A 115343-nucleotide genomic window follows, 5' to 3' on the forward strand; every position below is an offset into this window, starting at 1 on the left:
CACACTCCTTTTTGGTTGAGTTTAGTCACTTTAATCTTATAAGGTCGTGTGCTTTTTGTATACCTTAAAATCAAAAAAAGTGGGACAATAATCAGATTTTTTTCTAACTATTGTCCCACACTCATTACGATTGCGGAGTAACTAGGTTATTGCGACATGTTTTAAGATGCACGTCTATGTTTCGTGTTATCACTAGTCAAAGATCAATCTAGTTGTAAAGCGTTATCATCCAGGAGATGTCTTCATGGGTAAACAGGCTCGACTTTTTTTGTCCGACCACCAACGACATCCGGCAATTATTTCTCTTTCTTTATTTAGTGGTCTGCATACTGTATTGATTGATGCGGGAACCTTAATAGCATATGAAATGTTGCGATGACATTTTTTCATCTTACCAGATACCCAAGTTCATTATAAAATCTGCCCTTTCTTTATTCTTTCCAAATAATCTACATAAATATAACCATGATTAACTAGGGCATGTCTGGAAAGTATAGTGAAATCTGAATTTTCCAGAAATTTTTGGTGGACATCTAGAAAGAAAGCGCAGGCTATGTGGTGCATAGGCGAGAATTTCTAACGACGGGTTCCAGAAAAATAGCGGAAATATTCGTTGCTCATGTTTTCAGACACGTCCTAATTTCTGATATTATTTCTCCACCAAATAATTAGTGTAATGCAAACGCTGATTATTCCTGTTAGAAGAAAGAAAAAATTAGCTATTGTTCCTGTTGAAGGAAATTTATCTTGAACTTGATTTACGGTACTTTCTGACGCTTCATCTGGCTGACTATTACTAGTTGTCTGATAATTATTTGTAAAGACCGGCGTTTCCTTATAGTCCACGGTTGTTATCAAGCCTTCATTTTCTTCTGTTACAGTAACTGTCACCTTTATTTCATGATCGTCATAGGTAATGTTTGGCTGTTCATCATTGACTTCTCTGATGGTATACTCGTAAACTCCTGAGGTCGTGTATTCAAGTTCACTAAAATTGATTATTCCATCGGCATCATTTTGAACTGTTTCAATCACGGTGTCCGTTGAATCGATTAATTCAAAGCTAAACTGATCTGCTGTCAGCTCTTTGCCGGTTAATAATTTTCTGGACTGTAATACAATACTGGCTGTAGTATTAGCATAGCTATTGCTAAAAACAACTTCTCCTTCATAGGCTGCGGCAGCTGTCAACTCACCATTTTCTTCTGTTACAGCAACTGTTACCTTCAATTCATGATCATCATAGGTAATGTTTGGCTGTTCATCATTGACTTCTCTGATGGTATACTCGTAAACTCCTGAGGTCGTGTATTCAAGTTCACTGAAATTGATTATTCCATCGGCATCATTTTGAACTGTTTCAATCACGGTGTCCGTTGAATCGATTAATTCAAAGCTAAACTGATCTGCTGTCAGTTCTTTGCCGGTTAATAATTTTTCAGCTGTTAAATTGAGCAAAATAGAAGTTGATTCATAACCAAAATTAACAATTCCATTATTTGCTACACCTCCGCCTTCTCTAGCCTTATTTCCAGAAATGAGCAATTTTGCTTCTGACTTTAGTGCAGCTGCATTAGCTACTTCTGCATGTAAGTATACCAAATCAGAAAAATCCAAGTCATCTACCGAAATAGGATTAGGCGTAGTACTTAAGGAATATCGAGCTGCAGGATCATCTCTATAATAGGCAAACGCGTCTCCAAGAATTGATACCCTAGGTAAACTTACAGAGTAATCACCTGTCATTCCTTCTGAATAATAGTCATCTCCACCTACGCGATAATCATCCACAACAGCCACTGTGTTGCCAACAACTGACATAGTATCATTAACATAGCTGCTCAGCTCGCCTGTTTGACAAAGCCAGACACCACCACCTTGCAATGTTGCTGAATTCTCTGTAATCAAGCCATTGCCGAAGGTTGCTGTACCATATTGCCCGGCTATGTTACTGATCCCATAAATATAAACACCGCCTCCGCTGCCGGCTGTATTATCAGTGATTTCACCACCTCTTAAAGTGATAGAGCCATTCCTTACAAAAATTCCGCCGCCCACCCCGATACTACTTTCAAAATCTGCTGGTAATCCAGTAGAATTTCTGGATATACTACCACTATTCATTACAAATTCACCAATATTATAAATTCCGCCGCCTCCGTTAGCCCCACTGAGACCATACCCAATATTATCTTGAATACTGCCGCCATTCATTTCAAAATATCCGCCGTTATACACTCCGCCACCAGTTTTACTCTCATCACCGCCGATTGCCCCTCGTATGATTCCCTTATTTAAATAGAAGTTTCCTAAATTATAGATCAATTCACCTTTGCCAATTTCATTGGCATCTACGGTAATAATATAATCATCTGTTGTTTCCCCTAAGATAAAAGTGGCATCTTCAGCTATTCTTATCACTGAATCTGTATCAACCATACTATGAAACAACGAGACGTTTTGCCCATTCGCTACTAATTGAATATTTTGACCAGATTCTATCTGAATTGTAGAGGTCACGTTTATATCTTGGCTGATTTTGATAGTAGTTAAATTGTTATCAGTATCTGCTGCTGCAATTGCGTTTAAGAGCGCCTCAAATGTATCTACACCTTCATTGGAGTTATCAGTGATAACCAAATTTGAGTCATTTTTAGTGTATTCATTTATTTCAAGATTCGTATTTTCATCAATATTTTCAAGAAATTTTCTATCTGCTAATGTATCCTCTGAATCTAAGACATCTGTTTGAACTATGATTAACTCCTCGTGACTATTGGTTGTTGCTTGCGAAGATGATGATAAACCAGTTAATAGAGATACGACAACAAATATTGGGAACATTATACTTAAATGCTTTTTCATAATAACCTCCTGATTTTTTGATTAGCATGCAGTGATTTCCTTGCTAAACATATAATTTATCATCTTCTAAATAATCCGATTTTTTTCGATGTGACTTATTATTATGAATTTGATAAGCTTTATGCTATTGCAGGGAAGAACATCACATAGGCTAATTCTAATAAATATCTATCTATCATTATAAATATCTTCCACATAATGTTTTCCAAACCATTGAAAAAAAATTTGGAAAATTTTTAATAAAATAGATTCTATATCCATCCTATAAACTATTAATGATACCCTTCTCGATTTGCTATTCATGATACATTTGAAGACAAATAAGATAGTTCTCATTAAAAGACCTACCTATCAAAGTATTATCAGATTACCTTAGCTGTTCGAATGTTCGTTGATTAAGTCAATACTCTTCCTGAACAACTTACTGATCGGCTTTATTTGTAATCTTATTTTTTTACGGAATGTATATAGAAAAATAGATCTAGAGCAATATCTGTTCAAAATATCGCTCCAGATCCCTAATTATATTAAAGTCTGCATCAGAAAAAAGTTATTCTATAAAAAAACTAGGGCGTGTCTGAAAAGTTAGTGGCATTCGAATGTTTCAGTGATTTTTGTTGAAATCAAGGAAGAAAACACCGCTTATGTGGTTCATAAGCGAGTATTTATGACGAGGAGTTCAATAAAAATTATCAAACTATTCGCTGCTTGAGTTTTCAGACACACCCTAAATGAATAGATGGGTTAATATTTCTTTTATATCTTTTATTTCAGGTGGAAAATCAAGTAATAGGTAATGAGGAAGGTAAATACTTTCTATTGAAAAGATATCCTTCTTATCAATAAGAAACAAGGTTTCTTCTATTTTATCTGCTTTCTCATTGACTTCAACTATATCTGTAAAAACAGAAAAGTGAATGGTTTCTGATAAAAAATCTTTGATCAACATTTCAGTAACTTGACAATCTATACTATTGCTTGATATCAAGGTAATTGCAGCAAGTCGTCTTTTAAACATGAAAGGACTTAATCGATAGCATAATAATTCAATATGTTTTTCCGGGATGTTCAGACCATATACATTCCATTTCTTGATGATTTGTTTGATCTTCTGATACAGTTTAGGATCGGATTCACTAATTCTCAAAAAATCGGTTGATAATAACGGGTGCAGATTCAATGTTACATCCTTCAAAAAAATAAAAATTGCTGTTAAAAACCAATCTTTAGATGTAAGATCTATAAAAAAAGTTTTTTCAAATAAATCAATCAATCGTTCTACATGTGGATCTTGCAAAAAAACTTTGCGATGAGCAAACAACTTTTCCTGAGACATTGTCTGATCAAATACATGCGTATTGATAATCATTAAAGATAGAACAGAAAATAAATATTCAGACTCAAAGTATTCTCCCCAAATTTCTTTAAAGTTTTTCTCAACAGCTTCTTCAAACTCTATTGGTCGAGGATAGCTCTTGACAGCCTCCAATATTTCCAACGGAAATTCCAATTTTCCAGTAAACAGCTTTTTATCAGCAGCTGTCAAAAGCAACATACCAAAAAAATGTCTTTCACTTTTTGAAAAAGAAACATCTAAACTTTTTTCTGTAGCATAAAGAACATTGTTCGATTTTTCTATTATTTTCTTGTCTCTTCTTATTGTATTCATGCCAAATTGCTTAAACAAAATTGCAGATAAAAATCGAATTCTAATGACATTTCCTATAATTTGATTACCAGAGACTTCTAAATCAAGCTCTTTTAGAAATTTTTCTACATTTTCTTTTACTAAATAGCCTTTAGACACGGAGATAAATTGCTCATCAATAAAATCAATATATTTTTTTTCAGAAGGGACCAGAAAATATTCAAGCGCTTTCAAAAAAAGGGATTGAGCGTAAATTTTATGGCAAAGTGCTTCGCGTTTTTCTAGAGTAAAAAAATCAATTTTATAGGTCTCAGAATTATTTTCCATAATATCAATATCCAGCGTATTTTTTAAGTAACTTATATCATTTCGTACAGTAACTGGTGTGCACTTCAAATTTCTTGAAAGTACCATAATATCAATATATCGTTCTCCCATTAGCAAATCTACCAGCTTAACTGCTCTCAAAAGATTTTTTTCTAAATAACCATAAATCATATCTCTATTCCTTTCTTCAAATATTTACAAATACTTTTTGCCGATTGTCAGCTGAAAGACTAACAATAATTAGTGCTTTAATATTTGTGTTATTACATCGGAAAACCTTCACTTTCTCTGTTTCTGCAGCTTTTAATCTCATGTTTGTAGTTTCTAATTTAGCTCTTCCAGACTATCTTTCACATCCTTGTAAAATTTTTAAAGTTCAGTTGCTCTATCTCTTACTTCTGATTTTTCATATCTGGGAGAACCATTTGACAGCTGCTCCATAAACCGTTATCTTTTTAACTTACTATTGATTAGGTTTTGAAAAAAATAAAAGAGGTGCATTTAACGTCATTTTTATCACTCTATCAATCAGCACAGTGGTATAAATAGATTCGTAGAATACACCATACTCCAAATAACAATTACAGAATATAAGAGAGCAATTCCTATCATAGATATTCCGTGAACAAAATAGAAAGAAAAATGTCCCCCAATTGCAAGAAATATTCCCAGCCACATCATTCTCCAATTTTTTTCAAGAAAAGCAATCTCTCGAAAATAAATATACCGGAAAAAGAATGCTCATTAAAAAGACAGCCTTATTCATCTTGAAATTTTGATAAACTTCCACTGGAGAGTCTGGAAACTACTGTTTTATTTATTGTTAAGATATAATCCCCACAAAAATCAATAAGAATATACTTCCATTTATTTTTTGTTCACTACATAAAAAATCAGCAACTGCAATTACTATCCCAATAATTAAAAATTATAGTTCACAACAATGTTTGATAACTATATCCCCTAACTTCCTTCTTCATCCTGAAAATCCCTTGTGTTTCTCCTTTGAATTTTGATTATCACAATTGTACTATACATACAAAAAAATGGTAACTAATATTTATAAAGACATATATACAATTACTTTTACATAAAGAATAGACTTCACAGCAAATTAATCTGCTGTGAAGCTGAATCATCCAGATACTTCAGCATATCTGCTATTCATTTAATTGGAGAACACTGCTAGTTTGCCAGTTCCACTTTTGTAAAATTTTTAGTGAAATTACCAGTCGCACTGTTTCAGGAACAGCTAGTGGGATGGTATACGAAGCTCTAACAGGAATAAATTTGTCAAAATTTATTTTTATATACAAAGAGACAGCCGTATACAGACGATAAGCTTTAAATGTGTATACATTCAATCTTTAAACGGAGTCTGACCCATTGATCCAGCAGAATGCTGGACGAACGACGATTGCTGCTAATTTATATTGGCGCATCTTATACTCATACAAGACTTGCTCCTGTGCTTTTGGCAAATGCTCGTCGCATATCCAGTAGTCTCATCTATTCTTTTCAAATTCTGTTTTAAAACCCTCAAAAGCCGTGAGCAGCCTCTCAAAAAAATCAAATGAAGCAGAACAAAGAATTCGGAACTATGAAGAATTAAACCTTCTATCACCACACTCATTTCTTTGTTTCTATAAGCAGATACATCCCCTCTAGTTCACTGAACAATCTTCCACGATCTGAATCAACCCATTGCTGAAATCTGTCATTTTTATCACTTAGAAAACTAGGAGTACGCCTGTTCATTATTCATAATAAAAGCTCTATTTTCCTTTTTATGTTACGATATATATAATGATAACGCTCTCTTCCGTGCTCATCTATTTAATTTTCATAATCAGTTAATGCTCGTAGCCGCACTAGCCAAAAGAAGGAGAAGAGAATGGACCTACCTAAAGAAATACCTAAAGAATTGTCAGAACCTGATTATATGTTAACTGAACATTTAGAAATGGCGACCAATTTTTGCAATGAATCGAGTTATTTTCAAAGAGAAAACTTGCATGCGTATTATAGAAGTTTTCATTTGGAAAATCATCATAGCCTGTCACAACTGGGGCGTGTCTGAAAAGTTAGTGGCATTCAGATTTTTCAGTGATTTTTGTTGAAATCAAGGAAGAAAACACAGCTTATGTGGTTCATAAGCGAGTATTTATGACGAGGAGTTCGATAAAAATCATCAAACTATTCGCCGCTTGAGTTTTCAGACACACCCTAATTTTTATCACCAAAGAAGAGGAGGATTTTCTATGAAATTAGGTTTTATTCGTTCGAACTTTCCAGGTGAACGCCGTGTACCTTTGCTGCCAAAACATATTCAAGGTTTTGAAAATGATTTACTTATAGAAACAGGATTTGGAGCTATGCTTGGTATTCCTGATAGTGCCTATGAAGATGCCGGATGTAACGTTTGTACGCGGGATACTGTTTTCCAAGAATCTGACGGCATTTTTTCTTTGAAGTTGATTCAACCATCTGATTACGAAAAAATCCGCCCGGGGCAAATGATTATCGGGTGGACACATCCTTTAGGATCGGGGAAACCTTTCATGGAGCAACAAGCTTATCCCAAAGATTTAATCGTAGTGGATTTAGACAATCGCTTTCCGACAATCTTCCACCAGCAACAACAGTTGCGTGCAGACTGGATTCCCACCAATGTCGTCTATCAAAATAGCTTTTACGCGGGATATGCAGGCGTCTTACATGCTTGTTTGGCCTTTGGCTTATTACCAAATGATCAAGTAAATGCAGCAATATTAGGTTCAGGGAATGTTGCTCAGGGTGCCTTTCATGCCATTTCAAAATTTACTTCAACAGTTCGTATGTTCTATCGACGAACCCTTCCAGAATTTCACACACAGCTCACCTCGTTTGACTTTATTATTAATGGGATTGAAGTCGGTGCCAGCGGACAGCCAATACTGACCTTAGAGGATCAAAGACAAGTCAAACCAGGGACCTTTTTCATTGATGTTGCTGCAGATGCAGGCAATGCCATTGAAGGTAATCATTTTACTTCTTTAGACATACCTATTTATCAGGAGCATGGGCATTACTACTATACTGTACCAAATACTCCGACATTAGCCTATCGCAATGTGAGTGAATATTTAAGCCGGCAGTTTAGCCGATATATCTACCAAAAAGATATTGCTATTTTTAGAGAGAAAATAGTACACGCAGATTAGACGATAAAAGAGATCCTCTCTAAGAGTTGAACAGCTCTCTGTCAAGTTGACAATGGAAAAAATAAAAAATATATTCAAGCTTCACTTGAAATTCCCTTAAGAGAGGGAAGGTCTGGACAAAAGCGATCAGCTCCGAGAATTAAGAAGGACTATCCGAAAATTGTCAAGGAACACGATTCATAAAATGAATAGCTAAGGATTGATACACTGCGCTTCAATCACCTCAACTTCTGCATAGGAAACATACTAGAATTGACAGGCTTCACTAGGATTTCTTTAGCAGAATGGATGAAGTCCTGTTCCCTACTTTGTGAAGGAACTGGAGCTCCTCCTATTTTCAGGAGCCTTCGGCTTAATTCCAAAGGAGCTGCTCCTGCGGCTACTCATCGCAAAAAGAATTTTTGCTTTTGTCCCACTGTTCATTCGGGGATAGGTACGAAGAGCGTTTAGAACTTTTTTTCTGTCCCACACACACTCTCTTATAGGTTAATTTGTAACCTATACGGTGGCTTTATTCCGGATTTCAACCGGAGTAAGTCCGCCGTATCTTAATGTGATTCGATCATTATTATAAAAGTGAATATACTCTTTTAATGTCCTTGGTCAGTACTTCATGGGAATACATAACAGAATAGTATACATACAATAACAGGTAGAATTTGTAAAAATTCTTACCTAGAACAGAAATTAGGAGTCTATTCTTACGCTTCTCCGAATGCCCATCGCATGTCTTTTAGTCATATAAGACATATTATATGTGCAGCCTCGAACAGAATTGCCAGTCCCTCTGATGCAGGAACACCTAGTGGGATGGTATGCGAGCAGACAATCTGAGGAATGTGTATACATTCAATCAATTTTTGGAGGTAGCTGCCAGTCTCACTAAGATAAATAAACTAGTGAGATGGTAGGCAATGCTCTGATTGAAATAAATGGGTATATAGTCATGTTCATCACTAAGAGATTGCTAGTACACTCACTACTTGCAGGCTCTAAATTGTACTGAGCATTTATACGAGAAAATATCGAATCGCTTTGTTCTCCATGGTTCAACGCTATAAGAAGGAAAATCCAAAACCTGATAAAATAGTTTTGAGTTTGAATTTACCCCCAATTTTAGAAACTAATACAGAAAATCATTGAACTAACAGTATTTCGAAGCGTATTCTATTTGTTTAGAAAGCAGCTTCTGCAACTATTGATATAATAGGGTTTTTAGTGAACAATGGGGGAATTAAAATTTTGAGTGCTTGCACTCAGATTTAGTTATCTATACAATAAACTAAAGACTCAGAAGAGGAGGCAGCACTATCTTATGAATAATCACCCATATAATAAAATAACCAGCCTGATTGATGAAATGGAAAAAGTTATTTTAGGGAAACGCGACGTATTACAATTAACTGTGACTGCATTTTTAGCCGGCGGTCATGTGCTCTTTGAAGATATCCCAGGAGTGGGGAAAACATTGATGGTAAAAACCCTCGCAAAAGCTATTCACGGAAAATTCAGCCGGATACAATTTACTCCGGATTTGCTGCCCAGTGACATTCTCGGAATTTCTGTTTATAATACGGTTTCTCAGACATTTGAATTTCATCCCGGTCCGATTTTCACTACTGTTCTGCTGGCTGATGAAATCAATCGAACTACGCCGAGAACGCAAGCTGCCCTACTGGAAGCAATGTCTGAAAACCATGTCACTATTGATAATCACACTTATACATTAGACAAGCATTTTTTTGTGCTGGCGACACAAAACCCAGTTGAGTATGAGGGAACTTATCCCCTTCCTGAAGCACAGCTGGATCGTTTTCTGTTTCGTCTTCAAATCGGCTATCCGGAATTTGACGATGAATTAGAACTTTTAATGAATCAGCAGCAGAATAAATTGGCGCTTGTCCGGCAAGTTCTAAAATTTGAGGAAATAGCTGAGTTAAAACAGTTGGCGGAAGAGGTCTATGTTGATCCCCAAGTTGCCCGTTATGCGCTTCAGCTGGTCCAGGCAACTCGGAATCATGATGGGATCATTCTGGGTATCAGTCCCCGTACAGCAGTATCGTTTTTGAAAGCAGCCAGAGCATTTGCATTAACCGAAGGGCGAAGTTATGTTATTCCGGATGATCTTCAAAGAATCCTGCCGGCTGCATTTGGACATCGTCTGTTATTGAAAGGCGGGTATACTGCGTCTGATGAGAAAATCCAGCAAATTCTGGAACAGATCATTCGACGTGTGCCAGTACCTGTCAGGAAACCAATATGACTTTTTTAAAGATAAAAAACAGTGTAAAGATATTCTCAATTTTATTGTTTTACAGTCTGATCTTTGTTTACACTATCGCCTTTAATAATTCAACGGGATGGATGCTGTTCTTTTTTCTTGTTTTTTTAATGATTGTTGATTTAATCAGTCTATTCCCTTCATTAAAAATGATTAAACTGGAAACAACTGAACTGACGACCTATACTGTCAATCAGCCCAGTCAGCTGACCCTGGAGCTTTTTCGCTGTCAAAAATCTCTGTTGCCCACACCATCTCTGACCATCAGTTTGAAGAAGACTCTGAACAGTTCGTTATATGCTCAGCTTTTTTATATGGGCACAAGAGAGACTTTCAGTTTTCAATGGACTCCAGAGAAGAGAGGAATCTTTAACGAACTACCTCTTTTAGTCGGAAGCACAGATTTTTTAGCTCTGTTTCAAAAGCAGCTTGTTCGGCAGGTTTCCGGTCCATTTATGGTTATGCCTGAGCTGCAAAAGAAAAAAGCCGAACTGATTTTTCAGATCATTTTGACTAAACTTCCAAATTTTAAGAATTCATTTGGCAACCAGACCTTTTCCATTCGAAATTTTCGCTCCCACCAGTTTGGCGACGCACTGAAAACGATCGATTGGAAGCAATCCGTAAAAAGAAATGAACTGATTGTTAAAGAGTATGAACATGAAATTGAACAGGATACTGAATTGATATTTTATGGACAGGATGGATTGAACTTCGAATCGTTGCTCTCTCTCTATTATTCCTTCACTCTTTTTCTAGAAAGACAGATGCCGTTCTCACAGACAATTATTGTAGATTCCCCCATGGAAGCAAGTCATGAACAATTATTTGCGTTAGCTTCCTCCTTCACTGAACATCGCCAGCTGCCGATGTATTCAAATAAAAAACTGATTCTTTTTGCTCCAAGCCTGACACAGGAGCTGGGCGAACAGTTGGAGCTGCTTCAAAAAAATAATACACTGTTTTTGATTACTTATCATGACGATAAGCCCTTCCTCCATTGGAAGGAACAAATAATTGAACTGAAATGGGAGGCTGCTCATGGGTGAGAAAATTCATAAAGGCTGGTTCTTTGCATTGCTTAGTTTCCTGATTCTGATTACAGCCAGCTCGCCTTTTATAGCGGTTTATAATTTAGGGAATCAGTTTTTTTTGAGTGTCATGCTGGGGTTAATCTGTCTGATTACTCTTTGTTTTAATCATTTTCTTATCACAGTTCCATTATATTTCCTGATCTATACTTTTACTTTGTATGTTTATTTTCCTCTGAATCATCTTTTTGGGATTTCATGGGTAAGTGCTTTTTATGACAGTCTTATCCAGTCTTATAATCAGGTAATATCAGGTGAAGTCAGTTATCTGCCAAATACTATCGCTTTGGTCATTATTTTGTTTTTTCTTGTTGCACTGGCCATATTGCTCATTCAGTATGAGCGTATTTGGCTAAGCTATCTGATGATTGTCGGCTATCATTTCATGCTGGTCATCTTCAATAGGCTTCAACTAGGCTGGCCGTTGATTGTTATCACCTGTTTGTCTGTTCTGCTTTATCAATTAAAAAGATATCCTGAAACAGGGAAAGTAATGGAAAAAAGGAAAGCTGGAATTTTTAGTCTCCTGCTTTTAGCTTTCATTGCCGGAAGCTCCCATTATTTTCAACAGAGTTTTCCAGCTATTCAAACTGCTCTATATACTAAAACTAGTTCTGTAAGGAATTTTTTCAACAGTCAGGGCATTTACAACCAAGTCAGTCAATACGGTATTCAATCGAATACACGAACTGGCTTCAGTGATAATGATCAGCAGCTGGGCGGACCTATTATGGATGATCCGACAGTATTGTTTACAGCTCTGCAGACGAAAGCTCATTATTGGCGGGTAGAGACAAAGGACAGTTACACTGGAAAAGGCTGGGAAGCCGCGTCTGCGCCTCCGCAGACCACTGGTAATCCTGGTACACTTATTTTAAGTGATTCAGATTATCAGGGGACATTGGCAACAGAAACAATGATCGCACTAACATTCAGCGACCCTCCCCCTCAGTACCTGCCTCAGCCGTATGGAAAATTTGAGGTAAATCTCGATAGAGTAACTCAAATGGAGTACATTGAAGAAAATAATCGGGTAAATTTATCTCAAATGCCAATTGAACTGGATATTATCTGGCAGGAACCAAACTATCCGGCAGCTGATCTCCAGCTTGTATCAAATGCCATTCCTGAAGCACTTGCTGAGCAGCTGGAATCAGGCTCTGTTATAAATGGAACTTTCAATGAAGCGATGGATCTGCCGCCCGTCACCAGTATAGAATTACCTGACTCTGTTCCAGTACGGGTACAAGAACTGGCTTTAGAATTAACAGAACAGGAAAATGGCTTGTATAACAAAGTGAAGGCAATTGAACATTATTTAAAAACAGATCGATCCTTCCGCTATTCAAAAACAGATACACCGTTCACTCCGAACAATCAAGATTATGTTGATCATTTTCTATTCGATTCAAAGGTTGGCTATTGTGATAACTTTTCTACTTCCATGGTTGTTTTGCTCCGTTCCATTGGTATACCAAGCCGCTGGGCTAAAGGCTTTAATTCAGGAGAACTGATAGAGAATCAAGGAGAATTAAAGGAATACTCTGTTAGAAACAGTCATGCGCATTCATGGCCGGAAGTCTATTTTGAAGGCTATGGCTGGATTCCTTTTGAGCCGACACCCAGCTTCAGCAATCCTGATGTACCAGTTGAAGAAGCTGATGAATCTTCGGAAAGCAATCAGGATTCCAGTACTGTTGAGTCTTCTTCAACAGAAGCACAAAGAATAGAAAACAGCACTGCCGCCTCTTCTGAGGAAGAAGATCCGCAAACAGAAGAAATCACTTCACTGCTTCCGTCAGCTGTATTGAAATGGTTTGCTGCTGGAGCCGTATTGGCAATTGCCAGTTCAGTTTGGTTTTTATTATATTACTATTTCTTTCTGATAAAATTTAAAGTCTATCAGTTTATCAGACCTGCCAATTTCGCAGGGATGTATCAGCTGATTTTAAAGCAGGCAGAAAAAACAGAGTCCAGAGGTTCCACCGAACCCCTGAATCAGTATGCCGTTCGCTTTGAAGAAAATTATCCGGAATTTGAGGGAGTTTTTATTTCCTTAACACAACTCTATGAACAGGCAATTTATGGGGGAATTGAACCGAATCGAAAAACCTCTGAGCATCTACTGATACAAGCCATTACTATTTTTACAAAATTCAACAAGAAAAGACAGCGGTAGGCAGTTCCGCTGTCTTTTCTCATAATGTATGCTCCTCTCTATCTGCTGATACGTCAGAAGCATACAGCCGATTCAAATCAAATGCCAGCTTTTTAAACTACACAAAGCGGCTTTTGTGAAGGTATTCTTTTCCATCAATAAATAAAAGCAGAGCAGGATCAGAAAAGATATTACAGGCCAAAGACACCTGCTGTACCTCTCCGCCATCAACTTCCCCCAATGCTATTTGAGGATACGCTTCAAGCAGTGCTTTTAGTTTAGGGAAAACAGCATGACAAACCGAGCAGTTCTGCTGAGAAACATACAGAAAAGCAAATTGATTATTTTCAATAAATAAATGTACCTCTTCAATTGTATATAATTGGGTCCATTTGCTGTCCTCTCTTTTCTATACCTGCATTCCATTTTTTTCATACTTAATATAGCATAGATGTACAAAAGACCTGTAAAAAGTGCTTGCTGTTTCATTTTTTCCTTAACAATAATCAACAATTACTTTCAATTTTGTTTTTCAATCAGTTCGAGAACCTTTGCCACTGTTTCTCCTCCATTTTGAAGATTTTTGCGAACATTTGTCATTGCTTCCTGAAGCGTAATCGGTGCAGAGATCGTATCAATCACAAGATCAAACCCTGCCTCATAAATATCATGAAGGCTTCCAGCTACACTGCCTACAATGGCAATGACAGGCTTCCGGTGTTTCTGAGCCGTTCTTAAAATCCCAACAGGTGCTTTTCCTGATAGTGACTGATGATCTATTCGTCCTTCTCCGGTTATAACAAAATCGGCCGCTTTAATTTCTTCTTCAAGATGCAGCAGACAGCTGATTGTTTCAATACCGGGAACAAGCTTGGCCTGACAGAAAGCAGCCAGACCGGCACCCAATCCTCCGGCAGCTCCTCCGCCTTTTAAATGAGAAACAGATTGCCCGCAATATTCTGAGATTTTATCCTGAAGATGATGCAGGGACTGATCCAATAATGCCAGTTCATCTTCTTTGGCTCCTTTTTGACTGCCAAAAATATAGGAAGCTCCCTGTTTCCCGCAAAGAAGATTCTCTACATCAGTCAGTCCTATAAAAGTAGTTTCAGCAATTCTCGGATCAATATTTTTCCTGTCAATCGTATGTATATTCAGCACGCCTGATGCACCAAATCCAACTTCCTGTCCTGCCGCATCTTTAAATGAAATCCCCAATGCCTGAGCCATTCCTACTCCGCCGTCATTGGTTGCACTGCCGCCCAATCCAATATAGATTGTCTTCACTTTTTCATCCAGTGCAAATTTAATCAACTCACCCGTTCCATAGGTTGTTGCCATAAATGGATTTCCTGTTTCATTTTTAATTTTTGTCAGTCCGGAAGCTTCAGCCATCTCGATAATTGCCGTCTCATCATCCAAAAGACCAAATACAGCAGAAACTGGAGCTCCTTCAGGACCGGTTACCTGTTTCTTAATGCGTCGACCAGACAGTCCAGTCACTAAAGCCTCAACGGTCCCTTCTCCTCCATCAGCTATCGCAACTTTTCGAACAGCCAATGCCGGATTTCCTCTGAAAAGTCCTTTTTCTATATAGCCTGCAGCCTCCATAGATGTTGCGCTGCCTTTAAATGAATCTACAGCAATAACAATTCGCCTGTTCATTTTATCTTCCTCCTCACTGAATAATCTTTTATTCCAGAAAAATATATTCAGTTACCCATACACCCCTATTCTACTATCTTCTTCCAGCGAATAACACCTTTTGCTTTTATTTATAAAAACGGACAGAAAAAATATACTTTACCTCGTTTAAGATAAAAAAAGAAGGGGCTATGACAAACACTCATGAGGGTTTTTGCCCTCATGAGTGTTTGTCCTGACCTCTTCGTTCATCCGCTTACTTTGCACGCTTCAAATACGTACCTTCCTGTGTATTGATTTCCAGCTTCTCCCCAGATTCAATAAAATCAGGAACGTTAACAACCAGTCCTGTTTCCATTGTTGCAGGTTTACCGGAGCCTGTTACAGTTGCACCTTTGATAGACGGCTGCGTTTCTGTCACAGTTAATACAACAGTTGTCGGCAGTGTAACACCAATTACTTCTGATCCATAAAACTGAATTTTTACTTCCATGTTTTCCAACAGATATTTCAATTCCTCTTCAATAGAGTCAGTTGGAATTTCGTATTGCTCGTAGGTTTCCAAATCCATGAAAATTGCCATGCTATCCTGACTGTATAGATACTGAGCAGGTTTTGTATCAATATGCGCTTTTTTCACTTTATCATCTGGGCGCATTGTCGTTTCAGTTGTGGCACCTGAACGAACGTCCTTCAGCTTCATACGCATTACGGTGTTTCCCTTACCAGGTTTGTGATGGCTGGCTTCCATTACCTTAATTAATTTTCCGTCTTGTTCAAACGTCATGCCTGACTTAAGATCACTGATTGCAATCATTCTATCATTTCCTCTTTTCTAAAAAATAATCTCCACCCATTGTAGCAAATTACAGACCGTTAATCTAGGGAATATACAAAGAGAACGTGAAATTCTCATGACTGGATAAATTATTTTCTCCTATTTCTGGAATTTTCAACTGTTTCCAACAGAGTTTCACCTGCTTCCACATCCCTCAGTCTTTAATTTCCCTTATAGTAATAAAGGCAGATTATTTCAGGAATTTCTGCTGCAGAAAGGCACTCCTTCAGTAATTGGTTTCCCACTTCAATTTCAAATGCTGCTTCCCTATTTTCTCTAAAAACAATATAGCCCAAGCCTGAATAAGCAAGCTTCACAAGCTGCCTCTTCGGAAATAAGTCAAGCAATCTTCAAAATATGAGGAGTTCCAGGTCCTTCACCGAGTAGGTAACAGGACTTCATCTACTCTGCTAAAGCAATCCTAGTGAAGACTGTCGACTCTCGTATGTTTTATACGTAGAAGTTGATGTGATTGAAGCGCAGCGGAGTGTATCAATTCTCAGCTTCAATTCAAACAATCTGACTATCTATCACAAACCTCTCTATAAATATTTATAAATTCTTCGCCGATCAGCTTGAACGATCCTTCTTTCTGGTTCATGGATAAAAAACAACATCACCAATCTAAAAATATATTACTACTCTCTGCTTAATAATTATCTTTTCAGCTCTCTTAGTGCCAGCGCAAAGTTGCCGACTGTGGCACTTCCATTTTCAGATATTGCCGGATTCACGATATAATTGTCCAAATCTGGAACATCAACATAGCCATTATTCAGCTCTGTAAAAATTGAGCGGACTTTTTTCATCAAATGATCCTGCTGCATAACACCTCCGCCAAAAATAATTTTTTCCGGTGAAAAATTCAGTCTTGTATTGAAAGCCAGCTGTGCGATGTAATAGGCTTCGATCTCCCAGATAATATGTGTTTCATCCACTTCTTCCCCTTTTATTCCTGTTCGGGCTTCCAGACTGGGACCTGAAGCCAACCCTTCAAGGCAATCTGCACCATGGGAAGGACACACTCCTTCAAAATCCATGTCCAGAGGGTGGCGTTTAACAAAAACATGACCCATTTCCGCATGAGTAAGGCCTCCAATAAATTCCCCATTTTGGATGGCTCCGCCGCCTATTCCTGTTCCTACAGTAAAATAAACACAGGAGTTAGATTCAACTGCTGCCCCTTTCACGTATTCACCAAAAGCGCTGGAATTCACATCTGTTGTCAAAAAAATAGGGAAGTCAAAATGTTTCCTCAATGCCTTCAGAATATTGAATCCTCGCCACTCCAGTTTAGGGGTAGCCAAAATCTTTCCATAATCACTGGAATCAGGATTTACATCGACCGGACCAAAAGAACCGACGGCAATTGCTGAAACGGTATGTGCCGAAAAAAATGCAGCAACCTTTTCCATTGTCTCTTCTGGATTACCAGTAGAGAACACAACGCTCTCCTGGACTTCAAAGTCAGTGTTCCCAACTGCACAGACAAACTTTGTTCCACCTGCTTCAATACTGCCTAATAAAATATCACTCATTTTTTATCCTCCATTTTCTAAATAATTACTACTATTATCTATACGGAAAAGTCTAGACATTTACTCTATTATTTTAACGTAAAAGAGTTCAGCTGTCCTGCTTTTTTACAGATTCAACAAGTTTTCTTTGTCTTTGAGACTTATTGCCATGCATTTCGCTTCACTCCGTACTATACTTAAAGAAAATAAAGAATGAGGTGAATAAAATAATGACTATCTATGATTTTGAAGCGACACTGGCAAATGGGGAAACGTACACATTGGATAAATATCGCGGACAACCTATGATTATTGTTAACACTGCGACAAAATGCGGATTAGCTCCTCAGTTTGAGCAATTAGAAAACCTTTATACAACCTATAAAGATAGTGGATTAATTGTACTGGGCTTTCCTTCAAACCAGTTTAAGCAGGAAGTGGAAAACAGTGAGGAAGCTGCTGAAGCCTGCCGGATAACTTACGGTGTAACATTTCCCATGCATCAGATTTGTCATGTCAACGGTTCAGAAGCATTGCCTCTTTTCAACTATTTAAAAGAAGAAACCAAAGGCACACTGGGCAGTGCAATCAAATGGAATTTCACTAAATTCCTAATAAATAAAGAAGGGACGGTCGTGAAGCGTTATGCACCACAGACAAGTCCTGAAAAAATGGTTGCAGATATTGAGAAAGTATTGGCTTAAGCTTTCCTTATTCTTGGTTAAGTGAAAAAATCAAAAAAATGTACTTGATACAATGAACGGAATATTTAGGGCATATCTGAAAACTATTGGGGAAATAAGTTTTCAGACGCCCCCTAATATAACTGTATTTAGAAGTTGGCAGGGTTTTACAACTATCTGCAGCAAAAAAATAGTTTAGGCATTCAAGCTGTAATGCAGCTTCTTTTAAAATAAATACTGTTTCCACAAATTTTCTTGAAATTATTAGGCTGAACATGTGCTTGTTCCTAAAGAAATAATTATAATTTTTACAGAAACAGCCCTATCAACACCACTGCCAGTCCAATCTGGATAAGTCCGACAGACAAACCAAAAATCAAAAAACGCTTACCTTCTTTAAAAAATTTTTGGAAATCCAATCTCAGCCCAATCGCTGCCAATGCTGTGATTTCAACCCAGCTGCTGATAAAATGTGCGCCTGATGCCAGCTGTTCAGGCAGATGAACCAAACTGTTGAGTATACAGCAAATTAGAAAGCCCAGCACATACCAGGGAATCGGCAGCTTTTTTTTTACAACTCTTTCCGCTGCGGCATCCTCACTTGGGCAAGCAGCAATCCTTCCAAAGATATAGACAACAACAACCAGCAGCATAATGCGCATGATCTTAAACAGCATTGCCAACTGAGCACTCTCTTCATTAATCATACTGGCACTGGCGACAACCTGCCCCACTGATTGCAGTGTTCCACCAATCAATGCACTTCTCCGCAAAAGATCACTATGGTAAAGAGCTGTTCCTATCAGCGGCAGCAGCAACATCATCACCGTGCCCAATAAATTAACCAGTGTAATAATCTGTCCTTTTTCATCTTCTTTTGCATGAATGACCGGTGCAATCGAAGCAATTGCTGAAGAACCGCACACCGCATTACCGCCTGCCATCAACAGTACCATACTTTGGGAAAATCCGAGTTTCTTCCCGATAAACAACGTCCCGCAAATCGTTCCTGTCATAATCAACAAAATAAACCCGACACCCTTAAAACCAATTTCACTGATTGTCTGAAAGGTAACAGTGATTCCCAAAAGAACTACTGAAATTTCCAACAGTCTGCTCTCTGAAAATTTCGTTCCCGCTTCTAATTTTGGCTGCTTAAACAATGTATTTCCTAATAATATTCCCAGTAAAATAGCAATAGTGGCAGCTCCAAGTGTCGGCAGCCAAATAGCCGCTATCTTGCTGAGCAACGCAACTGAGAATGCAACGCCCAATCCAGGCAGTATTTTCTGTATACCATGTCTGCTGATAAACCTGCTCACTTTAAAATACCTCCTGATGTTCTCAATAATCCTATTATACACATTTCATTCCCATTTAGAATAAGCAGTCTCAGAGAATATTGTTTTTAGGACTGCAAAACAAAAATATCATCTGCTGAGTAACCAGAAGTTTAGAAACTCAACAAATGATCCATTCATTCTAATTAAAAAATTTTTTTCTATATCTATCAGTCTATTTTTTATGAACTGCTTTTCTGCCTACAATCACAGAAATAATCAACGCAATACAAACCAGTACGATAAAGATAAACAATGTCGGTTTATAGCTGTTCGTCATTTGATGAACTGTTGACAGTAAAATAGGTCCTACAATCCCGGCTGCTGCCCATGCAGTAAGGATGTAGCCATGAATCGCTCCCAGTTCTCTTGTACCGAAAACATCGCCGATATACGCCGGAATAATTGAAAAGCCTGCACCGTAGCAAGTCATAATCAAACAAATCAGGCCTACAAATAAAATAGGTGCTCCGGAAAGATAAAGAGTTGTTAAGGCTGCTGCATTAACAATGAAGACCATCGTAAAGACTTTCGGCCGGCCAAACCTGTCTGAAAGAGTTGCCCAAAACAAACGTCCGAGACCGTTGAAAATTCCCATAACACCAACCATTGCTGCAGCTGTCTGATCAGACATTCCAATCATTTCCTGTGCCATTGGGGAAGCTGCTGAAACGATTCCCAAGCCGCAGGTAATATTTAAGAATAACGTTAGCCAAAGCATCCAGAAATTAGATGTGCGGAGAGCTTCATTTGCAGTAAGACCTTCTCCTTCAGTTTGGATCGGTTGTCCAGCCTGATTTTTCTCCTGATGTTGAACCATTCCCTGAGGTGTCCAGCCTTTAGGCGGCTTCTCAAGATAACGTGAAGCAATAAACATAACAGAAAAATAAAGAGCGCCCAAAATATAAAACGTATTGGAGACACCAACTTTTCCCATTAAGAACTGTGCAATCGGACTGGTTACCAATGAAGCAAATCCAAAGCCCATGATAGCAAGCCCTGTTGCCAACCCTCTGTGATCCGGAAACCAGCGAACCATTGTTGATACCGGAGTCACATAGCCCGATCCCAAGCCAATTCCGCCAATTAAGCCATAGGAAATATACAGCATTGGCAAGGACTGAACCTGAATTGCCAACCCTGTCAGCGCTATCCCAGCTCCAAAGAAAATAGATGCGACCATCCCCGTTTTTCTGGGACCATAATGCTCAACAAATTTCCCCATAAATGCTGCCGATGTTCCTAAACAAAAAATAGCAATGCTGAAAGCAAACGAAATGGATGTTGCTGACCATTCAGTCAATGCATTAATCGGTTTTGTGTAAATACTCCATGCATAGGCAGAACCTATGGATAAATGAACAGATACACCTGCTAAGGCAATCAGCCACCGATTTTTCACTTTATTCACTTACAAACCTCTCCTTATCCTTGATATACTTTTGTCATAAACACATTGACTCTGGTTTACAATTCGACATCTTACTGACAATAGGTCTTTTATTTGAAGAACGTACGTGACAGTAAACTTGAAATCATTATCCCATACTCCACTGAAATAGTCTCCCAGATTGGTAAAATAATTGATATGCTTTTTCGAATAAAAAAATTAACCGATTTCATGCTCCTTTTTTTCTGGACCTCTTCGTTCAAAACGACTCTTTGAATTTACCCCCAATTTTAGAAACTAATGCAGAAAATTATTGAACTAACAGTCTTTCGAAGCGTAGTTCATTTGTTTAGAAAACAGCTTCTGTAACTACTGATATAATAGGGTTTTTAGCGAAAAATGAGGGGATTCAAAAAAAGACTCCTCTTAACTTAACAGCTTGCTCTCAGTATTGATCTTTTCACCCATTCTTCAATAAGCTGATCATCAAAATACCCATAGTTATGCAAGAAGCTCCAAGGATAATCGCTCTTCGTTCCTTTTTACTTTTGTCAGGTTTAAATACAATCAGTCCTGCAAACAATGAAACTAAAACAGCAAGTTGAGAAATGGTAAAGCTTTTCCCTACCCCAAGACTTGGTATAACTAAAAACAGACTGACATTTGCGATGCTCCAGGCTAAACCAGTTGTCATATTTCTGAGAATGTACACTCTGTTCATTATTTTTATCTGTGATAAATTCATTAAATATGAGGCAGTAAACATTCCAATTGATTGGGGAAAAATAATTGCTTCTCCAGATATATCAAAAAATCTGGGCAAAATAACATACACTGTCAAGGTCAGAGAAGAGAGTAACAATTTCAACAGCGGCTTCTTTTTTAGACCTGCTTGTTCTTCCCCCTTCTTTTCATGGTAATTTGTCAAGTATATTCCAGTTATAATAATTCCAATGCTTAGTAGTCCTACAGCTGTCATCGCCGCATTTGACCATTCATTGAAAAAAACAGCCGCCGCAATTGTCGTTCCAATTAATTGGGTACCATTGGAAATGGGCATCGCTTCTGAAACCGGTAAATCTATAAAGGAATGGAATTGCAGGTATTGTCCCCCTGACCAAAAGGCTCCAGATAGAAAACCTGTTATAAAAACAAGTTCAGTCCACTCCGGTTTTATCCATAAAAAAAAGCCAATACCGAACAGTAAAGCAGTTGTTGCTGTTCCTAATAACTGCTCATTAGGTTTTCCTTTGCTGAGTTGAGCAATCACAGGCATCAAACCCCAGCCTAAAGCAGGAAGCACTGCCAGAAAAATCGTCATTTATTTCCCTTCTTTTCTAAGAAAAAGCCTTATTATATATGTTCATATACCATAATAAGACTTTTTCTGATTTTATTTGCTTATATTTGATAATCCAGAAAGAGTACATAAACATGATTTTATGAAGAAACAAACCTGAAAAATAATTATATTCCAGTTTTCAGGCAGTCCTAATTCATATCTTCACTTCCATCTGTTAAAGTCAACATCAGCTATTGTTAAAAATTTGGAAACATCTGCTGATTATAGGCAATCTTTTGGCTGGGTCTTGAGATTTTAAGTATTTAAAAATGGCTCTATTTTTCCGTTTTTCGGAATCTGGATTATAACGTGAATACCGGATCATGGGGAGTAACAAATTTTCTGCTATTCTTTATCTCCCCTTGCTGTCTGTCTGGTGTTACAACAATTAATGTGTCATCTTTCCCCCGATCTTTTAATAAAGAGAGATTTATTTCAGCAATCAAGTCACCTTTTTGAACTCTTTGTTCGTTGGAAATCACCAATTTAAAAGGATATCCTTTCAAATCAACAGTATCAATCCCCATGTGAATCAATATGACTTCCCCTCTATTACCCGTTAAAGTTATCGCATGCTTTGTCGGAAAAATATTAGTGATAGTCCCGTTACATGGTGCAAAAACTTTCCCGTCATGATTAACTATGGCAAAACCATTTCCCATCATTCCAGAAGCAAAAACTTCATCTTTTACTTTGCTAATTGGTATCAGTTCTCCTGCTGCAACTGCATTTAATGTTTGTTTTCTGCTAAATAAACCCAATCTATGCACATCCTTTTATGCCAAAGTTGGCCAGTAGTCTTTATTTGCCTCAATCATTTCATCCAATACCAGTTTAGCGACTCTGGCATTCGGCACCGTTTGATTCAACGTAAAAGCCTGCAAAGCTTTTTGATACGAGCCTTCAAAATATGCATCTACTAAAAGCTTTTCTGCAGCAACCTGCGCTTCCATCAACCCTTTATGAAAATCGCAAATCGGTTTTCTTAACGAAACAGGTTCAGCGCCTGTTGCACCGACATAGGCCGGAACTTCTACTACTGCATCTGAACGAAGATTGGGAATTGCTCCCTGGTTCGGTACAATCAACATAAATCTACGATGTTCGTCATTTAGTATAGAGGTTGCCATATCAACAATGTATTGACCATGCTCCCCAAAATTAAAATTTAAAACATCCTCAGTAACGCCCAAACGTATTTTCTCAGCCATCTCTTTAGTATTCTTCTCTCGTCCATCCATTACCATATTTGCGCGTGTATAGTTTTTATCCGCATGTTCAACGACCATATCAGGATATAAATAATATTCTAAATAGTTGTTGGGAATATTCGTCGGAAAATTTTTAGTAATCACTGACATCATATTAAATGCTTCCTGCCACGATTGATCCCCTGCATTAAAATCAGCAACCTTCATCGTCTGAGTCTTCAATTTCTCAATAATTTCCGGCATCACATCCCGCCCCAAAGATTTATCATAAATCTCTGTATACCAGCCGAAATGATTCAATCCATAATAACCAGGTACCCATTCTTTACGATTATATCCATAATTATCTGCAATTGTTTCTTCTATTGAGATAGTCATGTCACAAGCGTTAATCATATTAATTTCCGGATATTGACGACGAACAGCTTCTGAAACAATGGATTCCGGATTCGTATAATTTAGAATCCATGCTTCTGGTGCAAACTGCTGTACATAGCCAACAATCTCAAGCAACCCTCTCATAGATCGCATTCCGTAAGCAAAACCGCCTAAACCGCATGTTTCCTGTCCTACCAAATCATATTTCAAAGCAATTTTTTCATCCTTTTCACGCATTTTCATACCGCCCACACGAATTTGTGAGAAGATAAAATCACAGCCTGTAAATGCCCGCTGAGGCTCTTCCGTTGATACCAGCTTGACCTTTGAATGTCCTTCTTTTTTTAACATAAAATCAATAATCAGATACATATCCTCATTACGTTCTTTATCAATATCATATAAACGAATTTCTGAAATCGGTAATCTGTCCGCATTGTTTAATACAGCTTGAATAATTCCCGGTGTATACGTGCTTCCGCCGCCTGCTATTGTAATAATCTGCTTTTTACTCATTCTTAACTTCCTTCCTCACTGTTCCAATAATTTAGTAAATTCTGCCATCACATAGGTTACTTCCAATCCGATAATGACTTGATAATTTTTTTCTGTCGGCTTAATAATACCGCTTACCCCGATTTGTTTAATACGCTGCTCATTCACAAGATCAGAGTCTTTTACTTCTACCCGTAAACGTGTATTACAATTGTAAGCATCCTCGATATTTCCTGATCCGCCAAAGGCATCCAGCATTTTTTTTGCCATATATTCATAGTTCTTACTGGACAATGACAACGCCTTTTCCTCCTCTTCAACACGTTCAACGCCATATTCTGTTGCTACTTCACGACCTAAGGTTGAGATGTTTTTCTTCTTTATAACAAAATAAAAAGTAAAATAGTAAAGACAAAAGAATACCAGTCCGATTGGGATAATCAGAATAGCATTTGTAGCAATCCTGAAATTAATGAGGTAGTCAACAATACAGGCGCCAAAAGTAAAGCCGATTCGAATATTAAACATATAGCAGACCATTCCTGCCAGTCCAGCAAACAAGGCATGAATAACATACAATAATGGTGAGACAAACATAAAGCTGAATTCAACTGGTTCAGTTATGTTGGCGATAAATGAAGTGGCTGCACCACTTCCCATAATCCCTTTTACCATTTTTTTATTCTCTTTAAATGCTGCATGATAAATGGCCAAACAGATAGCCGGTACACCAAACATCATAACTACAAAGAAACCTGACAAAAACAAGCCTGCCTGTGGATCTCCATTAATAAAACGAGTCATTTCACCTCTGAACACATCACCTGAAGGAGAAACATATTCTCCTAAATCATAATAAACATAAGTATTTAGTACATGATGAAGCCCAAACGGAATCAATAAACGATTTAAGAACATAAATATCCCTACACCAAAAGCACCCATATTTACAAGCATTTTGGCAAAATTGTCAATTCCCATTTGAATAATTGGCCAAATAAAACCCAGAATCACTGCAGAACCTGTCTGTAAAATCATGACCATAGTCAGCGGAAATTTCTCACCGGCAAAATAGGAAAATACCATTGGCAACTTTTGTTCTTTAAAATGATTATAGGTCCAAGCTGCAACTAACCCTGAAATAATACCGCCAAATATCCCCATTCCTATCGTCGGGTCCATAATAGCTAAGCCCGCTTTTAAAGTTGCAATTGCCAAAAATCCAGTTAACGCAGGTATCCCTTTATCTTTCGTCTTAACAAACCCCAAAGTAACTCCTATTGCAAATAAGATATCCAAATTACCAAACACTGCATTCCCTGCAGCTCCCAGAACTGGAATATTCAGCATATCATCTGCCGATACTCTGAGAATTAACCCGGCAAGCGGCATAGCTGCTACGGGTATCAGCATCGCTCTTCCTAATTTCTGGATATTTGTTTTAAAATTTAACATTTTTTATTTCCTCCTCGCTGTTTATAAATCCTTATAAGTAATCAGTTCTATCTCCTTGTCTGTTCTCACCGTTTCGGCAAAATCAGAATGAATTAGAAATTCAACTTGGTTAACTCTTGAACGCACAAAGCTTGAGCCATTCAATAATTCCTGATCAATATAGGCGGCATGACACATAATTTCTGTTGTTCGTGCTGTTCTCAGTTGGTCAAGCAGTTTTTCGAGGTATTCTTCCATAGACTCCTCAATTTGCCTTTCTGAAAAATCTTCTGAACCAACATCATCAAAATACCTTTCAAAATAGTCTACGTGCTTCACCTCATCTTTCCGTTCAAAATTCCCCCTTACCGGCAACTCATATTTTTGAGCCAAAGCAACAACAACCTTTTGATTTCCTCCAAACGTATGGGTATGATGGTGACTGTCAAGATGTGTCGGTGTAATCCCTGCTGCAAAAACCTTTTGAATTTGCGCATTCCATTCCTGATACAATTCTTCTTCATCAATCATAAAAGGCTGCTCATAAAAATTTAGAGGCTTAAAAGAATCTCCGTCTACAATCGTTTGCAGATTTTTCAGAATCGGCTTCCCGCAGGTTAATGTTAAATGTACACCTACTCCCAGCTCCGGAAGCTGCTTTTTAAGCTCAACTGCTTGTTCAAATCCCGGCATATTTGCCATTAGGGTTGTCGATGTCAAAACCCCCTTTTGATACGCATCAATAATTCCATAATTCACCCCTCTGCTGTAACCAAAGTCATCTGAATTAATAATTACTTTCCCCATCTTTTTCTATCCTTTCAATAATAAAAATAGCCCCACTAAAAAGCTCAAACGTCTTTTTAATGAGGTTGTGCCTGCTTAAAGTAACACCCTGCGTCTATTTAATTCTCCCTATATGAATAGCTAAATATGCCGTTTCATTCTCTTGCATATTTACCTGATACTGCTTTTTAATTTCATCTGTAATCTTAGCGGCCAATTTATAATACTGGCTTTTTTTGAATGATGAATCAAAAAATTCGAACGATTCTTCTTCTGATAAAACTTCCTGATAAATCAGCCTCTTCGCTAAAAACTTCAAATGGATTAATAACCGATTATAAGAAAGAGAATTTTTATCCAATTTCATTCGACTTTCGATTTCAATTAAATTTAGAGTGAAGCTTGTAATTTCCATAATTTTTAAGCCGTTCAAACTATTTTTTTCACCCAGCTCAGAATTAATGATATGCATCGTAATAAATCCAACTTCGTTATTTCCCAACTCGGTCTCATAGCGTTGATTTAATTTTTTTACAATATCTGTTGCCACCTGAAATTCATCTGGATAAAGAAGTTTCATTTCCGGAAGCATAATTGCAGTTACCTGCGAGTCTTCCTTTTGCCTTTGAATAGCAAAATAAATATGATCTGTCAAAGTAATATATATACTGCTGTTCAACGGAATATTGATTTTCATTTTGATATATGAAATCATCTCCTCCGCAAATTCAATGTATTCCAGCGGAATCTGTGAGACCATTTCGCTAAACATTTTAATGTTCTCTTTTGAGTCAAGGGTAAAAAATTTATCTGCTGTTTTTTCATCAAAAATCTCACCGGATTTTGCAGAAAAGCCGATTCCTTTTCCCATAGCAATTTTTTCTATACCATTTTCTTCAATCAGCACTGCGTTATGATTAATTTTTTTCACTATACATTGCATGAGTTCTGCCCCTCTTTTCTGAAATTTGAAAATGAAAAAACGACCTAAGGAAAATAATTTCTCCTTAGGTCGTGCCTAATCGAATTAGTAACACCCTATCTACGCCTATAATCTACCATTAAATGAGAGCGCTGTCAAATATTTTTCGTTGAAATTGGAAGATACCTTCCTCAAAAAAGTACAGCTTTCACCAATACCAAACAGCTTTGATTTAAAGTACTTTTCTTATTATGTTTCACTATACCCTTATATGTTAAGCATTATTGTAAACAATGGAGAAGATTATTGATGAAGGAAAAGTAAGAAGTTGTTCAAATAAAACTAGAAAAACAACGCTTGATCAAAGGCTGCGTTTACTGCTAAAGTTGCCGTGAGAATTAAATTGTAACAACAAGATATCTTTCTTTCTAACAGTGCCCGTCAGTATCTAATACAAACTGCGTTAAAAGAGCTGCCCTTTCATGTTTCTTAATTATGTAAAAGAGGAATCATGGGAAACAGTGATCCCATACACTTTTTCTCTTGTTTTCCAGCTTTTTTTGATATAACAACGCCTTCCATCAAAGCGAAAGGTCGGTATATTTCTTTGTCAAATCACTAAAAAAGAGAGTCAAAAATAAAGAATAAATAACACATGTTATCTAAATGATTCAGAATCAAAAAAACAAATCAGGAACAACTGAAAATAAATAAGGAATTGACGGATGAAGTTACTAAGAAAGATCAGTTTATAAGCCTGCACATTGGAAAATAATATGCCAAAGCTAGTGGGGGTCTAAACATGGGCTTAAAAATATATTGTGCCGAACGGCAGTCAGCTAGAGTTGGAGATGGAGGAACTATGTATTACAGGAAAATAGATAGTGAACTGGAATTTTTTAATTTAATCATTAGTATAACTTTGAAAGAGAGATAGCAAAATAGCTAAAGCAGATATGCTGTTCCAAAAAATTGAAATGTTAAAACAAGATTATAAAGATCATTTCAAAAAAGATATCCCTGAGAAAATAATCAGAGGGTGGGAATCCATTAAACATACTTGATCATCATGAAGAGTTAGAAAAGGGGGTAAGAGCTATGGATAGCGAAGTTAAAAATACAATTGCAACTAATACTCCTGTCACAGAATTATCTGACGAAGGTTAGAACAGATTGATTTTTAACATTTGAACCTTGCGAGCTTTGAGTACTTTTTCTATACCCAACGGAAGGTTATCATGCTGAACAGGATTTTGGGAGACATTCAAAACAACATAGCTCTAAAACATGAAGACTACAAGCAAGGCATGAAGTACAGTTTTGGAGACATTCAAAACAGCATAGCTCTAAAACCATGCTTTCGCATGTTTTCACAATAATTAAGTTTTGGAGACATTCAAAACAGCATAGCTCTAAAACGATGTACCAGTAGAATTTATGGATATGATAGTTTTGGAGACATTCAAAACAGCATAGCTCTAAAACGCTCATACGCTAGATTAGCAAAAGAAAATGGTTTTGGAGACATTCAAAACAGCATAGCTCTAAAACAACGCTTGATAATAACGTCTAATTTTGTCCGTTTTGGAGACATTCAAAACAGCATAGCTCTAAAACTATTGGGTAGTTTGGTATGAGAAATGGAGGGTTTTGGAGACATTCAAAACAGCATAGCTCTAAAACGCAGGCGCCGTAAATTGCGCCCCGCCAACTGTTTTGGAGACATTCAAAACAGCATAGCTCTAAAACCCTGTTCTTCTGGTCTATCATCATAGATAAGTTTTGGAGACATTCAAAACAGCATAGCTCTAAAACCATTCTTCGTTAAAAGATAAAATTCTAGCTGTTTTGGAGACATTCAAAACAGCATAGCTCTAAAACTCTTGTGACGTGATTTCTAACATTTCTTCAGTTTTGGAGACATTCAAAACAGCATAGCTCTAAAACTAACGGATTGGGCGGTGAAACAATGTATATGTTTTGGAGACATTCAAAACAGCATAGCTCTAAAACTTATCTTTTTTAACACAAGATGAAATAGATGTTTTGGAGACATTCAAAACAGCATAGCTCTAAAACATATTTACGACCCTTCTTTTATTAAAAACAGTTTTGGAGACATTCAAAACAGCATAGCTCTAAAACCAGACACCGTCTGTATCAAAAGATTGTCCTGTTTTGGAGACATTCAAAACAGCATAGCTCTAAAACCTCGTAGAAAAAATTTTTTCCACTTAATTTCGTAATCGCACTACTCATCCTAGCAAGATTCTTGCTTTAAATGCCTCAAAATTATTTACTTAATTATTCAATTCTCAAGGATCACATATCTTCACTTACTATTATACCTTATCATCATGGTAAAGAAAATAATCTTCATCTAATATATATTGACTTTTCGTATCAACTTTTCTTGGTTCAATAAACAACACTTGAATATGCAATAAAGAGATATACTGCGTCAGTTCTTCTAATTCTTCCTTCGTTAAAAATGAACAGACATTGACTAAAACCAGTAATTTCTTTTTAGAAAGAAATTTGGTTATCTGCATAATTTCCAGCAACTTCTCGAAAAATGTATCGCTTTTAGTTTCAATCTTGATCCCCAAAGCTTTAAATAGTTCCAAAATAGTTATTTCATCTTCCTCTAAATCTAGTTCATGCTCTAATAGTTCATATCCAATCAAATCGCTTATAGTCGAACTCAGCTTTTCAATCATTGTTTTGACTTCCGGTTTCTCATTCAATTGTTGCTCTAAATCAGTATAAATCAATTTCAAAACAGCCGGAGAATTTACATCATAGCCAAAAACATCCGTAACCAACAGCAATTCTGTACCTTTGAGCGCTTTTTGTTTTTCATCAAATAGTTTTAGTTCATTCCCTTGTTCGTACTGATACAACAATTTCGTTACATGAGCAAAGGCTTTCGGATTTTCAATTATAAAAAAGGCAGATTTATCTATTTCAATCGGTTGATCCAGTAAAGAAAAATTAAGCTTCATCGTAATTTTCTCCTAAGAAAATAATTCGTGTGTCAGTATTTCCAACACTTTTATCTTGTGCACCATTCAAATAAATCATTCGCGCAAATTGTTTTTCTGTCACATTAAGTAAAGTGATCAATCCTTTTTTGGGATTATTTTGCTTCAGTCGAGCAATCATTGCTTTACTGGCAGTACCGTTTAATAGTAATTTACTGTAGACAGAAAATTGATGCATAATAAACCCTTCACTTATTAAAAATTTACGGAATTTCCGATAAGCTCTACGTTCGTCTGCTGTTTCAACTGGCATATCAAACATTAACAATAATCTCATATATCTATAACTCATATCCTAAATTCAGGAACTTCCTTTCCTTCATCATTAAGAGCTTTAATGACTTTTTTAGTATATTCACTGGCAATATTTGTTAAATACATTTGTTTGTTGTTGTATGCATACGTATTGCTAAATAAATCAAACAGCGTTCGCTTGATAGCTGGAAATTCTTTTCCTTTACTCTCATAGACAATCTTATCTACCAAAGGTCGGAATGGTTCCATCAAATCACTAGCCAAATTAAAATCATTAAACTGGTTGGCATGTTTCAATCCGAATTGTGTCATGCAACCAGATTTTACAATTTCTCTAGCAAAAATACTCATCAATAGCGTATAACCATAGTTCAACCCTGCATTGATTGGATTGGATGATTCACGTGTAAAATCGTTACCAAATAATGTATTAAAATAGATTCGAGCAGAATGACCTTCTCGATTCGTCGGATCAAAAATTTCTAATTTTTCATATAAACGATACAACGAGTCAGCTTTCTCTGCATATCCCTCTAAATTTAGAAGTTGCATTTGATTTAATATCTTCTGTGAAATTATTTCTGTCCATATCCCTGCTTTCTTATCACTCTCCCAAGCAATCTGTTTGGATAATTGCAAGCTGCTGTCATGGCGGCCATAAAATGGTAGTAATTTCCCAATAGGCAAGCGTTTATCATCACAGAAAAGTACTAGTATATTTTCATCAACTAGGCGTTTAATCAACATGGAGGTTAAAGTAATATCAGTCGTTTCTAATAATAAAACATCAATCTCGGAAAGATGGATCATTTCATGCTGCTGAAGAGATTTAAATATCAAATGATTATTTTTATACGACAGTTTGGAGTGCGTATTTACGATAACTGAACGCCAGCCCATCTAATCACCCAACTTTCGATGCGTTTCATATAATCCGGTGATTGATTGATAAATAATTACAGCATCTAATAATTCTTTCAAGCTTGTGTACCGTTTTCTAGGAATTGTTTCGCCAAAATATTTAAAATCTGCCGGTGCTCCCATTTTATTAAATTGTAATACATTAATAAACGAGGAGGCTAATTCAGCTACTTCACCATCACGATTTTGTTCATACAACTTTTGAATTTTAACTAAATTAGCAGAAGCCCTTGTATATTTCTCAGAAAATTCACTGATAACCTTCAATAATTCATCGAATTCTCTACGATGTTCCTCCAAATAACGTTTACTTTTTCCTGAACTATCATTAACATGTTTGGCATGATACAATAATTCAATTAAATGCTTAGGCAACACCATTTGATTTCCTTTTTGTGCTTCTTTGGCACTTGATACCATACGCTTTCGCCCATTTTCTAACTCATATACAGTATATTTAGGTAATTTCGCTAATACTTGTGGGTTTTCAAACCCTTTATTAACTAAGTATGATATTTCATCTTGCTCAAATTTTTGACTCTCCATAATTGTCATTCCGATAATATCTTTTACACGTTTCTTTTTCTTTCCTTTTTCATAAGAAATAACCACTGAATAAGCAATTACCGGGCTGTCAAAGCCACCATATTTTGATGTATCCCATTGATTTTTTCTGGGAATCAGCTTATCTGAATTACTTTTTGGCAGAATTGATTCTTTTGAAAAGCCGCCTTTTTGAACTTCAGTCTTTTTCACAATATTCATTTGCTTGTATTGTAAAACACTCTTAACCTTACCTAAGTATTTACTATCCCAAACGATTTCTCCTTCATCATTCACACGTTTTTCTTCTTTAAACACACGCATAATATTACTATACAACTGTGCTTTAGCAGTTGCTTTATTCTCTTTAAAACTATTGAATTTTGGATATGTGCCATAAACAAATTCCGGCTCCAATTGCGGATATGCCTTTAATAAAGTAATCGCAACAACCCCATTTAAATAGGCATCATGGGCATGATGATAATCATTCACTTCACGTAGTTTATATAATTGAAATTCTCTTCTAAATTGTGAAGTTAACGCAGATTTCAAGGTAATAATTTTAGTTTTTCTTTCTTTAAGCTCTTGACCTTCCACAGCATTAAAACGGTAATCTAAAATTTGGGCTATATTTTTTGTAATTTGACGAGTTTCTACCAATTGGCGCTTGATAAATCCAGCTTTATCATCTTCTGTTAGACCACCACGCTTGGCTTTGGTTAGATTGTCAAGCTTTCTTTGACTGATTAGACCTGACTTATGCAAGCTTTCCCAAAATCTTTCCATTTTATTCACTACATCTTCACTAGGGACATTATCGGATTTCCCTCTGTTCACTGAAGAACTAACCAGTACCCGATTATCAATCGAATTATCTACGATAAAGCTTTGGGGAATAATGTGATCAATATCATAGCTCCACAATTTTTCCAGTGAAAGCTCTTCCCCAGTATACATATCTTTGCCGTTTTGAAGATAGTACAGGTACAAACGATCATTTTGCAATTCAGTGTTGTTAACGGGAGCTTTCTTAAGTAAACTACTGCCCAATTCTTGCATAGCAGCTTCCAAGCGCTTTAATCTCGGTTTTGAATTGTTAATCCCTTGAGCCGTGGATTGATTTTCTCTTGCCATTTCAACTACAATATTTTTAGGTTCATAACCCATAATTTCTACAATCTCATCGACAATTTTCAAACTCTGTAAAATACCTTTTTTTATTGCAGGGCTCCCTGCTAAATTATTAACAATGTCATGTAAGTTATTTGATTTCGTATCTACTTGTGCTTTTTTTATTTCTTCTTTAAAAGAAAGATTATCGTCATTAATCAACTGCATAAAGTTTCGATTGATATTCTTCTTTGGCCCATCATCATCCATTAGATAATCCAAAATTGTCTTTTGCGAATATCTATCATAAATACCTACAAGTAATTTTCCGGATAAACGTCCCCAGCCAGTGTAATGTCTACGTTCCAATTTCTTTAAAATAGTGTCATCTATCCGATCTGAAAAACGTTCCAATTGTTTTTTTATCATTTTACGATCTTCAAAAATGGTTAGAATCTTAATGATTTCTTCCAACATCTCACTATTTTCCGGATCATTCAGCATTTCTTTCGAAAACCCCATTTTATCTTTAAAATCATGATAGACGCCAAAACTGGCATTAAATGCTTTTTGTATTCCCCGAATTTCCTGGACGTCAATACCATATTCATTTTTCAAAAAAATTAGTAATAGTTTTTGAGTAACCTTCCGATGTACTTTAAATAATTTTTCAAATATCTCCCGTTTTTCAACACTAGAAAAGTTTTGTTCACAGCCTCGTTCATCCAGATAGCTCACTTTTGTTAATTCATTAAAAACGCTATACTTTTGATATAACATACTATGTTTGGGTAAAACTTTTTCTTGTGGAAGATATAAATCATTATTGGTCATTCGTTCGATAAACCTTGTTGCAGATTGACTGTAATCTACCAATTGTTCAATATTCCAAGGCCGAATTTCTTCGTCTGAATTACGAACCAGCCACGCAAAATCACTATTCCCTTTTGCCAATGGTCCAACAAAATAGGGGATCCTGAACATTAGCAGCTGAATAATTTTTTCTTCATTCTCTGCCAAAAACGGATAATAGTCAGCTTGCCGTTTCAGAATCGCTTTTAATTCACTCAAATGAATTTGATGTGGGATTACTCCATTATCAAAGGTTCGTTGTTTTCTTAAAAAATCCTCTTGTGAAATTTTCTCGATAAAATACTCTGCTCCATCATATTTATTTAGTACTTTATTCATAAAGCTGTAAAACTCATCTTGCGTTGTCTTTCCATCAATGTAACCAGCATAACCATTTTTTGCTGTATCTTTAAAAATCTCTGCGTATTTTTCCGGCAACTGCTTTCTCACAAATTCCTTCAAATGTTTCAAATCTCTTTGATGTGCTTCGTAACGCTCAATCATACTTGTCGATAATTTAGCATGTGTCGCTGCATCTTTTGTTGTCAAAATTCCAGAAAGTTCGATAGCTTCATACGTATTTTTAGCAGCTTCAAACACATCTGCATATTCATCGCCAATTTGCGCCAACAAACGTTCGATTTCTTCTTCATATTCCTCTCTTGAAAATAAAATTTTAGCATCTTCTTCTAAAGAAAAATATTTTTTGAAATTCCCCGTATTTCCAACAATTATTCTAACAAACTGAGCAAATAAACCTGTAGACTTTTCCCCGTCAAAAACTTGCAGAACATGATCAAATTTTCTACTACGTGACACTTTTTCAGTAAGTAACGCTTCAACATTTTTAGTTTCCTCAACAGGATTAAGTGAGCTGTCATCTTCTTGTTTAGAAAATGCTCGATTATATTCTTGTAGAAAATTTTTAAATGCTGCTGAAACAGAAGAATTATTTGTATTCAATGACCCTTCAATTAAAAAATGACCTCGATATTTAATGATATGGGCCAACGCCAAATAAACCAATCTTAAGTCAGCTTTTTCATTTGAATCTGCTAATTCTTTACGTAAATGATAAATAGTTGGATAGTGGTCATTATACTGTTTCTCTTCTTCTATTGTGCCAAAAACGGGATAACGTTCTGCACGTTTATCTTCAGGTGTCAAAAAGCTATCTTCCAACCGATTGAAAAAATTAGTGTCCTTAGAAATTATTTCATCATAGAATATTTCTTGCAATGTTCTAATCCTATTTTTTCGACGCTCTAAACGACGACGAGTAGTTCGCTTTAAGCGTCGGTCAGCTGCCGTCTGCCCTTGTTCAAATAGACGTACACCCCAAAAATTCTTTTTAACCTTTCCTCTATCTGTATTTCCATTTATTTTCATTCTTCTTCTTACTAAATCATAATCTTCTGTTAAAACAGCCCAGCCGACACTTGCTGTTCCAATATCTAAACCAATTGTGTACCCTTTCCTCAATAAAAACACCGCTTTCTTTTTGATCTCATCTTTAGTTTACCAATTTTAGCTTGAAATTTCTATCATAAAAACAAAAAAACCTTGCTTTTTTTATTTCTATGGATTAAAATGATTTTGTTGGAGATATTCAAAACAACATAGCGAGTTAAAATAAGGCTTTGTCCGTAATCAACTTTTTAGTAGCGCTGTTTTCGGCGCTTTTTTTTATTTTTCTCTTTATTCTGAGAAAACTAATTCATGAGTTCAGACATAGATAATCTTGCTATAATAAGCTTTTAATTTATGAAAACCTTATACTCTCTTAACTGCAGAAAAAGCAGGGAGCAAAATCACTTTTGCGATTTTGCTCCCTGCTTTTGATAAGACTTGAGATATAATTTCTGAGTCTTTTTTAGTGTATTTTTATTGTTGGATTATTGATTGGCTCTACAGCATTGTTGGCTAGTGCTAAATTGCTATTATGTCATAATACCGTTGAGACGAGAAATATGCTGGAGTTGATATTAGAAAATAAACACTGCTGTTAAAGCTTTCTTTCGAAGTGCTTTTTCTTTTCATCCGCTGCATTTTTAGTCCAATTCCACTTTTCCTGTATATAATTGATAGTATACACCTTTTTCAGCAAGCAGATCATCATGATTTCCTCGTTCAATAATACGTCCATGATCCATAACCATAATAATATCTGAATTCTGAATCGTTGATAATCTGTGGGCAATGACAAACACTGTACGTCCAGCCATCAGGCGATCCATACCTGCCTGAACATGTTTTTCTGTTCTTGTGTCGATACTTGAAGTAGCTTCATCCATAATCATAACGGGCGGATCAGCGATTGCTGCACGGGCAATTGCCAACAGCTGGCGTTGTCCTTGAGACAAGCCTTCTCCGTCACCGGTTATGACTGTATCATATTTGTCCGGCAGGTTATTGATGAAGGTACCTGCATTTGCCAGCTGAGCAGCTGCAATTACATCCTCATCACTGGCATTTAAGTTTCCGTAGCGAATATTTTCACGAATCGTTCCTGTAAATAAATGAGTATCCTGCAGAACGACTCCTAAGGATCTTCTTAATGAATGCTTTCTGATTTTCTTTATATTAATACCATCATAACGAATTTTTCCTTCCTGAATATCATAAAAACGATTAATCAGATTGGTAATGGTTGTTTTTCCGGCACCTGTTGCCCCTACAAAGGCAATTTTCTGCCCCGGCTCCGCATATAGCTGAATATCTTTAAGAACAAGCTTATTATCAACATAGCCAAAGGATACGTCTTCAAAACGAACATCTCCTGTCAACTCTGTATAAGTCACTGAAGCATCTTCATGAGGATGCTTCCACGCCCAGATACCTGTCCTCACTTCACTTTCCACCAGCTGACCATTTTCTCTATTCACATTTACAAGTGTTACATACCCATCATCTACTTCAGGCTTTTCATCAATCAATTGGAAAATACGGTCTGCTCCTGCAAGTGCCATAATTACAAAGTTGATTTGCTGCGAAACCTGACTGATGGGCATATTCAGTGAACGACTCAGCTGCAGGAAAGAAGCCAGCATCCCAATAGTCAAACTGGAAACACCATACACAGAGAACAGCCCGCCGATAATCGCCAGCAATACATATTGAATATTCAACAGGTTCATCATTATCGGCATCAGACTGTTGGCATATTTATTTGCCTGTGTCGCACTTTCACGCAGCGACTCATTGATATCAGTAAATTCCTGAATAACTGCCGGTTCATGATTGAAAATCTTAACAACCTTCTGACCATGCATCATTTCTTCGATATACCCATTTACTTTTCCTAAATCTTTTTGCTGTTTTCCGAAATGCTTACTGCTTTGTCCGGCAATCAGACGAATCGTAAAGATCATAATCCCAACAGAAACGATAACAATTAAGGTTAACGGAATACTGATTGAGAACATCGCAATAAAAACGCTGATAAAGCTGACTGCTGCAGCCAGCAGATTGGGAATACTCTGAGAAATCATCTGGCGAAGAGTATCTGTGTCATTGGTAAAATGACTCATAATATCCCCATCTGAATTAGAATCAAAGTAGCCAATCGGCAGAGTTTCCATATGTGTAAACATCTGGTCACGAATTTCTTTTTGCGTTCCTTCACTGATTCGCACCATAATCAGGTTATAAAGAAGATTGGAAATAATTCCTGTTGCATAAATGAAGCCCATCATTGTAATGGCTTTAAGCAAGCCTGAAAAATTGGGATTTGTCTGTCCCAGAAGCGGCGTTATATAATCATCAATAACTACTTGAAGAAACAGTGATCCGCGAACATTGGCATACGTGCTGAGTAAAATAAAAATCATTACCATGGTTAACTGAAACTTATATTTTTTAACCATATAAGAGAACAGTCGTCTCAATGTTTTTAAAGGATTTTGAGGCTCGTGAGCACCTTTTTTAGAGTCATTACGCATCATCTTCACCAAATCCTTTCTGTTGAGATTCATAAACTTCTTGGTAAATAGGATTTGTTGCCAACAGCTCATCATGTGTACCGATTGCGTTAATCCTTCCTTTATCCATAACAACAATTCTGTCAGAATCCTGAACAGAAGAAACTCTCTGACCGATAACAAAAGTCGTTGTACCTGGAATTTCCTGTCTCATGCCTTCACGAATCAATCGATCTGTTTTGGTATCAACAGCACTGGTTGAATCATCCATAATTAATATCTTCGGCTGCTTCAACAAGGCTCTGGCAATACACAAACGTTGTTTCTGTCCACCGGAAACATTGTTTCCTCCTTGTGAAATCATCGTGTCGTATTTATCCGGAAACTCCTGAATAAAGCCATCTGCCTGAGCAATCTTACAAACTCTGATCAACTCTTCATCGGTTGCATCTTCATTTCCCCAGCGTAGATTTTCTTTAATTGTCCCTGTAAACAGAACGTTATTCTGCAGCACCATACTGACCTGATCCCTCAAGGTTTTCAAGTCGTATTCACGGACATCATGCCCACCGACTTCAACTATACCTTCTGTTGCATCATAAAGTCTCGGGATCAGCTGAACCATGGTCGATTTTGAACTTCCCGTCCCGCCGACAATTCCAATAACTTCTCCCGGTTTTATTGTCATATCTGCATGCTTCAGCGCTAATTTTTCAGGATCATTGGCATAGCTGAAACAAGCATCTTTAAATGTGACACTGCCGTTTGGTACATCGAACAAAGGATGATCATTATTTTTAAGATCACTTTCCTCAGACAAAACTTCTGTCACCCGTTCTGCAGATGTGCGGGCAATAATCACCATAACAAAAACCATTGACAGCATATTTAAACTCATCAAAATCTGCATTGTATAGGTAAACATACTAATCAGCTCACCTGTTGTCAGTGTACCGCCGACAACAAATTTTGCTCCCAGCCATGAAATCAGCAGCATACATGTATACACAGCGAACTGCAGTACCGGATTGTTAAATGCTACGATACTTTGGGCTCTGGAAAAATTCCTGTAGATATCTTTTGAAACAGATTTAAATTTTTCATCTTCAAAATCTTCTCTGACATACGATTTAACCACACGAATTCCCTGAAGATTCTCTTGAACTACGTTATTCAGCCGATCATAGATACGGAACACTTTTTCAAAAATCGGATGAGCAAAATAAAAAACAATTGCCAAGCCGATAATTAAAAACGGAACAACAGCCAGATAGATAATGGATAAATCACCATTAATTTTGAATGCCATTGCAAGTGAAAAAATGAAAATCAACGGACTGCGTACCAGTAAACGAATAATCATTTGATACGCATTTTGAATGTTGGTTACATCGGTCGTCATTCTTGTGATCAAGCTTGACGTAGAAAATCTGTCAATATTGGAAAAAGAGAATTCCTGCACTTTCTTAAACAAATTATCCCGCAGGTTTTTGGCAAAACCAGCTGAAGCCACTGCTGCATAACGACCGGACATTGCACCGAAAAATAAGGCAATAATTGCGCAGATAAACAACAACGCACCATACATCAAAATTGCTCCAGTGTCGCCCTTCTCTACCCCTCTGTCAATCATCATCGCCATAACTAAAGGAATAATAATGTCTAACGCCACTTCTCCAGTTACATAAATCGGAGTAATAATACTTTCCTTCTTATACTCACCTACATTAGCAAGTAATTTTTTGATCATGCATTTCGCCTACCTTCCTTACCTATCTCCATCTTCTTGCTGTTTTCAGACAGCTGATCAATTACTCTGAAAAACAATGCAAGCTCTTCTTCTGAAATGCCTTGAATCAGCTGTTTATCAAAGCCTTCCAGCTTACAAATGTTCTCTTTTACCTTGTGCTGCCCTGAAGGCGTCAAAAAAATCGCCTTCAGGCGATTGTCTTCGTCACAGCTCTTACGTCGGATTAATTCACGCTTTTCCATTCTTTGTAAAATCCCGCTTGCCGTAGAACGGCGGATATCAAATTCATGTTCAAGGTCTTTTTGATAAACTGGTTCATTGCTGCTGTTTTTCCAGTGAATAAAATTCAATACTCTCATTTGAATTCCTGAAGAAGGCTCACCGTCTTCCTTCAAAAGCTCAGCAACTTTTCTGTTCAGCTCATTAGACAGTATCTTAATTCTCAGTGCAGTTTTTCTGCTCATAACTTTTCCTTCCCATAATTAGTTCGCTCCCTAACTATTTTACGATAGATTATAGGAAAACGTCAAGAGAAATTGCTGAAAAAACAGTAATTTTTTTCTATCTAATTTTTCATTGAAAAGAGCTGAGCTATCATTCAAATAGCTATTTAAACGTAGAAATAACATACATTCATAAAAAAATTTTCTTTTATTCAGGACCTATCAGGCAAATTAGTTAAAAAAAATTCACACCAATTTATACTATGAATCATCAACAGTTGACAAGCTATATATTAATGAGGAAATCCTATGAATACTTATTCGGAATACAGTGAAATCTTTTTTCTTTTGCAGCAGAAATATCTAAATATTACGTAAAGCTTTGAAATACATGCAGCTGTCAGCCTGACAAGATATGATCTGCTTATTCAGCTTCAAAAAATAATTTTGTTTCTCAACAGATTCTTCAGGAAAAATTGATACGGAAGCCTTACCAGACATTAAAAAAAGCTGATCCTGTTTAAGAGAGTTGAATCCACAGACGGTTTCTCAAATTTATCCCCTACTCTATTTCAATCAGCTTTATTTCTTTGACCTCAATGATAATAGTTGAATTGCCTTCATTCAAAAATACTCCTATACTGGAAATCCACGTTTGTTTCGTTAAAGCTTCATATGTCACCTTGATTTTCTCCAATTAATTGTTTCTTTCGATTCAAAGCATTCAACAGCATCCGCTGAAATTCAAATGGGGTACAGTCATCCAGTATATTCCAAGTTTCAGATAAATGATTCGTTCAACTTTAGCAGATCCTTTTTTATAGACTCAAATCAACGTATCAGACTGGCTTCTGAGCTATATAACCATATGATAGATCACTCATAGCTTCAACTTTTCCTTTTGAATTATTATAGTTAAAATATAAACTATGCTATTCGATTATCTAATGACTAGAATCCGCTCCTATCATACGTTTCCGTGCATTAACTACTGTCATCTAAACAAAAAAAAGAGAGGTGTGATTGCGGCTCAATCATCCCTCTCTTTCTTTTGTTTCTTCATTATGAGAATGGTCAGTCACCGCTTGCTTTTATCAGTCAACTTTTGTCCATTCATCTATAGTTTTACCCGAGCTGTCCTTCATTTCAAGCCAGCCATTCGTTCCGCCATAATATAAAAACAGACCGGCTTCATTCACACTCTTTAAGACAACATCCTCCGTCGTTTTAAAATCCTTGATGGCTTCCTTGTGATCATCCCGCAATTTATCGCCAAATTTCATATCCATCCCAATAGATCCGTCTTTATTCAGTCTGCCTTCAGGCTTTAAAATGGCTCCGGCCTTAATCACCATTTCATTTCTTTTTTGCCAGAGAACAGTTGCTTTGCTTTCTCGTGAATCGACATAAAATTCGATTTGGCTGACTGCTTTGGTCCAACGGTGACTGGCTTTTGCAGGCTTCGCCTTTTTAACCTGCAAACTATAACCAAATTTTTCAAGTATCAGCAATACTTCATTTTTATATTCCGTCACTGCCTTTTTCTGATTAGCAGGCACCTTTACTTCTTCAGTCACCGGATCAACCAGCTTCAGCTTATTTTCTTTTGCTTCCGTAAGAAACAGCTGTTCCAGGTATAGCGGCTCAATTTCCCATGGCGGTGTAATGACAATTATTTTATTAAAATTAGAACTATCCAATGTATATGATTCACTTACTTTGCCAATGTAGTTTACTTTATTATCCTTTAAAAGAAAATAGACCGCTGGATGTGCCAAATTAATTGACTTATCTTCAGCATCTATGATGTTGATTTCTCCTTCGCGATCCTCAAATTGAATATTTATTTTCTTCTCATTAATCTTTACCTTCAAATTAACTTCCATAGCCAACTCCCCTTTTTTCATCAGTCTAAAGACAACAAATCTGCCAAACTTTTCAGTCATATCCTAAACTCTTTGTCTTTAAAAAGTATATAGTAACACAGCTGGAAGTACAAGGCAAAAGCTTTTGACAGTAAAAAAGAGAATATTCTCTGTCAAAAGATTCTGTCGATTTTTGAGATTATCGAAAAATCAACAACACTAAAGAAGCTCATTTTTTATGACATGGCCACATCTTTTGAATGCAGCAACTAACTTATCTATTCGTAATTTTTCTTCCGGATCAAGGGTACTCGCCCGATTTTTTGAAACCTGCAAAACATCAGAATACTGTTCTCTGAAGTTTTCCACCAATGGCGCCTGACAGTTGAAAAAGACAGCTATTTTGGCTTCACTGAAATAGTCAACTCTGATTAGAAAAATATTTCTAACAACAAAACCTGGCTAATTCCATTTTAGGTTCTCTACAACTACTTCTTCGGAAGCAATCTGTTCGACTGCTTGAAAGAACAGGTCACGTATTTATTATAATGATTTTTGATATTTAGGCTCATATTCTTTGAAAATACGCTTGCTTCTGTAATATCTATCTGTGACATAATTTTATTTCTTCTATCTATTATTTTAGCAGAAATGGAAATCAGATTAGCTCAAAACTATGTCCACTTTTAAAAAAGGAAATGCCGAAACATTTCCTTAAATGATTTTTCTCAAACAACACTATTTGACTTCGAGCCGAAAAAGCAGACACCTAAGCCTGAGATTTCCTCGCTTCCTTCTGTTTATTTATTAGTTTGCTTAATTAGCGCCAAACTTCTGCTTCGTTGTAAGTTACGCACCATTGAATCTTCTTCAATATTTTTTTTCACCCAAGCCAGATACCCTGACAGCTCTTCTTTCAGCTCCGGATCAGTTGTTTCATTATAAATTTTGACTGCCTTTGGAACTGCCTCTGCACCCAACACGTAGAAAACGCTAATATCCATTTCTGAAAGCTTCCCCTGTTGATATTTTTCATAATTATACGAAACAATATCATTTCCTGTATTCCTACAGCTGATTATCAAAAGACAAATACTCATAAAGACAAGAATGATCCGCATGTAGTTAAACTCTTTCCATAACGCCGCAATGAAAATACTGACACAAACAAACAGTGCAATCATAAACAAAGAAGTGTTAAAGCGTAAAACGGTCAGACCAAAGGAAGCAATATAAAGCTGCATTTTAGCAAATGCCAGAACAATCAATCCCAAGGTTTCTACGCCAATCAGACTTAAACCACTTTTAATCATCTTGGAGTTCCCGCTAAAGGCATTGATTGCCCAAAAAATGAAAACATTAATCACCGAAACCAGCAACAGCTGGAAAAACCCTTCTCTGGCATATGCAGATAACGTTGTGGATGCAGATTGAGTAAACTGAAAATAGCCCATTGCAGCTACACCAAAGAACAACAGATAGATAGCTGTAAAAATAAACAGAATCGTTAAAAACAGCACATCCGGTCCTTTTAGAAACGAAAGAGTGTGAGGCTTAACCGGACTTTTTTCTATATTTCGGTAAATGCATAAGAAAAGATAAATGCCTACAGGAACCGCGATGATAAATGTAATCAGATGTTCAATGACATTCATGGATATGCGATTGACAAATGAATTAAAAAAACGAGCAAACATGCTGTCAGCTCCGGTTAAGAGTGTCAAGACTATGACAGCTAAAGGGATTGACATAGCTATGCCAATCAACACATATTTTAGATTTTTGTGTTTTTTTCCTAATGATAGATAAGCTGTAATATCAGCTGTAAAATTTTTAAAAGACCGTACAATAAGTCCATCGATAAAATCAAATACAATGTAGCCATCCAACTTTCCATTCTTTCTGGTTCCTGAAAAAACTAAAATCAAATAGGCTAAATTTAAAACTAAAAAAATGAAATTTACTCCCATCAGAACAGTATTTTCAAATAATGAAAAAGATACCCCAAAAGCTAACGTGTAACCCATATAGCCGAAACACCGACGAGATATCTCCATGTCCTTGGCTCTGATATATGCGAGCAAGGTTCCGCAGAATAATACAGTAAATAATGTAATCCACAATCCACCATATCCCTTAAGCAATTGTAATGAAAAATAAGCAATAACAATACTTGCTATACTGAGCAGAATATCTTTGCTTTCGAATTTTGGCTGTTGTTCAATCCAGTTTTTCTGCTGTCTGTCTTCTTCATGTATTTCCATAATTATTCCTCCTCCTGATACTCCAATAGGTCTGCCGGCTGGCAATCCAAGGCTTTACATAATGCCTCCAACGTACTGAAACGTATTGCTTTTGCTTTATTATTTTTCAAAATTGAAAGATTTGCCGGCGTAATATTAATTTTCTCTGCCAGTTCGCCTGCACTCATCTTTCGTTTTGCCATCATGACATCAATATTTACTATGATTGCCATTAGATCGTAAAGTCATTTTCTTCTTTAATCAAACGTGCCTGACAGAACACATTTTTGATTATTCTAACAATAACACCGACAAAAGCAGCCACTCCGGCAACAAAAAACCAGGGGAAATAATAGCTGGAAGAAATCAGCAGGATTATTGCCTCCAAAAAACAAAGCCAGCTGGTGATACGCAGCAGCTTAATATTCTGCTCAGTAAATATCTTTTCCTTCTCAATATTTCGTATTAACTGATATAGAAAATACAGAATAACCAGCCCGATTCCCAGACAAAGCTCCAATGTCAGAATAAAGAAAAAGCGATTTGCTGATGACACCATCTGAGACGGAACGATGGCATCAATAAATGATGAGATAAAAATCATTACCATAAAAATTAGCATTGCTAAAACATAAATACACCAGGTTGACAGCTTGATTGACTGTTTATCCGTCCATTGCATCTTTTTCACTCCCCGCTTAAAGTAACTTTATGATACGAAATGATTTTTTGAACGTCAATATAAATTTATCGATAAACGATAAATTTATATTGTTTTTCAATCATCTATAGAAACAATCTGTTGACTTACCGGCGTTTCACCCTTAAAAAAATGAATCTTAAAAATGTTTAAAGATCTTTTAGCTGGCGGCCAAATAAAAAAACTGATATTCATTTAAAAGGAATATCAGCAGTGTTCTTCATTAAGTTTTAGTTGTCTATCTTTTCTTTCAACTGTAAACATTTCTTTAAATCCTACAACTGAGTTTCATAAAGCTGCTCTTTTTATACAAAAAAAATTATTTTTTTGGGATCAGGAATACGTCAAATAAAGTCTTTCAACTCAATAATAGAGCTAAAACTTTTCCAAGAATGGCAGGTTTCAGACTATTCATCCTTAATTGAAAGCTCTTCCCGATTCAGCTCAAATTCCTTTTCTAAGTAAAGACTTTCATTTTCCAAGCTGAATCCCCTTTTAAGTATAAGGCAGAGTGCGTGCACACACTTATAAATCAAAATACCTGTAAATAAACTGTATAGAACGAAATAGATCAGCTTTTTCAAGCTATAATCAAAAAAAATAGTTAAACTAACCTTGGAATCAAAATAGTTTTTCTGCAAAGTAAAAATAATAAACTGATAACCAAAATAATTCATGGCAAGAATACCAATACAGCTGACTATTGTTAGCATGATAAAGAGCTTTTTTCTATCTAAAATTACCCTATCCAATCGATAAAACGATCATCAGTTCTTCATTCTTCTTTTTTCAGTACTTTCTGAATACTACGGGCTGTTCGATAACATTCCTTGTATTTTTGAGGAAACGGCCACTTTCTTTTGGCCAGCTTGCGGAGATCGCTGTCAAACTTTTCTTGCCCGCTTGGCTTCATATCGTAATAATCATGAGCTCTTCTCCATGGAAGCCAATCAAAAAAGCCACGATCATAATTAAACGATTCAGTATCTGCGATTTCTTTCCCGACATGCCCTGTCAGATCATAATTTTCCGGATTACTGTCAATCAGCTCTTTCATTCGAGCAACAGTACTCTCCTTTGTCTCATCAAAAACCAGCTTTCCGCCTATTGTTTTCAACCGATTCCACTGAGAAACAAAACAGCCCGTTTCAACATTTAGAATAAACTCAGACAAACCGTTCGCCGTTTTTATTTTATCATTGGTTTGCTCATGGCGTCCTTCTCTTGATCGATATTTAGAGTTCATTGTTTTCCCACTCTGCCGAACACGATTGTGAAAACGGGAAGAATCTCGATAATTTAGTTTTTGTCCCGTTTGCTTTGAATAAGCCAGCAGTTTTTCATAATCTGTTTTCCCTTTAAAACTTGAGCGGATATAAAACAAATTTTGTCGGTCAAAATAATATCTGAGTTGATGGACACATTTTAATTCCTCCCAACTAATTGTTGGATGAGAGGCTGCAATCAAGCCTCCCGGATAACCAATTTTTACACAAGCTGCGAACTGTTCTAAAAATTCACTGTGCGGAGACATATCCAGATCAATCCTGCAGAGACCGCTGAGTTGAAGCATGCCATGCTCATCAAGACTTCTTCCCAGCTGGTCCAGTACCAGCCGAACCTTTTCACGAGGAGCAAGTTGGGAATGCTTAAACAAATGAAAATAAACAGAGGAACCTACCAAATGAATCCCTTCTTCACTTGTCACCAGTATTTCTTCTGCGGACTTCTCAAGATATTCCAGCTGTTCTTCCACATAAGCTACGTAAGCTTCACAGGCAGCGGCATCCCAGCCTAAATGTCGACAGTACTCCTGCTGCTTTGATACTATCAGTGCCTCTTTTTCAGATAGCGTTCTATTTAATTGACTGTTTGCAGACGAAATATCTTGTTCAAATAAACTGATTTTCCTCACCTGCCTTATTGATTTTCCTTATTATCAGATTGCTTTCTCAATAGTGCTCTTTCTTTAAAATTATACCATCCAAATGAATCTGCTTCTAAAAATTATGTTTTTCACTTCAAATCTCGCCAATAAAATAGGAGCACCTTATTTTCTCTTAGAACCACAAATAACTCTATTTTCAACACTAATAACTTGCGCTGAAAATAGAGTTCCATAAAAAATAATTCCTAATTGTTGTCACGTTTTACTTTTTCTTAAAAACCCAATTACGCTGTATTTGAAAGCTGATTAAGAACAGTATTGCATCTACAACAATCTTTATACCTGTTACATTAATGTTCAACTGATTGAACAAAAACTCAGTGGCGAAAGAGGATATAAGTATTTGTACTATACATAAAATAATGTACTTAACCAAAGCAGAATGATTTTCATCTCCAGCTTTAAAAACTTTGGTCTTATTGATTTGATAATTAAATAAAGAAGAAATTGCCCGAGCCAAATAAGCTGAATACAAAATATAATGTTCGCTGGCTCCTGATAACAATCCTGTAAAAAGAGTAAATAAAATGATATCTATCAAAAATGAAGAAACAGATGAAAAGATAAACTTGACAAATAAGGAGTATATTCTCAACGAATCCTTCAACGGATTGAAATGAGAAGTCGCATTTTCTTCAATATAGATCGTCTGAATGGGAATCTCGACAATGGGGATATTCCTCTCTCTTGTTTCAAGAATCATATTCATCTCATATTCAAACCGCTCACCATCCACTGTTAAAAAAATTTTCATCAGCTCTCTGGAAATTCCGCGCAATCCCGTCTGTGTATCTGTAAGCTGAATACCGCAAAACATTTTAAGTACTTTGCACGTCATAATATTGCCAAACCTGCTCCTAAAAGGGATTTCACTTGTTTCTTTTGAAAAATTCCTGCACCCCATAATCAAGGCATGTTCATTTTTAATAGAAGCCTGATAACATTTTTCAATATCCTCAATTCGGTGCTGCCCATCAGAATCAACAGCCACCACACTTTTTATTTTCGGATATTCATTTAATATATGGTTAAATGCTGTTTTTAGAGCCCGACCTTTCCCCAAATTTACATAGTGTGTCAAAAGGCTGCTCTCATATTCTGTTACTGCCTTTTGATAATAGCTTAGGTAGCTTTCATTACTGCCATCATTGATAACAAATATGTTATTAAAACCTGATTCTTTCAGATCTTTAAGTAGACAAAGAAATTTATTATCAGGTTCCAATGAAGGGATAATTATTCCAACACAATCTTTTGAATTCATTTTGTACACCTTTCCTGTTGCTCGATAAAAGCTGACGTTATAAGAAAACTAGATAGATTTTATCCAACAAGTAATGATTAATCTCTTCTGCTGTACATAAGATACTCTTCACTCTTGTCAACAATATGCCAATTATTATTTTCTAATATATAACGGCTTTCAGTATGATTATTTTCCAGAACGACATAATCAACGGAATATTTTTTTAATAGTGCTAAAGTTTTTTCTTCTTCACTCGAAAGTCCACGTGAAAAATCCATAAGTGCAATCCGTTCTGTTCCTTCCTCTTCTTTGTCCCTATATACAAATAAATCTAAAATATACTGATGTCTGGAGTAAATAAGCTCAATTTGATCATATTTTTGTCTGAAAGTAGTTGCAAATTCATCTGTTCCAAGAATAACCGGATGATCTTTTTCTTCAATAGCCCGATTGCCAAATTGCATTACTTCTGTCGGAAGTCGTTCTACATTATTTGCACGTACAAAATTATTTTCCTTTAAGAACATCCATTGCCCAGGTAGTGCTATGATAACACAGCTGACAAGGAGCCCTATAAAACCGGATTTGAAATAACCGGCTATCAGAACTAACGTATAACTGACAGCAAGTCCTACAGGAATCAACCAGAAAACACGCCAGAAAGAAGGAACCTTCGTTAGTGTTTCAGCAACCAATTTCCCGGTTAGCGGATTCCATACGCCAATAAACAAAATAATTGGTGTAAGTACGAAACTAATTTTAGCTCTAGTATTCCCAATTGCAAGAATGATGAAGACAGCTAAAATATATATATAAAAGTACAACATACCACTTCCAAAAAAACTCTTAAACGTTGCAAAAACAAAATTATCAGCTGCTTCTGAAGCCGCCTCCAACTGTCCACTGAATTGTCTAGCTCTTAAATAAACCAGCAAAGTAAAAAACAGCACTGTAATAACTGCCGGGAATGCATGGAGCAGCAACTTAGCTTTTCGTTTGTAGATAGCCAGTGCCAAAAGCATTGCTGCAAGCTGAAAACCTAAAACATATAAGCTTGTAGGATTTAATCCTGCACCTGCCAATATACAAGCAAAAAGTAAAACAAATAATTTATTCTCCGTCTTTTCAACAGTTTGGTCCAACTCTTTTTTGTGAGAAACACAGCTCAACAATAACCCCATCATAACAGGAAGTACAATATGCAGATAAACTGCTTTACCTTGCCAAATTCTGGACAGTAAAAAACTCCCCTGTGAAAAAACTTCATACCCTCCCATTAAGTGAAATACAGAAAGCAGAATATAAAAATAATTACCTTTTCTTTCATCACCATCAAATAGAATTCTGCCTAAAAAAAGATAGGCAGATGCGGAGACAACAAGCAGCCAGGGAACCAACACAAAATGCAGCATCGTTGCCCCGTCAATCTGCAACAGCTTACAAAAAAATGCCATGTATGCTTCCCATATTTCAAAGTCGTACATTGGAACAGTCCCCAAAAGTGGATTTCCGAAGCTCCCATCATAGAGATTAAGATTTTGACTGTTTTGAAAAAGAGTCACATTGCTTACATAAAATGAATCATCTGCATCTGAGCGATACATAATAAACAACAGGGTAATTTGAAAAAGCAGAATTCCTAAAACAATCAAACCAGACCATTCAATTTTTCTCTTTTCAGCTTTATATGCTTCCCTGGATATTCCCAAAATAATACCAAAAAATGAAATAAAAATAACCTGTAAAATAAAAGCTGACATCGGCCATCTAAATGCCACAAAAAACCAGCCGAACAATTGAATAAGTGCCATATGAAAAACAAACCCTATACTTAAGCGTTCTATTCTCACCGCATTAATCCCAAATCGTCTGCATACTCCCGAACCTGTCATATACATAATCACTGTCATCATTAGATAAAATAAAATCATCTTTCCAATAAGCAAAACATTTAATCCTGACAAGCTGATACCCCCATTAATACCTGATCAAGAACAATAAAAATATCTAAAACAAGTTCCTGTATTTTCAACGATAACTCTGTTTATTTTACATCAAGATGTACATACAGGTCAATTCGACTAGATAGTAAAATAATCATTAAATAAATCTAGGGCGTGTCTGAAACGTTAGTGGAATTCAAATTTTTCAGTGATTTTTGTGGAAATCAAGGAAGAAAACACAGCTTATGTGGGTTATAAGCGAGTATTTATGACGAGGAGTTTGATAAAAATCATCAAAATATTCGCCGCTTGAGTTTTCAGACACACCCTAATATAACTGAAAAAAATAGACAAAGAGCTACTGCACAAAATTAAAAATTCTAATTCACTTAACAAATACTCTATATACTATAATATACGAAAAAATTGATGTTCCTCGTCAATTATTGAAGCAAACTTATTCTGATTCCTGAAGCTGTCATTATTTTAAATCTTTTGGAGGTAGACTCAATTATTCCAGTACTTATTTCTTTTTACTAAATAAAGATGGAACAGAAGTATCAGCCTTCCATTCCATCTCCTCTCATTATGCTTCCTTATGAATTCTACGAAGCTTGCTACTATCCTCTCATACATAGCAAGGGTAGTTTTATAGGCCTTTTCAGGGTCTCGTGAATCAAACAGGTCGTCCATGTTCTCCGTTACTGTCTGCCAGGCAACACCGAATTTATCCAGCATCCAGCCGCAGGGATGGATACTCTTCTCCCTCAGAAATAATTCGATTCCATAATCGGCCTATTTCATCCTGATCTTTGCAGTATACATAAAACGAATTGCCCAAAGAAAAAGTAAAGTTGTGCGGAATTGTACTATCCATAATATAAAAGATTTGATCAAAGAGATTAAATTTTGCTAACTGCATTTTCCCTTCTTCATCTGGAAGATCAAAGATAATTTCTCCATTACCAAAAGTTTCGATCCAGTCATTCATTGCTTCTCTTGATTTTCCGTATAGATCATTTACAAAGAAAAAACTTGGTATAATCATCTGAGGTTCCTCTCCAATTTTCAGCCAGAAGCAGCTGCCTGACTGGAAGAAAGGTTTTATTTTCATTATCCCAGAATATCCCTTTCACGATAGCCATAAAACCCGATCAAGGAAAAGACAACAGCAATACCGCTAATAATCAGCAGCGGCTGCCAGCTAAACGAATCCACCGGAAGACGCGGAATATAGCTGAATACGGAAATGTTTTTCAGCCAGTCCGGTACATCTAAAAGATTGCCAAAGTAATCAACAAAAAATGAAAAGCCCAGATACACCCACACCAAACTGCTCCAACCCGGCAAATAGCCGACCAAAATGGCACTTAGAGACAACACAAACCAGATAGCCGGTAAATAAACAAACCCTGATTTCATCATTACTGCCAGCGAAATCGGCTGAGCCATCACACTGCTGGATGCAAAATACAGCCCTATTATTCCGGTCAGAATCATCAAAGCAGCTGTGAAGAAGCCAAGAATAAAATAGGAGCCTAACAACTGAAATCTATTGACTTCCTTGGACAGCAGCTGTTCCATCCGTCCCTTCTTTTCCTCCCCATAGATTTTCAGAAGAATAGATACAACAGGAATGGTACTTAAAATAGATAAAATAACCATCAAAACAGTCATAAACTGTTCCGTTAAAGAATAATTGCTGTCCTTGGGCAAAAGCAGCACCAGCATATCATTTGATTTAAAGAAGCTTTCCAGATCTCCAAAGAAAGAACCATAACTGGCACCTGCAATAAACAATACGGCCAGCCAGCTGATCAATATTGTTTTTATCAAGCGGAAGCTCAAGCCTAATGGCGTTCTTAATAAACGTCCGGCATGATTGCGACCTTTTCTCTGAGGAATGAAGCCGGAACCCAAATCTCTAATACTGTTCAAGTAGAGGCTGACTGCGAAAAAGCAGCCTGCAGCAACAATACTTAATAGTACCGGAAACCAGAAATCATTTACGAAGACTTCCGTCTTATAAGGCCAAGCTGCTGGTGAAACCCAGGACAGCGATTCATTTTTTAAATCCGTAAAGCCCCTGAAAAGGTAGGCAATTCCTAAAAAGCTGAGAGAAAAACCGATTGTTCCCCGATTTGTTTCAGTTAACTGAGCAAAAATCGCCGCTGCTCCTGAAAACACCAGAGCTGTCCCGCCCAAAGCTGCACCATATAAAAGCGAGGAGCTTATCGGCATCGTTTCAATCCCTAAAATACCGACACCCACCCCATTTGTCACAGCAATCAGCAAACTAATCAGCAGCATCTCAACCATCACCGCAATCAACGGTGCCAGTCGACCAACAGCCAACGCACGAATCATTTCAAGCTGTCCATCCTCCTCATCTCCCCTGGTATGGCGTGCTGTCAGTAAGATTGTCATTACTGCAGCAGTCAGTGCCATGAATAAAGTCATTTCATGTCCAAACATTGCACCTAGGGTATAGTTGTCCAGACTGGAGCTTGGACCAATCATGGCAATCATTGCCGGGTTTCTCACTGTCTCTGCCATTATCTGACGTTCTTCAGCAGTTGGAAACAACTCAGAAAATGCCCTCGCTACAATGATTGACATCCCAGCAATTCCCAATATCCAAAATAAAATCTGCCAGCGGTCTCTGCGGAGATTCAGTCTTAATAATCTAAGCCATCCGGAAAAATAGATATCCATTTTAATAATCTCCTTCCAGATTCCCTTTTTTATCCTCATAATGCCTCATAAAAAGATCTTCCAGTGTTGGCGGTGTACTTTCCAATTTCAGGACTGTAAAAGGGGACAAATATTGAATAACACCGCTGAGCTTTTCTGTATCTACCTGAAAACTGAACGCTGTGTCTGTCCCGGTAAAATCATGAACTCCTTCCTGCTGCTCCAGATCAGGTACAGGTAATTTAGTTGCAACAGTCAGCAAAGTACGAGTCAAGTGACGCATCTCTTTCAGTGAACCTGTTTCAATAATTTTTCCTTCTCTGATAATCGTAATACGGTCGCAAAGCTTCTCCACTTCGGATAAAATATGGCTGGAAAGCAGAACTGTTTTCCCTTGCGCTTTAGCTTCCTCCACATACTCCTGAAACACTCTTTCCATTAAAGGATCTAGCCCTGAGGTTGGTTCATCCAGTATAAACAGTTCTGCATTACTTGCGAAAGCAGCGATCAGTGCAATTTTTTGCCGATTCCCCTTTGAATACGTACGACATTTTTTTGTCGGATCTAAATCAAAACGACGAATCAGCTCATCCCGTTTCTCAATAGCCGGACTGCCTTGCAGCGACATAAACAGATCAATGACTTCACCGCCAGTCAGATTTGGCCAGAGATTAACATCTCCCGGTACATAAGCAATTCTTTTATGGATTTCAACAGTGTCCTTCCATGAATCCATCCCGAAGACCTTTGCTTCTCCTGAGGTTGCTTTTAAAACTCCTAACAACGTTTTAATTGTTGTCGATTTCCCAGCTCCGTTAGGTCCAATAAAGCCCAAAATTTCTCCTTTTCTTACAGTTAAATCAATTGATTTCAATGCTTCAAAGCGTCCAAATTTTTTTGTTACACCTGACAACTCAATGATATTCATTTTATTCCTCCTGTATCTTCAAGTATTTATATCGACTTATTTATTTTCTTAATTATGAATTATTACCAAAATTATAATTCATAATATACGCTCTTTGCTTTTTTATAGCAAGAGCTTTTCTATTCAACACGTTGAAATAATTCAAAAAATATCCTATATTAAAATAGCAAACAGAAACTATCGAGGATTTTCAAAGAGGAGCTGAAAAGACACATGAATGGTTTTGAACGGAGAAGAAAAGAAAAAGAACAAAACATTCTTCAGGCAGCTCTGGATTTATTTATGAAAAATGGGATTAAGAACACTTCCGTACAAGCCATCGCTGCTTCGGCAAAGGTTTCACCTGTCACCATCTTTAACTATTTCGATGCAAAAGAAAACCTGCTTATTGAGTCATGTACTCTCTACTTTAATAAAACATATAATGATTTTTTTCAAATAATCCATTCTGACAAAAGCTTCGAAGAAAAGATGCAGTACCTGATATTCACTAAAAGCCAATTATCAAAAGACATCCATCCCGAATTTTATGAATTTATTATGCTGAAGTTCAGTGAGTCTGATAATCCGTATATGAAGAATTTTTTGACAAAAGGAATAACCATGTACCAGACATTATTTGATCAAGGAAAAGAAGAAGGCGTTGTCAACAAAGATATTTCTGATCAGGCATTGCTGATTTATATGCAGCTGCTTTCAACCTCGATGCAAAATGAAGACATCTATAAAGCTATACTGCCATTTACCGATGAAATTACAGCTATTTTCTTATATGGAATTTATGGAAAAAGAGACGAAACAACAAACTGATTAAATAGTTTGCTGTTTCGTCTCTTTTTCAGGTTCCATTTATTTGTTCTTAAAAGTTATTACAAGCAGCTTTCCAGAAGTAAAAAATCATTGAAAGAAAAGGTGTGTCTGATCCCTTGGAAAATATGGTACTCCACCAAAAGATGAACTCCTGATGACCATTGGTGCTGTCACCATCATACTCTTAACCCTGCTGGTACTATACCTGTAAAACAAAAACTGAAGGATCTGTGAAAGTGAGGCAGAAAAAAAGTTCCAAACTCTCTTCATATCTACCCTCGAATAAACGGAGGTACAAAAGCAAAAATTCTTTTTGCGACGAGTAACCGCAGGAGCAGTTCCTTCACCGAGTAGGTAACAGGACTTCATCTACTCTGCTAAAGCAATCCTAGTGAAGACTGTCAACTCTCGTATGTTTCATACGCAGAAGTTGAGGTGATCGAAGCGCAGCGCAGTGTATTAATTCACAGCTATTCATTCTATGACTAGTGTTCCTTGACTATTTTCGGATATTCCTTCTTATATTCTCGGAGCTGATCGCTTTTGTCCCAACCTCACGACCTCTCTATTTATTTAACCTTTATGTTTGCTTTAGTCAGCCTCAATTTATAAATGTTTCAATCTTCTTTTGCGGCCAGCTCAGCTCATCTGAACCACTCAAAACATCCGGTACTGTCAATCGTTGTGTTTTCCCTTTATCTGTTTCCCTGTATGCTTTAAAAAATTTCAGCAGCGTCGGCAGTTTCATATTGGTTGTGACGCTTTTATTCAGCTCATTAAATTTTTTAGGGATTGCAGTTATCCGCTTATCCCCCACCAGCTCATTCTTTATTAATCTCAATACATGTTCCTGTCGTTCAAAAATCCCCAGCTGATTTGGAGCATCCAACTGATAGCTGATAAAATCAGTCAATGCTGCCTTAGTTACATGCTGTTTGCCCTTTTCGAAATATCGATCACTTGCAGTATAGGTAAACGTTGCAGGATTGTTAATCACAAGCTCCTGTTTATTTTTAAAGAGAAAATCAAGAACTCTTTCCTTATCAGCGATTACGAAATTTTCTATTTTAAGCTGTACGGCTGTTTCGAAAAAATCAATAAATGCTGTGGTAGAAAGCAGCCTATATTTCTGCGAAAGTGTCTCACCACTCTGATACTGTACCTCAGGCGAAAACCGAAGCAGTTTTTTCTTTCCATCTTTCAACAGATATAAATAAAAGGTCGTATTCATTCCATCTTCAAAAATAAACAACATATTCATGCCTTGGTTCACTCCACTTCTTTATTTAACAGGACAGCATACTCATCTGTCTGTCAGCAACTAAAAATGACCCGTCCATTTAGTTGTCTAGGACCGGGTCATTACTTCTACTCATAGTAAATTCATCAAACATTGATTCAACATCACTCAAATAAGCTTACAGACCAAGCTGTTCTTTCAGTTCAGTTTGTACACGCGTCATTTCTTCAGAAGAAATCCCCTGATAGGAAACACCATCCTGCATAAAGCCTTCGCCTTTCAACTGATCCTGTTTAATGGCACCTAATGCCGAACGATAATTTAGAGCCAACGTTTTCATATCATCAAAGCTCATATCAGTTTTCACGTGTTCGCCAACTGCGTCCAGTACTTCCTTGTATTTAGCCGCTCCTGAAAATGTCAGCAGCTTTCTGGCAAGTCCGTCAACAATCTTTCTTTGACGTTCCTGTCTGCCGTAATCCCCATTGGGATCTTCATAACGCATCCGTGAGTAAGAAAGAGCCTTCTCTCCATCTAATTCCACTTGTCCAACTTTGAAGTCGTAGCCATCCTGACTAAAATCCAGGGTATTGCTTACAGTAATCCCGCCAACTGCATCTACCAGCTCTTTCAATCCCTGCATATTTATGGAGATATAATGGTCTACAGGAATATCCAGCATTTTCTGCACCGTATCCATTGACATGGACGCTCCGCCAAAAGCGTAGGCATGATTAATCTTATCTTGTGTTCCGTAACCTACAATTTCTGTATATGTATCTCTGGCAATACTGACAATGGTTGTCTGTTGTTTTTCAGGACTAACAGTAGCAATCATCATCGTATCTGATCTTCCCTGCTCCACACGACCTAAGTCACCAGTATCAATTCCCATTAAAAGAACTGAAAAAGCATCCTGCTCCTGAATACTGACTTCTTCCTCACGTAAAGGTTCAGCCTGCCTCTCAACTGTTTCATAGGTTTTTGATACAGTTTTTGAAATATCATTATATACTTTGGCACTCAGAGCAATTGTACCCACTACGATAACCGCAAGTACACTTAACACAACTAATAGAATTTTTTTTCCTCTTGACAATTCATGACCTCCTAGTCTTGAATAAAAATTTCATTAAAATAAAAGTGATAGAAGATATCTTTTTAAATTTTACTTTGTAATTCTTTTTAAAGCAACTGTTATTTCAATCTATTATAAGTATCTTAAGACACTACTCTATCCTAACATCCATAGAAATAAGCTGACAAAACTTAAAGGATTGTAAAGCGGACTACTTGTAAACCAATATCCTTTTTTTACTGTCAAAAAAACAAACGCACGGACTTATCTCTTGCCAGCCTTGATTTTATCTTGCTTCTTTCCCTCAGCTCTGTAAACAAAACCAACAGTCATTTACTAAGGTAAATATTCCAGCATAACATCTTCTTGTCCCGACGCTGCATTTCCAGCATAATTTGGTGTTGCCAAAGACAGCCCGCCGCCGCTATTGGTAAAGACATACAGATTTCCCTGATCCAGCCCGCCGTATGCACTGGCCAGATACTCCAATATAATCTCTGAATTTACAGAAACTGTGCGGATTTCATTTGTACCTGCCGAGAAAACACGAATCGATTTGGTGGGTATTTGGCGATACGAAGCTGTGTACATAATAATGTTAGAGCTCGGCTGATTAAAGCTCATTGTGACTACCCCATTCGATTCAGTAATGAATGACAGGTCAATATTATTTGGCGTGTTCATACCATTCGTTGAAAATCTTCCGATAGTTGCCAAATCTGTTAAAGAAACCATATAGGGATACTGGCTTTTATCCGCTGCTTCTTGAACTGGTTCTGCAGAAACATCTGTTGAAGCTGCTGTTGTTTCCTGAGAACTGCTGCTGGTTTCCTCTGTCGCTTTCTCTTTTTCTTCGAGCTTTCTTTCTTTTAAAAGTACAGCAAGCTTGTCCACAAACAAGCCAAATTCTTCTGCCTCTGCCTGTTTCTTCCTTTCCTGCTGAGGCAATTCAGAACATCCTGCAAGTAAAATGGTCAGACCAGCAACCAGTAAAATTTTCTTTTTCATCCCTTTTTCCAGCCTCTTCCTTTTATGTCTATAAAGCAATTCTTTTCTTTGTCCATTGTAGCATGCGGACAGAACACTTCTCAACATCATTTCTCTTAATTGAAAAGCTTGGTATACAGGAGGTTATTTAATTTGTATTAACTCATTTATAGTTGCAAAATCGCTTTTCGAGCGTATCAAACAAACTGAAAATCAAATAACCTGCCAGTCCAATCATCAGGATACCTGCAAACATTTCTTCATAATCCATCTTGGACCACGCGCTCAAAATCAGATAGCCCAATCCATAGACAGTGTTGTAATTTTCGGCGAAAAACAATGATGCCAGAGAAATTCCCGTACTTACCCTTAAACTTGCCAGCAGACCCGGCAGTAATGCCGGAAGAATCAGGAATCGAACAGTTTGGAGTCGGCTGCTGTTATAGTTGGACATCACCCGATAATAATTTTTCGGGATATTGTTAACACTGTCCCGAATAGAAACAGTAACCTGAATGGAAATAATTGCGACAATTAATAGGATCTTTGAAAGATTCCCCAAACCAAAAAAGATCATAAACACAGGTAAGAACGCAACCTTTGGCAAGGGATAAAGAAAATAAATCAAGGGACCAAATAAGCACGCTATCCACTTGCTTCGACTTAGTAACATCCCTAAAGGAAGACCGATTATCAGAGAAAAAACAAGTGCTGCACCAATTCTCAAAACACTCGCCCCAGCATGAAGCAGAAGGTCAGTTTTCATCAGCCAAGCTCTTTGGAATGTCCCTAAAGGAGCAGGGACCGCCCGATTCTCTGTTATAAATGTTAACAGCTGCCATAATAAAATGAGAGAAAGAAAACCAACAAAAAAGGAAACAATCTTTTGTTTTTTCATCAATGGCCTCCTTTCAGAATATTTCTAAGTAAAATACAAAATTTATAAAATTCGACTGATTCACGACGCTCATCAAAAGAAAATATTGGATTTTCGTAACTAATCACAGAGCCGCCGCCCATGATCAAAATGGTTTCTCCCAGATACGCTGCTTCTTCAATGTCATGTGTGACAGTAATCACTGTATTCTGCCGTTTTCTTTGCTCAGATAATATAAACTCCTGTGCTCGTTCCTTTGTTTCCTGATCCAAAGATGAGGTTGGTTCATCCAGCAGCAGAAAGTCAGGTTCTGTAATCAGCCCTCGGGCCATGGCAACCCGCTGCTGCTGACCACCGCTGAGTTCATCAGGAAACTTGGCTGACAACTCTGACAATTCCAGTTCCTCCAATAACTGACAAATTTTAGTTTGACAACTGTCTTTTTCCTCTTTCCGGATCTTCAGAGGCATTTCGACTGCCTGATAAACCGTTTGCCAAGGAAAAAGCTGTAAATCCTGAAAGACAATTTCCACTTGCCGTTGTGATGTTTGTTCATAACTGATCTTGCCGGAAACCGGCAGCTGAAATCCTTTCAGCAAAGCCAGCAGCGTACTTTTCCCTACCCCAGAACGTCCCAACAGCACGTAGGTTTTCCCTTTTTCAAAAGAAACGTTCATACCAGAAATAATATTTTTTTCTTCATAGCTGAAAGATACTTCTTCCAAATTGATTCTCATACCCCAACCTCCTTTTGTGCATAGTTACACAACTGTTTTTCACTGATTCTATGTTATACTGTTATCTGAATTATTTTGAAGAAAGTCAGGTGAAACTCCAGTGTTCAGAACACTTGTATTCCACGAAGTTCGCCCTCAGAAAGAACTGAACGGCCGGCAAAGACCCATTGCTGTCAGTGACGGTTACGAGGACTCCTTACCTTTACCGTTATTTGATAGTTTACCTCTTTTTGAAGAACAAATAAACTATCTGAAGGATGCGGGTTACCATTCATTAAGTATTGGCGAAGTTCAAGGCTTCTATGAAAAAAAACTTCTATTACCGGAAAAATCGGTTCTACTCACATTCGATGACTGCTATCAGTCGATAAAAGAATACGCCTATCCAGTCCTGAAAAAAGCTGGCTGGAAAGCCGCAGCATTTGTCGTCTCCGGCTGGCTATTTGACGAACCGTCTGCCTATGATCCAAACAGCTCCCGAGTATTGAGCACAGCAGAGCTGGAAGAGATGCGGGATGTTTTTGAGTACGTCAATCATACCAGTCATTTTCACCGGAGAAAAGGAACAACAATGTCCTCTGCTATGTGGGAAACAACGGAAAACTTTAAACAGGATTTGTACGACTGTAATCAGTTTGTTGATATCAAAGATGCGTTTGCCTATCCTTTTGGCTTGTATGACCAACGAACAATCGACACATTAAAAGAAATGAGCTTTAAACTGGCATTTACAACGAAGCCGGGGGTCAATACAAAAGACACCCATCCGTTGGAACTGCATCGAGATATCATCCCTTATTCATTACCAATAGAACAATTTAAAAATTTGATGGAAGAGGTATAGGGATATGAAAAAAATTTTAGGAACAGCAACAGTTCTTTTATTCACTATGGCAGGCTTGGCAGCTTGCGGAAATAATACAAATGATTCAGAAAATTCAGCAGATAGTTCCACCGTGGAAAGTAAGGCAGCTGCGGTTACTGATCAAACCTTAAATATCGGTATTTTACCAGCTGAATCAGCCATTCCCATTATTTTAGCCAAAGAACAGGGCTTTTTTAACGAACTAGGATTAAATGTAGCAATCAAAGCCTTTACCGCACCAACAGACCGTAATGTTGCAATCCAGTCTAAAGAACTGGATGGAACGATCAGCGATGTCATGACCGAGGCAACATTTAAAAAGAACGGAATTGATATGACTATTACATCAGATATTTTGGAAGACTTTAAAATTTTGGCTTCCCCAAAATCAGGTATTACTGAGATGAAAGAGCTAGATGGAAAAAAAGTTACCCTAGTTCCCAACTTTATTTTAGAATACATTATGGATGAGTTTGCTCATGAAGATGATTTCACCTATGAAGTAGTTGATATTCCCTCCTTCTCTGCCCGTTCTGAAGCACTTCTAAACAATCAGGTGGACGGCGCTGTTTATACAGAACCACAGGCAAGCATGCTGGCACAGGAAGGCGCGATCGTTTTGGGCAGTTCTAAAGATCAAGGGATCAAGGGCGGCACTATTCAATTTATGGATTCCGTATTAGCTGATCGACCTCAAGATGTCGCTGCATTCTACAGAGCCTACAATCAGGCAATTGACTACATGAATGAGCATAAAGCTTCAGAATATGCAGATATTCTAACTAACTATCAATTTCCGGATGCAATGAGCAACTATCTGGATAATCAGACGGACAGCTATCCATATGCTCAGGCTGTTCCTGAAGATCAGTTTGAAACCATCATCACATGGACCAAAGAAAAAGGGCAAATAGATAAAGCATATACTTATGAAGAACTAACCGATTTTAGCTATTTGAGTAAATAGGTGTCTAAAGCAGTAACACAGGAGAGGATAGCAGGGTTTTGTGTTGAGCTCAACAAATCTAACTTTTTGAGGCTACTACATTCAAATCTCCTGCTGTTCTTTTTTTAAGATGATCATACTTCATTCAATAAATTATTCTACTCACCCTTCATCAACAGCTTAAGTACAAATTGTTCCAGATAGCCGGCGCTTTCACTGCAATAACCTTTATGGAAGAGCGGACCCATTGTTTTCTTTTGAGTTCCCCTTTTTTAAATTATATACAATCAAAACGCTCACAGTCTTTTGCAGAATTTTTGCAAAACAGCCAAAGCTGCATACAGGCGAGATACCATTCGAAGGCTTCGAAGAAAAGAATCAGATCATAGCCCACTAACTCGCTGATTTTTCTGATTCAATACTTTACTGTATTTTTACGGATAAACAGATATTCGTCGTATCGTTGAATATCACTTTTATCAGTGCATATTCACTCCCTTCACCATGCTTCTTTCCTCCATAAATTCAGCGCAACCTGCAAAATTTCGACAGACTGCTCATATTGAACAATAGAAGTTTTGAGGAATTTCACCATTTTAAAATCCATTCATTATATCTTGATCCTTTTATGGAAACAATGACCAGTGCAGTTGTTTTATATGAAATCTGAAAAGTTGGAGAAACAAAAATTTTCTATGCAAAAAAATCCCCCTAGAGGACACTCTTTTTCTAAGTGTCTACTCTATAGGGGACAGTTTACTTTTTATTTATATTCTTGAAATTGTTTATATTCTTCCACCAGTTCTTCTTCTGACAGCTGCCCGTTTTTTACCAGCTCCTGCACATCATAGAATAACGGTAAAACCGGCAATTGCTGATATCCTCTGACAAATGCATGAGCAGCAATCTCACTTAGCTGACATATCATTACTTTTCTCTTTCTGCCAAACAAGCCGGGAACTTCCAGAGGGGGTAATTGCTCGTATGCAAAACCACGCTCACTTTCCAGAAAATGAAACCATTCATGAGCAAGCAGCAAATCCTCTACTTGCTTTTCGGTACTGCCCGTAGTATTTATCAATTCCTGAATGGCTGCGGCATACAAAAAAACTTTATGTCTACCTCTGTGATCATACTCAAACTCTGCCCGAACCATTCCACTTCCGATCTTTGCTGAAGTCTCAATATAGTGAATTTGAATAGCATGCGCGGTGTATAGCTCTCTGATTTCGTTATTCTCTATTTCGAGCGCACCCTTATATCCCAAATCCAATGCCCCAGAAATATACTCAAGAACAGCATCTTTAGGAATATATCTAAAAAACAGAGATTTTTTTAATTCCAAATAAGCTAGAAATTCGTCGCTCCAATCCATTCTTTTCTCCTCTTTTCAATAGGATGTGTCTGAAAAGTTCAGCGGAATCCGAAATTTCCAGATATTTTTGTGAACGTCTAAATTTAACAAATAAAAGAGCTCGCTCATTTTAGCGTATTCATTTCTCTATAAACAACGGTTGGAAAAATGAAACTTATTCTCATACACATACCATGATTCGTCTCCCCAGAAGTAAAAAAGAAAACTATTCAGCGATCTATTCCCTAATCATCGTTACTATTTTGTCAAACGAAGGAAATTTCTATCAGCTATTCGCTGAAAGTCGATAATAACTTCCTATTCTTACTAAGCGATTTATTAAAATATTAGCTTTTTGAGGATGAATCATGCCCTTCCGCTAGAGGGTTCTATTAATAGAAGGACTGGCAATATGGTTCACAAGCGAATATTTATAATGAAGAATTCCATAGAAACAGCAAAATATTCACCGCTAGCGTTTTCAGGCATATCCTAATAGGACTGGTTGGCTGCAATAATCAGCACATCTTCATTTGATTGAAAAGCCGCCATTTCCACTTCAATCAGCATCATCAGCTGAGAAAAATCATTACTGGAAAAATCCATCATTCTCGGTCCCGCGCAGATATAGAAATCCGGTCTGATAATCAAATCTGATTTGTAGTTGGCCATCTCTTCCCATAAAAAGCTGATTGCATCCATATAACTGCTCATCGGGGTTTTAATGGTTTTCGCATGTCCCCGCTGCATACGAATAAATCCTTTGCGGTCAATCACACGCACCGCATTTCCTGATTTAATTTTTGCACTGAAAACATAGAAGTGCTCACTTTGTTCAACGAGTTGAAGCTGTTCATCCCTTACTCTCAAATCCGTACCAGCAATTTCGTGTGCCTCTTCTTCGGTACAGGCTGAAAGAAGCTCAGTCGTCTGAACCTCTGTTGATCCAGTTGCAATCGCTGTAATTTTCTGTGTTTGAGGATCAATATCAATATGCACTTCTATGCTGTCTTCTGTTGCACCATTCTCAATGGCTTTATCCGCAGCTTCTCTTTTGATGGCATTAATGTCTTCCCGTGTCGGATTTGGAATCATTCGCTCCACAACATCCTGAACCATGGCCAAGGCCACGCCAATAGAGGATATTACTTCTGCATTCTCTGGAATTTGGTAGTTTAAACCCAGCTTTTCTGCGGTATAAATGATTAGTGAAGCAGCCCCGCCGCCGACACCTACAAGAGACATTTGATCTTTTTCCAGCTTATATTTCTCAGCCAATGACAGAATCACCGGCCGAATTTTAGCAAATGCCAATGCCAGTAATTCCTCTGCCATCTCTTCAATAGTTTTATTGACATAGTCCGCCAACGGCTGCATTGCTTTTCGAATTGACTCCTGATTTCCATAGGAAAAATGTTCCGGTTGAATCAGCCCCAACACATTGGCTGCATCTGTTGTGGTAATTGTAATTCGTTTGCCGTTTTTTAAACGAATCGCCACATAATCTTTTGGATCACCTGCTTTAGGAGAAAAGAATTCAAGCGTCGGCTCTTCAATTTCTTCCGAAGGTGTAAATGCGGCATAGTCCATTCCGCCAATATGCGCACTTCTCGGTCCAATATCAAGCAGTTTGTGCTGTTCTGCCCGAACCATACTGCCTCCTGCCACTCCCAGTACCCGTACATCCAGAGAGCTGATATATGTATTTCTGCCGCCGATTTGCGAATAATCGATTGCAGGCCGTCCATCTTTAATCACTCCAATATTCGTGGATGTTCCGCCTACTTCAAAATAGATGCCGTTTGAAGCCCGCAAATACATCAGCGAGCCCATTACACTTGCAGCAGGCCCGGAAAGCATCGTTAATACCGGACGCTTTTTCATCTCGCCAACATCCATAACACCGCCGTCTCCCCGCATAATCATCAGGGGAACATCTACTCCTGCTTCCCTTACACTTTCTTCTGTACAGTTGGCTGTTTCCAGCATTTTGGGAAGAATAGAGCCGTTAATAACAGCTGTGCGGGTTCTTCTGGATAATCCATACAGCTTAGTCATTTCCGATGCCATTGTACAGGAAAAGCCCTGTTTTTCTGCAGCAGCCAGAATTTCCTGCTCCTTCGTTAAATCATCAACACCAAAGGCACTTGTCGCAACCAGCACATTTACCTTCTCAGACTTTAGCTCAGCCAATGCCTGATCAACTGCAGCTGCCGTGTATTCTTTTCCTGGAATATATCGACTGATAACTACTATTTTTCGCCCAGTTCCCAAATCAATATCTTTCACCTTCGTCTGCAGCTTTGCAAGAAAGCCTTCAATACCATTGCCCCCGGTTCCAATTACACCGACTGTTGCCACATCGCCTTCCAGCAATGCATTCGTTGCCTGTGTTGTACTGTGGGCAACAAAAACCACAGACTCCGGTGCAATCTCATACTCTTCCAGACATTTCAAAAATGCTGCAACAACACCGCCTGAAACGCCGCTTTCACTATCATGTGTTGTTTTTACAGAGGATTTGCCGATAATTTCTTTCGTCAGATTATCAATGGCAACTGCTTTAGTATGCGTTCCTCCGACATCTATTCCAATTCGTACCTTTCGTTCAGTCATTTTTTTCTCCTTTACATGCCGCCGTATAGTATAAATGTAGCTGCTTCCAGAATCAGACAAATAACCATTCCCGGAATAATCGCCGCTTTCATATAATCCTTTGGTTCCACATTACTGTATCCAAGCCCCCAGGCAATCCATGATGTTGTAATATCAAAATGACCCATTCCAATCATAATTGAAATGAATAGCGGATAAAGAAATGTGATTGGATAGGCAGCCGGATTTTGTGCAATCACTGCCAGCAAAGCCGCACCGCTTCCGATCAGACTCATGGGCCCTCTAAACCATGTCAGAGGTGCCAGAACAAAGAACAGCACGCACAGCCAAAAAGCAGAAGTGGGAATTAACCCGCCAATAATCGACTGGAAGTAAGGACCGGCAAATTTTGCAGCTGCATTGAACATAGACAGACACAACCAGAAGCCTACTAATGAAGAGGTATCTTTTACGCCATCCGCATACAGCTTCGTTAAAAGCCTGCAGGCCGCCCGGAAGCCGCCTTTAAATTCTCCGCAAACCATTAAAGCAAAAAGACCCGCCAGAATGAAACACAGGATCATCGGCAATCTCAGAAAAATGACACCTACAACCGGTAAAAACGGTGTTAACAATGACAAATTAGGTGCATTGACAATTTGCGGTTCTTTGGAAACAGTCCATGTATAACGAGGATTCTTAATTTTCAGATAAATCACAGAAAAAACAGAAACAATCGAAATCATTACGACAAAGGCTAGAAATCCAAATGTGAAATACGTTGAATAATCATATTCAGTCATCGGAGCAATATCTGCAAAGAATGCCCGATACTGTGCATAGTTAATCGGGTTGATAAAAATTCCTGCAGCAACAGACCCGGTAAATGCAAACAAAGCAATTTCTTTCGGTATACCAATTGAAAAAAGGATTGGCAAAATAACAATGGCAATTGCCAGTACTGGACCTGCTCCGCTCATTGAAGTAAAAATTACCGCTGTAATAATATTCGTTAAAACCAGAATCACTGCTGAATTGTCACCGCCCAGTTCAACAGCTTTTCTGATAATTGTAGCTGCTATACCAGTGTCCAGCAGCACACGCCCAAACCAGGCGCCAAAGAATACATTTACCAAAATACCGCCCCATGCTTCAGGTGCCTTCTGGTAAACAGCCTGAATCATCTCAAGCACCGGCGTAATTGAGCCTTCTGTCACAAAAATATCGATACTTGGTAAAATTGTCCAAAGGGCAGCCATCACAATAAAACCAACCATCAAATTGAATCCTTTAATCGAATAAACCACAAGTCCTATAAAAGATAAAAATAAAATAATGCCAATTACTTCCGTCATAAAGATTCATCATCCCCTCTTATTTCCACCTGCACCAATATATTGTTACTTAGTTCACAATACATTAGACTCCTTACTTCAGTATAACGGTTCTTTAAATAATTTAAAGCTGTTTTTAGACTTAAAGCTGAGACAATCAGAGAAAAATTCTCCTGCCTCAGCATTGTTATCTCTATTTATTCAATGATAATGTTTCCAGCATTTCCCGCAGGACAGCTACCGGTACTTGTCCTGGAGCAGAAGCCTGTGCTGCCGCACCAAATGTCATGGCTGAGCCAAATACTTCTCCAGTCAAACGACTGACCATCCCCAACTGCCCCATAGACATGGTCACAATCGGTCGATCTGCATACTTCGTTTTCATTTCATTTGTTGCTTCCAGCAGCGTTAATACATCCGCAGCGCTTTGCGGCATTACTGCAATTTTACAAATATCTGCATGTTTTTCCTGCATGGAACGAAGACGCTGAACGATCTCGCCTTTCTCCGGTGTTTTATCAAAGTCATGGTTGCACATAACAATTTTAATCCCTTTAGCGTGAGCCTGAGCAATAAGATTCTGAACTTTTTCGTGATCCATAAAAAGCTCAACATCCAATAAATCCAGCTGACCACTTTCAATCACGGTCTGGTAAACAGCGAAATAATCTTCGTCAGAAAATTCGCGCTCGCCACCTTCTTTTTTTGTTCGGAACGTTACCAGCAGCGGCTTCTCCTGAAGAACCTCAGCTACTTCTTTTGACAGCTCTGCAACTGCCTGAAAATCAGCCACATCTTCATAGAAATCAATTCGCCATTCCGCTAAATCACAATCCAGATTATTTAATCGCCTTGCTTCAGCTAAAACATCTGACTTTGTTTTACCAACAAGCGGTACAATAATTTTTGGTTTTCCTTCACCCAAAGTGATATTTTTTACTTTAACCAGCTTCACCAGCAAGCCCTCCTTTTGTCTTTTCCGGCGTTGTGTCTATGACTTGTCTGTATCGAATGAAAATAACGACAGCCAGGATAAAGCCGATTCCTGCAATAATCGTGTCAAACAGCATAATTCCGCGCGGGTTACTACTAGCAATTTTACCAGAAACAACCGGGATAACAAAGGAGGCAATGCTTCCAAATGTATAGAAAATACCAGTAATTGTTCCTTTACCAGCAGGGAACATTTCACCCATCACTGTTAAGCCAAGCTGCATGACGCCTCCGGCCGCAAAAAAGCCGACACTTACTGCTCCGATTTTCAAGACTGCCGGTGTTGGAAACAGCCACATTGCACCAATTGAAATAAACGAAGCCAACGTATACGGCAGGATCAGATTAACCGGACGAACCTTCGTCGCAACAACTGCTGTTACTGCCACACAGACCAATGACCCTGTAGAATAGTAGGAAACCAGAAGTTTTGCTGCATTTTCTGTCATTAACGCTACTTCCTGACCATACAGGGCAATATACTGACTAATCAAGTAAAATGTTGCCTGAGAAATAAATCCGTAGATAACAAAAGCCACTCCTTCAATCTGCATCTTAGGTTTGCTTTTGAAGTTTGTTGTCGGTACTTCCTCCCCAGCTTTTTCAGCAGCCTTTGTATCCTCATCCGGAAACGGCATTTTCAGCAAGAACAGACCGTTTAACACCAGCAGAACGATACAAACCATGAAGGACCAGCCGAACCATAACCCGCTTGTACCTAAAAAGGCAATAATAAATGGCAGTCCAAACTGACCAATTTGAACCGCTGCTTTAATCAGAACATTGGCTGTTCCGGCTGTTTTAGGAAAAGATTCCATTAATGCCGGATAAGTACCTGAATCCAGACAGGAATTAGCAATACCGGCTACAACCCCAAAAATCATTGCCAGCGGAACACTCGGACTGAATAAAATTCCTGCAAAGAACAGGATATAAACAAACATTCCCAAGTAGACAAACGGCTTACGTCCAAATTTATCTGACAGACGACCTGAAATTAAAATAGCAATTAAGCGTCCAATCCCCAACATTGCAACAACACTGGAAACCCCTTCTATATTCGTATTCCATTGTGATGCCAGTGCATCTTTGTTCTGCATGATAATCAAGACACCCATACCATGGATGATGTAATTGATATATAACCCAATTGCTGTCGGCATATATTTGTTTTTCATTGTTTTGCTCCTCATCTTTTATAATAGCTTATCGTTGTAAATTTGAGATACTCATTGAAATTGTATTACTTTATCCAGATTGTATCTGAAAAATTCAATTTTCACTGTATTTCTCAGATCCTTTCCGCAAGGCAAACACTAGTCTTTAAATAACAATTCTTTGATATAGTCAACCGGCATTTCTTCCCCTGTAAACAGTTTAAACGCTTCTGCTCCCTGATAGAGCATCATACCTAACCCGTTGATAGTTTTCTTCGCTCCATTTTCTTTGGCAAATTTTAACAACTTTGTTTCTTTTGGAATATAGACAACATCGAATATCACAAGGTCCGGACGAATCACTTCAGGATCAGTAATCAGACTGACATCTTCCAACGGCTTCATGCCACAGCCGGTCGCATCAATATAAATGCTGCTTTCACTGATTGACTGCTTAAATGCAGCCTGATCAGATAAATCTGTCAATGTAGCTTTACAATCTGTTTTACTGTTGATTTTTTCCACTATTTCTTCAGCTGCTTTAAACTGCTGATCTTTGATATTAAAAATTCTCAGCTCTTTTACGCCATCTAATGCAGCCTGAATGGCAATAGCAGTTCCGGCACCTCCAGCTCCCGTCATGGTAACAATTTGATCTTTGACTTCCACGCCTTCTTCTTTCAACGCCCTCATTGCACCGGTTCCATCAGTCACATGACCAACCAAATGCCCTTTGCCGTCCAGATTTGTTACCGTGTTAACCGCTCCAACTAATTCAGCAGCTGGTGATAACTCATCAAGATAAGGAATAATCGCCTGTTTATTCGGCATTGATACGTTTGATCCGCGAATCCCCAAAGCTCTCAGTCCCTGTACCGCATCCGCCAGCTCTTTATTGCCGACTTCAAATGCCAGATAAGCATAATCCAAGCCAAGCTTCGCAAACGCCTCATTGTGCATCGTCGGTGAAAGACTATGGCGAATCGGTGTTGCCATTAAACCAATTAATAACGTGTGTCCATCCAATCGTTCTGTCATTTTTTAGATTCCTCACTTTTATAATTTTTGCAGACTTTTTGTCTGTTCATACAATTGCTTCTGTGTTCTCGTTGTTTCCAATACTTCCAGTGTTTTCAGAACATCCCTGGCTTCTCTGGTTCCTTCCATGATTCTTCGAGCTGTTTTACTGTCCCCAATATTCAACAAAACTGTGCCATTTTCACGTGCATAGCAATCCAGTTCACGAATCAACGGTGCCTCTGCTCTCATACCGAGACAGACAAAGCCCAAATCAAACGAAAGCTCTGCCGTTTTGCCGTCCGTCTCCACAGTAAAGCTTGATTCATTGACTTCCATCAGCTTGGTGGACACGTAAGCTTCTACCCCATATTCTTCGACAATCTCCATCATTGCCAGCTTCGTAATTACATCCAAATCTTTTCCAAGCTCTGTCTGCATTTCCACGATACTGACTTTTTTTGCTCCCCGTTCAGCATAGTATTCTACGACATCCAAGCCAACTGCTCCACCGCCGATAACCACCACTTCTTTTCCTTCAAACTCCTGAAAATCATCCATGTTGTTCAAGATATCAAAAATGGAAAAAATCTTTCTATTTTTATTTTCAAGCTGTTCATGCAAACCTTTAATCGGCGGTAATAATGGTTTTGCTCCTGTAGCATTTACAATGACATCCGGACTCATTGCTTCGATTTCTTTCAATCCAGCTTGGTGGTTTAGGTGAATGGACAGATTATCCAGCTCTTTACAGCGGTTTATCTGATACGTAATAAAATCATCTATTCGTTTCTTGTCAGGGAAGCGGGCAATTTCATGCCCCAGTCCGCCCAGATAGTCCTTCTGTTCAAATAATTCCACAGAAACCCCTACTTCCGCTGCAGTTGCAGCTGCTTCAAGTCCGGCTGTTCCTCCGCCGATAACCACCATTTTTGTTGGATGCAGAACCGGCTTCATTTTGTAGCTATCTTCATAATGCAGATCAGGATTCACCGTACAGCGAATCGGTCTGGCTTTTGAAATTCTGTGATCTGCACAACCGATATTACAGGAAATACATTTTCTCAATAAATGTTCCTGTCCATTCGCTACTTTATTCACCCAGCTTGGTTCAGCAATCAGTCCCCGTCCCATTGCGAGCAGATCCGCTTCCCCATTTTCCAGAATTTCTGCAGCCCGTTTCGGGCTTCTAATATTTCCAGAAGTGACAATCACTTTATCTGGATATTTTCCTTTCACTTCTTTTGCCATATATGAGCGCCAGCCGTCCGGCAAATTCATTTTATCAATTTGATACTGCAAATTGTCGTTTAACGCAGCAGATACATTTAAAATATCGACTTCCTCAGCGAAATAATCAAGAATCTGCAGACTTTCTTCCAGCGTATTGCCCCCTTCTAAAAGTTCATCTGCACTAATTCTCAGTGAAATTGGAAAAAATGGTCCAACTGCTTTGCGAATTGCTTCAACAACCAACTTTGTGAATCTCGCTCTGTTTTCTGTGCTTCCACCAAATTGATCTGTTCTCTTGTTATACAACGGAGACAGGAACTGACTTAACAAATAGGAATGACCTGCATGAATCTCCACACAATCAAAGCCGGCACGCTGTGCACGTTGCGCGCCATCTGCATAACGATCAATGATTTGATAGATTTCCTCCTCTTTCAGTGGACGAGGAATTGGATTGCCTTTTTTAGAAGGAATGTCTGAAGCCGATACGGGCTGTTCCCCTTCCAGCCTCAATCCATAAGCTGAAGCTCCTGCATGATTTATTTGAACCGAAGTACAGGCACCATATGCATGCATCTTTTCATTAAAATGCCATAAGCCTGATATGTACTGATCATTATCCATTCTCAATTGTCTGGCACCATTTGTTCCCAGCGGAAAATCAATACAGACATTTTCCAATGTAATCAATCCAGTTCCGCCTTTGGCACGCTGTTCATAGTAAGAAACATGCTGCATACTGAATGTTCCATCCATATTTGCGAAATTTGTTCCCATTGGCGGCATAATAACCCTATTTTTTAGTGTCATTCGTTTCACTGTCAACGGTTCAAAAATTGCTTGATATTTATCCATGATTGCCTCCTGTTTCCTTTTCGATTGTTAATTTATTCACAATTACAGTTTATGGAAAAATACCAATAAATTCCAATGAAACTTTTTAGAGTAATCCATAAATATTATTTATGAATACTTTTTTAATACCTTAAAGAAACATATTAATATCTTATGGAGGAAAAAATCTGATGAATATTCTCTAAAAAAAGAAAACTTTCAAAAAAATAGTTCATTAAAAAAACAGAACATCTCTTTGACAGCAAATAGGCTTGCTGTAACTATCTATTCGTGATATTTTTAATTTAATAATGAAAGGCCAACTCTAATCTCTATTCGTAAAATAAATGGGTTTCAAAAAAATTTATACTTATTTATTCTCATATAGAAACAACCAGTCATATGACAGTTTAATAAACACGCTGCTGAATCCAGATTGGAGATACAAAAATTAAGCAGAGAGAAGCTGACCAGCTGAAAAATATTATTTTTATAGGCAGACCTATGGGCGTTGGGAAATCGACAACGGCAAAGCAGTCAGCGAAACTCCTTCCCCACAGTGTTTTTCTAGACAGATACTGGTATTGAAACATGCATCCATTTGTAGTAAATGAGAAAAATAAAAAGATTGTTGTAAGCAATATCGGCTTCCTTCTCAATTCTTTTATTGCTAATTCAACGATTGAAAACATTGTGTTCTGCTGAGTAATGAATAGACAGAAGATTCTTGATGAAATAAAAGAAAGACTATTTCTGGATGATCATCGTTTTTTTAGTTTTTCGCTTATTTGCACTGAAGAAGAATTGACCAGAAGGATTTCAAAGACTATCGAACAGAGAACCCGCAGCGAATCCGCTTTACCAAACGCAGTTGCACGTCTGCCATTATACAATGAACTGACAACTGTTTTAATTGATACCACGGGAAAATCAGTCGCTGAAGTGGTTTATACTGTCACCAAAGAAATTTCTCCAACTACTAACAATTAAAGAAATTTAATCTATCTTTATTCCAAGCGGATAGCTATAACAGATAGTAAGACTTTCCATCAAAATAATGCATAATTTCGTAATTATTGATAAAATGAAGGTCAGGACAAAAACGATCAGCTCCAAGCATTAAGTCCGAATATCCGAAAATTGTCAAGGAACACCATTCATAAAATGAATAGCTGAGAATGGATACACTGCACTGCGCTTTAATCCCATCAACTTCTACGTAGAAAACATACGAGAGTTGACAGGCTTCACCAGGATTACTTTAGCAGAGTAGATGACGTCCTGTTACCTACTCGGTGAAGGACCTGCCTCATATTTTCAGGATCGTTCGGCTTAATTCCGAAAGAACTGCTCCTGCGGTTACTCGTCGCAAAAAGAATTTTTGCTTTTGTATCACCGTTTATTCGGAGATAGGTACGAAGAGAGTTTGAAACTTTATTTCTGTCCCACTATCATTTCTGACTAAAAATTAGTACGGATAAATAAAAATATATAAGTGAATGAAATTCGAAAGGAGCCTCCTATGAATCTTAGGCAGTTGGAATTTTTTAAAATGCTGGCGGATACAGAGCATATGACTCAGGCAGCCAAGCTGCTAAATACCACACAGCCTAATTTAAGTCATGCCATGTCCGAATTGGAAAAAGAGCTGGAAGCACAGCTGTTTGAAAAAATCGGGCGAAATATTCAGCTGACGAAATATGGAAAGTTTTTTTACAAGTATGTCAATACGGCTTTAAGTGAACTATCAAAGGGTGAACGAGCATTGAAAGATTTGGTCAGTCCAGATAAGGGCCTGATTGATTTTGGCTTTATCTATACAGCCGGTTCGTTTCTTGCTCCAATGCTCTTGAAGGAATTTTCTGCCAGAGAAGGAAATAGTCAGATTCGATTTAATTTATTTCAGGGAAATTCCTCTGATATGATGGATCTCCTGCTGCGAGAAGAAGTCGATCTGGCCATTACATCAAAACTAAAAGAAGACAAACAGCTTCATTATGATATTTTAACCGAGGATGAAGTGGTGCTGATTGTGCCGCCAAATCATCCTCTGGCTCAATACGACCAGATTTCGTTAAAAGAAACAGCTGGATACCCATTTGTCTACTTCAATAAGCGAAGCGGACTTCGACCGTACATTGATAAAATTTTGAGCACATCAAATGTCGAACCCGAAATTGTCTGTGAAGTAGAGGAAGACCACTCGATGCTTGGCTTTGTTGCCCATGGCTTTGGCATCGCATTGATGCCCAGCATCCCTTCCATTTCTTCTTATCAGGTAAAAGCAATACGCCTAATTGACAATTCTCAGCCAAGATATATTTATCTGGCAACAAAAAAAGAGCATTTTCTGTCGCCGGCAGCAATTCGCTTTAAAGAGTTTATCCTCCTTTTTACCCAAGGATATTTCAATGATTTTGAACATTAAAAAAGGACAATAGGTTGGGCTTGCTTTATTCGTCCGCTCAACTCATTGTCTTATTTATTCGTCTGAAACAATCAAAAATATTTGCTAAATACTCTTAATAAAAGAATAACTGGATTTTTCAAATACTGCCTTTTCTTCATAAAACCGATGTGCTTCCACTCTCTGCAATCCTGAAGATAATGTGGTTTAGTTATAACCATCTGTCTTGGTAATTTCTTCGAGCTGTTTCAAAACATCTGTTCCAACGCCGCCGGAACATTCATTCTTGTCTACAACCAGATTACAAATCCATAGACAACGGTCATAAGTGTCTGCCTGTTCATCACACCACAACAGGCAATAGTCTCCCTATTGTCGGAGCGATGAGCATAGAGCTGATAGTCTACCTCCTTCTGATACTCTCTGACTTTTTTTAGATACGCTTGTTCAGATAAATGAGTTCTTAATTGTTTCATTACCGGATAAGCCTCAAGAATCTGTTTATCACTCAAACACAATTCTATAACAGACACCTCATTTTTTTGCTTTTCATTATTTGATTTGTCAAATTAAGCTAGACAACTAAACTAATTCATTTGTGCATTTTACAATACTTTTAGATTGAGTGTAAATCAAGCCTTCCAAAAATCTTTCTTGCCGTACGACCATCGTCAACATTGATAAAATTGTACTTTCGGTCATCTCTGACAATTCAACTTCCTTAAACTGGTTCATAGCTTATTCCCAAATTCTAAAAATATTCCAGATAATTCATATCCATACATCCATTGTTAGAAAAATCCATTAAGAAATTACTAGCTACTTCTGAAAAAACAAAATGTGATAGTCCCTGATCCGATTTATCTTTTTTCCAGTCCCATTTGATAATGGTCTGCTCATTCTTCGCTTGGCAGTGAAAGTAGAACTGGTCTTTGATGAAAACTTTTTGAAAATGATTCTCTTTAAAAGAAAGATTAGGGGCTAGAATATCTAGGAAGCCTTTGGTATGATCAGATAGAGCCATCTTGAGAAACTCCTTTAGATTGGTTTTGGTCGACTTTAATTCTAACGGGGTTCAAGGTGTCTTTCCTGTTTTTTTCAAAAAAAGTGCCAGTAAATGTAACCTCACCAACACTAGATATTATAGAGTCTTATAGAGTCTGAAAATGTCATCAAGTGTAAAATATCAACACCCAAAAATACGTTTAAAAGCTTCGTAAAATGAACTTTTAAACGTATTTTTATTATTGTACAGGCGCTGCAAACTTTTCCTAATTAAGACAGAAATAAATTTCTAGAGAAAACCGGAATGCAACATTAGTGTAAATAAACAGAACAAGATAATTTGCAAGCTGAGACCACCAGTATTGAACACATGTTGCACTGGCATTTATAATAATCAGATTACTCCAGTATTCTTTATACATTACAATGATATAAACACGCCTTTTGGATAAAAATATATCCATTGCAGGATAGGAATAGATAGTTAGTCTTTTCATGTTAATGGAACCCGGAGAATCATTTTTTGCTGATCTTACCAGATTTCTTTTGTTTCATCCGTTGAAGTTTTTCTTTTCTCTCGGATTTCTTATTTTGATTAACTTTCTCCTTATTCACTCTTCGTACAATATAAAATATCCCAAAACTAGTCAATAAGATAACCACAAATATCAGAACTACCAATTGCCAATCGAAGCCTTGCTTCCCTCTATTGGTCAATCCTTCATTAGCATTTTTGGCTTCTTCATCTGTGATTGTAAATGGTTGATCCCACGACCACTCATGCTCACCAGATACAGCTAAAACATGGGCTTCATAATCCCCCGCTACCAGCTTGCTTCCGACTGGAACAGGGAAGCTCATCTGATTGTTCGGCCCCATCTGCAGATCACTCCTCTTGGTCTCATACAGCACTGCTGCTTTGCCTGCCTGAGTAATCGTCACTTCCAAAACTAAATCCCCCAAATACGCTGCCTCTATATTTGAGAGGTTCACAAACAACACACCCTCACCATTCTTCGTACCCGCAACTACAGTATTCAATACTAGTTTCGGATATACTTCCGTATCCGTTTCTGTCAGTAGTACTCCGATCAAAAAGGCATACTCGTTGATGACTCCAGTCTGTTTAGAGCGTTTCTTTTCATCCACCGTTTCCTTTAGCTGAATTCCGCCCGAGATCACCCCATCATAGGACTTAGCCGGCATCTGGATTGTTAGGGAAAGCTTCTCTGTTCCTTTGGCCGGTACCTTGATGGTTTCAGGCCCGCTCACTATCTCTTCAAACGCATAACGCAGTGACGCATCCTGTTCAATGCCTGTTGGACCGTTTTCAATCACCCCGTTACTGTTGGTAGTCGTACCGTTCAAAGACACTTCAATTGTTTGGTCTTTATCCGTCAGATTTCTTAACTCCACTTCGATTGTCTGTTTCTGTTTTGGTTTCATCCGCAAATCAAAATACCCTACCTGGCTTCGCTGATTCTCTGGATGAATAACTTTATAGGTAAAACCGATCGGGTTTTCTATAGTGCTTCCTTCTGTCTCTACACCATAGACTGTCACGCTGCTGTACAGACAAAACAGAAGACTCATTATGTATAATAAAGGAATGCTTTTCTTTCCCTGAACCATTTCTGCCTCTCCTTCCGCTTCCGCAGCACCGACTGATCGCTTCGAACAACCGATGCTCAACGAACTGATTTTGCTTGTTTCATTGATTCTCTCCAAGTACAGTCTGCTACTGCAGTCTTTCTTCAAAGTCAGCTTTACGCCACCATACTAGCAGACCTATTCCCGTCAACAAACTAATCCCCAAACTAATCTTCTGAATCCAGGTTCCCTGATACCACAGCGTTAATTCTCCTCTGCCATTGACTTCCACCTCCGCAAACCCATGCATGGACGTCCCCTTGTATGTTCCGGCATTACGAACCTTACTGTACGTGCCTGTTCCGCTGACCATATAGCCCTTATATAATAGAACCGGAAAAATAAGACGAACAGGTTCGCTGGTCTCATAGCTCAGTGAAAAAATATTGTTTTCCCGAGACATCTGACTAACTGCTGCGGCCTCTTCCGGTTCTGAAATTAATGTGGTCGGAGTCATCCAGCTTTCCATCCCCGCCGGCAGAAATTCTCTGCCTGAGCCGGTCTCATACTCACCGCTCATTTGCTCAAAGGATTCATAGGGGACCAGTCGGGTGTCAGAAGCTCTCATCTGAAGCTGCATCTGTAGACTGCTTCCCAGCAGCCACAGGCTGAGGACTAGAAAAAAACTCCGTCGATACATTGGCTTAGAAAACAGCTTCAATAGACCATCTGCCACTACCCAGCTAAAACACAGGCTGACAAGTAAAAAGTACCGCCAGGGAAACTGCAGCACATTGAAAAAGGTCCCGTCAAACAAGTGATGGGGAAACAAGTTCGTCGCTAAAAACAGAAACACAGTACCCAGCTCCGCCAACTGTCGATTAAATGTATCCAGCCGCCAATACAACATAAGGCTGACCACCAGCACCACAAACACCCAGATCCCCAGATTATTATACCTCAAGTTGCTCACAGCACCTGCCCAGTACTCTTCCAGACTTTCTGCCGTGTGCGACAGGTAAAATATAGGTTCCTCTGCAACCCGCAACTTCTGATAGACTAGCTGTTCCACCATCGGCGCCCAGCCAGCCATCGTCAATAATAGCGTACAGCCAGCTGCCTTCGCCAAAGACCAAAGTCGTCGGGGAGCACGAATCAGATTCCCTACATTGCGCAAACAAAACAGAGCAAGAAACAAACAGGCTATCAAAGTGGATAACAGGTGCCCGTAAAACAATCCTGTCATACCGGCAGTCAGCCAGAACCAGCGGTTCTGATCCCCGCACACCACCTGATACCCACCTACCAAAATCAGCGGGAAGACCATAAAAGCCAATACTTCTCCCAGTGCAGCCCGATATAGAACATCTGTCAGCCGATAGGTAGACAGACCATAGACCACCGCAAACAAACAGGCCCCTGTTCGCTGTGTCGGACGCAGCTGCAGAAAGCTTTGATAGGCAATCACAAATGTCGCCAGACTTACCAGATACAAATAGAGACTGTAGCTCTGTACTAGAGAAAGTCCCCCTATCCGCAGCAACGCCGCTGGATATAGAAAGAAATCCGGATAAAAAATACCTGTCGCATACCCCATACCGCCGGTGATAAAGTAATTGATTTTCGGCAGCCAATCCCCTTGTCCCAACGATTGAGCCAGGCCTTCGATCCGACCCAGATGAAAATTCAAGTCATCTCCAAAAAAGAGACGTCCATCTATCCTCAGTGCACCAAACAGTGACACGGCAGCCAGTATCGCAAAAATCAGATAAGGAAATAGCAGGCGCCGACGTGCCGGCCATTCGTTGGCTTTGTTCATGGTCTTCTGTTCATTCATTGATACACTCCTCTTTTTCTATCTCGCTTTTCCTCTTCTAAGCTTATACTCGATAATCGTACGTTGCTCCTGATATCTTATAGGGATAACCCGTACTGTCAAATTCCACTATCAGTCCCTTGCCAAATGTCTTGGCTTCTTTGCCTTTCAGATAATCTGCATAAAGCGTCACCGATTGATTTGCCATTTCCTCTGGTGTTTTCACTGTGGCTTCAAACTCCCTCATTCGCTGATCCAAATCCTGTATTTGCAGAATCTCACCCAGTTGTCGGATTAAAGTCAAAAACTCCTTACCCTGATAGCTCTTCTCTCCTGTCCAGTTAAAAATATCAATTTTCTGCCCGGACAGTTTAACTTTTTTCAGCTCCGGTAGATACTGATACACAGCTGTTACAGTTCCATACGCCACATAGGTCCCTTCACTGTTTGAAAAGGTATCCGTTACACTGAGCTTCAATTGTTTATCTGTTGTCGACAGCTGAAGTTCCCCCAGTTCTGACTCCACACCCTCTCGGGCAAACTCTTCCTCTATCGATGCCCGCAGTGCATCAAACGATGGCAGCACCGACAGACCAAACTTGTCTGTCAACTCTGTTTTGATGGTTTCCTCTGAATCGGCGTAGTTGTAAGACCCAAATGCACGGGTCTGGTCCCCCCACCAGGTAAATGCAGCTTCCTCTTTTGGCAAAGAGACTTCTGCTGTCGATGGGTTCGATGTACAACCGCTAAGTCCCAGACTCACCCAGCCAATCACTACTATTGATAGCCAATGTTTCATTTATCTTTCTCCTTCTCAGGTGTTATTATTCGCCAGACGAATGGCTTCCTTCTCTGGAAAGACAACTACATCCGGCGTTAACAATAATTCTTTGGTGCGGTCTGCCTTCGGCAGAAGATATACCACTGCCGCCTCCCTTGTCTTTCCTGCCTCAAGCGAGTCTTCTCCTGCTTCAAGCAGCGTCTTAATCTCACTATCCAACTCGCCCAGGTCCATTAAAGAAACCAGTGTCATCGGTGTGCTGCCCGCAGTTGCCTTGATTCCCTTACTCCATTGCTCTTTGGGAGAAAAGGATGCTGTGCTGACATTTACACAGGTAAAACGAAGAACCAACAGGTCTTCCTCTGTCGTCCAATCCACTTGTTTATATCCTGTGATTTGCAGATCAACTATATCATTGTTCATTGTCCCCAAGTCGTTACCAGTAGTCGCCCCCTCAGAAGTATCAGTAGTCGCTACACCTGTTTCTTTCAACGTCTGGACAGATTGCTCAAACAATGCCTTACGCTTGGCATCTGACTGATCATCCGGACTGTAAAACTGAAACTCCACCAAATTGGTGTCTGTTGCCACGTAAAAGAGGTGAACCCACATTTTTCGTTTTTTATAGGTACTTTCTGCCAGATAATACACGCCCGGCCACTCTCCCACCTCAAATTCTGTCGGAGTCATGCTTCCTTCAACACTATACAGTTCTTCCAAAGTCGTCTGAGTTGTCTCAATCAGGTCCTCTTTGGCTAACCCCGGTACCTCCTCTACCCGAATAAACATTCGAGCTGTACTTTGGCTGTCCTCAGCACCAAATACAGCGGCTTGATTAAAGACTTCCTTATACGCCTCAACTGCTTCCCATTTTTCTGGCAGAGAAAAGCGATACGCTATTTCGTTACCGGTAAAGCTCACCGTCTCTGCAGACAGTTTGCCTTGTCCACATCCCGTCAGTATCAGAAGCAACAGGCAGAAAACGACAAGTACTCGCCAGCTAGTTTGTGTCATCTTCGACTTCCTTTCTCTGTTTCCTTCTCAGCATCCACATCATACCAATAAACAAGCCCGTGCAGCCCAACAGCAGTCCTACCCCGATTGCAAAGCCTGGCGGCAGATAAACAAAACGGATCTCATGCTCACCGGCAGTCACAGGAACTGTTAAAAAAGCCTCTTTGAACGGAGTGATTGCTACTTCCTTACCATCAATATAGACACGCCAGCCTCTGTCATAGGGAATGGTCGTAAACAACACCTGATCATCTGCTGCGTTTACTTTACCGATCGCTACACGCCCCTCTGTCACCATCTCCACGCCTTTGTTCTGAATCAGTTCAATTGCTGCCGCATACTTCTCTGTATCCAACACCAACACATCCGGTTTATACAGACTGACATGTGTCTGCTCCAATGTTCCCCGTGGAAACGTCGTTGTCACTTCCACTGTCGTCGTTTCCTCATAATACCCAATATTATAATACTGCCCACTGTTTGGCAGACTCATAGAACGGGTTATCTCGTTGACCGTTAACTGAACATCCATCCCGCTGGACAGACCAAAATCGGTCGGAACAAGGCTTAAATACCCCTGGCTGTGGGCTGGAACAGTGACCGACCAGGTCACTGATTTGTTTTTCCCTGGCTGCTCTTCTCCAATGTTCAGAATTGTACCATTTTCTTTTTCTGTTAAAATTGCATACTCCGAATCCACAATTGTTGCATCTTTAACCGAATAGAAATCGAGCTGCTTTCCTGAGAAATACTGAAACAGCTCGGTTTGATTGTTCAACACACCCTCCTGATAAATCCCCTCATCCGTTAGAATCCCCAACGGCAGAGCATAACGATTTTCATACAGGCTGTAGTCACCGTTTGTAGCGACTTTTTCAAAACCGAACTTCATCGGATCTCCCTTGGCAATGTTATACTGAATCCCCACAAGGGCGTCGCCCAATAACGTATTGTTTGCATATTGAATATTCAGATTAGTCCCCAGCGAACGAAACCCAAGAGCATTCACATACTGTGACGAATGTCGGTTCCGGATTGATGAGAACATTCCTACACCAGAATACCCAAAATTAAAGCTGTCATTTAATGTAAGTCTGTCCAGATTTTCCATACGGAAAAACGTTTCCTGTGAATCATTTGCAAGATCAGTCAGCGTTTGAATCTCCTGATGTCCGGTAGTATAGAGGACCCGGCTTGGATAGCCCCAATCCTGACGGATTCCGGTAATCATTGCCCGAGTGTTGACAAAGGCTTCTCCACACATCAACAGAACCAGCAAGGCCAGTAAGCCCCTATGCCAAGTCGGTTTTTTCTCCCAAAGTAGATAAATCCCCAGATAAATGATCAAAAGACCAAAAGTAATGTAAATAGTTTCAGTGGTGATAATCCCATAACGCTTCTTGTTCGACAGCAGCAGAAAAGTCAGAAACACACTGCCGACGCCTAAAAAGATATTCATCAATGTATTCATCTGTCTGCTGGTATATCGTTCTAATCCATAACCAGCTAACAATAAAATTAAAAAAGCAATCAAAAAACTAAACCGAAATAAAAACATGTTCGGCGCATGAAGCCCATGCCAAAATAAGTTCAACGGGTAGATATAAATACTCCCAATCAACAGAACAAATAAGCTGCCATAGCCCAGACGTTCCTTCCATGTGGTCTGTCTGCTGACAAAATAAAACAGACAGAAAATCAACGGGAGCAGTCCGGCATAAACAAAGGCCATACTTTCATACTTAGATGTGTCATAGACCCCCACCATCAATTTTGCCACCATATCCCAAGGCCCTGTATCAGCGGTCACTAGAGTCTGTATACTCGTCAAACTTTCCCCATTGCTGCTAAGATCCAGCAGGGTAGGTAAAATGGTCACCATGGAGGCGCCTCCGGCCAACAAGGATGTTGCCAAATACAGCCCGATCTGTCTTTTTGCTTTCTCCCAGTGAATCAGGGTACGAATCAGAAAATACAGGAAGCTAAACACACCAACCATGAATGCCATATAAAAATTTGAAACAAACAAGACCAGATAACTGATAAACAACAGGCCTGGTTTTTGCTGATCCATCAGCCGATGGATTCCTAAAATAATCAGAGGAAGATAAACAAATGTATCTAGCCACATAATGACCTGAGAATACCCCACCGCATAGCCTATCAGCGCATAACTGACACTCAGTCCCGTCACCATCCAAGGAGAAAGCTTACGATAGGTTGCCCGGCCAAACACCCAAAAAGACAAGCCGCTGCAGCCAAACTTCAAAAGTGTCAGATAGTATAGGGTATCCGGCATGGCATAGTTGTCAAAAAATACAACCAGCGGACTGAACAACCCATTTAAGTAATAGGCCATCAGCGACCAGTAATTCAGGCCCAAAGACCCGGACCATGTATAAAATATGTTTTGTTTTCCTGTAAGAACGTTATGTAAGCTGGCATGGAAATTCGAATACTGGACAAAGGAATCACTGGACAGAATGGTCAGCTCACTTCCCGGATAAATCCCATGACGCCAATAAACGATTGCCAGTATTAATACCGGCAGTAAAAAACTCAGCAGCGCAGCAGCGCTGTTCTGATTCAACCATTTTTTCTTTATTGTCTGTATCATCGTCTTCTCACTTTCTTTCATTTATCTGTCCTTCTAGCCCACCAATCGGATAATAACGTGACACCACCACACCTTCAATCTGATCCTGTCTGATCAAGCCAAAGGCCCGGCTGTCAGTGGAGTGGTTTCGATTGTCGCCCAATACAAAGTATTGGTCTGGTGGAATCTCTGTCAGGTTTGTCAGAGACTGAGCAACACCTTCGCTCACAGTCAGCTTGATGGTCCCGTCAGGTAAAGAGGATAGCTCCTCTATTACTGGCAGCTCCTGCCCGGTTTCTTTAGGCAAAAGATACAGGGCCGTCCCATCCACCAGCAGAGGATCCCCCGGCAAACCGATCACCCGTTTCACATATGAGTCATCGGGCGCATCTGCAGGAATAAAGGTTACAATGGCATAGCGTACAGGGAGTTGATGCTTATTGAACAAAATCCGATTATTGGTTTGAAAGGTTGGAGCCATCGATCGGCCATCTACCCGGTGAGTGCCAAACCGGAAAAAGAAAAGCCCCAGCAAAACAGCCAAGCTCAATATAATCAGTGTATCTCGATAGCGACTGACTCGTTGACCAACTGTCTGTGGCGCTGAAGCTACCATCTTAGGGACTTTTTTCACCTTCACGCGCATTTTTTTTGGTGTTTGGACACTACCACCGACAGTTGGTTTCTTTTTCTTAGAACGTGGCGTATGTTGTTGACGAGGACTGATCGGTTGTGCCATTGCCTGACGAGTCCGTGACTTTTTTTGTATACGTTTTTTTGACGATACAGCTGACTGCGTTACACTCACCTGCACACCTCCTTGTCTGTTAAAACTGAGTCATTTGATGTAAGGGGAAGATACGGGCTGTTACTACCCCTATCACCACCTCTTCCGAAACAAAACCGAAACTTCGGCTATCGCTGGCATAGCGACGATTGTCACCTAATACAAAATAGCTGTCTTGTGGGACCCTACTTTGGCCCAGTAGCTCCTGTAAAATAAAATTTGCTGTTGCCGGTGTGCTATCTTCGCTTTCTCCGATGCTAGATAAAAAACGTTCTGGGATTTCCTCTCCATCGATCCAGAGGTGTCCTTCCTGATACTCCACTGTTTCTCCCGGCAGACCGATCACGCGACGAATCAGTCGCTGCCCAGTCTGTGGATTCTTGATATATACCAGACTAAATCGTTTGATGCTTCCCTGTTTTCTCACCAACAGTCGCTCCTGATCATTCAGTGTCGGAGTCATCCCGTAACCGTCCACTACTGGTAAGGAAAGCGTCAGATAGCCTATACTTCCTGCCAGCATACTCACAATAGCCACTGTAAGACCCAGCTCGATCAAAAAAGTGCGTAGTATTCGGGATCGTTTCTGTTTTCTTTTTTTCATTTTTACATATGTATGAGAAGAAGCACTAACTGAACGGCTTCGTCTTTTTCTACCCGACTTTGGTTTTTCTGTATTGTTTACTCGTTTTTTCTTTTTCGCAGCTGCTTTCTGCAGGTTCACTGTAGAAGACGCGTTCCCGCAATCATCGGAAGCCGGTCTCCCTGTTTTTCTCTGTTTCTTTCCCTGCTTAGCCACAGCTGTCTTCTTCTGCTTCCCTGTTCCTTCTGTGTAGGCCTGCGGCTTTATTTGTCGTTGGTTGGTGGCTGCTCTTTTTTTCTGCACGCTTCTCCACCTTCTTACTGGTTCTTCTTCAATGCGGCTTCATTTACCTTAAACTGCTTAAAGACTTTTGTCTGACTTTCTTCTGCTTTTTCAATATCTGTTAGATAGCCCTGAATGGCTTCTGTCGCCTGTAACGTTTCCACCCTCTGTCCATTTAGGTTCACACCTAATTCTCTCAACTGAACAAAGTATCGGTTCAACAGCTTTTGATTGTCTTCTGTCAACCCCTGATAAGCCTTTCGTGCCCCATAACTGCCCAGTCGTCCTGACAGCTCATGGATATTTTTAAAGGATTTCTGCGGCGTTGTGCCAGCTTCCAGCTCCTGCAGCTGTACTACCAGCTCCTCCAATAAATAATAACTTTGAACAATGGCTTCTGAATCTTCTGCCTGTAAATGATACTGTTGATAGTAGCGGGTATAAAAACTGCCCCCACCTGCCAGTAGTGCCAATACCAGTAGAACAATCCAACCGGTACACTGACGGCTGTACTGTGCACGCAACTCTTTCTGTTGTCGTTTCCACCGTTTTCTCTTTTTTTTGTTTTTAGGCGGTCGTCTCCCCGACAGCTTCTTCATTCTGCCTCGGGTTCGCCCCCAGAAAAAAAGAAAGAACAGCCCGAAAAACAAAAAGAGAAGGGCCGCAGCTAACAGCGAAACGAATGACCAATCTAATACACTCATTTCTTTCCCTCCTCTCCATTACTTACTTTCTTTTTTTCTTTGTTTTGCGTTGTTTTTTCTTTTTCTTACGATTCAGGTACACAATCAAAAAGAGGACTCCACCAAGCACCAGCCCGCCTCCGACAATCAGTCCCACCAACAGCCAGTTGATGCCTTGTTCCTGAGTCAGCTGTACATCCTGTTTATTAAATTTGTCCGCTTCTTCATCTGTAATCGTGAAGTCCTGATCCCATTCCCAACTTCGGTCACCGGCAGTGGCCACAACACGAGCATGATAGTCCCCAGGTTCCATCCGTTCACCATTCATGGAGATAGGAAAGTCCACCATACTATTTGGAGCTACCCGCATATTGGCTTTCTTTGTATCATAGATGACATCCTCACTACCTTGTTTAGTAATTTGCGCTTCCACAGTCAACGCGTTCAGGTATTCTGCTTCCACATTTGAAAAGTTTACATAGATCGTATTGCGGGCATTGTTGGTACCTGCATATACCTGATTCAGTTCCAAATTCGGCTGTACCTCTGTATCGGTCTCTGTCAACATCATACCAATCAAAAAGGCATATTCATTAATCAATCCAGTCTGTCCTTTTCGGGCTTCTTCATCTATTTTTTCCTTCAGCTGAATCCCACCAGAAATCACGCCGTCATAGCTTACCTCCGGCATTGTGATGGCCAGATCCAGCGTCACCACTTCTCCCGGCGGGAGAGTCACCGTCTCCGGTCCTTTTACCAAGTCCTTGAAATCGTACTTTAACGAAGCATCGTTATCAATGGCGATAGGACCATATTCAATGACGCCGTTCCCATTGGTCTTGGCCCCATTTAACGAAACTTCCACCGTTTTTTCTACCCCTCCATTGTTGGCCAATTCAATCTGAACCGTTTGTTGCTGGCCAGGACTCATCCGTAAATCAAAGTACCCGATCGTCATATCTCGCTGATTCTCTGGAAACATCACCTTGTATGAAAAACCCGCCGGGTTGGCATTCGTGTCAGAAGATCCTTCTTCTGCATATGTCGAGGTCGCAAAACCTCCCAGTCCTACTATGTATAATAGCCCAATCATCAGGCTGATCCATCGCTTGTTCATCTTTTTGTCTTCCTCGCTTCCTTTTATGAAAGAAGGTCGCCGACTTGAGTCAAGCCGACGCCCTCCAACACATTAAATCTTCTTAGTTTACAGACGCAAGTGTCCAAGTGATTACTGCTGTGTAATCCCCTTTTTTCGCTGTTGTTACTGGAATTTCAAGAACAACTGATTCTGCTCCAGTTGCATCAGATGCTGTACCGAAGTTCAATTCGAATTGTCCGTATCCTTTCCCTGCACCACCTGCTGGGTTGTCGATAAATGTTTGTTTTTCACCAGTGTCACCGGCTAATGTTACTGCACTTGTTGTTACGCCTGCAGGATCCAATTCAGCTGCTCCACCGTTGTTGCTTAACCACATGTTGTTGTATTGGATTGTCGCACCAGTTAATAGCACACCTGTACCTGTTTTGAATTGTTCTGATACTTCTGCTTGCAATGTATATTGGTGATCCGCTGCTTCACGGAAGTCTTGGAAAGATACAAAGTTTTGTACGTCAAATTCATCAGCATTACCTTTGTTTGCTGCAAATAATTCAGCATTCCAAGTTGTTTGAGAACCTATACCAGCCACGCTGTGCTCGCCAAATTCTAATGGTGTTACGAAGATCATTCCGAAATCACCTGGGTTTACCATAGATGGATCTGTAATCTGTGTACCATCAGAAGAACCTGGATCTGTGATTGTTGGTACACCTGAAGTGTCAGATGTGAAAGCAATATGCCCGGTACCAGTTTTTGGATCTTCTACCGCTTTTGTAGCATTTGGCAACGCAAGTGCCAGTCCTGCTGCTGCTACTAACGCAGCGCCGCATAATTTGTGTGATAATTTCATGTGTGTTTCCTCCTAGTTTGTGTGTGTTTTATTTATGGCAACTCGGCTAATATCCAAGTTAACACCGTTGTGTAAGTAACCGGGTCCTTTTTGGTTGCCCCCGGTATGGACAACTTGATGGCGCTGTTTTCATAAACCTGCTGGTTTTCATAGGCCGCATCAACGACAGGCTGACCATCTTCCGTTATTTTAGGGGTCAATGTACTGGTTAATCCTAATGGATTCTCCGCTGAAGCCCCAAAGGAAATCGACCAGGTACCTGAACCTGTACCCACGGCAGCTTCTGCCAGATTATAGGTAGAACCGATATTGTCCAGATGAATGACTTCTTTGGACACCACCGGTGCCTGAACCGCTGTCTGGGCGGAGTTAGTCCACGCCTGATCTAGAGACAGCACGGCACCATCCAGCTGTCGGTTCGGGGTGTCAGGATTATAAAACTGCATCTCCTGCCGAAGCTGTAACGTCCAGCCTAAAGCACCACCCCGGTAATCCGAAATCTGGATAAAGTTTCCCCGGGCTGCCGTACCGTCGTGAAACAGCTGGGCATTGACCGGATAACTGGTATCCTTTGATGACAGCCTATTCGCTGAGAAGCTCAGCTGCGGAACAAATTCGATGCGCAGGTCTCCGTTGGTCCTTGGACTTTCACCCGGATCCACCGGTGTATCCGGATGTTCCGGATCCTTGACCAGCCCGTCGCCTTCATCCCCAGCAAACCGTACGTGGCCATTGCCGGCTGTACTTGAGGTTTCCGCCTGTGCAGACACAGGAAGTGCTGCACAGAGTACGCTCCCAAGAACTAGACAGCCAAGCAGATGTGTTAACGTCTGTTTCATTCTTCTGCCTCCTTTTTCCTGCGTTTATAAAGGAATAAGAGGAAGGCAGCAACAATCAGAGCTGCTCCGCTGATGGACAGACTTTTCTTCACCAGTTCCCCTGTAGAGGGGTATTTCCCAGCCGGTTTGGTTACCGGCAGTTCAGAAGAGCTGACCGAAGGTACAGGTTCTTGCGAACTGCTTGAAACAGGCGGTTCGGAGCTGGAAGGCTCCGGTTCATCTTCATAGAACGTTATTTGTCCATTGGTCTGAACCTGACCGCCGTTACCTTCAGCAAAAGCTGTGTTTCCAACTACTGTAAACCCTATTACCATAATCAGAGACGATAATAGTAGGAACAATTTTTTCATTTTCAACACTATTACCTCCTTTTTATGGTATAAACGTATCCGCAACAGTAAACTCAATGACAGCTTGGTACTCACCAAGTTTTCGATATTGCGTAGCAGAAACATCCATCACAAAGCCATTGTCTTTGTTTTCCCATTCCGACTGACTGACATTATAGTCACCTGCGGCAGTCTGTTGGGTGATTATAACTGCCTGATCTAAGCTCATTGTTTCTATTCCATCATCATTTTTATATTTCAATGAAGTTGGCAACGTATAGTTTTCATCATCCACAGAAGTCATTACCTTGGTAACTGTCGCTGTCAATGTCCAGTTTGAAGCAGTAGCACGGCTGTCATTCACAACTAAAGCTGTATCAAATGTTGGCTGGTCAGCAAAAACTGCTCCATAGCTTCCAGTAGTTTTTGTTCCAAAGTCAATTTCACTTGGAGCTGAAACTAAACTCAATGTTCCATAAACATCCAATAATTTATTTTCATTGGACTCAGTAGTGATTGGCTCATGGTCAGAGTCAGGATTCACTGGACCGGGAACAAACGGTGTCTCACGTAAAGATTCACCATCGGCTATTGCCTTATTTATAATAGTTGCTCCAGCACCAGTCGTATTAATTTTCACATTAAACGTAACAACTACTTTATTCGTCGTTATATCTCCTACTTTTACAGACAATGTACGAGTTGCTTCGTCATACTCTACCTGATCTTCTGTCACAGCAGTTCCGTCAATTTTTACATCAGCAGTTGCTAAATCAAAATCAACCTGACTTGGCAGAACATCTGTCAAAACAACAGCATTCCAGAATGTGTCAGCTGTCAAATTTTTGGCCGTTAAAGAATATTCCACTGTATCGCCAACTTGTGCATCGGAAACTTCTATATCTTTACGATATACTTTCGCATCCTTTACAAGTGAAACATCTTCCGGAATTACATTATTAGCTGTAAGACGCAAAGCCTTATCGAAACGATAATCGGCATCACCCGTAATTACAGCATCATGATATCCCTCAAAAGCATCATAACCGTCCACTTCTTTGTTGATATTTCCATAAATACCATCAGGCTCCTGTGTATAGCTTACTGGTAGAACATACTCTGGAACAGGATCGATTAGTGTATTATCTTTTAGGTAAACATCTACTTTATCTGCCTCTTCTACATATGCAGGCAAATTAATCAGCCACTGTCCATTTGCAACTGTTGTAGTAACCAAATTACCATCACTGTCTTCCAGCCATTCATTATTGAGCTTAACAAAGACTTTCGCACCATTTTCATCGCCAGTTCCAGAAATTTGTTTGGTTGCATTGGTTAAATCGGTTGATGAAACAACTTGAACTGGAGGTGTAACATCAATTGTTTTGACAGTCCCCGCTAAGATATCATCAGCCTCACTTGTATGGACACGATCAGATGTTGAATCGGCTCCGCCACGCCATGCAGCAATGACTTCTGCTGTCATTCCTTCAACAGCAAATTGACCATCTGGAATTGGAATAACAAATATTCCTCCGCGCGGATCTTCTCCATAAACACTCAGCCCCGGACTGGTGTCGTCTTTACCGACACTAGCACCTGTTGTTTTAAATGCTGGTGAACCATCAGGATTATAAACTTGCACTTCAATGTATACCTCATCTGTCCAAGCATCTCGGATGTCATCTAGTCCTTCCGGAACAGAAGCATGCCCAAAGATAAATTTGTCAGCATTGGTTGGAATTCTGAGTTCATCAATAATTGCCGAAGCATTATTCGCACTCATCCGTGAATAAGCCCGTGCCCCAATATTTCCATAAGAAGTAGGTGTTGTATTAAACTCGTCAGGAACATTCGTACTGGCTATCGTAACAAAATCAGCACCAGTCAGCGTATAATCAAAAATAGACCATGATCTAAATGGATTTCCGTTAAGATTTGAACCTACTTTCCATACTGACAAATCTGATTGTGTAGAAGTCATTCTCGAACTTGGTCCCCCCGAAAGTGTGTATCCACCACCAGGACGATTATTTCTCATATCGAAATACTTAGGAGCATTTAAATCAAAGGTTAATGTACCTGCCTCAATTGCTCCACCGCTATTTGCAGAAGAACTTCTTCCTTCTAGAATAAAGTTTGTACCCGGACCAACATCTGCACTTAATGCAGATGTAGAAAAAATTGCCGGACCGTCGGCAGCAGTAATATCTACCAAGCTGTCTTTCCCTTCCAAATAGAAGAACCCTGTACCCGTGTATTCTATTCCGCCATTACTATTATTAGAGGCAGAGCCATTATATCCTTCATTGGTAATACGTAACTGTCCACCGTTTGTAACATTCACACCATTACCATCACCATACATCCGAATACCAAAAGCGGTAGTTGCTCTACTAGTGATATCTACAACAGCATTATCAATGTTGAAAGTCATCGCTCCTCTGATACGGAAACGTAAAGCTGAACCTAAATCATAGTTTGCCACCCCAGTTGAATCTTTAAGAAGTTTTAGTTTTGCACCGTTTCTCACATTAAACACAGATCCTAATGACTGTATCTGCAAAGCAGATGTACGGAGCCCTTTACTGTTTAGCTCTGCTCCATCTGACAGATTGAACTCAGCTCCGTCTCCTTGAACACGCATGGTTGCTCCATTGTTAGCAGTCATTGAAGTATTCCCAGAGTCCATATTCAATTGAGTACCTTCACCAGAAATATTAATTGTCGATGGAGTATTTGCGTTGGCTCCATCACCAAAGTCATAACACAAAGCTAAAGCTTCTCTAGTTCTTGAATAGGCATTAAAAACAGCCCCATCAGACATCGTTAATGAGTTTCTCCCTCTTACCCAGTAGCCAATTGTATTGGCATTCAAGTCAAGTGTAGAGTTAGCTTCCATCGTAAAGCTGGAAATCAGTCCATAAATACCATGTGAACCTTGTGCACCGGCAGCATAGTTTGTACTAGTAGATACTGTAGTAGATGTACCATTGTTGGTAATTGCTACTTTTGCATCTTCCTTGATCAGTACATCTGCTTCTTCCATAAGAAAGATAACTGCATCACTATTTGCTGAATTGCTGGTAATTTCTACATCGGCACCTTTTCCTACAGTAAAGCCGGTTCCATAAATACGGTGACCAGTTCCTGTTGGAGTAAGTTTAAACGTTGTATTGTCCTCTACAATAAATTTATTCACATAAAATGAGTAACTCGTTGTATTGGTTGTATTGGTATACTCAATATTAAGGTTAGCTCCATTACGAACGATAAACTCAGCAGCACCAGCTTTTACTTGCGTAGTATTTGCCCCACTGGCAGTTAGATCCAATGTTCCGCCGCTTAAGACATTTACTGAGCCGGCAGCATCAATCTGTGTATTGTTAACACCTGTCGAAGAACCTTTTACAGTTGCTCCGTCTTCAATTGTGATATCACCTGCTGTGGCAATAACCGTTGCATAAGTCGAAGTTGATGCAGCTTCAAGTGTTGAATTTGTTTTCGCAGTAAATGAACCTGTATTGATTACCCTCGTGTAGTTTGCTGAAATAGTACCAGTTTTTACAGAAGCACCTTCTTCAAGTACAACACTTGTCGCAGCATTCAAGCCATAGTTATAGTTTGCAGCTGCTCCATTGGTCGTCCATGTCCCTAAATCAACTGTTGCATTTTCGCCAACCGTCACTGTATTTCCTTGAAAAGCACCACCATGTCGATTGGATGTTTGAGCAAATGTAACATCTGCTCCATCTAATATGTTTAATGATGCGGCTTTAATATGAGGAATATCTGTGTTCGACTGCATACGCAGCTTTGTTGTACCGGAAATATTTACTGTTGCACCCACAGCATCCAAAATAGCACTTTGAGCTGTTGTTGTCTGCGTTCCAGTCGTTACTGAATTCAGGTTAATCGTCCAATTGGTACCATTACCAGAAAAAACTGCTGTTGCGGGAGTTGTGTATTTATGCAAATCCACATTGTTTAAAGTCAACGTCGTTGGACTGCCGACATTCCCCAAAATCACACCATTAACAGTACCTGTAAAGAAATTTATAGTGTTGCCATTCCCATTAATCGTAATATCTCTGGAAATGGTTCCAGGAGTAGCTCCTCCCGTCGGCTTTGTAATAGGACCTCCTAAAGTTATTTCTGAAATATCAGGATTTTGAAGTTCCGAAACAAACTCTGCCCAGGAAGTTACTGTGCCTGCTTCAGCTTTTTGAGCAGTACCCAAAAATATAAATAGCATCGTAACAACTACACCAGCTTTTATAAAATATTGAAGCTTTCTTCCAATTTTCATTATTTTCCTCCTTTCCTCAAAAATAGCGTGTTGATGATAGACAACACATTTATTTCAATTTCTTCAAAAAGGAGATCTTTTAGATTTCATAGTGTGTTTTTGATCTCTGATTTTTGATTAGAAATGAAATACTATATAATTGTTTGTTTTTTCTACATTGGATTGTTGTCCAGTTTTTATTCCATTAACTAGGCTGACAACATATATCCTTTGGAGCGAACTGTTCGTATAACTACTGATTCAACTTCGGCACCTTCCAATTTGGATCGCAAATGAAAGACAAGATTTGCTACTCTGTATTTATTATTTTTATATGGCTTTTGCCAAACATACTCGTAAATCTCTTTATACGAAACGCCGACATGCAAATTGTCATACAACAGCTTCATCAATTGAAATTCCAGTTTGGTTAAAGGAATTTCCTGCTGTGTTGCCTCTAGTTTGATACTCAGGTTATATGGCAGCAATTCAATCCCCAATCCTTTTTCAATTTCAGGCTCTGTTGATTTATTTTTCACTTTTTGATAACGATTCAATGAATTTCTGATAATCAGGTTTACTTCTTCAGGAGCTGTTTCTGAAGTAAATGTACCGTCTACTCCCAGTTGAAGATAAAGAACTTTTTGAAGGGCAGATGGCTGATCGGAAAGAACCCAGATAAGCGGATTAGATTTTTCTTTGATTTTCATAATCAACCCGCAGATTACACCAATATTCTGATCACTATCTTCTTTAAGAACAACTCCATCCAGATTGTCTACAACCTTATCCATATTTTCGTTATCAACTTGCAAGACATTGTATCTATTCTTTTCTATATTCTCTATGTATGTAGACTCAAATTCTTTCGCTGAATGATTCACACCTATGTTATACATGTACCTTCCTCCTTCACTTTTATTATTTTGAGATAAAAATAAAATTTCCGATGAAATAATATCTTGAAATTATGATTATTTAGATTATTTTTCAGATATAAACAGATAAACAATTATTTTTTATATTACAAGAAATCAAATTTAAATGTTATCTTCGACAATTCAAATTATAATATACGTATTTTTTAAAGTCTATATAAAATATAAGTAAAATTTCTCATGTTTTTAACATTTAAAAGAAAAAAATGAGAGGAACTTAAAATACAATCATTATTTTTAGCATTTTAAAAGATATCTTCTTGAGAAAGATTTTATTGACTATCAAAAAAAACGTCAAATGGAGAGTGGTAGATATATGGTCAGAAGAGGAGAAAAAAATTGCAAGCGGAAAGATGGCTGCTAGGAAGACAGGTATAAAAAAGCCCAAAATAGAAAAGAAAAAATCGTTTACAAGTATACTTATAGGAATGAATATATAGAAATATGTGAAAAATTGTCAACAAAAAAACATAACATTATAGAAGATTCAGAAATATTATTTTGTAGAAGAATGGATGAATTACTGGCTGCGGGAAGTAATAAAGAAACAAGTAAAACAATCTACATAGATTAGCTACGAGGTGAAATTCAGAAATCATATCAGCTTTTTTAGTAAGAAAAAAATATTTTTATTATAAAAAATAATGTATCTAGGTTTTTTTTACTATTTATCACAAAAAAATATTAGGATAATACGTCCGGAAACATTTCTGTTATATTTCAAAAATATCTTAGACGTGTGCAATAAACACTAAATATTCAAAGAACATGTACCTTCACTTGCAAAAAGCTTGAATTATATGGACTTCGAGAAAACTATTGTTCCACTGTTATTATTGGTTTAGCAACAGGAATGAGAATTGGAGAACTGTGCGGGTTGAAATGGACAGATATTGATTTTACTGAAGATATTATAAATATTAAGCATACACTTTAAAGAATTCCTATTCCAGATAACTTAAAGAAAATAAAAATACTTATAAATAGTCAAAAAATAAACGGAGCATTTCACAAGATTACGTTGGCTAAGAATTTGAACATCTATCTATTATAAAAGAAAAAACAGATAGTTTCAGAGCATATCGCATCAAACAATGCTAGTTTTATGGAATCAAGAGTAATTAATTGCAGCTTAAAGAAAACAATTGTAAAATGTAATACTGAATTTTTTAACTTCTATGCCTTAAGATATACCTCCGCTGTATGCGGTTATAGAAAGCTAAGCAGCTATTTCTTCATTAAGTAAATTACTAGGTCATACTTCTCTAAACCCGCACTAAATACCTATATTAGTTCATTGTAGGAAAAAAGAAGATAATTGCTGAAATGATTGCTCGGCAACAATTTCAGCAATTATTATAAATCATTAAAGAGTCATCAAGAATATTCTTCCTATATTTGAAAATAAGTATTTTAGCTATAAAAATTTAAAAATGATGATGCAAAGTGCTGTAATAGCCAGAGACCTACTATAAATTAAACATGAATTTCAACAACCGGGAGATTACTTGTACGGCCTTTTCTTGTAATTCACAGTTATTACGTACCAATTGCAAATTTTCTGATTAATAACCATGTATTTTAGAAAGTTTTCTACAGTTTCAGAAAAATATTTTTTCATGCTTTTATTGTATTTACGGGTAGTTCCCCATTGAGGCTTTTCATAAAAAAATGTATACTTCACTTAATAAGCAAGAGGAGAAAATTATATGTATTCATTAGCAAAAAACCTTATTACTGAAAAAGATTTAAGCAGAAAAATCAGTCTTCTCGAAAATTTAGTAAATCATCCGCAATTGACCGCAAAAGAACTGGCGGCCAATATTGGTACAACAGAACGAACTGTTTTTAATGATATCCAATCTTTGAGAAGCGATTTACCTATGGGATGGCAACTGGAAGCCGATGGGAATAATGGCTTGTCGCTTATTTCTGCTGACTATGCAACAACTAATGAAGTCTGGGAATATTTCATGAAGGATTCCATCAGTATTCAACTTATCAAGAAATTACTTTTTTCAAAAAAACTCGCAGTACAGACCTTTGTTAACACTCACGGAATTTCTTTTGAAACACTAAAACGCCACACTAAAAAAGTTAATCAGAAATTAAAAGATTTTCAGCTGCGCATTACTGTCTCTGCCACCGCTATTTCTTTGACAGGTGAAGAATCAAGTATCCGTGTCTTCTACCATCGTCTGCTTCTGCCCTTTACTCATAACAATTTTTTCTTCGAGGAATATGCCATTCATCAAACCAATTACCGTGATTTTCTTGCAAGAATTTCACGAGCAGGTATTGGTATTGAAACAGAAGAAATTTTTGGCACCTGCTGGTTTTTCATAAATACAATTCGAATCAAGGCCGGATGTTTAACAGAGGATTTTCATTTTGATGAAGAAGATGCACTCTTTAAACTTTATCATAAAGATCTGGAAAAACTGTATGCTTCTGAAGGTATTCGGTTAAATAAAACGGAGCATTTCTTTGCCTTTTTCTGTTTCATTGAAAGCTGGAATTACAGTGTTATTCCTGATGCCTTTTTGAAAAATCTTCTATTAAAAGAATATCCTGATTTGTTTGCCGGAGCGAATCGTTTTGTAAGCGGCTTGTCTGCCGCTTTAAATCAAAATAACTTAGATAAATCAGATTTGACAGAGAATCTTGTGCTATTTTTACTAAAATATTTTGAATCCAAACAGCTTTCTGATAAATTTTTATTGGAATATCATGAGCTTTCATCATTGAGTCAGCGCCGATTTCCGGAGCTATACCAGTTAATCAGTCAAGAAGTTAAAAATTATGGATTAGATTATCTGTCTGATTCAGGCTATGTTATTAATACCTTAGCGTTTCTGATCAAAGAGGCCTTGTATAGTATCAGTCCACGACAAATTACAGCTTATTTTCTTTTCCAAGGTGAACCAGCATGGAAAAGCTTTTTATACAGAGAACTGCAGGATCTTCTGGGAAACAGAGTTCATTTAAAAAACCTGAATACAGATGAGCTCAGCAATTATCAGTTAGAAGAAAATGATATTATTATTTCAAACTATCCATTGCAATACCAATCCAAACAGACAGTTGTTTATGTCTCTTCCATTCCCACACAAAACGAAATGCAGGAAATCAGGGAGCTTATTCGCCCTTTTTACCTCTAAAAAATACAAAAAGCCCATTTACTGTTCAGCATTCTGGCTGTTTTCAGTAAATAGGCTTTTTTAAATTAAATCATTACTTCTTTTGCTGTTTTTCTTGCTTTAATTTTTTTAGACACCAACTTTTCTACTTCTACAACAAGGAATATAATCAATGTATTCAGCAGAATTGGCAGGTGTTGGCTAAGTGACAGTGCTGTTGTCCCAATCATATTCTGTGCGATTGGAAGAAGAAGAACTGCCCCCTGCAAAATGACCAGACATCCAAGTGAGATGAAAAGGGCCCGATTTTTAAACAGGTTCTTATTAATTGCCGGGTCCAGAAGCTCTCTGCAGTTAATCATGTAAAAAGCCTGTGCCAGTACAATATTTTGTAAAAGTAGGGTCTGTTGTACCTGAATACTGTCATACTGCATTGACAGCAGGTAGGCAGGAATCGTAATCAACAGAGATACATACAGAATTCGAAATAGGCTGTAGCCAGAAAGAATCGGCTCTTTTGGATCTCTCGGCATCCGCTGCATAATTTTCGGATGCGCCTGCTCAAAACCAAGTGCATAAGACAATGTAATGGTTGTCACCATATTCACCCAAAGAATTTGAACTGGTGTCAAAGGTAGTTCCCGATTAGTCAAAAGAGCAAAAATTACAATCAGTCCTTGAGCTAATGCTGTCGGCAGGAAGAAATTGATTGTCTTTTTCAAGTTATCAAAAATTCTTCTCCCTTCTTTTACCGCACGGGTAATTGTCGCAAAGTTATCATCTGCCAATACCATATCTGCAGCCTGCTTGCTCACTTCACTTCCCTTAATCCCCATAGCGATACCAATATCTGCTTTTTTCAACGCAGGTGCATCATTCACACCATCTCCGGTCATTCCCACAACATCGCCATTTTGCTGCAAAGCCGTTACAATTCTCAGCTTATGCTCCGGGGTTGTCCGCGCAAAAACATCAACTGATTTTACTTTCATCTGTAACTCATCATCTGTTAAGTAATCAATCTCTTTTCCTTCCAATACCTGTGCAGTATGATTCAGTCCAATTTGTCTGCCGATTGATTGAGCGGTATCCTTGTGATCTCCTGTAATCATTTTTACAGCAACGCCCGCCTGTTGTGCTTCTTTGACAGCATGAATCGCTGACTCTTTCGGAGGATCAATAATTCCTGTCAGCCCTATCATTGTCAGCTCATTCAAAATTTCATGCGTTAGCAGCTCATTTTCAATTAATTCTTTTGAAGCAAAGCCAAGAACACGACGTCCTTCTTTAGCCAAGTCAGCGGCTTTTTGCTCCCAATATTTCTGTTGAGCACTGGATAACTTTGCTTTTTCAAGCAATACTTCTGGAGCCCCTTTTACAAATAGCACTTTTTTACCTTCCGTATTGCGATGAACAGTTGCCATGTACTTGTAAGCAGAACTGAAAGGAATTTTTTCCAGTTTGTCCAGATACGGTACAGAAAGCGGATCTACATATTTCAGCAATGCCAGTTCAGTTGGGTTTCCACTTAGCTCTTCCAGCTGCTGATCTTCCTGAAGTTTCAAATCCTGACAGTTATTCATAATGGAGAAAAGCCTGGTTTCAGCACTCATTTTTCTATCAGCCTCTTCGCTGTCCATTGGCAGAACAATATCCACAACAGTCATCTCGTTTTTTGTCAGGGTTCCTGTTTTATCCGAACAAATAACGGTCATCGCTCCCAGTGTTTCCACTGCCGGCATACTTTTAACGATTGCTTTTTCCTGTGCCATTTCCTTTACGCCCATAGACAAGATCATTGTTAGAACTGCCGGCAGCCCCTCTGGAATCACAGACACAATCAATGCAATAACAGAAGAAAGAAGCAGGCTGAAATTCATTCCATATCTGAAGGTTGTGAAAAAAATCAGAAATACGATAAAGCCCATCAATCCCTTAAAGATTTGCTTATTCAGCTGATTCATTTTTCGAATTAAAGGCGTTGTCTGTTTTTGAACAGATTGTAATGCCGCATTAATCTGACCAATCTGTGTCTCATCGCCTGTCGCAACAACTGCACCATTTCCTGAACCGGCCTGTACTAACGTTCCTGAAAATGCCATATTGGTTCGATCGCCCAATGGGGTATCTTCTGCCAATTCCTCTTCCTGCTTTTCAACAGGCAAAGATTCTCCCGTGAGTGCAGATTCTTCTATAACTAACTCATGCGTCTCCAATAATCGAATATCCGCCGGAACAACATCACCGCTTTGCAGAACCACAATATCACCGACCACAAGCGTATTAGAATCCACCGTTTTTCTGATTCCTTCTGAAAGGATAACCGCCTCTTGTCCCATCATCTGCTTCAGACCATTCAATGATTCCTCTGCTTTTCGCTCTTGAAAATAACCGATCAGTCCATTAATCACAACAACAGCTAAAATTATACCCATTTCAACATAGCTTCCCGTAATACCTTTCAGCAATGCAGCAACCATCAATACAATCATTAACAAATCGATAAAATGCTTTCCCAGCTTTTGCCAAGTCTTCAATTCATTTTTCTCTGATAAACTATTTGGTCCTTCGCTTTGAAGCTTCATCAATCGTTCTTTCTGATTCATGCCTTCAGATGATATATTTAAACTTCGAGTAATGTCTTCTTTTTTTAGATTGTGCCATTTCATTGCTGATTTCCTCCTGTGAGCTTTCTATTTATACTCTTAGTATACGAGCTTCCAGGATTTATGGAGGTCACGTTTTTCAGCCAGATATGAAAAAAATGGGGCGTGACAAGCATCTGTCCCATCCCCATTTTTTTTCACAATTTTAAACATGATTTAAGAAATTGAATCCTTACCACTTTCTATTTTATTCAACTTACTGTATAAAGTAATGCCCCTTTTTCGTATGCTTGTTGAGCAGGTAGTTTTTCCAAATAGGATTTTAAGTAATCTGCTTCAATACAGGTAATCATTTCAGAACTGTCTCTAAACCATTCTTCCTCCATATGTCCTATATAGAAAAACAGCAGCTGGCATTTCTCGTCAATTCCATGAAGTTTCGAAATACTCTCTGAAAAATTTTCTGCATTTATTTTTGCTATGAGATGTACAGCCTGATTTTGAAGATCCTTATAATATTTTTCTGTTGTTTGATCTATTTTTCCATCAGAAAATCCAGATAATTCACGTTCCCAAGAAAAGTTCATTTTATCACTCCTATTCTGTAACAAAGTCCCATTTATTATTCCAGTACACCCATTTATCGACCGCTCCATCATTATATTTTACAGAAATCTTATTTCGAATTTCATCAACTGGAATATCCAACTGCATTGAATCTGTTGTCTTTTTTAATGGCACTGTATACGTTTTATAGACACTGCCATCCATATACACCGTAAATTCAGTAATATTGGAATAGAAAACCTTCAATCGCTGATTGACCACAGACAGATAGACAGCTTCACCGCTTTCCTTCTTCACACCAGGAACAACTAGTACACTGTCTTCTGCACTGAGCTGTTTATGATTATGTGTATCATTTGGCGGACCAATAATAAATGGTTCTTCAAGTGTGGATTCTCCGATAACTGTTGCTGTTGTTTTAATAGCCTGTGTATCATCTTTTACTACCGCACTTAAACTGAAGGATACAATATTCCCTGGCTTCAATTCTGATTTCAGGTAAACATCCAGTGTATTTTCCGCTGATTTATACTCATAAGAATCAACAGCCGAATTATTCAACAGTTTATCGAATGAATCATACTGGAGCTGATCTGATAAAGTCACTGTTACTTTCGGCTTTTTAACAGGATCCCTTCCGGAATTTCTGCTGTCGCCGCTTCTAACGGTTATTTCGTAAAGCAGCTGGTTTCCTTTTGTTAAAATCGGAATATCTTCCTCATTACGATCAAATCCTTCCGGAACCTCAATAATGATTTCCGGGTTTGACGGCGCCGCTGCTGTTGCCTCAAAATATAGTGATGGAGTAAACCGTTGGTCACCAACCGCGTCATGATACCCTTCATAGCTGTCATAGGTAAAAGCCGACGGATTAATATTTCCTGCCGCTCCATTAGGGGTGTCTGTAAATGTATCCGGCAGTGCCCCGCTTGTCCCTACCACATCAGCAGTATCTTTTGCAAAGATTTCAATAGTTTCTCCTACAAGCAGATAGTCAGATAAGTCAAACACCCATTTTTTCTTTGTCAGTTCTGAATCTGAGACAGATTCACTATCTGCAGTAATTTCTTCATACAATAAATTTCCATCATTGTCTGTCAGGAAATTTTCACCTATTTTCGCAAAAATAAGTACTTTGTCCATCTGTTTCTGATCTCGTTCATCCCATAAATCAATCATTCCAGTCAACTGCTTCGTTGTATCAGTAACTTTTTCCATATCACCTGTCAGACTCATTGGAGGAGTGACATCCTGAACAACGACTGTTTCAACCTTGATGTCTTCTGCATTACTATGAATATTTTGACTGGAAGAAGCATCCATGGAACCGCCGCGATAGGCATCCAGCACGTTGACCCGTTCCCCTTCACGAAGAAAATCGTCTAATTCCCACTCAAAGATACCTCCTCTGGCTGCTTCACCATACACAGCTACACCCGGCAGGACATCATTCATCCCTTTTGTGGACACAATCGCCTTTTCTTTTTCAGTACCGTCAGCATTTAAGATTTGAAGGGTTATCCAAACTTCTTCTTCCCAAGCATCTCTGGATTCACTTCCATCATCAGAATATGGGACCGTTACATGACCATAAACATGTTTATCCGCATTTGTAGGTACTCTCAGTTCATCAACAACCGCCCGATAGTTATTACCAGTCATTCGTGTATACTTATCAGCTCCTTCATAATTAGTGGCGTTGAACTGACCGGGAAATTCAGAGTAAGAAATAGTCTTAAAATCTCTCCCAGTCAACTCATAGCCGATTTTGCTCCAAAAAACATCAGGATTTGCATCCAAATCAACATTGTTTTTCTTTTTCCAGACAGAAAGACTAACATTATTTGAAGTAAACGTCTGGTTATTTCCAAAAATACCGGTTGAAAAAACCTGTCCGCCATTGATACGATTATTCCTAAAATCATAAAAGATGGGTTCATCTATTTGAATATCAATTTGGGCTGCTCCAGCATGAACAATACCTCGTTCTGCGCCATAGGTTGTTCCTTCCATCCGAAAGGTTGAGTCCTTTCCTATGATGAACCGGAAATCACCACTTAGTGCTTCAATTGCAGGACCATCAGAAGATTTTGCATAAATGGTGCTTCCAGGATCCTCGATTTCAAAAAGTGAAACGCCATAGGAATCAACAGTGAATTGTATCGCCTGCTGACCACCTGTATCACCGCCATTTTGCGCCCGGTTATTTCCGTTTTTCACAATATTCACCTTGCCGCCGGATTTAGCAATAAAGCTGTTGTCTCTACCATACAGTCTTACCGCTGCTGCTGCCCCAGAATGCTTAATCACATTCATCTCTGCATTGTTCGTAACAGAAAATGTCTGTGCACCTACCAGACGAAAGCGTAATGTTGAACAATAATTATGTGCTTCACCATCTGCTTCCAAAGTTAAAATACTGCCCTCACCATCCAGATTAAAAACGCCGTCTATAACCTGATTGACAAATGCTGAGGATGTCCTTGGATTATCCTTTCCTGCTTCAGAGCTTGAAGCCTGCGCATAGACATGAACAACCGCTCCTCCCAAAACCTCTGTCTTGGAAATACGTCCGTCTTTTGCACTGCCCTGAAGCGTGATAACCCCGCCGTCAGAACCATAGAATGACCCTTTTGACGTAGCGGTCAGTGTCGTCCCTTCACCTACTACTGAAAAAACGATCACATTACTAGCCCCCTCATAGTTTGCCCAGACTGCTTGTCGCAAATCACTGGCCAAGACGACCTTTGAACCTTGATCTATAATCAAGGATGTTTCAACTGAATTTGTTCCAGGATACAGACGAATAATCGTATGCGCCGCTGTAATTCGTACGTCTGCATTATTTGTTATATGAACATTTGAAGCACAGATTACTCCTTTAAAATTGTTTAAAGACGGGATGGTATTGCTGCTGTACCAATAAAATCTTCCCTGTATGTTGACATTTCCCTGAGGGATACTTAGAAAATAGGGGCCTGCTGTACCAACTTGCTCATAAGAGCCTTCAACATTCTGGATATTAACCGTCCAATAAAAAGAAACTGCTGTATTAGAAGCAAAAATAAAGCCATCATTTCTAGCTGAATAATTTACTGAAAGATTCAACAGCTCAAACGTACAATCTGCCTTTTTAGTATCTCCCAACGTAAACGCTGTATTGGCTGTCGTTGTAAAAGCATACCCTTTTCCGTCTATAGTTAAATCTCTGGTAATATTTGCCAGTCTTGTACTTGTGGCAACAATATTCTCAGCAAATTCAATTTTAGAAACAGCTGCAGTGTTTACTGCTGTAATCAACTCCTGATACGTGCTGACAACAGCAGTTTCTGACTGACTGTCATCCAACAATACAAACTGATTCTTGCTATTTTTCAACGAAAGGTCAGCCATCCTTACTACCGAATTGGTAGATGATAGTTTTTCTGTTTCTGCTGTGGTTCCCACCTCTTCCAACTCGGCTGCTTCAAGATTTTCTGTTGAAATAGCTACCTTGTGTTTTTTAATTACCTTGCCTTTTCGAACTACCTGGAAGGTTTGTTCCTCTGTTTCAAGAATGGGAATCGGCAATGACAGGCGAACCTTTTTATTGGCTGCCTTTATTTTTAGCTGAACCCCATTTTCTTCATTCGGTGCTTCTGTAAGCTCCACTTCATCAGACTGAAAATCCTCAAGTGATTCCATTGAGACAGACATAGCATCTGTTGACTGGAAAAGGATCGTTTCCTCCTTTGGCTGATTGATTTCAATCGTTACATAATAGTGACTCTGCTGATCATTGTACTCACTGGAAAGAACATAGTTGTTTTTCCCAAGATTCCCCAAAAAGTTAATAACCAGGATAATCAGTAAAGATACTGTAAGCAGCAGGCTGCCTATTACCATCAGCAATTTAGGCTGAACAATTCTTCTGCGTTTCTTCTTCATCTGTTTCCTCCTCTACAATAGGTAATTCAAAATATATTCACCTAAACCTTCCAAATTCTTGATATACAAAGATTTACAATCTATTTTCGCCCCTCACTTGCAACAATCTAATTATGCTGTCTTAGATAGTGAAGTAAACGCGTTACAATGGGCAGTATTGAATCACAGTACTTGCTCCAGGACTCCGATCAGATTGTAATTTATATTAAAAGGTATTTTATAAATGATATTCAATAATAGAAAATTTTAACTTATGTGGTTCAATGATCAGAACGAGCAGCTAGTGGGATTGCCCGTCTCACTAAAATAAATAAACTAGTGAGAGGGTATGCAATGCTCTAATGGGGATAACTTTGTCAAAATTTATTCCCTATCCAAAGAGACAGCGGTATGCGAACTGACAATCAGATACGTTAGCAATAATTCATTCCTGTTGCTTCTTTGAATGCTCGTCGCATGTCTTATGGTCATGCAAGACAAGCTGCCAATTAAGTTGACTATTAATTTATTTGCACAACTCTCTGCATGTGAACACAGGAAAAGATGAACCTGTTTTCCACAACCGATAGAACAAGTCTGAAACACATTTTTAACTACTTTCATTAAAGCTTTTTCCTATTTTCTCATTCAACTGGTTTGCCGGTTTCTGCATAAGAGATGTAATACATTTGCATAATAATACTTGCTGAAAAAGCATAAGCATCTTCTCCGACAGCATCAGGATTGCAGCGATAACTCACTTGTCCAATTTTGGTAAATCGTTGCGCAGACTCCAGTTCTTTCACAAAGTTAAGTAAATCTGATTCATTCCTCGCAAGAATGTCAATTCCAACGGTCGTATTCTGCAACTGTTTCAGCTGCCCGGCTGCGGAAGCTTCTCCACTTTCACCGCTTTCCGGATCTGGGAAGATGACTATATTGTCAAAAGAAATATGCTGAAGAGAAATGCCCAATGATTCATCCAGCTGTCTAAGCTGATCAAAATATTTCTGTAATTGGAGTCCATTGGGAATAACCGGTTCGTTTTTAACCGTATCCGACTCCAATAATGTTGGCAGATTCTCCACTTTTCTCAATAAATTATCTTGCTGTTTGATTTCTTCATTAACGGCAGACAATTTTTGATTCAATTCTCCCAGTTCCTTACTTTTAGGCGCAATAATCAAAAACCAGCTGCCGATACTCAGCGAAACGATGGCAATCAAAATCAATACTGAAATAGATATATGTTTTTTGGTAAACAATACTCTATTCATCAGCAGCCTCTCCCTTCATCAAAACTACAGGGACATCTGCCATTTTCAGCCGAACTGCAAACTCCGCTTCTGCATAATCATTGTCGCGACTCATTGAGATCGGCTGACAATCATAGACCCATTCAAGCATTTCAACATTCTCTTTAAAGCTTGGAGAATTGGAAAATAGGTCTCCTCTGAATTTAATGGTAATTGTAGGTAAAAGCTCTGTACCGTCTTCTCCTACCAACTTCTGGTTTCCTGCAGCTTCTCCTTCAGCCAGATAGACTTCATAATTTATCAGTGTCAAATTCAGCTTATGTGCAATATCATTAAACGCACTCATGATCGGCTCCATCAGTTTTTGTTCTCCCTTTAAAACTAGTAAAAAATCCTGCATCGCTTGTGACTGCGCCTGCTGCAGTTCATTGATTCTATTCTCCAGTTCAATTTTTTCTGTTTGAGCAATCTGAACATTGTTAGTATAGGTTCGTACTTGCGTTGTGAAAAAGAGGTGTGTAATCAGAAAAGCGATAATCAGGATCGCTGAAATCAAAGCTGTCGTAACAATGATGACATCCATGGCCCGATTTTTTATAAATTTTTTCGGTAATAAGTTAACGTTCATTCATCAAACCTCTTTCATCGACAAACCGGCAGCCAGTAAAAAGCGTTCCGGTAAACGTTTTTGATTCGAAAGCCTTAACGGTGACTGCAGCTCTTTCACCGGCAGTTCATTTGTTGCCTGGATGATCTTCAAAACTTCCTTGGTCAACAGCGGATGCCCGCCCACTAAATAAATTTGTACCAGCTCTTTTCCAGAAGAGATCTCCGTTTCAAAATAGTGGACAACATTTCGAATAGTTATCCCCAGGTTTTCCAGTTCTTCCAGTTCAACAACGTGGTTAAATTCTGTTTTCACGCCGTGTTCTGTTTCCAAAAATTTCCAGTTCACCTGGTTATAATCATCATGCTGAACATACACAGGGACCAACTGCTCAAAAATAGTGATCGTTGCCATCCCAGCATCCAACTCCACTAACAGAAAATTCTCTCCCCAATTAATACGCTTCTGTAAAATACGAGAATAGACCAGAGCACTACAATCTACCCCTATAAGCTGTCCGCCGCTTTGGTGAATGCAATCTCCCACCTCCTCAATAAGAGGTGCCGAAGTAACTACAACCGGCACTTTACCGTTTACAGCAAACCGATTGCGCTGAATCTTAACGGCGCGTTTAGCATTTTTTTCCTGACGGTGTCTGCCTCTTCTTCTATTTACTTTTTTCTTATTCTGCTGCTCAAGAATCAGCAAATCAAAAATAGGATTATCAAATGGCAACGAAATTGATTCCCCTAATTCAAAATACAAAAACTCTCGAATTTCCTTTTCAGATTTCATATCTCCCAAAGGTACCTGACGAATCAGAAGCTTTTCATTCATCACAGAAAATATAAAATCCGGGTTTCTCCTATGTACCTCTGCAGCAATTTGTTGCAGAATATAAATGAACTCTTCCGGATTTCTTAATTTGCCATTTTTAAAAAAAGAACCATTTATTATTTTTTCTCCAAAGACGAGCTGATTATTTCTTGTCGTGCAATATCTTAGAATATTTTTTTTGATATCAATACCGATTGCGGCATGTTTTCTTTTTCCAAACATTTTACTACCTGCCTTTTTCAATTTAGAGTCCCAAGTGTTACCTGCCAATACCTGCTGAAATTAGATAAACCAACACTGAACTGATTGCGATAAAGGGACCGAACGGAATATACTTCTGTCTTTCTTTTTTATAAGCAAACCAGATAAGAGCAAAAATAAGTGCAATAAGTGCTGCGAAAAACAAAGAAGCAAATACTTGAACAGGTCCCAGAAAAACACCTAACACGGCAAAAAGTTTTATATCACCGCCGCCCATTCCTTTTTTACTGACTTCTCCCAAAATATATAACGGGATAAAGCCGACCAGAAAACCAGCCGCCGGATACCACCAATGCTGATTTTGAGGAATGATGATTCGTTCTAAAACTGCTGCAATGAAAAACGGCAGTAATACTTTATTAGGAATAATCTGGTATAGAACATCAGATACACTGATAATCAGCAGTAAAGAAATCAACAGCCAGCCCACCAGCACTTCCGGAGACAAATTGAACTGCATTGCCGTACCCATAAACAGAGTTCCGGTAAATAGCTCAAAAACAGGGGCAGCTGCCCCTATTTTTGATGTACAATATTTACATTTCCCTCTTAAGAAAATATAGGAAACAACCGGAATCAGCTGCCACCAGGCCAGTTCATGCTGACAATTCTCACAGTGCGAGCGTCCCACCAGCGTCTCTTTACGGGGAATTCGATAGCCTGCAACCATGAAGAATGAGCCCAGACACATTCCTATGACAAATATATAGCAATAAACGATACTTGAGGGTATTGTGTAACTCAATATATTCATAAAAAAACTCCTTCTTCACTTACAGAAATCAAACGTTATTCATCATGGAATAACTGTGCTCTTGACAATACTGCAACAGCATCAGCATTCCCAGTAAAGGATTTATTTTTAATATTTCCAGCAGACAACTGATCGGCAGGTACATCAATAACCAAAGTACCGTCATCTTGAACTGTAAACTGAACATTTTCCAAACTAGCCCAGTTACCAGCTTGTTGTAAGTACTTCGCTTCTTTAACATCCTCCAAATTAAAAGAATCGCCATCTATTGATGGATCTAATTGATAAAGATTTGCAGCACTCATCGCCTGCTGTACTTCTGCAACAGCAGAATCTTCCCGTGAATTTTGAATCACATTACCAATTGCAACAATCCCGATCCCTGCAATAATGGCTAAAATTACTACTGTTGCCAATAATTCAATTAAAGTCATTCCTCGCTCATCTTTTAAAAGACGACTCATTCTGCTTTCTTCTTGAAACGTTAAAGCTTCTATCATTTTTCGTTTCTCCTCCTGATTGTTTCTAATTTTATAGTTCATCTATATTAACTGGATGTCTAGGTTTCCAGTTAATAACACATTCGACGTTGAACAAATTCTTCCAAGTGTTATTCACTCAAAAAATTATTCTATCTACTGCTGTTGCTTCAATTCGGCAGATATATTCATCATTCCTTTTTATCCCTGAATAGAACCATACATGGAAAACATCGGAATCATAATTGCGGCAATGATGAAGCCGACAATACCGCTAATAATCAGCATAACCAAAGGTTCCATTATGGTCTTAATCCGAACACTCATCTCATCTGCTTCAGCCTCAAAAATCTTGCTTAACTTTTCAAGCATATCTTCAAGAGAGCCTGTATTTTCACCGATTTTTACCATCTGTGTTGCCAAAATCGGGACCACACTGTTTTGTGAAAAAACCTCACTGATTCTCCCGCCCTGCTCTACCTCTGTTTCACATTGTTGAATCATATTTCTAACAAACTGATTATTCACAACTTCTTTACTCATTGACAATGCTGTAACCATAGGAACAGAACTTGACAATAAAGAAGACAACGTCGTCATAAATACAGAGAAATAGCTTTTTTGGATAAACTCTCCAAAGATCGGTGCCTTCAGTTTGAATGTGTCATATTGAAGCTGAAATGCAGGGTTCTTTTTCCCGATGAAAATCCCCAGCCAGATAAGGAAAATAATCAACACAATCACGCCCCCTCTAGTCTGAAGAAATTCACTGATCTTCATGGTTATTTTCGTAATCAACGGCAGTTCTGCATCAAAGCTTTCAAAAACTCCCACGAACATAGGAACGATTGAAAGCATTAAAAATATTCCTACCCCTATAGAAGCTATCAACATGAGGATTGGGTAGATCATTGCAGTGATTATACTGCTGCGGTTTGCAGAGCTTTTTTCATAGTAGTTGGCCATCTGCTGTAAATTTTTCTCCAATGAGCCAGACATCTCAGCTACCGCAATAACATTAACCAGTAATGTCGGAAAAGCATTGGGATGTTTACGATAGCTTTCAGACAAAGTAGACCCCGCCTCTAAATCCTGCTTTACTTCTGTCAGTATTTTCTTAAACTTCTTATCCTGCTGCTGTTCCTCCAACATGTTTGCTGCTTCCAGCACCGTAATGCCGGAAGTAATCAGTGTTGAATACTGCTGTAAATATGCGACCAGTACTTTCAAACTGATTTTGGAAAACAAGTTGAGTTCCTTATTAGCTGCCGTCTCTTTTTGCTCAACTAATGACAGCGGCTTAATATGCTTTTTTTTCAGCAGGCTGTTCGCTTCAATTACTGAATTAGCGCGAATACTCCCTCGCATTTTCTCACCAGTGTATTTCATCCCCTGATAAGTAAACAACGCCACTAAAAATCACTTCCTTCTTCGAGATAACTTTCTGCAATCTCTGCATCTACACGTTGAGACTGGACCAGCTGTGTGATTGAGCCGCTCATCGTATGCATACCTTCGGTTTTACCCATTTGAAGCATGTTGCTGATTTGATGTGTCTTGCCGGAGCGAATAATACTGGCAATCCCTTTAGTATTAATCAGCATTTCCGTGGCGGCTGCTCTGCCTTTGCCATCTCGCGTCGGCAGAAGCCTCTGAGACAAGATACCTACAAGCGCTCCTGCCAGCTGTGTACGAACCTGTGACTGCTGCTCTGCCGGAAAAACATCAACAATCCGTTCAATCGTTGAAGGAGCACTGGATGTATGCAGTGTGCCTAAAACCAAATGCCCGGTTTCAGCTGCAGTCAGAGCAATTGAAATTGTTTCGAAATCCCGCATTTCTCCTACCAGAATCACGTCCGGATCCTGCCGTAAGGCTGCCCTCAGTCCATTGGAAAATGACGCTGTATCCCGACCGATTTCTCTTTGGGAAATAATGCTTTTCTTATGATTATGTATATATTCCACAGGGTCTTCCAATGTAAGAACATGGGTTTTTTTCGTATCATTCAGGTAGTCAAGCATAGCGGCAAGGGTTGTCGATTTACCAGAACCGGTTGGTCCGGTCACAAGAAACAAGCCCTGACTTTTGTGAATCATTCTGCGCAACGCATCTGGAACACCCAAAGAATCCAAGTTTGGAATCTCAATGGGAATCTGACGTAATGCGATGGCCACTTCATCCATCTGCTTAAAAATATTTACCCGGAAGCGGCTGACATTTTTTAACTCATAAGCCAAATCCACTTCGCCCAGTTCATTAAAATCCGCCCATTGTTTTTTTGTACAGATAGATTCCCCCATAGCAGAAATTTTATCTGAATACAAAACCGGCATTCCTTCTATCGGCTGCAGATTTCCATGCAGACGAAACATCGGCGGAACTCCTTCAATAAGGTGAATATCTGATACCTTCTTTTCAACCGCCAATCTAAGCCAGTCGTCCAACTGCTTCTTAGGCGAAACCGAACCGCTGACGGATGCAGAAGCAGCGGGCCGGATTGGATCATCAGAAGCTGTCATTGCCTCTGAATAGCGTGAACGGTAGTCCTGATTTGAGATTCGACGTCTCGTGACTCCCTCCTGCTCTCTGTTTCTGTACTTTTTTGGACGTTCTGTTTCCCACTCTCTCAACTGCTTCATCCCCATTCATTCAATATGTCATTCCTGTGCAGCAACTTTTAATACCTCTTCAATTGTTGTATAGCCAGCCAGAACCTTTTCCAATCCATCATCAATCAGGAATTTCATTCCCTGCTGACGGACATACTGCTGCAGTTCATCATTGGTTGCCTGTCTGGTAATCATCCTTCTCAGTTCCGGTGTTACCGTCAACAGCTCCTGTACAGCCATTCGCCCCTGATAGCCTGTATACCCACATTTTGCACAGCCTTTCCCTTTGGCCAGTCGGCGGGCATGCAGCTGATTTTCTTCTAAAAAGGCTGCTTCAGCTGCTGAAGCAGTCTCTTCTATTTTGCAGCCCGAACAAATAGTTCGAACCAAACGCTGAGCAAGTACTCCAGCCAAAGAATTCGCAACAAGAAAGGTATCTACACCCATATCCACCAGACGATTGATGGTACTCACAGAGCCATTGGTATGCAGTGTAGACAGGACCAAATGTCCAGTCATAGAAGCACGTATGGCAATCTCAGCTGTCTCACCGTCTCGGATTTCTCCGACCATGACAACATTAGGGTCCTGCCGTAAAATAGAGCGCAATCCACTGGCGAAAGACAAGCCGATACTGCTGTTTACCGCCACCTGATTGATTCCTTCCAGCTGATACTCCACAGGGTCCTCTACAGTAATAATGTTGACATTGGGTTTGTTCAACTCTCCCAGAGCGGCATATAAAGTAGAAGATTTCCCTGAACCTGTAGGCCCCGTAACGAGAATAATTCCATGAGGCTGCTTTAAAAGGTTGCGAAACTCTATCAGCATCTGAGTATTGAACTTAAAATCTTCCAGTTTTCGAATACCTACGGAACGATCCAATATCCGAATAACTACTTTTTCACCATGAATGGTCGGTAACACAGATACCCGAAGATCAATGATTTTATGTCCGTCTTTAAGCATTGCTCGACCATCCTGAGGCACACGTATTTCAGTTATATCCAGAGAAGAAATAATTTTCAAACGTGACGTCACTGCTGACTGAATATTTTTTGGCAGTATTTTCAATTCCTTCATTTCTCCATCTGTTCGAATTCGAACAGCCAGATACTTTTCCTGCGGATCAAAATGGATATCACTGGCTCTCCGGTCAATCGCATCATGGATCAATGTGTTCACCAGTTTGATAATCGGCGAATCGTCATTGCCCGTTTCACTGAATGCCGCACTTTCCTTTTCCGGCAGATCTGATTCAAGCAGACCTTCCATATTAATTTCTGATGGGTAGTCACGAACAATCAACTGTTGAATATCTGCCTCGTTTGCTTTAACCGGCTCAATCAACAATCCTGTAATCAAACGCAATTCATTTAGTGCAGCATAATCACCAGGATTGCTCATAGCTACAACCAAACGATTGCGTTTTCTTTTTATCGGAAACACACTATACTGTTTCGCAAAACTTCTTGGAATCAGCTCCAGTAATTGTTTATCCAGTGAACTATTGAAAAGATCAATGGTTTGATGTTTGATCGAGGAACGCTCACTGACAGGTCTGCTCCGATGTCTTCCAATTGGTCGCTCTTCTTGTCTCACATTGCTCTCCCCTTTAATAATCTATGGTTCCCACATAATCAAATGTTCTTGAAATGATCTGTGCAGCTTCTTTATCCGACGTATTTACCGGCATAACGATGACTACCTGACCATCCTCTGCAGCTTCAGCTTCAGCAAATGTATTAACTACCTCAACAGGAATTGCTGCACTCGTCATTTTTGTTTCTAAACTTGTTGCATCTTTTTTATTGAAAGGCTGAATAATCAGCTTACCGTTTAACTGACTTCTGCTGACACTGTACTCAATAAAGCTTGTATCAAACAACGCCAAGTCAGGCAATGTCTTTAAAGATAAATAAGAATTTTTTTGAATATCCAGATTGAACGGCTCAATGCCTGTATAATCGAGCTCCATCACCGCACCGTTTTTTAAACTGATACTGTTCCAGAAATCCTTATCCTTGTAATATCCGTTAAAAGAGGAAGCTGAATCATTTTCTGTCAATGCTTGCCGCCGTTCCGTTTTTGGCGAATCGATAAAGCTTTGACCACTGACAATCATCTTGGTTGCTGAACCGTCCAGTGTAACTTTTGAAGGTGTATTGGGATGGGTAAAAGTTGCTTCCTCCTGAAAATAGGAAAAACCATCTTCACCTGTCTCACTTGACAGCATTGCATTCGTCAACATAAAATTACCCGCAACCATAATTGTTCGAGTATCCCCCGATTCCGAATGGAGGGAGCTGTTTTCATTTATCGGTCCTGCAAACAAACTGGAACTGGCAATAACCATTGAACCTTTTAAAAACTCCGTCCACAAATTGTCTTTGGGATTTTTCCTGCCCGCCTCCACAGAATAGTTGGCAAAAGAAAAGTTTTCTGCTCCGGCAACTTTATTCACTATCAAATTCCCTTTTGAAAAAAGTACTCCTTCAGAAGAAACATTAGCCTTTTTTACTGTATTTGTATTGTTTATCAGCAGATTACTTGTGGTAAACTGACCTGATTCCAAAATAAATCTGGACTGCTCTTTAGGAAAGTCAATATATGTCCCAATCTTTGCAACAACCTGATCAACCTGCAGATAATTCAAAAGAGAAGCAGAGGGATTCGCTGCATTACTTAAAACAAGTAAATTATCTGTCTGAAGCTGACCTCCCCCAATCCCTTTAAGGGTTACACCGTTTTCCAGAAATAAAGACCCTGAAAAACCAAGTTGTCCAATCGTTTTATTCCCTGTTGAAAAATCCAAGAAAAGTCCATCACGAATATCCTGTATCTGTCCGTTCATTTCGCCAAACTGAAAGCTGGAATAATTATTATAGGAAGTATAATCAAAGTACTGAACATCTGCTTGGTAACGATAAATTCGATCAACTTTTCGCATCCATTCATCGGCTGAAATTGTTTGGGCACTGTTGGGCAGATAATAGGAATAAAATACGTTGCGCCATACATCCAATGCAACAATTTCCTCATTTACCTCTACTTCATCCCACTGTATTTCATAAATATACTCACATTGAGCGGAAGCAGTTGTTACCGTCCCCTTCCTGTTTTCAGTGACCTCAACACTGATCGGAAAAGTCAGCTCAACATTTGTCACTTTCGCAAGATCAGTGGAGGACTGCTTCCAGCCGTAACTCCCTATATCCGTATCAAGTACATAGGGCAGAATCTTTCTGGCACTGAGATCACTGTTTTTAAACGTTGCGCGGTAAGAAAACTGCTGTCCGCTGCCGAGCCCCTCATCTGAAAGTTCAAAATCACCAATCCAGCCGTTCACAAGGTTTCTCAGAACTATTTCGTCTGTTCCAAAGCTGCTTCCCGCTCCAAGTTCAGAAAGTTCAAGCTCTAATTTCTTTTTGATCTGGCTGCTGGCTTCCTGCAAAGCATATTCTTCAACATCCTTTGCCTTTTTCAAGCTGTCTACTCTTTCCATCTGGAAAAATACGGTTCTTGCCAAAATGAAAATGCCACCGACAATCATACTGATCAGTAAAATTGCTCCAAGTGTATAGAGCAGTGCATAGCCCGCTTCATCTTTACCATCTTCCATTTCCAGGAACCTCCCCGCTCGCTTTCTCATCATCTCTGTAGGTCAGTACAAATTTCCTGCTGTAGACAATAGAAGCTTCATTTTCAGCCAACAGCTGTTCAAGCGCCCATAATCCTGCAGAGCTGTCGTAATAATCGCTGAATTCAATCTCTTCTTTATAAAAAAGAATGACTCCGCTGGTTTGAATACTGAATGTATCCCGATAGTTGGGTGTTGCGTAAATAGTCTTTGTAACTTCATTTTCATTTTTTTGCTGAATCAGTTTAATCTTGATATTCTGATCCTTTACATGATAACTGCTAGCTCGCTGATTGGAAGTATCTAAAATATCTGAAATGTATAAAGGATTGTCTCCCTGGTCAATCGACAGAAGCTCACTCATTTTATCTGCAGCAAGTATTTTGACAATATGCGCCTCTGACCAGTCGCTGTTAAACTTTCCACGATACCCTGCATCTTTATAAATATTTTCAATTTTACTGATTCCTTCCATTTGAGCAACCAGATTATTAGCTGTCTGCTGCAGCTCCAATTGTTGTCCCTGCAATACAGAAGCTCTGAAAATACTGAATAATATAGCGGAAAATAAGAAAGAAGCCAGCCCAAAAATGGTAATTGCTCCAATTAATTCAAACATTGAAAGTCCATTTTCATCCTGCAACAGCTTCCTCACTATATCCCTCCTATGATTCAACAACCCAGTTCACGTAAGTTTCCGTTAACAAGCTGCCATTTTGTTTGTCATAAATTAAAATATTCAAGCTTACACCATCTGTCCGCGGATTGTATTC

The 115343-nt window shown here is 38.8% G+C and carries 92 protein-coding genes, 1 pseudogene and 1 CRISPR repeat array (1 of these 94 running past the window's edge); of the genes and pseudogenes, 15 read left to right on the top strand and 78 right to left on the bottom strand.

The window, feature by feature from the left end; translation table 11 throughout:
- Positions 1-244 precede the first annotated feature (244 nt).
- Positions 245-379: a hypothetical protein gene (locus LI951_RS15120; protein WP_267491391.1), complete on the top strand. Its 135-nt coding sequence runs from the start codon at positions 245-247 to the stop codon at positions 377-379.
- A 257-nt stretch (positions 380-636) separates the two neighbouring features.
- On the opposite strand, the gene LI951_RS10210 is transcribed toward LI951_RS15120, so the two are convergent.
- From LI951_RS10210 to LI951_RS15240, 3 genes are all read right to left on the bottom strand, one after another.
- Positions 637-2865: a Spy0128 family protein gene (locus LI951_RS10210; protein ID WP_229442069.1), complete on the bottom strand. Its 2229-nt coding sequence runs from the start codon at positions 2863-2865 to the stop codon at positions 637-639.
- 727 nt (positions 2866-3592) lie between these two features.
- The gene (locus tag LI951_RS10215) at positions 3593-5011 is read right to left on the bottom strand and encodes a helix-turn-helix domain-containing protein (RefSeq protein WP_229442070.1); all 1419 of its coding nucleotides are present in this window, start codon (positions 5009-5011) and stop codon (positions 3593-3595) included.
- Positions 5012-5368: 357 nt separating this feature from the next.
- Positions 5369-5563 carry a DUF6609 family protein gene (locus tag LI951_RS15240; RefSeq protein WP_324254785.1) on the bottom strand — a complete coding sequence of 65 codons (195 nt, stop codon included), beginning with the start codon at positions 5561-5563 and terminating at the stop codon, positions 5369-5371.
- Positions 5564-6734: 1171 nt separating this feature from the next.
- Here LI951_RS15240 and LI951_RS10220 point away from each other — a divergent pair.
- A complete protein-coding gene (locus LI951_RS10220; RefSeq protein WP_229442071.1) occupies positions 6735-6920 on the top strand; it encodes a hypothetical protein in 186 nt (61 codons plus the stop codon).
- A 181-nt stretch (positions 6921-7101) separates the two neighbouring features.
- Entirely contained in the window at positions 7102-8043 is a 942-nt protein-coding gene (locus LI951_RS10225) for a N(5)-(carboxyethyl)ornithine synthase (protein ID WP_229442072.1), read from the top strand.
- A gap of 498 nt (positions 8044-8541) precedes the next feature.
- Here the strand turns inward: LI951_RS10225 and LI951_RS15400 are convergent.
- Positions 8542-8628, bottom strand: a pseudogene (locus LI951_RS15400) (IS3 family transposase); the annotation flags it as partial.
- Positions 8629-9358: 730 nt separating this feature from the next.
- Between LI951_RS15400 and LI951_RS10230 the strand changes: the two are divergent.
- Genes LI951_RS10230 through LI951_RS10240 form a run of 3 tightly spaced genes read left to right on the top strand, consistent with a single transcriptional unit; the run spans position 9359 to position 13594 of the window.
- Positions 9359-10306 (top strand): AAA family ATPase, encoded by a 948-nt coding sequence (locus LI951_RS10230; RefSeq protein WP_229442073.1) that lies wholly within the window; start codon positions 9359-9361, stop codon positions 10304-10306.
- Positions 10303-11373, top strand: a complete 1071-nt coding sequence (locus tag LI951_RS10235) for a DUF58 domain-containing protein (RefSeq protein ID WP_229442074.1) — start codon at positions 10303-10305, stop codon at positions 11371-11373. The genes LI951_RS10230 and LI951_RS10235 overlap by 4 nt, the downstream gene beginning before the upstream one ends.
- On the top strand, positions 11366-13594 hold the full coding sequence (locus tag LI951_RS10240; protein WP_229442075.1) for a transglutaminaseTgpA domain-containing protein: 2229 nt from the start codon (positions 11366-11368) through the stop codon (positions 13592-13594). The genes LI951_RS10235 and LI951_RS10240 overlap by 8 nt, the downstream gene beginning before the upstream one ends.
- Positions 13595-13691: 97 nt before the next feature.
- Here LI951_RS10240 and LI951_RS10245 read toward each other — a convergent pair whose 3' ends face one another.
- From LI951_RS10245 to scrK, 5 genes are all read right to left on the bottom strand, one after another.
- On the bottom strand, positions 13692-13946 hold the full coding sequence (locus LI951_RS10245) for a thioredoxin family protein (protein ID WP_324254786.1): 255 nt from the start codon (positions 13944-13946) through the stop codon (positions 13692-13694).
- Between the two features lie 146 nt (positions 13947-14092).
- Positions 14093-15238 carry a glycerate kinase gene (locus tag LI951_RS10250; protein ID WP_229442076.1) on the bottom strand — a complete coding sequence of 382 codons (1146 nt, stop codon included), beginning with the start codon at positions 15236-15238 and terminating at the stop codon, positions 14093-14095.
- A 235-nt stretch (positions 15239-15473) separates the two neighbouring features.
- On the bottom strand, positions 15474-16034 hold the full coding sequence (gene efp / locus LI951_RS10255) for an elongation factor P (protein ID WP_202067910.1): 561 nt from the start codon (positions 16032-16034) through the stop codon (positions 15474-15476).
- A 182-nt stretch (positions 16035-16216) separates the two neighbouring features.
- On the bottom strand, positions 16217-16372 hold the full coding sequence (locus LI951_RS10260) for a hypothetical protein (protein WP_229442077.1): 156 nt from the start codon (positions 16370-16372) through the stop codon (positions 16217-16219).
- 339 nt (positions 16373-16711) lie between these two features.
- Complete coding sequence (scrK, locus tag LI951_RS10265; RefSeq protein WP_202067911.1) at positions 16712-17593, bottom strand: fructokinase ScrK; 882 nt, start codon at positions 17591-17593, stop codon at positions 16712-16714.
- A 209-nt stretch (positions 17594-17802) separates the two neighbouring features.
- On the opposite strand from scrK, the gene LI951_RS10270 reads away from it, so the two are divergent.
- On the top strand, positions 17803-18276 hold the full coding sequence (locus tag LI951_RS10270) for a glutathione peroxidase (protein ID WP_202067912.1): 474 nt from the start codon (positions 17803-17805) through the stop codon (positions 18274-18276).
- A gap of 287 nt (positions 18277-18563) precedes the next feature.
- Here LI951_RS10270 and LI951_RS10275 read toward each other — a convergent pair whose 3' ends face one another.
- From LI951_RS10275 to LI951_RS10310, 8 genes are all read right to left on the bottom strand, one after another.
- Positions 18564-19577, bottom strand: coding sequence for a YeiH family protein (locus LI951_RS10275; protein WP_202067913.1), 1014 nt, complete (start codon positions 19575-19577; stop codon positions 18564-18566).
- Between the two features lie 193 nt (positions 19578-19770).
- Positions 19771-21006, bottom strand: a complete 1236-nt coding sequence (locus LI951_RS10280; RefSeq protein ID WP_229442078.1) for an OFA family MFS transporter — start codon at positions 21004-21006, stop codon at positions 19771-19773.
- 439 nt (positions 21007-21445) lie between these two features.
- Positions 21446-22306 carry a GRP family sugar transporter gene (locus tag LI951_RS10285; RefSeq protein ID WP_229442079.1) on the bottom strand — a complete coding sequence of 287 codons (861 nt, stop codon included), beginning with the start codon at positions 22304-22306 and terminating at the stop codon, positions 21446-21448.
- Between the two features lie 323 nt (positions 22307-22629).
- On the bottom strand, positions 22630-23088 hold the full coding sequence (locus tag LI951_RS10290; RefSeq protein ID WP_202067916.1) for a PTS sugar transporter subunit IIA: 459 nt from the start codon (positions 23086-23088) through the stop codon (positions 22630-22632).
- Positions 23089-23103: 15 nt separating this feature from the next.
- Entirely contained in the window at positions 23104-24432 is a 1329-nt protein-coding gene (locus LI951_RS10295; RefSeq protein WP_229442080.1) for a maltose-6'-phosphate glucosidase, read from the bottom strand.
- A gap of 15 nt (positions 24433-24447) precedes the next feature.
- On the bottom strand, positions 24448-25866 hold the full coding sequence (locus tag LI951_RS10300; RefSeq protein ID WP_229442081.1) for a PTS transporter subunit EIIC: 1419 nt from the start codon (positions 25864-25866) through the stop codon (positions 24448-24450).
- A gap of 21 nt (positions 25867-25887) precedes the next feature.
- A complete protein-coding gene (locus LI951_RS10305) occupies positions 25888-26652 on the bottom strand; it encodes a carbohydrate deacetylase (RefSeq protein ID WP_229442082.1) in 765 nt (254 codons plus the stop codon).
- Positions 26653-26746: 94 nt separating this feature from the next.
- Positions 26747-27574 (bottom strand): PRD domain-containing protein, encoded by an 828-nt coding sequence (locus LI951_RS10310; protein WP_202067920.1) that lies wholly within the window; start codon positions 27572-27574, stop codon positions 26747-26749.
- 781 nt (positions 27575-28355) lie between these two features.
- Here LI951_RS10310 and LI951_RS15125 point away from each other — a divergent pair.
- A complete protein-coding gene (locus LI951_RS15125) occupies positions 28356-28490 on the top strand; it encodes a hypothetical protein (protein ID WP_267491724.1) in 135 nt (44 codons plus the stop codon).
- 314 nt (positions 28491-28804) lie between these two features.
- Positions 28805-29764: a CRISPR direct-repeat array (repeat unit 36 nt; unit sequence GTTTTGGAGACATTCAAAACAGCATAGCTCTAAAAC).
- Between the two features lie 131 nt (positions 29765-29895).
- Here the strand turns inward: LI951_RS15125 and csn2 are convergent.
- The 18 genes from csn2 to LI951_RS10400 form a co-directional block, all read right to left on the bottom strand.
- The gene (csn2, locus tag LI951_RS10315) at positions 29896-30558 is read right to left on the bottom strand and encodes a type II-A CRISPR-associated protein Csn2 (protein WP_202067003.1); all 663 of its coding nucleotides are present in this window, start codon (positions 30556-30558) and stop codon (positions 29896-29898) included.
- Positions 30548-30889: a CRISPR-associated endonuclease Cas2 gene (gene cas2, locus LI951_RS10320; RefSeq protein ID WP_202067004.1), complete on the bottom strand. Its 342-nt coding sequence runs from the start codon at positions 30887-30889 to the stop codon at positions 30548-30550. Before cas2 ends, csn2 begins: the two co-directional genes overlap by 11 nt.
- On the bottom strand, positions 30886-31752 hold the full coding sequence (gene cas1 / locus LI951_RS10325; RefSeq protein ID WP_229442083.1) for a type II CRISPR-associated endonuclease Cas1: 867 nt from the start codon (positions 31750-31752) through the stop codon (positions 30886-30888). The genes cas2 and cas1 overlap by 4 nt, the downstream gene beginning before the upstream one ends.
- Positions 31753-35763: a type II CRISPR RNA-guided endonuclease Cas9 gene (cas9, locus tag LI951_RS10330; protein WP_229442155.1), complete on the bottom strand. Its 4011-nt coding sequence runs from the start codon at positions 35761-35763 to the stop codon at positions 31753-31755.
- Between the two features lie 569 nt (positions 35764-36332).
- A complete protein-coding gene (locus LI951_RS10335; RefSeq protein WP_229442157.1) occupies positions 36333-38222 on the bottom strand; it encodes an ABC transporter ATP-binding protein in 1890 nt (629 codons plus the stop codon).
- Positions 38215-39951: an ABC transporter ATP-binding protein gene (locus LI951_RS10340; RefSeq protein ID WP_229442084.1), complete on the bottom strand. Its 1737-nt coding sequence runs from the start codon at positions 39949-39951 to the stop codon at positions 38215-38217. Before LI951_RS10340 ends, LI951_RS10335 begins: the two co-directional genes overlap by 8 nt.
- Positions 39948-40415 (bottom strand): MarR family winged helix-turn-helix transcriptional regulator, encoded by a 468-nt coding sequence (locus LI951_RS10345; RefSeq protein ID WP_229442085.1) that lies wholly within the window; start codon positions 40413-40415, stop codon positions 39948-39950. The genes LI951_RS10340 and LI951_RS10345 overlap by 4 nt, the downstream gene beginning before the upstream one ends.
- Before the next feature lie 1073 nt (positions 40416-41488).
- Positions 41489-42340 carry a DUF4357 domain-containing protein gene (locus LI951_RS10350; protein WP_229442086.1) on the bottom strand — a complete coding sequence of 284 codons (852 nt, stop codon included), beginning with the start codon at positions 42338-42340 and terminating at the stop codon, positions 41489-41491.
- A gap of 719 nt (positions 42341-43059) precedes the next feature.
- Positions 43060-44523 carry a DUF4153 domain-containing protein gene (locus tag LI951_RS10355; RefSeq protein ID WP_229442087.1) on the bottom strand — a complete coding sequence of 488 codons (1464 nt, stop codon included), beginning with the start codon at positions 44521-44523 and terminating at the stop codon, positions 43060-43062.
- A gap of 2 nt (positions 44524-44525) precedes the next feature.
- Positions 44526-44735 (bottom strand): helix-turn-helix domain-containing protein, encoded by a 210-nt coding sequence (locus LI951_RS10360; protein WP_202067021.1) that lies wholly within the window; start codon positions 44733-44735, stop codon positions 44526-44528.
- The gene (locus LI951_RS10365; protein ID WP_202067022.1) at positions 44735-45184 is read right to left on the bottom strand and encodes a DUF2975 domain-containing protein; all 450 of its coding nucleotides are present in this window, start codon (positions 45182-45184) and stop codon (positions 44735-44737) included. The genes LI951_RS10360 and LI951_RS10365 overlap by 1 nt, the downstream gene beginning before the upstream one ends.
- A gap of 425 nt (positions 45185-45609) precedes the next feature.
- A complete protein-coding gene (locus LI951_RS10370; RefSeq protein ID WP_202067023.1) occupies positions 45610-45915 on the bottom strand; it encodes a hypothetical protein in 306 nt (101 codons plus the stop codon).
- Positions 45916-45977: 62 nt separating this feature from the next.
- On the bottom strand, positions 45978-47117 hold the full coding sequence (locus LI951_RS10375) for a DUF3114 domain-containing protein (RefSeq protein ID WP_229442088.1): 1140 nt from the start codon (positions 47115-47117) through the stop codon (positions 45978-45980).
- A 235-nt stretch (positions 47118-47352) separates the two neighbouring features.
- Entirely contained in the window at positions 47353-48414 is a 1062-nt protein-coding gene (locus LI951_RS10380; protein WP_229442089.1) for a bifunctional glycosyltransferase family 2/GtrA family protein, read from the bottom strand.
- 77 nt (positions 48415-48491) lie between these two features.
- Complete coding sequence (locus LI951_RS10385) at positions 48492-50360, bottom strand: DUF6077 domain-containing protein (RefSeq protein ID WP_229442090.1); 1869 nt, start codon at positions 50358-50360, stop codon at positions 48492-48494.
- 706 nt (positions 50361-51066) lie between these two features.
- On the bottom strand, positions 51067-51387 hold the full coding sequence (locus LI951_RS10390) for a VOC family protein (protein WP_229442091.1): 321 nt from the start codon (positions 51385-51387) through the stop codon (positions 51067-51069).
- Positions 51388-51452: 65 nt separating this feature from the next.
- Entirely contained in the window at positions 51453-53054 is a 1602-nt protein-coding gene (locus tag LI951_RS10395) for an ABC transporter permease (protein WP_229442092.1), read from the bottom strand.
- Between the two features lies 1 nt (position 53055).
- Positions 53056-53961: an ABC transporter ATP-binding protein gene (locus LI951_RS10400; RefSeq protein WP_229442093.1), complete on the bottom strand. Its 906-nt coding sequence runs from the start codon at positions 53959-53961 to the stop codon at positions 53056-53058.
- Between the two features lie 213 nt (positions 53962-54174).
- Here LI951_RS10400 and LI951_RS10405 point away from each other — a divergent pair, with 213 nt between their 5' ends.
- Entirely contained in the window at positions 54175-54771 is a 597-nt protein-coding gene (locus LI951_RS10405) for a TetR/AcrR family transcriptional regulator (protein ID WP_229442094.1), read from the top strand.
- Positions 54772-55372: 601 nt separating this feature from the next.
- Here LI951_RS10405 and LI951_RS10410 read toward each other — a convergent pair.
- The 5 genes from LI951_RS10410 to LI951_RS10430 form a co-directional block, all read right to left on the bottom strand.
- Positions 55373-56032, bottom strand: coding sequence for a hypothetical protein (locus tag LI951_RS10410; protein ID WP_229442095.1), 660 nt, complete (start codon positions 56030-56032; stop codon positions 55373-55375).
- A 157-nt stretch (positions 56033-56189) separates the two neighbouring features.
- A complete protein-coding gene (locus LI951_RS10415; RefSeq protein ID WP_202067026.1) occupies positions 56190-57110 on the bottom strand; it encodes an LCP family protein in 921 nt (306 codons plus the stop codon).
- A 315-nt stretch (positions 57111-57425) separates the two neighbouring features.
- A complete protein-coding gene (locus LI951_RS10420; RefSeq protein ID WP_229442096.1) occupies positions 57426-58097 on the bottom strand; it encodes a hypothetical protein in 672 nt (223 codons plus the stop codon).
- A 142-nt stretch (positions 58098-58239) separates the two neighbouring features.
- A complete protein-coding gene (locus tag LI951_RS10425; protein WP_229442097.1) occupies positions 58240-58974 on the bottom strand; it encodes an ABC transporter permease in 735 nt (244 codons plus the stop codon).
- Positions 58974-59690, bottom strand: a complete 717-nt coding sequence (locus LI951_RS10430; RefSeq protein WP_202067029.1) for an ATP-binding cassette domain-containing protein — start codon at positions 59688-59690, stop codon at positions 58974-58976. The genes LI951_RS10425 and LI951_RS10430 overlap by 1 nt, the downstream gene beginning before the upstream one ends.
- Before the next feature lie 100 nt (positions 59691-59790).
- On the opposite strand from LI951_RS10430, the gene LI951_RS10435 reads away from it, so the two are divergent.
- Both LI951_RS10435 and LI951_RS10440 read left to right on the top strand, forming a co-directional pair.
- Positions 59791-60534: a polysaccharide deacetylase family protein gene (locus LI951_RS10435; RefSeq protein ID WP_229442098.1), complete on the top strand. Its 744-nt coding sequence runs from the start codon at positions 59791-59793 to the stop codon at positions 60532-60534.
- A 4-nt stretch (positions 60535-60538) separates the two neighbouring features.
- A complete protein-coding gene (locus LI951_RS10440) occupies positions 60539-61522 on the top strand; it encodes an ABC transporter substrate-binding protein (RefSeq protein WP_229442099.1) in 984 nt (327 codons plus the stop codon).
- Positions 61523-62264: 742 nt separating this feature from the next.
- On the opposite strand, the gene LI951_RS10445 is transcribed toward LI951_RS10440, so the two are convergent.
- The 7 genes from LI951_RS10445 to LI951_RS10475 form a co-directional block, all read right to left on the bottom strand.
- Complete coding sequence (locus LI951_RS10445) at positions 62265-62876, bottom strand: hypothetical protein (protein WP_229442100.1); 612 nt, start codon at positions 62874-62876, stop codon at positions 62265-62267.
- Between the two features lie 471 nt (positions 62877-63347).
- Positions 63348-65471, bottom strand: coding sequence for a hydantoinase/oxoprolinase family protein (locus LI951_RS10450; protein WP_229442101.1), 2124 nt, complete (start codon positions 65469-65471; stop codon positions 63348-63350).
- A gap of 11 nt (positions 65472-65482) precedes the next feature.
- Positions 65483-66805, bottom strand: coding sequence for a citrate transporter (locus tag LI951_RS10455; protein ID WP_229442102.1), 1323 nt, complete (start codon positions 66803-66805; stop codon positions 65483-65485).
- Between the two features lie 172 nt (positions 66806-66977).
- Complete coding sequence (gene aroD / locus LI951_RS10460) at positions 66978-67739, bottom strand: type I 3-dehydroquinate dehydratase (protein ID WP_202067035.1); 762 nt, start codon at positions 67737-67739, stop codon at positions 66978-66980.
- Positions 67726-68955: an MFS transporter gene (locus LI951_RS10465; RefSeq protein WP_202067036.1), complete on the bottom strand. Its 1230-nt coding sequence runs from the start codon at positions 68953-68955 to the stop codon at positions 67726-67728. The genes aroD and LI951_RS10465 overlap by 14 nt, the downstream gene beginning before the upstream one ends.
- Before the next feature lie 138 nt (positions 68956-69093).
- Complete coding sequence (locus tag LI951_RS10470; protein ID WP_229442103.1) at positions 69094-69972, bottom strand: shikimate dehydrogenase; 879 nt, start codon at positions 69970-69972, stop codon at positions 69094-69096.
- A gap of 18 nt (positions 69973-69990) precedes the next feature.
- The gene (locus LI951_RS10475) at positions 69991-72039 is read right to left on the bottom strand and encodes an FAD-dependent oxidoreductase (RefSeq protein ID WP_229442104.1); all 2049 of its coding nucleotides are present in this window, start codon (positions 72037-72039) and stop codon (positions 69991-69993) included.
- 687 nt (positions 72040-72726) lie between these two features.
- Here LI951_RS10475 and LI951_RS10480 point away from each other — a divergent pair.
- Both LI951_RS10480 and LI951_RS10485 read left to right on the top strand, forming a co-directional pair.
- Positions 72727-73008, top strand: a complete 282-nt coding sequence (locus LI951_RS10480) for a hypothetical protein (protein WP_229442105.1) — start codon at positions 72727-72729, stop codon at positions 73006-73008.
- A gap of 532 nt (positions 73009-73540) precedes the next feature.
- A complete protein-coding gene (locus tag LI951_RS10485; RefSeq protein WP_202067040.1) occupies positions 73541-74446 on the top strand; it encodes a LysR family transcriptional regulator in 906 nt (301 codons plus the stop codon).
- 269 nt (positions 74447-74715) lie between these two features.
- Here LI951_RS10485 and LI951_RS10490 read toward each other — a convergent pair whose 3' ends face one another.
- The 17 genes from LI951_RS10490 to LI951_RS10565 all read right to left on the bottom strand — a co-directional run bounded on the left by LI951_RS10490 (position 74716) and on the right by LI951_RS10565 (position 93866).
- The gene (locus tag LI951_RS10490; RefSeq protein ID WP_202067041.1) at positions 74716-74901 is read right to left on the bottom strand and encodes a hypothetical protein; all 186 of its coding nucleotides are present in this window, start codon (positions 74899-74901) and stop codon (positions 74716-74718) included.
- Positions 74902-75007: 106 nt separating this feature from the next.
- A complete protein-coding gene (locus LI951_RS15405) occupies positions 75008-75160 on the bottom strand; it encodes a DUF6508 domain-containing protein (protein WP_420705928.1) in 153 nt (50 codons plus the stop codon).
- Between the two features lie 16 nt (positions 75161-75176).
- Positions 75177-75449: a hypothetical protein gene (locus LI951_RS10495; RefSeq protein ID WP_202067042.1), complete on the bottom strand. Its 273-nt coding sequence runs from the start codon at positions 75447-75449 to the stop codon at positions 75177-75179.
- 497 nt (positions 75450-75946) lie between these two features.
- A complete protein-coding gene (locus tag LI951_RS10500; protein WP_202067043.1) occupies positions 75947-77158 on the bottom strand; it encodes a DUF916 and DUF3324 domain-containing protein in 1212 nt (403 codons plus the stop codon).
- Positions 77159-77168: 10 nt separating this feature from the next.
- A complete protein-coding gene (locus LI951_RS10505; protein WP_229442106.1) occupies positions 77169-78857 on the bottom strand; it encodes a hypothetical protein in 1689 nt (562 codons plus the stop codon).
- Positions 78858-78900: 43 nt separating this feature from the next.
- Positions 78901-79635, bottom strand: a complete 735-nt coding sequence (locus LI951_RS10510) for a hypothetical protein (RefSeq protein ID WP_229442107.1) — start codon at positions 79633-79635, stop codon at positions 78901-78903.
- A gap of 15 nt (positions 79636-79650) precedes the next feature.
- Positions 79651-80631, bottom strand: coding sequence for a hypothetical protein (locus LI951_RS10515; RefSeq protein WP_229442108.1), 981 nt, complete (start codon positions 80629-80631; stop codon positions 79651-79653).
- On the bottom strand, positions 80618-83269 hold the full coding sequence (locus tag LI951_RS10520) for a YfhO family protein (RefSeq protein WP_420705929.1): 2652 nt from the start codon (positions 83267-83269) through the stop codon (positions 80618-80620). Before LI951_RS10520 ends, LI951_RS10515 begins: the two co-directional genes overlap by 14 nt.
- Positions 83256-84035 (bottom strand): signal peptidase I, encoded by a 780-nt coding sequence (gene lepB, locus LI951_RS10525; protein WP_229442109.1) that lies wholly within the window; start codon positions 84033-84035, stop codon positions 83256-83258. Before lepB (LI951_RS10525) ends, LI951_RS10520 begins: the two co-directional genes overlap by 14 nt.
- A 19-nt stretch (positions 84036-84054) precedes the next feature.
- Complete coding sequence (gene lepB, locus LI951_RS10530; protein WP_229442110.1) at positions 84055-84900, bottom strand: signal peptidase I; 846 nt, start codon at positions 84898-84900, stop codon at positions 84055-84057.
- 14 nt (positions 84901-84914) lie between these two features.
- Positions 84915-85583: a hypothetical protein gene (locus LI951_RS10535; protein WP_202067049.1), complete on the bottom strand. Its 669-nt coding sequence runs from the start codon at positions 85581-85583 to the stop codon at positions 84915-84917.
- Between the two features lie 22 nt (positions 85584-85605).
- The gene (locus LI951_RS10540) at positions 85606-86679 is read right to left on the bottom strand and encodes a DUF916 and DUF3324 domain-containing protein (protein WP_202067050.1); all 1074 of its coding nucleotides are present in this window, start codon (positions 86677-86679) and stop codon (positions 85606-85608) included.
- 82 nt (positions 86680-86761) lie between these two features.
- On the bottom strand, positions 86762-87511 hold the full coding sequence (locus LI951_RS10545) for a WxL domain-containing protein (RefSeq protein WP_229442111.1): 750 nt from the start codon (positions 87509-87511) through the stop codon (positions 86762-86764).
- Positions 87512-87543: 32 nt separating this feature from the next.
- The gene (locus tag LI951_RS10550; protein WP_202067052.1) at positions 87544-88350 is read right to left on the bottom strand and encodes a WxL domain-containing protein; all 807 of its coding nucleotides are present in this window, start codon (positions 88348-88350) and stop codon (positions 87544-87546) included.
- On the bottom strand, positions 88347-88700 hold the full coding sequence (locus LI951_RS10555; RefSeq protein ID WP_229442161.1) for an LPXTG cell wall anchor domain-containing protein: 354 nt from the start codon (positions 88698-88700) through the stop codon (positions 88347-88349). Before LI951_RS10555 ends, LI951_RS10550 begins: the two co-directional genes overlap by 4 nt.
- A gap of 22 nt (positions 88701-88722) precedes the next feature.
- Positions 88723-92988 carry an isopeptide-forming domain-containing fimbrial protein gene (locus LI951_RS10560; RefSeq protein ID WP_229442112.1) on the bottom strand — a complete coding sequence of 1422 codons (4266 nt, stop codon included), beginning with the start codon at positions 92986-92988 and terminating at the stop codon, positions 88723-88725.
- A gap of 188 nt (positions 92989-93176) precedes the next feature.
- A complete protein-coding gene (locus LI951_RS10565) occupies positions 93177-93866 on the bottom strand; it encodes a winged helix-turn-helix domain-containing protein (RefSeq protein ID WP_202067054.1) in 690 nt (229 codons plus the stop codon).
- A gap of 874 nt (positions 93867-94740) precedes the next feature.
- Between LI951_RS10565 and LI951_RS15410 the strand changes: the two genes are divergently transcribed.
- Positions 94741-94842, top strand: coding sequence for a tyrosine-type recombinase/integrase (locus tag LI951_RS15410; protein ID WP_420705931.1), 102 nt, complete (start codon positions 94741-94743; stop codon positions 94840-94842).
- Positions 94843-95614: 772 nt separating this feature from the next.
- A complete protein-coding gene (locus LI951_RS10570; RefSeq protein WP_202067056.1) occupies positions 95615-97066 on the top strand; it encodes a helix-turn-helix domain-containing protein in 1452 nt (483 codons plus the stop codon).
- A gap of 65 nt (positions 97067-97131) precedes the next feature.
- Here the strand turns inward: LI951_RS10570 and LI951_RS10575 are convergent, their stop codons facing one another.
- The 14 genes from LI951_RS10575 to LI951_RS10640 all read right to left on the bottom strand — a co-directional run.
- The gene (locus LI951_RS10575) at positions 97132-99714 is read right to left on the bottom strand and encodes an HAD-IC family P-type ATPase (RefSeq protein ID WP_229442113.1); all 2583 of its coding nucleotides are present in this window, start codon (positions 99712-99714) and stop codon (positions 97132-97134) included.
- Between the two features lie 188 nt (positions 99715-99902).
- Positions 99903-100238, bottom strand: a complete 336-nt coding sequence (locus LI951_RS10580; RefSeq protein WP_202067058.1) for a DUF7006 family protein — start codon at positions 100236-100238, stop codon at positions 99903-99905.
- Between the two features lie 10 nt (positions 100239-100248).
- A complete protein-coding gene (locus LI951_RS10585) occupies positions 100249-104145 on the bottom strand; it encodes a pectate lyase-like adhesive domain-containing protein (RefSeq protein ID WP_229442114.1) in 3897 nt (1298 codons plus the stop codon).
- 623 nt (positions 104146-104768) lie between these two features.
- Positions 104769-105401, bottom strand: a complete 633-nt coding sequence (locus LI951_RS10590) for a hypothetical protein (protein WP_229442115.1) — start codon at positions 105399-105401, stop codon at positions 104769-104771.
- Positions 105394-106008: a hypothetical protein gene (locus LI951_RS10595; RefSeq protein WP_202067061.1), complete on the bottom strand. Its 615-nt coding sequence runs from the start codon at positions 106006-106008 to the stop codon at positions 105394-105396. The genes LI951_RS10590 and LI951_RS10595 overlap by 8 nt, the downstream gene beginning before the upstream one ends.
- A 3-nt stretch (positions 106009-106011) precedes the next feature.
- A complete protein-coding gene (locus LI951_RS10600) occupies positions 106012-107046 on the bottom strand; it encodes a hypothetical protein (protein WP_202067062.1) in 1035 nt (344 codons plus the stop codon).
- Between the two features lie 37 nt (positions 107047-107083).
- Positions 107084-107839, bottom strand: coding sequence for a prepilin peptidase (locus tag LI951_RS10605; RefSeq protein ID WP_229442116.1), 756 nt, complete (start codon positions 107837-107839; stop codon positions 107084-107086).
- 35 nt (positions 107840-107874) lie between these two features.
- Positions 107875-108339 carry a type II secretion system protein gene (locus LI951_RS10610; protein WP_229442117.1) on the bottom strand — a complete coding sequence of 155 codons (465 nt, stop codon included), beginning with the start codon at positions 108337-108339 and terminating at the stop codon, positions 107875-107877.
- A 180-nt stretch (positions 108340-108519) separates the two neighbouring features.
- Positions 108520-109731 (bottom strand): type II secretion system F family protein, encoded by a 1212-nt coding sequence (locus tag LI951_RS10615; protein WP_202067065.1) that lies wholly within the window; start codon positions 109729-109731, stop codon positions 108520-108522.
- Positions 109731-110960, bottom strand: coding sequence for a type IV pilus twitching motility protein PilT (locus tag LI951_RS10620; RefSeq protein WP_202067066.1), 1230 nt, complete (start codon positions 110958-110960; stop codon positions 109731-109733). The genes LI951_RS10615 and LI951_RS10620 overlap by 1 nt, the downstream gene beginning before the upstream one ends.
- Positions 110961-110978: 18 nt before the next feature.
- Positions 110979-112532 (bottom strand): GspE/PulE family protein, encoded by a 1554-nt coding sequence (locus LI951_RS10625; RefSeq protein WP_229442118.1) that lies wholly within the window; start codon positions 112530-112532, stop codon positions 110979-110981.
- A 13-nt stretch (positions 112533-112545) separates the two neighbouring features.
- Positions 112546-114552 (bottom strand): hypothetical protein, encoded by a 2007-nt coding sequence (locus LI951_RS10630; protein ID WP_229442119.1) that lies wholly within the window; start codon positions 114550-114552, stop codon positions 112546-112548.
- Entirely contained in the window at positions 114539-115225 is a 687-nt protein-coding gene (locus LI951_RS10635) for a type II secretion system protein (protein WP_202067068.1), read from the bottom strand. Before LI951_RS10635 ends, LI951_RS10630 begins: the two co-directional genes overlap by 14 nt.
- Before the next feature lie 10 nt (positions 115226-115235).
- A protein-coding gene (locus LI951_RS10640) for a type IV pilus modification PilV family protein (protein WP_229442120.1) crosses the window boundary here: on the bottom strand, positions 115236-115343 show its final stretch. 594 nt of this gene lie beyond the right edge of the window; only the last 108 of its 702 coding nucleotides appear in the window; the start codon falls outside the window, past its right edge; it ends in the stop codon at positions 115236-115238.

The organism is Enterococcus sp. BWT-B8 (assembly GCF_020567625.1).
Lineage (GTDB): Bacteria > Bacillota > Bacilli > Lactobacillales > Enterococcaceae > Enterococcus_L.

Excerpts from the sequence above, each read along its gene's own strand:
- LI951_RS15120 (WP_267491391.1), top strand. The coding sequence starts at position 245 with ATGGGTAAACAGGCTCGACTTTTTTTGTCCGACCACCAACGACATCCG.
- LI951_RS10210 (WP_229442069.1), bottom strand. The coding sequence starts at position 2,865 with ATGAAAAAGCATTTAAGTATAATGTTCCCAATATTTGTTGTCGTATCT.
- LI951_RS10215 (WP_229442070.1), bottom strand. The coding sequence starts at position 5,011 with ATGATTTATGGTTATTTAGAAAAAAATCTTTTGAGAGCAGTTAAGCTG.
- LI951_RS10220 (WP_229442071.1), top strand. The coding sequence starts at position 6,735 with ATGGACCTACCTAAAGAAATACCTAAAGAATTGTCAGAACCTGATTAT.
- LI951_RS10225 (WP_229442072.1), top strand. The coding sequence starts at position 7,102 with ATGAAATTAGGTTTTATTCGTTCGAACTTTCCAGGTGAACGCCGTGTA.
- LI951_RS10230 (WP_229442073.1), top strand. The coding sequence starts at position 9,359 with ATGAATAATCACCCATATAATAAAATAACCAGCCTGATTGATGAAATG.
- LI951_RS10235 (WP_229442074.1), top strand. The coding sequence starts at position 10,303 with ATGACTTTTTTAAAGATAAAAAACAGTGTAAAGATATTCTCAATTTTA.
- LI951_RS10240 (WP_229442075.1), top strand. The coding sequence starts at position 11,366 with ATGGGTGAGAAAATTCATAAAGGCTGGTTCTTTGCATTGCTTAGTTTC.
- LI951_RS10250 (WP_229442076.1), bottom strand. The coding sequence starts at position 15,238 with ATGAACAGGCGAATTGTTATTGCTGTAGATTCATTTAAAGGCAGCGCA.
- efp (WP_202067910.1), bottom strand. The coding sequence starts at position 16,034 with ATGATTGCAATCAGTGATCTTAAGTCAGGCATGACGTTTGAACAAGAC.
- scrK (WP_202067911.1), bottom strand. The coding sequence starts at position 17,593 with ATGAGTGATATTTTATTAGGCAGTATTGAAGCAGGTGGAACAAAGTTT.
- LI951_RS10270 (WP_202067912.1), top strand. The coding sequence starts at position 17,803 with ATGACTATCTATGATTTTGAAGCGACACTGGCAAATGGGGAAACGTAC.
- LI951_RS10285 (WP_229442079.1), bottom strand. The coding sequence starts at position 22,306 with ATGACGATTTTTCTGGCAGTGCTTCCTGCTTTAGGCTGGGGTTTGATG.
- LI951_RS10295 (WP_229442080.1), bottom strand. The coding sequence starts at position 24,432 with ATGAGTAAAAAGCAGATTATTACAATAGCAGGCGGCGGAAGCACGTAT.
- LI951_RS10300 (WP_229442081.1), bottom strand. The coding sequence starts at position 25,866 with ATGTTAAATTTTAAAACAAATATCCAGAAATTAGGAAGAGCGATGCTG.
- LI951_RS10305 (WP_229442082.1), bottom strand. The coding sequence starts at position 26,652 with ATGGGGAAAGTAATTATTAATTCAGATGACTTTGGTTACAGCAGAGGG.
- LI951_RS10310 (WP_202067920.1), bottom strand. The coding sequence starts at position 27,574 with ATGCAATGTATAGTGAAAAAAATTAATCATAACGCAGTGCTGATTGAA.
- LI951_RS15125 (WP_267491724.1), top strand. The coding sequence starts at position 28,356 with ATGGGCTTAAAAATATATTGTGCCGAACGGCAGTCAGCTAGAGTTGGA.
- csn2 (WP_202067003.1), bottom strand. The coding sequence starts at position 30,558 with ATGAAGCTTAATTTTTCTTTACTGGATCAACCGATTGAAATAGATAAA.
- cas2 (WP_202067004.1), bottom strand. The coding sequence starts at position 30,889 with ATGAGTTATAGATATATGAGATTATTGTTAATGTTTGATATGCCAGTT.
- cas1 (WP_229442083.1), bottom strand. The coding sequence starts at position 31,752 with ATGGGCTGGCGTTCAGTTATCGTAAATACGCACTCCAAACTGTCGTAT.
- LI951_RS10335 (WP_229442157.1), bottom strand. The coding sequence starts at position 38,222 with ATGCGTAATGACTCTAAAAAAGGTGCTCACGAGCCTCAAAATCCTTTA.
- LI951_RS10340 (WP_229442084.1), bottom strand. The coding sequence starts at position 39,951 with ATGATCAAAAAATTACTTGCTAATGTAGGTGAGTATAAGAAGGAAAGT.
- LI951_RS10345 (WP_229442085.1), bottom strand. The coding sequence starts at position 40,415 with ATGAGCAGAAAAACTGCACTGAGAATTAAGATACTGTCTAATGAGCTG.
- LI951_RS10350 (WP_229442086.1), bottom strand. The coding sequence starts at position 42,340 with ATGACTGAAAAGTTTGGCAGATTTGTTGTCTTTAGACTGATGAAAAAA.
- LI951_RS10355 (WP_229442087.1), bottom strand. The coding sequence starts at position 44,523 with ATGGAAATACATGAAGAAGACAGACAGCAGAAAAACTGGATTGAACAA.
- LI951_RS10360 (WP_202067021.1), bottom strand. The coding sequence starts at position 44,735 with ATGGCAATCATAGTAAATATTGATGTCATGATGGCAAAACGAAAGATG.
- LI951_RS10365 (WP_202067022.1), bottom strand. The coding sequence starts at position 45,184 with ATGCAATGGACGGATAAACAGTCAATCAAGCTGTCAACCTGGTGTATT.
- LI951_RS10370 (WP_202067023.1), bottom strand. The coding sequence starts at position 45,915 with ATGCTAACAATAGTCAGCTGTATTGGTATTCTTGCCATGAATTATTTT.
- LI951_RS10380 (WP_229442089.1), bottom strand. The coding sequence starts at position 48,414 with ATGAATTCAAAAGATTGTGTTGGAATAATTATCCCTTCATTGGAACCT.
- LI951_RS10390 (WP_229442091.1), bottom strand. The coding sequence starts at position 51,387 with ATGATTATACCAAGTTTTTTCTTTGTAAATGATCTATACGGAAAATCA.
- LI951_RS10395 (WP_229442092.1), bottom strand. The coding sequence starts at position 53,054 with ATGGATATCTATTTTTCCGGATGGCTTAGATTATTAAGACTGAATCTC.
- LI951_RS10400 (WP_229442093.1), bottom strand. The coding sequence starts at position 53,961 with ATGAATATCATTGAGTTGTCAGGTGTAACAAAAAAATTTGGACGCTTT.
- LI951_RS10405 (WP_229442094.1), top strand. The coding sequence starts at position 54,175 with ATGAATGGTTTTGAACGGAGAAGAAAAGAAAAAGAACAAAACATTCTT.
- LI951_RS10410 (WP_229442095.1), bottom strand. The coding sequence starts at position 56,032 with ATGAATATGTTGTTTATTTTTGAAGATGGAATGAATACGACCTTTTAT.
- LI951_RS10420 (WP_229442096.1), bottom strand. The coding sequence starts at position 58,097 with ATGAAAAAGAAAATTTTACTGGTTGCTGGTCTGACCATTTTACTTGCA.
- LI951_RS10425 (WP_229442097.1), bottom strand. The coding sequence starts at position 58,974 with ATGAAAAAACAAAAGATTGTTTCCTTTTTTGTTGGTTTTCTTTCTCTC.
- LI951_RS10430 (WP_202067029.1), bottom strand. The coding sequence starts at position 59,690 with ATGAGAATCAATTTGGAAGAAGTATCTTTCAGCTATGAAGAAAAAAAT.
- LI951_RS10440 (WP_229442099.1), top strand. The coding sequence starts at position 60,539 with ATGAAAAAAATTTTAGGAACAGCAACAGTTCTTTTATTCACTATGGCA.
- LI951_RS10445 (WP_229442100.1), bottom strand. The coding sequence starts at position 62,876 with ATGGATTGGAGCGACGAATTTCTAGCTTATTTGGAATTAAAAAAATCT.
- LI951_RS10450 (WP_229442101.1), bottom strand. The coding sequence starts at position 65,471 with ATGACTGAACGAAAGGTACGAATTGGAATAGATGTCGGAGGAACGCAT.
- LI951_RS10455 (WP_229442102.1), bottom strand. The coding sequence starts at position 66,805 with ATGACGGAAGTAATTGGCATTATTTTATTTTTATCTTTTATAGGACTT.
- LI951_RS10465 (WP_202067036.1), bottom strand. The coding sequence starts at position 68,955 with ATGAAAAACAAATATATGCCGACAGCAATTGGGTTATATATCAATTAC.
- LI951_RS10470 (WP_229442103.1), bottom strand. The coding sequence starts at position 69,972 with ATGACAGAACGATTGGATGGACACACGTTATTAATTGGTTTAATGGCA.
- LI951_RS10475 (WP_229442104.1), bottom strand. The coding sequence starts at position 72,039 with ATGGATAAATATCAAGCAATTTTTGAACCGTTGACAGTGAAACGAATG.
- LI951_RS10480 (WP_229442105.1), top strand. The coding sequence starts at position 72,727 with ATGAATAGACAGAAGATTCTTGATGAAATAAAAGAAAGACTATTTCTG.
- LI951_RS10485 (WP_202067040.1), top strand. The coding sequence starts at position 73,541 with ATGAATCTTAGGCAGTTGGAATTTTTTAAAATGCTGGCGGATACAGAG.
- LI951_RS10490 (WP_202067041.1), bottom strand. The coding sequence starts at position 74,901 with ATGAAACAATTAAGAACTCATTTATCTGAACAAGCGTATCTAAAAAAA.
- LI951_RS15405 (WP_420705928.1), bottom strand. The coding sequence starts at position 75,160 with ATGAACCAGTTTAAGGAAGTTGAATTGTCAGAGATGACCGAAAGTACA.
- LI951_RS10495 (WP_202067042.1), bottom strand. The coding sequence starts at position 75,449 with ATGGCTCTATCTGATCATACCAAAGGCTTCCTAGATATTCTAGCCCCT.
- LI951_RS10505 (WP_229442106.1), bottom strand. The coding sequence starts at position 78,857 with ATGAATGAACAGAAGACCATGAACAAAGCCAACGAATGGCCGGCACGT.
- LI951_RS10510 (WP_229442107.1), bottom strand. The coding sequence starts at position 79,635 with ATGAAACATTGGCTATCAATAGTAGTGATTGGCTGGGTGAGTCTGGGA.
- LI951_RS10515 (WP_229442108.1), bottom strand. The coding sequence starts at position 80,631 with ATGACACAAACTAGCTGGCGAGTACTTGTCGTTTTCTGCCTGTTGCTT.
- LI951_RS10520 (WP_420705929.1), bottom strand. The coding sequence starts at position 83,269 with ATGAAAGAAAGTGAGAAGACGATGATACAGACAATAAAGAAAAAATGG.
- LI951_RS10535 (WP_202067049.1), bottom strand. The coding sequence starts at position 85,583 with ATGAGTGTATTAGATTGGTCATTCGTTTCGCTGTTAGCTGCGGCCCTT.
- LI951_RS10540 (WP_202067050.1), bottom strand. The coding sequence starts at position 86,679 with ATGAACAAGCGATGGATCAGCCTGATGATTGGGCTATTATACATAGTA.
- LI951_RS10545 (WP_229442111.1), bottom strand. The coding sequence starts at position 87,511 with ATGAAATTATCACACAAATTATGCGGCGCTGCGTTAGTAGCAGCAGCA.
- LI951_RS10550 (WP_202067052.1), bottom strand. The coding sequence starts at position 88,350 with ATGAAACAGACGTTAACACATCTGCTTGGCTGTCTAGTTCTTGGGAGC.
- LI951_RS10555 (WP_229442161.1), bottom strand. The coding sequence starts at position 88,700 with ATGAAAAAATTGTTCCTACTATTATCGTCTCTGATTATGGTAATAGGG.
- LI951_RS10560 (WP_229442112.1), bottom strand. The coding sequence starts at position 92,988 with ATGAAAATTGGAAGAAAGCTTCAATATTTTATAAAAGCTGGTGTAGTT.
- LI951_RS10565 (WP_202067054.1), bottom strand. The coding sequence starts at position 93,866 with ATGTATAACATAGGTGTGAATCATTCAGCGAAAGAATTTGAGTCTACA.
- LI951_RS10570 (WP_202067056.1), top strand. The coding sequence starts at position 95,615 with ATGTATTCATTAGCAAAAAACCTTATTACTGAAAAAGATTTAAGCAGA.
- LI951_RS10575 (WP_229442113.1), bottom strand. The coding sequence starts at position 99,714 with ATGAAATGGCACAATCTAAAAAAAGAAGACATTACTCGAAGTTTAAAT.
- LI951_RS10580 (WP_202067058.1), bottom strand. The coding sequence starts at position 100,238 with ATGAACTTTTCTTGGGAACGTGAATTATCTGGATTTTCTGATGGAAAA.
- LI951_RS10585 (WP_229442114.1), bottom strand. The coding sequence starts at position 104,145 with ATGAAGAAGAAACGCAGAAGAATTGTTCAGCCTAAATTGCTGATGGTA.
- LI951_RS10590 (WP_229442115.1), bottom strand. The coding sequence starts at position 105,401 with ATGAATAGAGTATTGTTTACCAAAAAACATATATCTATTTCAGTATTG.
- LI951_RS10595 (WP_202067061.1), bottom strand. The coding sequence starts at position 106,008 with ATGAACGTTAACTTATTACCGAAAAAATTTATAAAAAATCGGGCCATG.
- LI951_RS10600 (WP_202067062.1), bottom strand. The coding sequence starts at position 107,046 with ATGTTTGGAAAAAGAAAACATGCCGCAATCGGTATTGATATCAAAAAA.
- LI951_RS10605 (WP_229442116.1), bottom strand. The coding sequence starts at position 107,839 with ATGAATATATTGAGTTACACAATACCCTCAAGTATCGTTTATTGCTAT.
- LI951_RS10610 (WP_229442117.1), bottom strand. The coding sequence starts at position 108,339 with ATGATAGAAGCTTTAACGTTTCAAGAAGAAAGCAGAATGAGTCGTCTT.
- LI951_RS10620 (WP_202067066.1), bottom strand. The coding sequence starts at position 110,960 with ATGAAGCAGTTGAGAGAGTGGGAAACAGAACGTCCAAAAAAGTACAGA.
- LI951_RS10630 (WP_229442119.1), bottom strand. The coding sequence starts at position 114,552 with ATGGAAGATGGTAAAGATGAAGCGGGCTATGCACTGCTCTATACACTT.